We start from the raw sequence: 115343 nt of genomic DNA, 5'->3' as shown, positions 1-115343 counted from the left end.
TGTTTCCAGAAAATACAGTGAGGTGTCGTACACACATCCAATGTGGGAGGGGGCTTGCCCCCGATAGCGGTGTGTCAGCTGGTCAAAAGTCGACTGGCACCCTGTCATCGAGGGCAAGCCCCCTCCCACATTTGATCTTCATTGTAAGCAAGGTTGTGCAAGGATATACGCCCTCAGCGCCCCGCGCCCCGACCCTTACATTTCTTCACACACGACCTACACAGCTTCACAGCACCACGGCGCAGGTGACTTTAGGATGCGCCAGTCAATATTGGGATAAGAGCATGTCGAAGAATCTGTTTGCGCCGTTTTGCCTGTTGGCCCTCACATTGGCGCTGAGCGCGTGTGACAAGTCCACAGCCGAGGCGCCGGAAATGCCCCTGGCCAAAGTGCGAATCGAGACGCTGCAAGCCAAGCCGCTGTCCATCACCAGCGAATTGAGCGGGCGCATTGCCGCGCCGCGCATTGCCGAAGTGCGCGCCCGGGTTGCCGGGGTGGTGATGCAACGCGTGTTCAATGAAGGCCATGACGTGAAACAGGGCGAGGTGCTGTTTCGCATCGACCCGGCGCCGTTCAAGGCCGACCTCGACAGCGCCCAGGCCAACCTGAGCAAAGCCGAGGCCAACGCCTTCCAGGCGCGCCTGCAGGAGCAGCGCTACAGCCAGTTGGTCGAAGGCAATGCCATCAGCGGCCAGGAATACGACAACGCCCGCGCCGCCCTGCGCCAGACCAACGCCGAAGTCGCCGCCAACAAGGCCGCCGTGGAGCGCGCCAAATTGAACCTGGGCTACGCCACCGTGACCGCGCCGATTTCCGGGCGCATCGGCCGTGCCCTGGTGACCGAAGGCGCGCTGGTCGGCCAGAACGAAGCCACGCCGCTGGCGGTCATCCAGCAGTTGGACCCGATCCACGCCGACCTGACCCAGTCGACCCGCGAGCTCAATGACCTGCGCCGGGCCTTTCGTGCCGGCAGCTTGAAGCAGGTCGGCCAGGACCAGGCCAAGGCCACCCTGATCCAGGACGACGGCAGCCTGTACCCGTTGCCGGGCAAGCTGCTGTTCGCCGAAATCAGCGTCGACCCGGGCACCGGGCAGATCATCCTGCGCAGCGAGTTCCCCAACCCGGACCTCGACCTGCTGCCCGGCAGCTTTGTGCGGGTGCGTCTGGAACAGGCGGTCGACAAGCAAGGCCTGAGCGTGCCGCAACGCGCCATCACCCGCGACAGCGCCGGCATCCCCATGGTGCTGTTGCTGGACGGCGAGCAAACCGTGCGCCAGCAGCCGGTGGAGTTGGGCGCGGTGATCGAGGATCGCTGGATCGTCAGCAGCGGCCTCAAGCCCGGTGACCGCATTGTCGTCGAAGGCCTGCAACATGCACGCCCCGGTGAAAAAGTTGAAGTGGACGACAGCCCGCTCGTGAAGGAATAACCCGCCATGCCGCAGTTCTTTATCGACCGCCCGATTTTTGCCTGGGTGGTGGCCTTGTTCATTTTGCTGGCCGGCTTCCTGGCGATCCCGCAATTGCCGGTGGCCCAATACCCCAACGTCGCGCCGCCCAAGGTGGAAATCTACGCGGTGTACCCTGGCGCTTCGGCCCAGACCCTGGATGAAAGCGTGGTCAGCCTGATCGAGCAGGAGCTCAACGGCGCCGATCACCTGCTGTATTTCGAGTCCCAGAGCAGCCTGGGTTCGGCGACCATTACCGCCACGTTCCAACCGGGCACCAACCCGGAAATGGCCCAGGTGGATGTGCAGAACCGTCTCAAGGCGGTGGAGCCGCGCCTGCCCCAGGCGGTGACGCAACAAGGCTTGCAGGTGGAGAAGGTGTCCGCCGGCTTCCTGCTGCTGGTGACACTGACGTCCAACGACGGCAAGCTCGATGACGTGGCGCTCAGCGATTACCTGGCGCGCAACGTGATGAACGAACTAAAGCGCCTGGACGGGGTGGGCAAGGCCCAGCTGTATGGCGCCGAGCGCGCCATGCGCATCTGGATCGACCCGCAGAAGCTGATCGGCTTCAACCTCACGCCGGCGGACGTCAACGCGGCGATCAGCGCGCAGAACGCCCAGGTCTCGGCGGGCAGCATCGGTGATCTGCCGGGCACCAACACCCAGGAAATCACCGCGGCGATTCTGGTCAAGGGCCAATTGTCGACGCCGGCAGAGTTCGCCGACATCGTGCTCAAGGCCAACCCTGACGGCTCCACCGTGCGCATCGGCGATGTGGCGCGGGTGGAAGTCGGCAGCCAGGAATACCAATTCTCCACGCGCCTGAACGGCAAGCCGTCCACCGCCGTCAGCGTGCAGCTGTCGCCCGGCGCCAACGCGCTGAACACCGCGACCCTGGTGCGGGCGAAGATGGACGAGCTGTCGCGCTATTTCCCGGCCAATGTTGAATACAAGATCCCCTATGACACCTCGCCGTTCGTCAAAGTCTCGATTACCAAGGTGGTCTACACCTTGCTCGAGGCGATGGCGCTGGTGTTCGCGGTGATGTTCCTGTTCCTGCAGAACGTGCGCTACACCCTGATCCCTACGCTGGTGGTGCCGATTGCACTGATGGGCACCTTTGCCACCATGCTGTTGCTGGGGTTTTCGATCAACGTGCTGACCATGTTCGGCATGGTGCTGGCGATCGGTATCCTGGTGGACGATGCGATTGTGGTGGTGGAGAACGTCGAGCGGATCATGGCGACTGAGGGCCTGTCGCCCAAGGACGCTACGAAAAAGGCGATGGGCCAGATCACCGGCGCCATCGTCGGTATCACCCTGGTACTGGTGGCGGTCTTCCTGCCGATGGCGTTCATGCCAGGCTCGGTGGGGGTGATCTACCAGCAGTTCTCACTGTCGATGGCCACCTCGATCCTGTTCTCGGCGTTTCTGGCCCTGACCTTGACCCCGGCGCTGTGCGCCACCTTGCTCAAGCCGATTGCCCAGGGCGAGCACCATGCCAAGGGCGGCTTCTTCGGCTGGTTCAATCGTCGCTTCGAACAGCTCACCGACCGCTACGAAGGCTGGGTGGCCTATGCCCTCAAGCGCAGCGGCCGCTACCTGCTGATCTATCTGGTGCTGCTGGTGGGCCTGGGGCTGTTGTTCAGTCGTCTGCCCTCCTCGTTCCTGCCGGTGGAAGACCAGGGCTACACCATCACCGATATTCAACTGCCGCCGGGCGCGAGCAAGAACCGCACGGTGCAGGTGGCCGAGCGGATCGAGGCGCACAACGCCACGGAACCGGGGGTGGGCGATACCACCATGATCATGGGCTTCAGCTTCTCCGGCTCCGGGCAGAACGCGGCGCTGGCGTTTACCACGCTCAAGGACTGGTCCGAGCGCGGCAGCGATGATTCGGCCTCCTCGATTGCCGACCGCGCCAACATGGCCTTCAGCGAGCTCAAGGATGCGATTGCCTATGCGGTGCTGCCCCCTCCGGTAGACGGCCTCGGCACCTCCAGCGGTTTCGAGTTCCGCTTGCAGGACCGTGGCGGCGTCGGCCACGCGGGGTTGATGGCCGCGCGAACCGAGTTGCTGGAAGCGGCCGCGAAAAGCCCGATCCTGGCCAACGTGCGCGAAAGCGCTCTGGCCGAAGCCCCGCAGGTACAGCTGGAAGTGGACCGCAAGCAGGCCAATGCGCTGGGCGTGGCGTTTGCCGATGTCGGCAATGTATTGTCGTCGGCCATCGGTTCGGCCTACATCAACGACTTCCCCAACCAGGGTCGCATGCAGCGCGTGGTGGTGCAGGCCGAAGGCGACCAGCGCAGCCAGGTGGCGGACTTGATGAAGATCAACGTGCGCAACAACGCCGGGAAAATGGTACCGCTGTCGGCGTTTGTCGAAGCCAGATGGACCCAGGGCCCTACGCAACTGACGCGCTACAACGGCTATCCCGCCATCGCCATCAGCGGCGAAGCGGCGCCAGGGCACAGCACCGGCGAAGCGATGGACGAAATCCAGCGTCTGGTCAGTCAACTGCCTGCAGGTTTAGGCCAGGAATGGACCGGATTATCCTTGCAGGAGCGCCTGTCCGGCTCCCAGGCTCCGATTCTGCTGGGCCTGTCGCTGCTGATCGTGTTCCTGTGCCTGGCGGCCTTGTACGAGAGCTGGTCGATCCCGACCTCGGTATTGCTGGTGGTGCCGCTGGGCGTGCTCGGGGCGGTGCTGGCGGTGAGCTTGCGCGGCATGCCCAACGATGTGTTCTTCAAGGTCGGCTTGATCACCATCATCGGTCTGTCGGCGAAGAACGCGATCCTGATCATCGAGTTCGCCAAAGACCTGTATGAACAGGGTGAGGACTTGATCGACGCCACCTTGAAGGCCGCGCGCCTGCGCCTGCGCCCGATCATCATGACGTCGCTGGCGTTCATCCTCGGCGTGGTGCCGCTGGCGATTGCCACCGGTGCCAGCTCGGCGAGCCAGCAGGCCATCGGTACCGGGGTGATTGGCGGGATGATCACGGCAACGCTGGCGGTGGTGTTTGTGCCGGTGTTTTTTGTGGTGGTGATGAAGTTGGTGCGCAAGCGCGACAAAGACGCTTAGTCCAGCCAAGCGCGGTAAAAACATGTGGGAGGGGGCCAGTCAGTCAAGGCTATTTGTAGGAGCTAGGCGGGCGCCTAGCTCTTGCTCGCGAAAAACTCACACGCGCCGCGTTCATTCAGGAAGCACGCGTTATCGTTGACGTTTTTCGCGAGCAAGCTCGCTCCTACAGGCATCAGGGCAAGCCCCCTCCAACAGGATCAGTTACAGTCTGCTCAACCATCGCCAGCTGTGAGCAATCATGCCCTTCCTCGCCCGCACCCACCCTCGCCTCTCATCCGCCGCCGTGCTGGGCCTTGCCGTGGGCATCCTGGTGCCGGCCGAGACGTTGGCCAGCAAAATCCTGATCGGCTGGAACGCCGGCGTCTGGACCTACCTGGTGCTGATGCTGTGGCTGACCGTTCGCGCCAAGGCCGAGGACGTCAAGCGCATCGCCGAAATCGAAGACGAAAATGCCGGCCTGGTGCTGTTCATGGTGTGCATCGCCGCCATCGCCAGCCTGGCAACCATCACCTTCGAACTGGCCGGCAGCAAGGACCTGGCAACCACCGAGCGTCTGTTGCATTACGGCTTCACCGGGTTGACCGTGATCGGTTCGTGGCTGCTGATCGGGGTGATCTTCAGCGTGCACTACGCCAGGCTCTATTACACTTGGAACGGCAAGGAACCGGCCCTGCGCTTTGCCGAAGGCTTGCTCACGCCCAATTACTGGGATTTCCTGTACTTCTCCTTCACCATCGGCGTGGCAGTGCAGACCTCGGATGTGGGCGTCGCCACCCGTGGCCTGCGCAAGGTCGTGCTGGGGCAGTCGTTGATCGGCTTTCTGTTCAATACCGCGATTCTGGGGTTCTCGATCAATATCGCCGCGGGCCTGTTTGGCTGAGCTGCACAAACCTTCTAGACGTCAGGCCGCCTTCGGGCGCTAATGGCAGCACTCATTCATTCCCGGTGTTTTATGGCCGCGCACAACTGGATCGACCTGTCCCAGGACGCCGACACCGGCATCGAGACCCTGCGTGCGCATTTCGAGGGCCACGCCTACGACCCGCACTGGCACGACAGCTACCTGATCGGCGTCACCGAGCAGGGCGTGCAGCAATTCAACTGCCGGCGCATGCGCCACAACAGCGTGCCCGGCCAGGTATTCCTGGTGGAACCCGGCGAGTTGCATGACGGCGACGCGCCCACCCCGGACGGCTTCACCTATCACATGCTCTACCTCGACCCGCACTGGTTGGCGCGTGAAGTGAGCGCGGTGTTCGAAGAGGCGCCGCTGGACAGCCAGTTGAGTTTCGCCAGCACCTTGACCAGCGATCCGCGCCTGGCCCTGGCCACCAGCCAAGCCTTTCAAACCTTGCACAGCGCAGAGCTGCGCATCATGCGGCAACGTGCCATGGACCACTTGCTGGAGCGCCTCACCGGCCAACTCTACTGGCGCACCCGCTACCACGAAGACCCGCGCTTGCCGCAAGTGGCGTACAAGGCCCGGGAATACCTGCATGCCCATTTGCACGCCGACGTTGGCATGGACGAACTGGCCCTGGCCTGCGGTGTCGACCGCTTCCGCCTCAGTCGCGCCTTCAAGAGCGCGTTCGGCCTGCCGCCTCACGCCTACCTGGTGCAGCTGCGCCTGGCGCGCGCCCGGCATTTGCTGGCCAAGGGCGAGCAACCGGCGGATGTGGCGATTGCTCTGGGCTTTGCCGACCAGAGCCATCTGGGCCGCTGGTTTGTGCGCGCCTACGGCCTCACGCCCGCCGCGTACCGCAAGCGCTGCTCAAATCTTCCAGACAGGTAGCGTTCAGGCCTGTGAAGATCGACTCCACCGATCGATTGTTGGGAGTCGCCCGCCATGTTGCCGTTTATCCTGTTTGCCTTTGTCGCCTCCATTACCCCCGGTCCTACCAATATCCTGGTGCTGAGCAACAGTGCACGGTATGGCTTCAGGGCCGCACTGCCGATCATCCTCGGCGCCTGCCTGGGGGCAGCAGGCATTGTGCTGTTGGTGGGCTGCGGTGTGGGCCAGTCACTGGTGCATTTGCCCAAGGTACAAAGTGCGATGCAGTGGGCCGGCGTGGCCTGGCTGAGCTATCTCGCCTGGCAGATTTTCAGCGCGCCGGTGGAGGCCGTGGAGGTACAGTCAGCGCAAAAGCGACTGGGTTTCAGCGGTGCCGCCAGCCTGCAATTGATCAACCCCAAGACCTGGATGATGGCGCTGGCAGTGGTCAGTGTATTTGCCGGTAACGGTGCAGAACGCCAGAGCCAGGTAATCGCCCTGTCGATGGTTTTTTTCCTGATTTCTGTGCCCTGCCTGGCAACCTGGGCCGTGCTGGGTGCGGGCTCAAGCCAGTTCCTGCGTTCGCCAAGAGCCATGCAACGCTTCAACCGCTGCATGGCCCTGCTTCTGCTGGTTTCGGCCTGGCTGAGTGTATTGATTTGAACGAAAAAAAAGGGGAAGCCATTGCTTCCCCCTTGTTCAATTGAACGACAACGTCAGAAGTCGTACCGCACGCCAAAGTTGACGCCCCAAGGCTGGTCGATTTTCTTGCCCTGGCTGGTTTCGATGTCGGCATGCAACTTGACGTTCTCCGATACGGCCATGGCCACACCGGCCGCCAGCTCGATGCGCGAGCCGGACAGGTCGTTGTTGAAGCTCTGGTCGTTGATGAACACTTTGTTGCTCTGGTCAAACTCGTGGGCCACCGCAGTACGCAAGTAAGGTTGCAGGATACCGCCGCTGTCCAGTTGGATGTTCTTGCCCGCGGTCACACCGAGCTTGCCGACCACCGAGCTGGAACGATCACCCTTGGCGTGCAACCCATTGGTCAGGTCGTAGCTTTGCGCCTGGGTGATGGTGGCCGACAATTGCCCGTAAGGCTCGACGAAAAAGCCGTCGTCCAGCTTGATATGGCGACCGAATTCAGCCGAGGCGCCCACGGCGTTTTGCTCGTAGTTGCCTTTGGCTTTCTTGCCATCGCTCATGGTCACATTGTTATCGGTGTGCAACCGGTTGAGCTTGGCCACACCGTCGAAGTACAGACCACTTTCAGCGTCCATCCAAGTGGCATAGCCGCCCACGTAGTAGCTCTTGACCTCACCGCTGCTGCCACGGTTCAGACTCAGGTCGGACACGCTGTGACCGGCCATCACACCGGCAATCCACTGGCCGTCCCCACCGGACAACGGCGCATCGGCACCGATGGTAAAGCCCTTCTGGTTTTGTGTGTAGCCCGCGCCGTTGTCGTTGGCCGCCACATCGAACTTGTTGCCGTAGCTGCGCATCCACATACCGTTGCCCGCGCCTTCGCTGAAGCGCAATTCACCCATGCGCGTACGCAGGATGCTCATTTCGCCATACAGCACGGTCGGCGCACTGTTGAACAAGGCCAGCACCGAGTGGGCGGTGGTACTGGTGCCGCGACGGGACGGGTCGAGCAGCCAGTCAGTACCTTCTTTCTTCAAGCCGTAATCGTAGGCGCCAATATCAACGGTGCCGCCCGCCAGGGCGAACTGCGCATCACCGCCTTCGGTGTGCACTACCTTGATCGGCTCGCCTTTGGCCAGCTCGGAACCTGTGGCCGCCAACAGCAGGCTGTGGTTGCCTTCGGCCTTGCCCTGCACGTTGAGGAAATCAGTCTGGTTGGTGGAAAAGTCAGTGTGCATGATGAAGGTGCCGTTACCGTCCAGGCTCTTCACATCCAGTTGGTAAAACGCGTTAGGCGCGCCGAATTCCACGGCGCCACCGCCCATTTTCAAGGCGTCGACATTGCTGTTGCCGACCAACACCCACTTGGACGCTTCGTTCACGCTCAATTCGGCGACGTTCTTCAACTGGCCGGTCAGAAAGGCGCCGTTATTGAGCTGCACTTTTGCCTGGCTGCCGTCTTCGACCACCACGTCGCCGAACAGCGAGCTGCTGTCCACGTTCAGGTTGGCAGTGGAGCCACCGGTGACTTCCAGGAGATTGCCATTGCCGCCGATCAGGTTGGAGCCATTGCGGACCTGGATGTCGGCGTTGCTGCCCTGCCGGGTGAAAATGGCTGCGCCGCTTTTGCCTTCAACACTCGAACCGTCCAGCACCAGCCTGTTGCCCAGTACACCGGAGGAGCCGTCGATGCCCATTTGCACGCCGTTTTGCCCGCCGACAATCTGGCTGTTGGTGGCATAGGCCTGACCGCTGAACAGGGCAATCCCCACACCGGTCGCACCGGTGGCCTGAACCTTGGTATCGACCAGGTCAAGTACGCTGTAGGCGCTGGCACTGGCGCCGCGCTGCGTGCCGGTGATGGTGGAGTTGACCACTTTGATCTTGGAGCCCTCTTTGGACCCGTCTTGCCGGCCGGCGACCAGCCCGCTGCCGTTTTTGTTGAGGATGTTGCTGTTGGTGATAAATACATTGCTGTCGCTGGCCTGCACGGCGGCATTGGCGGTGCTACGCGCAATGACATCAGAACCGTCGATACGAACAGTGGACGTATAGGCAGTAATGTCCTGGGTAGAACTGCCCGGGTCGAGTGTCAAGGTTGCGGACTGACTGGAAATGTTCTTGGTGACGGCCCCCTTGACCGTAAAGCCGGAGCCTGGCTTTAACTCAAACGCGTCCGGGGTTGGCCCAGGCACGACGAAATCGTCAGGCTTGGTGATGACACGGGCATCGGCGGCATGGGCTACAAGCATCAACAACGTGACAGCGTTGGCTTTCAACGCCAGACTTAAAGGCGATGGTTTGAAATTGAATACAATTGACATTGAATGGACCTCTGGGTTGGCATTCCTTCACGGAAAAGTCCGGCCGGTTCCAAAGTACGCGGGAGCCAGCCGATCGAGCGGTGCCAAGGTATCCAGAGCGGTTACCATTTTATGTAGGATTAATCTTAAGTAGCCGTATGAACTGGGGTTTGAGAGCGAAGTCAGAACAGTTTTTTTCGAGAAAAAAAAACCTAAGAGCGGGATCATCGCTCTTAGGTCTTAATGACTAAACACAACTAAGCGGGTACAGGAGTTCCATCACAGAAAGTGCCAGGCGTCCCTGCCGCGCCAGCTCTATGACCGCGCGCTCGATGCAGAGCTTCGTCGGAATCCAAGGTGCCACCACTCATTGGGATGCTGTACCAGAGTCTCATCGAGCCCATCAGGCGTGCAGCAGCATTCGGTTGAATGGTTTTGAAGACGGTCGCGTAAGGCCCCAAATTCACTTCGAACCCGAGGTTGATATCAGTTTCCGTCCGGATGGTTCTGCTGGCCAAGCCAACAGCAGCGTCTACGGGCGTTGCTCCGACGTCATCGCTGTAGCCCTGCGAATGCAACGTCACCACCATATCGATTCGAAACTCATTGCTGGGCGGAATGAACACCACCAGGTTGCCAGGGGGCGGCCCGACGGGCCTGAAACTGTCACAGTTGATGAAGCCGGCCGGGTTGAGGTTTCTCACCACCGGAGGGTCCAGTGAGATCACGATCGCAGTCACATTGACGGGTGTGATAGGCGACTGCTGCGTATTGGTAGTGCCCGCCGATCCAATGGTGTAATACGCCAATTTGGTCCCGTTTTTACCTTCGAAGATGTCGGCCCACGGAATACTCATATCGACGTCCTGGTTAGCGACACCACCGGTGATCAAGCGGGACTCAACCATCTTGCCGTTATAAAAAAGCTTGAGCTCAAAATCGCTGGCGTCAGGTGTCGGGGGGTCAGTCCACAGTCTGATCCGCGCGATGGCAGCTCTGGACGCATGCGCCGGGGTCAATTGGTTGTCATCCGGCCCTTCACTGCCGTCCTGTCGCACGCCTATCACGCGTACCGGATTGAGCTTGGTGTTGATCGGATCGGGACCCTCCGGGGTTGGGCCTACGACAAACAGGTCCAGGTCGGTCGTCGCCGTCAAGCCCGCGGGGTAACTGACCGAGCGACGCTTGACCACATAGGAAACCGTCAATGGCAACTCGCCTACCGTGGCCCCATAGAGTGCGACCAGCGTCGCGTAATCGACATGCACCGGAATCGGAAAAATTGCGCTTGCGACCGGAAAATCGGGCAAGGTTTGCCTGCCCAGGGGGGTGGTGAGGGTGATACTCAGCACATCGTCCGCGCGCAGCACATTATCGTATTGGGCAATACGCACTATCGCGCCGTTAAGTGCCGCTACATCAGCACGGTTGAGCAAACCATCGCCGGGAACCGCCAAGTCAATGGTAGGCACCTTGAAATTGCCGGGTTTGGGAAACAGGCTCACATCCAGGTCAAACGCGCCAGACAACCTCGACTCATTGCCCGCCGCGTCCACAATCACATAGCGCAAATTATGCAAGCCATTCGGATGGCCTTGAACCACCGAAAGCGGCAGGGGCAAGCTGAGGTCTGCGGGGATCGTCCAAAACGGGTTCGTGTCACCGGCTGTCGGCAAATACGGCTCATCCAAATCAGCAAAGTAAAGCAGTGCCTTGTCGCCTGGCGCTTTACCTTGCCCCACATAATCGGGAAATTTGAAGATTGCCGTCTGATTGGGCTTGCTCGAGAAGTAATCAGCATCCACGCTGTCGGGTAAATCAACAGGAGGGATGGGCGCAGGGATGGTCCCCACAAAACTTGCATAGGGCGGCTCAAGATCGATGATGAGCAATTGCGGGTTGGACTCGGTGCTGTTGCCAACACTGGAAACATCTATTTTATATTTCAGCTTATTGATACCGACAGGGCGCCGCCCGCGGACAAGATTGATTTCAAGCCCGGTGGCCGGAACGTTCGCAGCCGGAACGATGATAGGGTTTGCCCAATCCGCCCCATCATTGGGCTGCACCCACAGCGAATAGGTATCAGGGTTCATCGGATCGGTACTGAAATCATCCGGCCGCGGAAGGGTCACCATCATGTCTTCGGCGAGAGCGACCGATTTGGTGATCAACCCGGGAAAATTGGGCACCTCCCCCTCCAGCTCGGCGTCCGGCAAAGCTAACACGCCGGGGTTGGCTTTGCGTTCATTTTGGAAATTGCGAATAGCTTCCAGCGTTTGCCTTTTCATAATATCTCCAGGATTATTCAAATAAGCGTAACTTCCAGGCGCGAGCATCCGCGCCTTACAACATTGCGAATATTTCTAACACTCGTTCAATCACAGCAGCCTCAACTTCAGCCCATAAAAAACGCGGCAATTGCTTTAACTTATTCAGGCAGGACGAGGGTTGCTTGCCCCGTCGCGGAACAGTTAATAATGTCACCCGCCTTACAATAGCCGCCGGCGGAATAATTTAAATCGATACGAATTCTTCTGGGCACGGACTCGCCGATCAATACGCCATGACGCCTGACTTGATAAAACACTTGCGCGGAACCAAAGTCGTGCATCGGCACAACTTTCTCTTCATAGGGCTCCACCGTAAAGTCCAACCCATTGATCAAATCATAATCGCTGTGAAAGGATTTACTCTCGGCATAGCGAGACTCTTCAATCACCGGCCCCTCCCAATTATTCGTGTGGTATCCAGCCCAAAAAAACCTCACGACATCATCAAGTTCAAAGCCTTGATCATGGGCTATGTGCCAATGCACGCCATAAAACACTTCGGGCTTCGAGCAACAGGCTAAATAACCAGCTCCGCCTACCAGGGTATGTTTCAGTATCGGCGCTGGAAATGAGATCAGCGTGCCAGTGTTGACATTGACGAAGGTGTTTTCAGACTGTTGCTCATTCACACCATTACTGGTGGTGTAGTACACGGGCAAGGCAGGATGAATAAAACCCGCCATGACCGCCCAGGGAATGACCGTGGAAAACACCAGCTGGCCTTCTACATCCCCCGCTTGAACGGTGTAGGAAGCGACCGGCCCCACACCGTTCCAGAAGAACCGCAGGACTTGCCCAGGCTCCGGCTTTTCATACAGGAAGACACGGGCCCGCGCGCCGGCCGGGTTGTCATCATGGTTGACCACATTCGGGAGGTTGGACACCAGTCCGCGAACCTCTGCCAGGGGTAAATCCGGATTCAGCAGTGCCGGGGCATTGGCGTGGTCCTGCCCGGCGATGGTCAGGTTCACATTCACGCGAATGGCAAACGAAGGAAAAGGGGAAAAGGTGCCGCGAATAATCTCATAGCGTACCGGCACCGTTTCCGGCGCCAGCGTATCCGTCAGCGGCCCGCGCAACACCGGCCACGGAATCGGCACATCGGTGGGGAAGCCGTCAACGGGATGGAGCGATGTGGGCCGGCCCTTCCAATACACCACAACCTGATCCCCGGGAGCCCAGCCGGTATAGCTGCCGATCCGCACAAAAATCCCGGCCCTGGCATCTTCGCGATTGATCAACAAGTCGCTGTAACGCTCAGGAGGATAGATTTCGGGAAGCGGCAGATCAGAAGGCAAAGGGATCAGGCCCAGTTGAAACGGAAGGCCCGCACTGCGATCACTGTAATTGCCGGCCTTGTCAAAAATGCGAAAAAAGATATAAGCGGCACCATTGTCCAGACGACGAAATACGTCGGCGGGCAGATACGCGATCAGGGGCTCGCCACTCGATACCCACTCGTACAGGCCGTCCTCACGCGCGACTGGTGGGTTGGGCAGATTGGAGGTGTAGAAGTGAAGGACGTCGCCATCGCTACGTCCCCTGTAAGGCAGCACACGAAACGCAACGAGAGGGTTGGCGAGCAGATACGCCTCGTCCATCACCGGTGACGGCGGCACCACGAACTCCAGATGATCCGCAGGGTCCAACAACTGCGGCTCATCCATGTCCACGGTGAGTGTGCGTTTAGGGTCCAGAACAGTCTCCCCGAGAAATGAGTCGGTGACTGAGTAATAGAGCTCAACGGGGCCCGATAAGGCGCGCAGTACAACCAGCGGAATGAACATTTGGTGGTAGATCGGTAGCGGCGGTGGCGGCGCATTGATCGTCAGGAAGTCCTTATAGACCACCGTACCGCCCCGTGACCAAAACAGAGTCAGGGTATGGGGCGTGTCCAGCGGTTCCGGTGGCGGCCCCCACTGGGGAATAAGCACTTTAAGATCTGCAAGCATCAGCGCCGCCGGAATCAGGCCCTCTGGATCCAGCGGATCCACCCCGGGAATAATCATCGGGGCCAATGCCAGAGGCCCGTTGTCATACAGCCTGGAGCTGTCGGCGCTGATCGCTGATTCGTAGGTATCGGACATGAACATTTCCTCAACATTGCAGCCGGGAACAACCAGCAATCACCGTAAAAGCTGGCCTGGGGTGGAAGAAATTAAAGCCTCAATCACACCCGTTCGATACTGTCAGAACTCACAGGTGTGGCTATCCATTCGTCGGATTCAAGCCGGTCAAACACGCAGATCCATCAGGTTTTTTCTTGACGACTCGCACGGTGTGGTGTCTTCTGAAACCGGTTTCAGCCTGTATCGATTTTTTATTCCAATAAGAAAGGCCCGCCACCGTGACTTCTTTTTCCGCCGCCCAGCGCAGCCGTGTGACCATGCTCGATGTGGCCGAACGTGCCGGCGTATCCAAAGCCAGCGTGTCGCGTTTTATCGGCGACGACCGCGCCCTGCTCTCGGACGCCATTGCCCTGCGTATCGAGCAGGCCATCGCTGAACTCGGTTACCGCCCCAACCAGATGGCCCGCGGTCTCAAACGCGGGCGCACGCGCCTGATCGGGATGCTGGTGGCCGATATCCGCAACCCCTATTCCATCGCGGTGATGCACGGCGTTGAAACCGCCTGTCGCCAGCACGGCTACAGCCTGGTGGTGTGCAACACCGACCGCGATGACGAGCAAGAGCGCCAGCACCTGGCGGCGCTGCGTTCGTACAACATTGAAGGGCTGATCGTGAACACCCTCGGCCATCACCTCGACCAACTGCTGGAACTGCAACGGGAAATGCCCCTGGTGCTGGTGGACCGCAAGGTCGAGCCGCTGCACAGCGACCTGGTCGGCCTGGACAATCCGGCGGCGGTGCGCATGGCGGTGGAGCACTTGGAGCAACAGGGGTACCGCGACGTGCTGCTGGTGAGCGAAGCCACCGATGGCACCAGCTCGCGCCTGGAGCGCCTGGAGAGTTTCAAGGCCGAGATTGCCCGGCGCCCGGCGTTGACCGGTGCCATGGTTGAACTGGATGGCGAGCTGGAAAGCCGCCTGCGAACCTTTCTGGCCAAGCCCGGCCCCAAGGCGCTGTTTTGCGCCAACGGTGTTGCTGCGCTGGCCTGCACCCGCGCGCTGAAAAACCTGGGCAGCAACCTGTTCGATGATGTCGGCCTGATCGCCCTGGATGACCTGGAGTGGTATCCGCTGGTGGGCAACGGCATCACCGCCCTCGCCCAGCCCACTGAGGCGATTGGCGCCACCGCGTTTGACTGTCTGCTCAAGCGCCTGCGTGGCGACACAGCCCCCACCCGCACCCTGGATTTCCTGCCCCAACTGATCATCCGAGGCTCCACCCAACTCCCTGTAGGAGCGAGCTTGCTCGCGAAAATCGCTAACGGTAACGCCGCGACTCTGGTTTAACGCGGCGCTCTCTGGTTTTTCGCGAGCAAGCTCGCTCCTACAGAGTCGTACGTTCTTTCAAGAAAAAATGAAACCGGTTTCAGAGGTAAACAATAATGCATGAATATCCCGTCTCCATCAGTCTTTCCAGCTACGGCGCCGATTTGGTCCGTGAGCAGGGCCAATTGAGTTTTGTCGCGCTGTTGAGTGCCGCTGGTGCCCGGCGCATCGAATGGCGTGAAGAACTGCTCACCACCGAACAGCCCGACACACTGGCCCGGGCCGCCGCGGAGCAAGGCCTGGAGTCGGTGTTTTCCTCGCCCCTGGAACTCTGGGTGGCCGGGCGTGCCCAGCCCAATCCAGACCTCGCCGCCACTCTCGACCGCGCCCAGGCCTTCGGCTCGCGCTGGCTGAAAGTGTCCCTGGGTTACTTCACTGACACCAACGACCTGGAGAGCCTGCAGGCCCTGCTTGATCGCCACCCGGTCAAGCTGCTGGTGGAAAACGACCAGACCCTGCACGGCGGCCGCATCGAGCCGATGCAGCGGTTTTTCACCGAGGTCGAACGCCTGGGCCTGCCCGTCAGGATGACCTTCGACATCGGCAACTGGCAGTGGCAGGACCAGTCCGCCCTCACCGCCGCACGCCTGCTGGGCCGGCATGTGGACTACCTGCACTGCAAGGCCGTCGCGCGTCGCCCGGACGGCAAGCTGGTGGCCCTGCCGCCCGGCGCCACCGACCTGCATCTGTGGGAACAACTGCTCACGCACATGACTCAAGGTATTACCCGGGCGGTGGAATTTCCGCTGCAGGGCGATGACCTGGTCGACGTCACCGCGCAACAGGTCGCCACCCTCGCCCGCCTGGGCCAACCCCGCGTGGAGAATGCCCATGTCTGAGATCGATATCCTGTCGTTTGGCGAAACCATGGCGATGTTCGTCGCCGAGCAGACCGGCGATCTGGCCCAGGTCGGTCAGTTCCACAAACGCATTGCGGGCGCCGACAGTAATGTCGCGATTGGCCTGTCGCGCCTGGGCTTCAATGTCGCGTGGCTGAGTCGGGTGGGTAACGACTCACTCGGGCGCTTCGTGGTCGACACCTTGACCCATGAGGGTCTCGATTGCAGCCATGTGGCGGTCGACCCGCTGCACCCCACCGGTTTTCAACTCAAGTCCCGCGAAGAATCCGGCGCCGACCCTGAGGTGGAGTACTTCCGCAAAGGCTCGGCGGCCAGTCATTTGTCGATGTCGGACATCAGCCCGGCCCTGCTGCAGGCGCGCCATCTGCATGCCACCGGGATTCCTCCGGCGTTGTCCGAGGCCACCCGCCAATTGTCGGTGGAGCTGATGACGCAGATGCGCAAGGCCGGGCGCAGCGTTTCATTCGACCCGAACCTGCGCCCGTCCCTGTGGAGCAGCCAGGCGCAGATGATCCGCGAAGTCAACGCCCTGGCCGGCCTGGCGGACTGGGTATTACCCGGCCTCGGCGAAGGCCGCCTGCTCACCGGCTTCGATGACCCGGCGGATATTGCCGCGTTCTACCTCGACCAGGGCGCCGAAGCCGTGGCGATCAAGCTCGGGCCCGATGGCGCCTATTACCGTACCCAGATGGACCAGGGCTTTGTCGCCGCCGTGCGCGTCGACACGGTGGTCGACACCGTGGGCGCCGGCGATGGGTTTGCCGTGGGCATGATCAGCGCCCTGCTGGAAAACGCCAGCTTTCCCGAGGCGGTACAACGCGGCAACTGGATCGGCAGCCGCGCCGTCCAGAGTCGCGGCGATATGGAAGGGCTGCCCACCCGTGCCGAATTACCCAACCGATCCGTTGCTTGACCCACTACCTGTTGCCACAACTACAACAAGCTCAGGAGCCACCTTATGGAAACCGTGAAACTCGCCACCCGTCGTTGGTGGTACATCATGCCCATCGTGTTCATCACTTACAGCCTGGCCTACCTGGACCGCGCCAACTATGGTTTCGCCGCCGCCTCCGGCATGGCCGAAGACCTGATGATCACGCCCGGCATGTCGTCCCTGCTCGGCGCGCTGTTTTTCCTTGGCTACTTTTTCTTCCAGGTGCCGGGCGCGATCTACGCGCAGAAGCGCAGCGTCAAGAAACTGATTTTCGTCAGCCTGATCCTGTGGGGCGGCCTGGCCACCCTGACGGGCGTCGTGTCCAACGCCTACATGCTGATCGTGATTCGCTTCATGCTCGGGGTGGTCGAAGCGGCGGTAATGCCGGCGATGCTGGTGTACCTGTGTCACTGGTTCACTCGCGCCGAACGCTCGCGGGCCAATACCTTTCTGATTCTCGGCAACCCGGTGACCATGCTGTGGATGTCGGTGGTCTCGGGCTACCTGGTGCAGCATTTCAGCTGGCGCTGGATGTTTATCATCGAGGGCTTGCCGGCGGTGCTCTGGGCATTTATCTGGTGGAAACTGGCCGACGAGCGCCCCAAGGATGCCAAGTGGCTGAGCGACAGCGAAAAGCAAAGCCTGGAAAGCGCCCTCGCCGCCGAGCAGGTGGGTATCAAGGCGGTGAAGAATTACGCCGAAGCCTTCCGCTCGCCCAAGGTGATCATCCTCGCGCTGCAGTTCTTCTGCTGGAGCATTGGCGTGTATGGCTTCGTATTGTGGTTGCCATCGATCCTCAAGGCCGGCTTGAAAATGGACATGGTCGAAGCCGGCTGGCTGTCGGCGCTGCCTTATCTTGCCGCCGTGATCGGCATGCTGGTGGTCTCGTGGGGCTCGGACAAGCTGCAAAAGCGTAAACGCTTCGTGTGGCCGCCGCTGTTGATTGCCTCCGTGGCCTTTTATGCGTCTTACGCCCTTGGCGCCGAACACTTCTGGTGGTCCTACACACTGCTGGTGATCGCGGGCGCGTGCATGTATGCGCCGTATGGCCCGTTCTTCGCCATCGTCCCGGAAATCCTCCCGGCCAACGTCGCCGGTGGCGCCATGGCGCTGATCAACAGCATGGGCGCGCTCGGGTCGTTCGGCGGGTCGTACCTGGTGGGTTACCTCAATAGCAGCACCGGTTCGCCCGGCGCCTCGTACCTGCTGATGAGCGGTGCATTGCTGCTGTCGGTGGTGCTGACGATTTTCCTCAAGCCCGGCGCCAGTGACCGTGAACGCGCGCCGATGCCTCCCCTCGAGTTGAAGGTGAAAGCTCAATGAAAAAGTCTGTGGTTCTCTATAAAAAACTCTCTGCGCCGTTGATGGCGCGCCTGCATGAGCAGGCCGACGTGACGCTGATCGACGCGCTGGACGAGACCGGCCTGGCCCAACTGCGCGACGCCTTGCCGGGCGCCCACGGGCTGCTGGGCGCAAGCCTGCGCCTGGATGCCGGGCTACTCGACCTGGCGCCGAAACTGGAGGCGGTGGCGAGTGTCTCGGTGGGCGTCGATAACTACGATATCGACTACCTCACCCAGCGCGGGATCCTGCTCAGCAACACGCCGGACGTGCTCACCGAAACCACCGCCGATACCGGCTTTGCGCTGATCCTGGCGACTGCCCGGCGCGTGGTGGAACTGGCCGATCTGGTGCGCGCCGGCCAATGGAACAAGAACATCGGCCCATCGCATTTCGGCAGCGACGTGCACGGCAAGACCCTGGGCATCATCGGCATGGGACGCATCGGCGAAGCCCTGGCCCAGCGCGGGCACTGTGGCTTCGGCATGCCGGTGATCTACCACAGCCATTCGCCCAAGCCTGCGGTAGAAGCCCGCTTTGGCGCGCAGTACCGCAGCCTGCAGGATTTGCTCAAGGAAGCCGATTTCGTCTGCCTGACCTTGCCGCTCACCGCCGAGACCGAGAAGTTGATCGGTGCCGAGGAGTTCGCGCTGATGGGTCCGGAGACGATCTTCATCAACATTTCACGGGGCAAGGTGGTCGACGAAGCGGCGCTGGTCGAGGCCTTGCAGCAGCGCACCATTCGCGCGGCCGGCCTGGATGTGTTCGAGAAAGAACCGCTCGATCACGCGTCCCCGCTGCTGCGCTTGAACAATGTGGTGGCCACGCCGCACATCGGCTCGGCGACCCATGAGACGCGCGAAGCGATGGCCAGGTGTGCGGTGGATAATCTGTTGCAGGCGTTGGCCGGAGAGCGGCCACAGAATCTGGTGAACGCGGCCGCCTGGAAACAATAGCGACCTGATAACAGGGATCAAATGTGTGAGGGGCGGTGCGATGATTCGACTTGCCCACGATGGCGGCCTTAGGGCCGACCAGGATTTTGTGTCGATCCCGGCCCAAATGTGGGAGGGGGCTTGCCCCCGATAGCGGCCTCAGAGCCGACCAGGATGTTGGATCAGATCGAGTACATATCCGTTTCTGCGGTCACGGCCACTTAGGGTTCCGCCCTGACGGCGGCTCACTTTTGAAAAGCGCAAAAGTAAGCAAAACGCTCTTGCCCCACCACTCGGCACCTCGCTTAGGCTCGGCGTGCCCTCACTCCGGCTTGAATCCGTGGGCCGCCGCAATGGGCCATCCATGGCCCAGTGCGGCTAACCCGGCGTCCTGCCGGGTTGCCCACGGATTCAAGCCTGCGTTCGGCCAGCGTGGTTTAACGGGGCGCCTAAGATCAAAGGCAGATCAAGATCAAGAGCGGCTCGCTTCGCATCGTGGTAACGGTTGAGCGCTACAGAGTTGTGTAGATACCTATGCCCCTATTGCAGTGTGTCAGCCAGTTAATTTTTAGCTGCCCCACCGCCATCGGGGGCAAGTCGAATCGTCGCACCGCCCCTCCCACATTTGAACCGTATTTCAGATTTTAGATAACGAACTTCGCCACCATCGCGTTCAGATCCACCGCCAAGCGTGACAGCTCATGGCTGGCCGCACTCGTTTGATTGGCGCCCGCCGCCGATTGCGTCGCCAGGTCGCGGATATTCACCAGGTTGCGATCCACCTCGCGCGACACCTGGGCCTGTTCTTCGGACGCACTGGCGATCACCAGGTTGCGTTCGTTGATCAGGCTGATCGACTGGGTGATCTGCTCCAGTGCAACACCGGCGGCGCGCGCCATTTCCAGAGTACTCTGGGTGCGCTGGTTGCTCTGCTGCATTGATTGCACGGCTTCACCGGTGCCGTTCTGGATACCGGCGACCATTTTTTCGATTTCCTGGGTCGACTGGGCCGTACGATGGGCCAGCGCGCGCACCTCGTCGGCCACCACCGCAAAACCACGCCCGGCTTCACCGGCGCGTGCCGCTTCGATCGCGGCGTTGAGCGCCAGCAGGTTGGTCTGCTCGGCAATCGCGCGTATCACATCGAGGACCTTACCGATGTCCCGCCCTTGCGCCGCCAGCCCCTCGATCATGGCCGCCGTGTTTTGCACATCCCGGGTCATGGTCTGGATCGCGCCGACCGTCTCCACTACCCGGTCGCGGCCTTCCCGCGCGGCCTGGTTGGATTGGCCGGAGGCTTCGGAGGTGGACACCGCATTGCGCGCCACCTCCTCCACCGCCGCCGTCATTTCATTGACCGCCGTGGCCGCCTGGTCGATTTCATTGTTCTGTTGCTGCAGGCCTTTGGAGGCTTCCTCGGTGACTGCGCTCAGTTCTTCGGCAGCCGACGCCAACTGCGTGGCCGAGCCTGCAATGTGCTGGATGGTCTGGCGCAGGTTGGCCTGCATGGCCGACAAGGCATTGATCAGGCGCGCCGGTTCGTCCTTGCCGTCGTCCTCGATGGCTGCGGTCAGGTTGCCGCCGGCGATGCCCTCAGCCGCTTGCACGGCCTTGCGCAACGGCGTGACGATGCTGCGGGTCAGCAGCCAGGCCAGCAACACCGTCAGCAGCGCGGCGGCGACCGACACCACGATGACGCCGGTAATGGCGGCCTCGTAACTGTGTTCGGCGTGGGTATCGGCAGCCTTGGCGCCGGCGGCGTTGAGGGCGATCAGTTTGTTCAACTGCTCGCCCATCTGGTCGGTGCCTTCCTTGATACGGCTGTTGATCAGGGCGCGCATTTCATCGACCTTGTCTTGCCTGGACAGGGCAATCATGTCGGCCTGAGCCTTGACGTAGTTGTCCAGGGTCGTCGCAAATGCCTTGTACAGCACCGCCTCCTCGGCCCCTGCCGGCAACGCTGCGTAGTTGCTTTGCGCCGCCCTGACCTTGTCGACCAGCACGCCGATGCGGGTTTCGGCTTCCTGCAGGGCGGCCGGCTCACGGTTGACCAGCACGCGAAAGGACAGGATGCGCATGCGCAACACGTTTTCCGTCATATGCCCCAGGTACGTCACGCTGGGCAACTGATTGGTGCTCATATCCAGCGAAGCCTGGCGCATCAGGGTCATGCGGTTGACCGCAAACACCCCCAAAATGACCACCAGGACTGCGATAAAGGCGAACCCGAGAAATGCGCGAGGGGCAATGTTCAGATGACGGAGGGACATAAGGGGGGGCTCTCAGAAGTGATGTTGCCAGCGTCTGCCGCGAATCGATCCGTCAGCGCCAACGCACTGCCCAGACCTTGGCCGCCCGTTTTAGAATGGTTAGGTGGGCCTATACGGGGTATCGGCTGATGTCGAAGTTTTATGCAGGGCGCTTTATAAATAATTTATTACACTTCTGACGACTGGCCGTTTCTGGCATCCTGCGCCTCCCTTTTCCGACCCGAGCCCTCATTTTGTCTGACGCTCAAGCCCCTCGCCCGCGCTATAAATCCGACCTGATCTACGGCCTCGAAGACCGTCCGCATTTCACGGCGGCAATATTTGCCGCCTTGCAGCATGTGCTGGCGAGCTTCGTCGGCATCATCACCCCGACCCTGATCGTCGGTGGCGTGCTGGGCCTGGAGAGCGAAGTGCCGTATCTGGTGAGCATGGCGCTGTTCGTCTCGGGGCTCGGCACCTTCGTGCAGGCGCGCACGTTCGGCCCCATCGGCTCGGGCCTGTTATGCCTGCAGGGCACCAGTTTTTCCTTTATCAGCGTGATTTTGAGCGCCGGGTTCATGGTCAAGGCCCGCGGCGGCGGTACCGATGAAATCCTCTCGACGATCTTTGGCATCTGTTTTTTCGCAGCCTTTATCGAAGTGGTGCTCAGCCAGTTCATCGGCAAGTTGCGCAAGTTGATTACCCCGGTGGTCACCGGCACCATCATCACCTTGATGGGGTTGTCGTTGATCAAGGTCGCGGTGACCGACATGGCCGGTGGTTTCGGCGCCAGCGACCTGGGCGCGGCGAGCAATATGGGCCTGGCGGCGCTGGTGCTGCTGACCATCGTGGTGCTCAACCGCTTCGACAACCCGTTCCTGCGCCTGGGTTCGATCGTGATCGGCCTGACCCTGGGTTTTGTCGTGGCCTGGTGGCTGGGCCGTGTCGACATGGCCGCCCTGCCCCAGGTGCCGCTGATCAGCGTGCCGGTGCCGTTCAAGTATGGCTTCTCGTTCGATTGGGTGGCGTTCATCCCGGTGGCGGTGATCTTCCTGATTTCGCCCCTGGAAGCCGCCGGTGACCTGACCGCCAACTCGATGATTTCCCAGCAGCCGGTCAAAGGCCCGCGGTATATCAAACGCATCAAGTCCGGCCTGCTCGCCGACGGCCTCAACTCGGCGATGGCGGCCACCTTCAACAGCCTGCCCATGGTGACGTTCGCCCAGAACAACGGCGTGATCCAACTGACCGGCGTGGCCAGCCGCTACGTGGCCTACTTCATCGCCGGCCTGCTGGTACTGCTGGGGCTGTTCCCGATGATCGGCGCGGTGCTGCAACTGATGCCCAAACCCGTGCTGGGCGGCGCGACCCTGATCATGTTCGGCACCGTGGCCGTGGCCGGCATCAAGATCCTCGCCGAAGCCGGGTTGCACCGACGCAACGTACTGATCGTAGCGATTTCCCTGGGGATGGGCCTGGGCGTTGCGGCCGTGCCCGAAGTGCTGCGCGACTTGCCCAAGGCACTGCATAACATCTTTGAGTCGCCGATCACCGTGGGGGCGTTCTGTGCCATCCTGCTGAACATTTTCCTGCCCGAAGCGTTCATAGAGCTGGAAGAAGATGAATTCGATCCGGAGTCCTCGACCCTCAAGGTCATGCAGGACCCTGACGTTACGAAACAGTAGGGGCACGTTCAGATGCGCAAGCTCATGGTTGTATCGTTGTTGTTGCTGACCTTGAGCGCCTGCGCGCTGTTGCCCCAGCGCGATCCGGTCAACATCAACGTGGTCGGCATCGAACCGCTGCAAAGCCAGGACCTGGAAGTGCGCTTCGCCGTCAAACTGCGGGTGCAAAACCCCAATGAAACGGCGATCGACTACAACGGCGTGGCGCTGGATTTGGAAGTCAATGGCCGGCCGCTGGCGTCCGGGGTGAGTGATCAGGCGGGCAGCATCCCGCGTTTCTCCGAGACCGTGCTGATGGTACCGGTGAGCGTTTCGGCGTTTTCGGTGTTACGCCAGACCCTGGGCCTGAGCCAGACCCAGAGCCTGAATAATCTGCCGTATGTACTGCGCGGCAAGCTGGCGGGTGGGTTGTTTGGGACCATGCGCTTTGTCGAGCGCGGCACCCTGGATTTGCCCAACACCGCAACCTGGTGAACTGCGGGCAACAAACGCTGAAGATCAAATGTGGGAGGGGGCTTGCCCCCGATGAGCATAGGTATCTACACAACTCTGTAGCGGCTAACGCTGAAACGCTAACCACGATGCGCAGCGAGTCGCTCTTGATCTGCTTTTGATCTCAGGCGCCCCGTTAAACCACGCTGGCCGAACGCAGGCGAGGTGCCGAGTGGTGGCAAGAGCGTTTTGCTTACTTTTGCGTTTTTCAAAAGTGAGCCGCTGTAAAAGCGGAACCCATAGCAGCCGTTACCGCAGAAACGGATATGTACTCGGTCCAATCCAGCATCCTGGTCGGCCCTGAGGCCGCCATCGGGGGGCAAGCCCCCTCCCACATTTTTAACCGCGTTCAGTCAGTGATATAGCGCACGCCCGGCTTCGCGCGCTCGTCCACGGTCAACTCAAAAACATCCGGCCGGGCGTAATGCCCCACCACGTCATAGTCATAGCGTGTCCGCACCAACTCATCGGTATCGATCCGCGCCGTCAACAGCCCCGCTTCACCCACCAGTGGTCCGGCAAGGATGTCGCCCATCGGCCCGACAATCACGCTGCCACCGGCAATCAACGGACGATCCGCCGGCCAATTGGCAACGTCTACGCCCAACGCCTCGGGCGAGGCCTGCACCTGGCAGGCGCTCACCACAAAGCAGCGCCCTTCATGGGCCACGTGGCGCATGCTCACCTGCCACATCTCGCGTTCATCCACGGTGGGTGCGCACCACACCTGCACGCCTTTGGCATACATGGCGGTGCGCAGCAGCGGCATCATGTTTTCCCAGCACACCGCGCCGCCAATGCGCCCTACCGCCGTGTCGACTACCGGTAAGGTGGAGCCATCGCCCTTGCCCCAGATCAGTCGTTCGGTGCCGGTGGGCATCAGTTTGCGGTGTTTGGCCACCAGCCCGCCCATGGGCTCGAAATACAACACGGTGCAATACAAAGTGCTGCCACTGCGCTCGATCACGCCGAGCACCAGACTGGCGCCGGTGCGCGCGGACAACCCGGCCAGTGCGTCAGTCTCTACGCCGGGTACATCGATAGCATTGGCAAAATAGCGCGCAAAGGCTTCACGACCCTCGGGCAAGCGATACCCCAATTGAGTACCGAACCCTTCACCTTTGGGATAGCCGCCCAGCAGCGCCTCAGGCATTACCACCAACTGCGCGCTGCTGCGCTGGATGTCGCCCTCGTAGGCCAGTATCTGTTCCAGGGTTTCGGCCTTGCCGCCCGGCAGCGAGCCAATTTGTAAAGCAGCCACGGTAGAAACAGGCATCACGATCACTCCGAATCAATGGGGTTGCCCATTCTCCCGCCAGGCACGATCATGAATAAAGCCCACCTCAGTGCTAAATGATATGAGCCAGATAAATATCGCCCAGGTTGACCTGAACCTGCTCAAAACCTTTGAAGCCCTGCATGACGAGTCCAGCGCCAGCCGCGCAGCGTTGCGCCTGGGGGTCACCCAATCGGCAATCAGCGCCGGTCTGCGGCGTTTGCGCGAGCTTTACGACGATCAGTTATTTGTGCGCACGGGACGTGGACTGGCACCGACGACGCGCGCCAATCAATTGAAACCGCTGATCAGCGAAGCGTTGGACCGCTGTCGGCAGAGCCTGGCGATGATCAACCCGCAGAGCCCGACCTATCAAGGCCGCTGCGTGGTGCTGGGGCTGTCGGACGACTTTGAGATTGCCTACGGCCGTCGACTGATGGACAGCGTCGCCCAGCACCTGCCAAAGCTGCGGGTGATTTTCCGCCAGACCCACAGCCAGATTGTCGCCGATGCCCTGCTCGACCGCAGCCTGGACCTGGCCATTACCGCCGGCGGTTTTGCCGAGCGGCGCCTGAGCCGGCAAGTGCTCGGCGAAGGTGACTACCGCTGCCTGGTGGACCCGGACAGCCTGGCGCCTGAACAGCAACAGATCGACCTGAGAGAGTTCGTCGCGCGCGAGCACGTGCTGGTGTCGTCGGGCGGATTTATCGGCATTACCGATGAGGGTCTGGCGGCGCACGGCTTGCGCCGCCAGGTGTGTGCGTCCACCAGCCACTTTGCCGCGCTGGCGTTTCTGCTCAAGGGCAGCACGGCGGTGGCGACGATCCCCGGACATGCCGCCGAGGCCATCGCCCGCCTGACCGGCTTGCGCGTATTGCCCTGCCCGCTGGCATTGCCGCGCTACCCGGTGGAGCTGGGCTGGCGCACCCAGTCCCAGCTTGACCCCTTGTTGTTGAAGGTGCGTGAGGCGATCAAGGCGTGCTTTATTTAGCCGCCGCCATCAGCTTGTTGACTTCACTGCGCACCATGTTGGAAAACTCCGGCGGCGACATGCCGTCAAGTTCGGCACGCACCCATTCGGCCCATTTGCCCTTGCGCTTGGCGCGCTCACCGAACAACCGGGCGGCTTCGCCCTTGGCCTTGCCCAGGTTGGTTTGCCACAGGTCGTAGAGACGGGACTTTTCATCTTCCAGCTCGGCGCGTTCGGCGAGGGTCTTGTTGGCGAGATTGAAGCTCATGGTGAATTACCTGCTGCACAAATAAAGGACATCTTACACTGAAGGTCCAAGGGACCCGATTTGGATTTTGCCGCAAATGGGCGGGCAGCAAAATAACTGCAACTTTTGCCGGCGCCCGACACTCCATTGTTCACTGCCACATTCACTTGCAAGGAGTCACACATGGCCCGCAAAACCGCCGCCCAATCCGTCGAAGATCAAATCAAGGATCAAGCCTTCAGCGAACTGACTTCACTGATCGAAGAATCCGACAAACTGCTCAAGAGCAGCGCATCCCTGGTAGGCGAGGAAGGTGAAACCCTGCGCGAGCAGGTCGCCATCAAACTCAAGCAGGCCCTGGAATCGGTGTCCAATGTACGTGAGCGCAGCAAGCCGGTCGTGGATGCCACCGAAACCTACATCGGCGGGCACCCCTGGCAGACCGTGGCCATTTCCGCAGGCTTTGGCCTGGTGGTAGGCCTGCTGCTCGGTCGTCGTAACTGATCAGTGAGGGCTGCGCCCATGGCGCAGCCCTTGTTCAATCCGCAGCCCACTCATGAAGCTGGCGCAGCTCCTGTGCCCCCAGTTCTATTCCTGCCTCCTGCGACTTCGCCCGCGCGCGATGGCGTCGATCCCCCGGTAACCGCCGCAACCCGGCCGCATGCATCTGCCGCACCAGTTCCTGGCTGCGCTCGGCAAAGCTTTGCCCGGCGGTCTTGCTCGGATCGATCACAATCAGTAACTGGCCGGTCCAGGGCGTACGCGCCCCCGGATGGTCGGCCCAATTGAATTCGAACGAAAAATTACCGCCGGTCAGCGCCGCCGCCAGCAGCTCGACCATCATCGACAACGCCGAGCCCTTGTGCCCGCCAAACGGCAACAGTGCGCCGCCTTCCAGAATCGCTTTCGGGTCCTGGGTCGGCTGGCCCAGGCTGTCCACGCCCATGCCGGGCGGCAGACGTTCACCTTTGCGCGCAGCGATCTGCACATCACCATGGGCGATGGCGCTGGTGGCCAGGTCGAACACAATCGGTGCGCCATCTGCCTGAGGCGCCGCGAATGCGATGGGATTGGTGCCGAACAGTGGACGATCCGCCCCATGGGGCACCACACACGTCATGCTGTTGACCACGCTGAGCGCCACCAGCCCTTCTTCGGCAAAAGGCTCGACGTCCGGCCATAACGCGGCAAAGTGATGGGAATTATGGATCGCCAGCAACGCAATGCCGGCGCTGCGAGCCTTGCTCACCAGCAACCCACGCGCCGCAGCCAGGGCCGGCTGGGCGAACCCATTGCCGGCATCGACCCGTACGAAGCCTGAGGCCACGTCGCTGACGGTGGGCACCGCAGCGCCGTTGACCCAGCCGCTGGCCAGGGTCGACAGGTAACCTGGGATGCGAAAAATACCGTGACTGTGAGCGCCATCACGTTCGGCGCTCGCGCAGTTCTGTGCAAGGATCGCCGCCACTTCCGGCGAGGTGCCGTGCCTGACAAAAATACGCTGGAGCAACCCCACCAACTCCGTGAAGCTGATGAACGCCGTGACAACTGCTGGAGACTGCGCAGACATTTGTAGCTCCATTTTTATGATTGGAAGGGGCAACGAATGGACATCCAGACCGTCGATTAAACACCACCCACTGCGCTGGCTGTCAACTGACGGTGCGACTCAATAATTACCCCCGCCTGCCAAGGCTGCCCGCCTACCCTGTGTGTCCCTATTCACGCTGGAGACAGGCGATGACCCGCGTCACCCCGCCGTATTTTTTTGACGAATTCCTGCTGCCCGTCAATCGCTCGGTACTGAGCGAACGCGAACGCGCTCTGGGGCTTACCGTCAAGGACCTGGAATGGCTGCACGGCGTGTATTACGCCAGTGATGCCAGTCGCCAGGATACGCGCCTGCAACGCCATCCCATGCGCGTCGAAAACCTGTTGATCAATACGATGGGCCACGCTGCGATTCCACTTGCCGGCGCGTTTGTGATGAGCCCGACGCCGGACGGTGCCAAGGCCCTGCTGTACACGCCGTATGGCGGTATCGAGGTGTTTGACAGCCATGCCGCGCTGCTCGGAGAGGTCAGCCTGGCGTTGGCTGATGCGGTACAGCGCATCGATTTGCTCAGCTTTCTGTCGATTGCCCAGCGCAACAGTCTTTCGGCGGCTACCGCCCTGACCCTGACGACTTCGCCGGTGCTGGGTCCGGTCATGGAAAGCCAGGAACAAGCCTTGCAGGCCTGCCAACGAGCAAACGTACAATCAATGCTTGAGCAGTTGCAGAAAACCCCGACCCTGTCCGACATGCTCGACACACTGCTCGGGATCATGGCGCATCGTTATTTCCCGGGCCTGGATCAACGGGAAACGCGCGTAAACTGCTTTAGCCGTAGCCCGACGGATACCGACCGACGCTGGACTGACTCCCTGGCGCTACGTGAAGCGTTCCTGCGGTTTTATGTGAAACATGCCTGGCCCCTGGGGCAAACCTGCGAATTCATCAATCCCAAGCATGTCACCACCCACTTCAACCAGACCCAGTTGCAGCAAGACGGTGAGCGATGGGAAACGCTCATCGAGCAGACCTCCGGTACGCTGTCCAAACTGCTCGCCAGCCTGCTGCAAACCTACTGGAACGAAGACATCGACAGCGGCACCTCACGCCTTGATCTGTTCGCGCAAGTGTTGGCGGACAAGTTCCGCCTCGACGTGCTGCTCAAACGCCAGACTGGCATCCTCAGTGCCGATGAAAGCCATATGCTTCAGGCTCTGTTACTCAGCGACCAGGGCGCGCGCAGCGCCTACGCCGCCAACCTGAGCGTGGAAAAAGTGCGCGTCTATGCGCCTTACCAGCACTACGTGGAACTGGCCAGTACCCTGATGCTGCATGAAAACCATGCCTACCTCTACACCCAGTCCCGTGGTTTACAGGTGCTTCAAGACCTGGACGACCTCAAAGACACGCTATTGACCATGCTCACGGCCGCCGGACACGAAGATGAACTGCTCAACTTCCTGTCCTTGGATGAGCGCGACACTTTTATCGGCCTGGACCCGATAAACGTTGCCGCACGCCCCGTCATCGGGCATGTGTTCATCGGCATGATCGAAGATATCGCCGCCAAGCAGATCAGTAATATGAACCATGCCCTGAGCCTCTATCGCAGCAGCGCCGGCCAGGTGGACCTGGATGCATTGCTCGATTACGCCCTGGATATTCGCACCATGCTCGACAGTCGCCTGGCCGACCTGGACACCGATGGGCGCTGGACGATACATCCCGTCAGCAGCGGCAATGGCCGCCCCTCCACCGTGCAGGCCGAGCGCGCCAAGCTGCACATGCAACGCCTGCAAGCTGCCGAGGACGGGTTGAACCTCGAACGCTTGAACCACCCTACATTGCGCAGCATGGTCGCCCTGGCCCTGAACATGGAGCTGCAAACGCGACAACTGGACGTGAGGGCCGATGATGTCTTTATCAACACTTACCCCTCCAGTGCCCAGCAACGCGAAGAACGCCCGCCCGTATCGTCCCTGAGTATGGTTGAACACGTTATCGAGCGCCTGGGCCGGAATAGCGAGCCACTTCCCGTGTCTTCCAGGACTGGTTTTTATCAAAAAAACGACCCGCGCGTCGCCCTGAAGCTCAATAACATCACCCTCAAAACCTTTAACAGCATGATCGAGCGGGTATTGAAGGTGTTCGCCAACCACGAGCTGCGTGACGTGCCACGCCTGTTCCTGAACAACACCCGCGATAAACACGCGCACTCGATGCTGCTGGGCTTGCGCAGCGAGGCCGAACTGCGCTTGCTGGGTAAAACCCTGCCGGCCGGTAGCCATGCCATTCTTGATACGGTGCTGCGTAACGACAGTCTGGTGCGCCTGACCCGTCATGGGATCAACGGGTTTCTCCCGGATGCCTATGCGCTGGCATTGCAACAGGGCACGTCCGACGCCTTGCTGCCGCTGGCTAATCTGTTTGTGCTGACCGAGCGTGGCGGCCTCGACTCCAGGAACTCGGGCCAGGCGATCCTGTGGACGCCCCGGCGTGGTCATGAAGTCTTCCCCTCAATTTCGGCGCTGCGCGAGGTACTCGCCCAGCGCCTGGCGCATCCGATCGAGCGGCTGACGCTGCTGGAGACTCTGCGATTGTCCCAACGCGTGCCTCATCAGGCGTATCGCCTGGCCCCGCTGCAACGCATTGACGATAACCTGCTGGACAATCGCCTGAAGACCTACGACGACACTGTCATGGACGCGGTCGATCATTTACTGGCCATGGATTTGCCGGCGCGCGCCGTGCAGGACCGCCTGGATGCGATCCTGCAAACCCCTGCGCCTACCAACCTGGCACGGGCCAAAGCGCTGGCTGACGCAATGATCACCCAGCAACTGCTGCCCGTGTGGCTGGCAATGGCACCTGCCAAAGCGCAGATTTACCATGCTGAACTGCTTGAGCAATACCGCAACAGCGCCCCGGAAGAGGAGGACTACCTGCATGGCATCCCGACCATTCGCGAGCACACATATTCCGCCCTGCTGAAGCTGCTCCAGGCTCGCTTTCCCAAGCACACCATCAGCCCCGATGACGTACTGATTCCCGTGCATCAGGCCCTCGATATCCACACCTGCAGCCTGACCGACTTCGCCTTGCGCCACTGGCCGAACCTGAACAAGCACACCATTATCCCGCGGTCGCGTACCGCCACGCCGCTGCCAGATACCCTGGATGCCACTGCAGTGATCCAACTGGTGCGCCAGCTGGACTTGAAATCGGTCTACCAAAAGCTGTTGCAAACCGAGCTGGACACCCGCACAGAGGCAGCGCGCCAACGTCGGCGCCGGTTCTGCCGTCAATTGCCCTGGCAGGTGTTGCAATACGCCCACGAGCAGCATCTGCAGGAACGCCTGTCAGCCGAAGCCCTGGGTTGGGTCCAGCAGGCATTCGATATGCCTGATGCCCTGGCACGTGCGGCGCTGGACGGCGCGTCGGTGCTTTTTCGGCCCGTGGAACTTGTGGCGACCGCAGGTGCCACGGCCGCGAAAGTGCTGGGGCTGTACCTGATCAGCAGCGAACCTGAAAAATCCGGCCCGGTGGTGTTATATGCGCCCTACAGCGAAAACCATGTGCTCAGGCAATATGACAGCGAGCAAGCGCTGCTGGAGGAAGTGCAAAGACCGGGAGAACTGCAGGACTGGGTGATCCAGCACCTGGAAGATCCGCACCAGGCCGTTTACCGCCACTTGCTGAAAAACAACCCTCATCGCCCCTCGGATATCAGCCTTGCTTCATCTGCGGTGACCGGCAATCTGCTGCATTTCCTGTTCAGCGAGAACACGCTGATCCTGCTTAAAATGCTCGCCTGCCAATTCGAGGAAGGCGCCAAACTGCTCTGGGATAAAGCGGTCGACCTGTTAGGCAAGGGCATTCCGATGGCGGCGCACTTCCTGGCGGGCAAACTCGCCTATCCGCTGGTGGTGTGGCGCAGCTACACGCTGGTCAAGCGCTCGATGGAAGCGCTGCAACTGCATCAGTGGAGGGCCGCGATGAAGGACTTCATCCTGGCCGTGGTGCAAATGGCCGCGTTGTACAGTGAGCTCGACGGCAGCGAAACCCCGCCGCCCGGTGACGCTGAGGTCGTTGACCTGTCGCCGGGCGAACTGCCCAAGAGCACAGTCCCGGGCCTGCGGGACGTCACCGCCATTTCGCGAACGCGGCTGCAGCGCTTCGAGGACCATGACGTCGCCCTGGAGGGCCTGGCATTGGCTACCTCGACCCAGGTCTACGAGGACAAGGCGAACGCCAAAGTCTATGTACCGCTGGCAGGCAAAGTGTATCCGGTGACGAAAACCAAGGAACATTGGCGCCTCGGCAACGACGATCAGCAGGGCCCCTACGTAGGTCGCAATTCACAGGGCCAATGGGTGTTGGACCTGAGCCTGCACAAACCCCGCTTCGGGCAGGCCTGGACGCGTCAGAAAACGCAACGGGCACAACGGCGCGAGATCAATATTCAAGCGCAGGGCATAAAGGCGATTGCCGCAGTATCGAGCTGGAAAGCCCAGGCCATCGACGAAGCGTTGAATGTGGCGACGTACTACGCCGTCAACTGCAAGCGCAACCTCCAGCATTTTGCGCAACTGATCACCCCTGATAGCCGAGTGGGCCTGTTTCTATGCGACCTGTTCGGCACTATCAACCTGACCCCGGAACAGGTCAGGAAAATCGAAACTCTCATCGACGGTGTACTGGATGAGTTGAGCGACCCCACCTTGATCGGCCCTGACTCAATGCGCCTTGTCAGCGGCGAAAGCCTGAAGGACCCCACGAATGATTACGCAATGGTGCTGGTCGATGACATTGAGCGCAAAGTGTTTTTGTTCGAGCGTTTCTTCGATCCGGACATGACTGAATACGCCAACATCTTGAACGCCCCCTTCGACATGTTCGCTCACGCCAGAGCGTCGACGATGATTCACGAGCTGACGCACTTGAGGTTCAAGACCGTAGACATTGCCTATCTGCGCAGCATGGAACCGTTCCGCGACCTCATCGATACAGCCAAGCCTGGCGCTCAGGCAGTAAGGACGCGCCAGAATGATTTGCAAACGACCGCACTGTCCACGTTGACGCCGGCCAGCATGCTGTTCAAGACGTGGGATGACATATCCAATACCTGGGAGGATTACGGTGTTTTCACCGCCACCCACTACCTCAAGCGCAAAGTCCTGAAGATTACTGGTGCCAAGACACTGAATGAGGCACGTCAAATCTTCATGAGCAATGTCGACAAACGCATTGACGTCATTCTGTCCAACGCTGACTCAGTCACTTACCTGATTACGCACCTGGGGCGCATGCTGGATGTGGGGGCCTGAGCAGGCCCCCAGCGGGCGGATCAGTCTTTCTGATCACGCAGGATATTGCCCGAAGCGCCGTCGATGCGGGCTTCGTAGACGGTGCCATCGGATTTGCGGCCTTTGACTTCCCAATAGCCGTTGTCGTCCGCTTCAGCGGCGTAGACTTCGATATAGCCCGCCTTGGTCTTCGCCACTTCAATGGCTTTTTCAATGGTAATCCAGCCCGCACCCGGCTTGTCTGCCAGAGCAGCGCCGGCGCTCAGCAAGGCGGTGGTGGCACACAGGGCAGCTAAGGTTTTCTTCAACATGTTGGTACTCCATAGTTGACGACAGGTTATTTCCTGAATTTTTAGGCGCGCTCAAACAAGAATAAGTTCCAATTGATGTGCAATCGCCATGATGCTGTTCTCGCTACGTGCTTCGCAGGGTTAGAATGCGGGAAATCAGGATGAGTCAATGAGCGAACAGTCCCTTTCAGAAGCCGAGTACGACGCCATTACCGACGCCGCCGCGCATTGGTGCATGCGCCTGCATGCCGAGGATTGCTCGGCCGCTGAGCGCCAGGCATTTGAAAAATGGCACGACGCTCATCCGCTGCATGCGTTCGAATACGCGGCGATGCTGGAAATCTGGGACGTGGCCGATCATCTGCCGCGCAACATGCCGGCGCCGGTCGTGTTGCCGTTCAAGCCGCGCAAGCGCTGGCGCACCTACGCGGTCGCCGCCGCCCTATGCCTGGGTGCCTTGCCACTGGCCGCCTTGACCGGCTGGGAAGCCGGCTGGCTGCCCAGCGCCTATAAACACTACGAAGCAACCAACGGCTTGCGCAAGGTCACCCTTGCTGATGGCAGCCAGGTGGAATTGAACCTGGGCACCGAACTGGTCTATAGCGATTACAAGGACCGGCGTCAGGCCAGCTTGAAAAAGGGCGAAGCGTTTTTCAAGGTCACCCATGACGGCGATCATCCCTTTATCGTGCAGGCTGGCGAGGGCCAGGTGCGAGTGACGGGCACCCAGTTCAATGTCTGGACCTATGCGGACCAGGTGCGAGTGATGTTGCTTGAAGGCTCTGTGCAGATCGCCAGCGACTCGGTGCATGGCAGCGTGCCGCTGACCCCGGGGATGCAGGCCAGTTACCAACGGGGCGACGCCACTCCGCGCGTGGCGGCGATCAAGCCCGATGACACGGCCCTGGCATGGCGTACGGGCAAACTGGTGCTCGACAACCTGGCCCTGGCCGATGCGCTGCCGCTGATCAACCGCTACCTCGACAAACCGGTGATGCTGGCGGACGCAGGCACCGGGAGCATTCGCATTGGCGGTATTTATAACCTCAGTGAAGTCAATAACCTCATCCCCTCCCTGCCCAAGGTTCTACCGGTCTACCTGACCCAGAATCAGGACGGCAACCCGGTACTCAACTCCATTCCGCGTAAAACCCCCAAAGGCTGAGCCTGCGCCTGCCGCGTGACCTGTCCATTTTTGAAACACCCAACTGTCTTGAATCGCCCGGCGGGGACGGATTCATCGTTTTGTCATGGACACTGTTTCATCACTGATACAGCTGGCGCGAGCGACCGGGCATACGACGCCGGGCGAGGACTGTTTCAGGGTTGAAACACCGCAACCGACGAATCCGCCGGTAAAAACCATAACCTGCTGAATTTAAAGTAAAAACAAAAAACGGCACGCCTTCTGCTCTGTCCCTGACAACGCTGTTTAGGGTCAGCGTGAATAATAAGGATTGCCACCGTGAACACATTCACTCATGCCTCGATAAACGCACTGCTGATCAGTTGCGTGCTCAGTGCCGGCGTCAGCCTGCCGAGCCAGGCGGGTGACGGCGTGATCGTGACAGGGCGCGCCGTACAAGGGCATATGTACGGGCGCACCTCGCTCCCGGACCCCTACCCCAACACGGCCAACGCCAACCCCAGCAAAGAAGTGATCAGCGCCATGTCCGGCGAACTCAGCGACCGGGACATCGGCGGCATCAGCAGCGGTTCGAGCCTTGCGCGCTCGGTGCAGCCCGACGGCAATCTGTCCGGCCTGGGCGCCACGCACACCGGCATGTCGACCCTGAGCAGCGGCGCTGCCGCCGGCCATGGCGCCGGCGCCGGCAACGCAATGGGTGGGCAGATCAGCGATTCGATCCAGCGCGGCATGGCCCCCTTGAACAACCTCGGCAGCATGATGGGGGGCAAGTGATGAGGCACTTCCTGTTGATAGTCGCCCTGCTGGGCAGCGCGACGGCCCTGGCCGACAACGCCGCCGTGATCAATGGCAGCGGCAAACAGTACGAGGGTGTCTTGTCGATCAACCAGGCCGCCGGCAATCAACAGCAAATGTCCAACAGCCGCGCGATTGTCCTCGGTGGCCAGGCCACCACCGCCAATATCCAGAAGCTCGACGGCAACGTCGATCCGTCCCTGAACGCCAAAGCGGCGATCCTGGGCACCTCCTTTACCAACGGCAACGGCGTACTGGGCATCAATCAGTCGGCCGGAGCCAATAACCAATCGATCAATGCGGTGCGGATCAGCCTGAACCCTGGCCCGCAAAGCATCGATGACAGCGTCCTGTTGCAACAGAACACGACGACGCTGGCAAGCGACTCAGGGTCCACCTCCACCACTGGCAGCCGCCAGGTCGTCACCAGCGACCAGGCCTTCACCGGCAGCCGAGGAGTGATTCAGGTGAACCAGAGTGCCGGGGTGGGGAACCGAGTGGCTAACACCCTGGGCATCACTATCAAGTAAGCGCTTGATAGACCTCAGTTAACCGTACCAACACTTAACCCAACTAATTAGAAGCAAGGAGAAACACCATGAAACCTCAAATGGCGCTCAAACCACTGGTTTTCGCTCTCGCCGCGCTCATGGCTGCCGCTGCTCAAGCGGGTGGTGGCTGGCACCCAGCCCCTCAACCCACTGGCACCGTCGCCTCCGTGGTCACCGATGTGCAAAAAAGCCAGGGCAACAAATTCGAGGACAGCAACACCGAAAACAACGCCTCGGCCGACAACTCGGTGACCGGCAACAGCGGTAACGTGGGCGTCAACGTACAGTCGGGCTCCGGCAACCAGGCGGATAACGCCGGTGCCATCTCCAGTGCCAAAGGCGACTTTGCCACCGTGTTCGCCGTGATCGATGTGGATCAAGCCAGCACCAATAACAACTTCGTCAACAAAGGCACGCAGAACAACGCGTCCCTGGACGGCTCCGTCAACGGCAACTCCGGCAACGTGGGTTACAACGGCCAGGCCGGTCAAGGCAACGAAGGTAAAAACAACCTGGCAATCACCACCGCTGACGGCAAGAACATCGCCGCCGCCTCCAACACCGAGCAGAACTCGCTCAACAACAGCTACCTCAATACCGCCGTCAGCAGCTATGGCTACGGCAAGCCTCAATACGTGTCCAATAACTCCAGCCTTGACAACTCGGTTAACCGCAACTCCGGCAACGTGGGTGTAAACCTGCAATCGGGTGCGGGCAACCAGGGCAGCAACAGCCTGTCGATCGGTCAAGGTTGCAACGTTTGCTCCAGCGGCGTGCGCTTCTGATCCAACGGGGCCTTGGCAACAAGGCCCTTTCTTACTCCAGTGTCCAGCAGGTCAGTCGATCATGCGCTTCGCGACCCTCACCCTCCTGATGTTGCTCACCGGCCCTACTTGGGCGGGCACCATGGCGATCTCCGCCATGCCCGGCGGTGCGGTGATTTTCAAGAAGGTCGAGAGCATCCGTGAACGCCGGTTCGCCAACCTGGTGGAACAGAAAACCGATTTCAGCTGTGGTGCTGCGGCACTTGCCACCATCCTGCGCCAGGCCTATTGGCTGGACGTCGACGAAGACCACCTCATCAAGGGCATGCTGGTCAATGCCGACCAGGACCTGGTGCGTACCCAGGGTTTTTCCATGCTGGACATGAAGCGCTACCTGGAAAGCATCGGCATGCGCGCCCGGGGCTACAAGATCGCCCCCGACACCCTGGTCACCGTGAAAATTCCGGTGGTGGTGTTGCTGGAAATCCGTGGCTACAAGCACTTCGTGGTGATGCAACGGGCCGACAAGGACTGGGTGTATGTCGGCGACCCGGTGCTGGGGCACAAGCGCTATTCGCGGGATGACTTCGTCAAGGGCTGGAATGGCATCGTGTTCGCCGTATTGGGTGAAGGCTACGACAAGGCCAACGTCCTGCTCGACCCGCCTGCCCCCCTGACCGCCAAGAATCAGCTGAACGAGTTCCGGCCCGTAGGCGACGCCGAACTGATGGATTTCGGTTTTATCCAGAGCGACTTCTTCTAGAAGCGCAATAAGGGGCAGGACGCTCCAGGAGCAAAAGATGAACACTTCCCGTTGGCTGACGGTTTTGTGTCTGGCAGCCTCGATGCCCGCTTATGCTTCATCGGGCTTCAAACCGATCGAACTCAAGGACGCGGAAATGGCCGAGCTGCGCGGCCGCTATGTGATGCCGGGGCGAATCGTCAGCTTCGGCATTGTCATGAGCAGCACCTGGACCAATGCGGTCGGCGACAGCATTACCGGCAAGGCCAGCATGCAGTTGGACAAGACCACCATCACCCCGCAGTTCTACGTGCAAACCACGGGTGCAGCGGGTTCCGGAACGCCCACTGCCGGCGGCGGGAATGTGATCGGCGGAGCCGGCCTGGCCAACGGCCAGGGCGTGACCCAAAGCGTGCGCGCCGCCGGTGATGGCAACACCGCCTACAACCATGTCGGCATCAACGTCACCCAGGACGGCTTTGCCCCTGCCAACGCCGTGCAGTCCGGCCAGGTATTGGTCGCCGGTGGCACCGTCACCGGCGACAGCAACGCCGGTCATGTCAGCGTGTCGGCCAGCAATGGCGGCCTGCAAATGGCAATCCAGGCCAACCATAACCAGGGCAACAGCCTGCAGCAGATCGGCGGAGGAAATGTGCTGCAAGGCACGGTTCTGACCGGCAATACCAACTTCGTCAACAACATGACCCAACTCAACGTCGTGATGAACAATAACGGTTTGAACAACGGTGCATTGAACTGCAATCTGGACCAGCTCAAAGGCCTCCGCACGCTCGGTTATTGAACTACGCTGACCCTCGACACTTACGCATTGGAAAAGGACGGCTTATTTCATGCATCGATCGTTATCGCTCCGCGCGGTGATCTGTTTAAGTACGCTCTTGCCCGCATCTATGCTGTACGCAGCGCCGGATGCCGATATCGAAACCCTCAAGCGGGAACTCCTGGAACTCAAGCAACGCTACGACGTGCAGCAAAAGGCCCTGGCCGTGCTGGAACAACGCGTACGCCAAGTAGAGGACCAACCGGACACGCCAGCACCCAGGCGCCTGGCCAAATCCCCCGCCGACTTCAAAAAAGGCGGTACGACCGTCGCAGGTACCGGTGCGGCGGCGGCATCAGGTGGCGCGGCAGGCGGAAGCTCCTACGGCCAGTCGCTCAAGGACGACTCGGCCCCGGCACAAAGCGTCAGTAACCTGTACAACGAAGCCAGCGGCTTTTTCGGCAATGGCAAGTTCAGTGTGGAGACCGGCATCACCTATGCCCGCTACGACGCCCGCCAGTTGACCCTCAATGGTTTCCTGGCGCTGGACTCGATCTTCCTTGGCAACATCAACCTGGACCGGATCAAATCCGACAGTTGGACCCTGGACCTGACCGGCCGCTACAACCTCGATAACCGTTGGCAGTTCGACCTCAACGTGCCGGTGGTCTACCGCGAATCGACCTACCAGTCCGGCGGCGCCGGCAACGATGCCACGGCCACATCCGAAGCTTCGGTGACCCGCGACCCCACCATTGGCGACGTCAATTTCGGCGTGGCGTACAAGTTCCTCGATGAAACCCCTACCCTGCCGGATGCCGTGGTGTCGGTACGGGTGAAGGCGCCTACGGGTAAAGAGCCGTTTGGCATCAAACTGGTCAGGCAACCGAGCAACGACAACCTCTACCTGCCGGAAAGCCTGCCGACGGGCAACGGCGTGTGGTCGGTCACACCAGGCATTTCCCTGGTCAAGACCTTCGACCCTGCGGTGTTGTTCGGCTCGCTCTCGTACACCCACAACTTCGAAGACTCGTTCGATGACATCAGCAGTGAGGTCAACCAGAAGGTGGGGGGCAAGGTGCGCCTGGGCGACAGCTTTCAGTTCGGTGTCGGCGTAGCCTTTGCCTTGAACGAAAAAATGAGCATGTCGTTCTCGGTGTCCGACCTGGTGCAGCGCAAAAGCAAGCTCAAGCCGGACGGCGGTGACTGGCAGTCGGTGGTCTCCAGCGATGCGAATGCGGGCTACTTCAACGTCGGCATGACGATTGCGGCCTCGGATAACCTGACCATCGTGCCGAACCTGGCGATCGGGATGACCGATGACGCGCCGGACTTCACGTTCAGCCTGAAATTCCCGTATTACTTCTGATCGAAAGGCGAGCGCTTTTAAATGTGGGGTTTGCCCTAATGCCAATCAGTTAAGGCTTTTTGTAGGAGCGAGCAAGCTCGCTCCTACAGAGGGCGTGTACGCTTAACTGACTGGTATTGGGGCGTGCCTCCGATGAGCAGGTATCTACACAACTCTGTAGCGCTCAACCGTAACCACGATGCGAAGCGAGTCGCTCTTGATCTTGATCTGCTTTTGATCTTAGGCGCCCCGTTAAACCACGCTGGCCGAACGCAGGCTTGAATCCGTGGGTAACCCGGCAGGACGCCGGGTTAGCCGCACTGGGCCAGGGATGGCCCATTGCGGCGGCCCACGGATTCAAGCCTGCGTTCGGACACACCGAGCCTAAGCGAGGTGCCGAGTGGTGGGGCAAGAGCGTTTTGCTTACTTTTGCGCTTTTCAAAAGTGAGCCGCTGTAAAAGCGGAACCATTAGCAGCCGTTACCGCAGAAACGGATATGTACTCGGTCTGATCCAAGATACTGGCTGACTCTAAGGCCGCTATCGGGGGCAAGCCCCCTCCCACATTTGGACCGGGATCGACACAAAATCCCGGTCGGCCCAGAGGCCATCATCGGGAGCAAGCCCTCTCCCACATTTTGATTTGCATGCACCCTTTGAAAAAAACCTAGCGGATCTGGTGTTTGTGCAGCAACCGGTAGAACGTCGGCCGGGAAACGCCCAGCACCCGGGCCGCGATGCTCAGGTTGTCGCTGTGCCGGTGAAGTACGTCGCACAATGCCTGGCGTTCGGCGCGGTGCTTGTAATCTTCCAGTGTCGCCATCGGCGGCGACACGGCCTGCGGGCCTTGCAATCCCAGGTCAACCGCCTCGATCTGGCGCCCTTCAGCCAGGACCAGGCCACGGCGCACACGGTTGGCCAATTCACGCACATTGCCCGGCCACGGGTGTCGTCCCATCGCCACCAAGGCCTCTTCGCTGAAGCTGCGCGGGCGGCGGCCGGTTTCCTGGCTATAGAAACGCGAAAAGTGATTGGCCAGCATCGCCACGTCGCCGTGACGTTCGCGCAGGGGCGCGGTGACGACTTGCAGCACGTTCAGCCGGTAATACAGGTCCTCGCGAAAGGTGCCCTTCTCGACGGCGGCCTCGAGGTCAACGTGGGTGGCAGCCAGTACCCGCACATCCACCGGGATGGGCTGGCTGCCGCCCACGCGTTCGATCTGTTTCTCCTGGAGAAACCGCAACAGATTGGCTTGCAACTCCATGGGCAGATCGCCGATTTCATCAAGGAACAGCGTGCCACCGTGGGCAGCCTCGATGCGTCCGACCTTGCGCTGATGCGCACCGGTGAAGGCGCCCTTTTCATGGCCGAAGAGTTCCGACTGGATCAGGTGTTCAGGAATCGCTCCGCAGTTGATCGCCACGAACGGCTTGGCGTGTCGCTGGGACTGCCGGTGCAGCATCTTGGCCACCAGTTCCTTGCCGGTGCCGCTGTCTCCCCGTATCAGTACCGGCGATTCAGTGGGCGCCAGCTTCGACAGCAATTTGCGCAGTTCGCGAATGGGCCGGCTATCGCCCAGCAACTCATGCTCAGGCCCACCCACCGGGGTGTTGCCCTTGCCGCGCAGGCGCGCCATGCCGAAGGCGCGACCCAGGGTGACCTGCACCCGCGACACATCGAACGGCAAGGTGTGGAAATCAAAAAACCATTCGCAGACGAAATCCCCGACGTTCTGCAGGCGTAGCACGTCCTGGCTGAGTACCGCGATCCATTCGGTGCCGCTACGACCAATCAGCTCCTTGACCGCCTCAGGCCGTTCCAGATGACAAGGCTGCAATCGCAACAGGCCGACATCGCAGGACCGCTCACCCACATCTTCGAGGGTACAGCTGTCGACTTCCCATCCGACCGTGCGCAAGCCGGGCAGCAACCCGTGACAATCCTCGCAAGGGTCGACGACCAACAAGCGGCGTTGCGCAGAAGTCACAACCATGACTATTCCTTGGCGTCATTTTTTATTAATAGAAACAATAGTTTGTAGCGACCAGACAGCAACATATCAAAATATTGACGCTGTGCTTGTACCCTTTCGCTATAAGTGCGAGCAAAAAGCCATCAACCCGTGAAAAGTTGCCGACTGACCAAACGTTAGTTCCGCTTTTAAAACAGCCGCTTAGATGACTTCAGTCAGGGAAAGTTAAAATTTCTTGTCCTGGCATGTGACCCGCCCCCCACCATCGTGCATCAGTACAAGTAACCCACCGTACGGTCAGCCCAACCGCCGGTATTCACTTGAATGGGCATAGAGAGAGACGACACACATGAACGCTCCGCTGCGCATCAACGAAGCTCTTTTGATTGCAGACCGTGCCTTCCAGCCCTTCCAGTGCGTGGCCTGGCACGACGGTCATGGCGCCCTCAGCCTGAGCGTCATCGACCGCACCAACACCCGTATCGGCAGCCAACAGCTGTCATCGACCACTTACACTGACCCGGCGCAATTGGAAGACTTGCTGTTGCAGGCCCGTGCCGAGCTCGACAAAAGTGGCTACCGGTTGCAGCAATGGGCAATGCCCAAGTAAGTGAGGCGGGAACTTCCGATCACTGCATTACAGTGATCGGAAGTTGCACTTACTTATCGTGCGTTGAGTATAAATCGCTCGAACGCTTCGGCAGCACCGTCCTCGACATTGCTGCCGGTGACAACGCTGGCCTGACGCTTGACGGTTTCTTCCGCCTGGCCCATGGCAATCGATAACCCGGCCACCTGGAACATCGCCGGATCGTTGCCGCCGTCGCCAATGGCTGCCGTTTGCGCAAGCGGCACCTCAAGGTGCGCCGCCAGGGTCTTCAGGGCCTCGCCTTTATTGGCCAGCATCGCCGTCACATCCAGATAAACCGGTTGGGAACGTGACACCTGGGCCAGGCCCTTCACCTTCGGCTGCAACTGCGCTTCCAGCTCCACCAGCAACTGCGTGTTATTGCTCGCGGCGACGATCTTGTCGACCCGGTCCAGGTAGGGCTCGAAACTCTCCACCACCACCGGCCCATATCCCAGGCCGTCGGCTTCGCGCTGCTCCATCGGCCCTGGCGAGTCACGGCGCAGCCAGTCGCCATCGGCGAACACCCAGACTTCCACATCCGGTTCGGCCGAGAACAGTGCCAGGGTCACCAACGCCGCTTCCGCCGGCAGATGGTGGGCCACCAGGATGCTGCCATCGGGGTTGATCAACGTACCGCCGTTGAACCCCGCCACCGGCACGTCGATACCGAAGGTCTCGATCAGGTGCATCATGGCCTTGGGCGGGCGCCCGCTGGCCAGGCTGAAAAACACCCCGGCCTCACGCAACGCGCGAATCGCATCGGCTGTGCGCGGGCTGAGGCTGTGATCCGGATGCAGCAAGGTGCCGTCCACATCACTGAGGATAAAACGGATGGGATGAATCGCTGCATCACTCATCCGAGGCTATGCCAGGCACGGCCATCACGGGCCAGCAATGCATCCGACGCCGCCGGGCCATCTTCGCCGGCCTTGTAGGTCTGGATGCCATCGTCTTCTTTCCAGGCATCCAGGAACGGCTGCACGGCGCGCCAGCCGTTCTCGATATTGTCGGCGCGCTGGAACAGGGTCTGGTCGCCGGTCATGCAGTCGTAGATCAGGGTTTCGTAACCCGTCGACGGCTGCATCTCGAAGAAGTCCTTGTAGTCGAACCCCAACTCGATATTGGCCATTTCCAGGGTCGGCCCGGGCTTTTTGGCCAGCAGGTCGAACCACATGCCTTCGTTCGGCTGGATCTGGATCTTCAGGTACGTGGGCTTGAGCTCATCGACGTCGGTGTCGCGAAACTGCGCGTAAGGCGCCTGCTTGAAGCAGATCACGATCTCGGTATCGCGGATACTCATGCGCTTGCCGGTGCGCAAGTAGAACGGCACGCCGACCCAGCGCCAGTTGTCGATCATCACCTTGAGCGCAACGAAGGTCTCGGTGCTGCTGTCAGGCGCGACATTGGCTTCTTCGCGATAGCCCGGCAGTTGCTTGCCGGCGATTTCACCGGCGGTGTACTGGCCGCGCACGGAGTTGGCCCGCGCATCTTCCAGGGACCAGGGCCGGATGGCACCGACCACCTTGGCCTTCTCACCGCGCACCGCGTCGGCACCGAAGGCTGCCGGTGGCTCCATCGCGACCATGGCCAGCAACTGGAACAGGTGGTTGGGTACCATGTCCCGCAGCGTGCCGGTCTTTTCGAAGAAATTGCCCCGGGTTTCCACGCCGACGGTTTCTGCGGCGGTGATTTGCACGTGGTCGATGTAATGGTTGTTCCAGAACGCCTCGAACAGCACGTTGGAAAAACGGCTGATCAGGATGTTCTGCACCGTTTCCTTGCCCAGGTAATGGTCGATGCGATAGATCTGCTTCTCGCTCATCACCTTGAGCAGGCACGCATTCAACGCTTCGGCGCTGGCCAGGTCGGAACCGAACGGTTTCTCGATGACCACGCGGCGAAACCCCTCCTGCGTCTCATCGAGCAACCCGGCACTGCCCAGGCGCTGCACCACTTCACTGAAGAAGCGCGGTGCTGTCGCGAGGTAGAACACCGCATTGGCGCTGCCGCTGTCGGCAATTTTCTGCGCGATATCGGCGTAGGTGCTGTCGTCGAGGAAGTCACCCTCGACGTAGCTGATGCCTTTGGCCAACTGGGCCCACAACTGCGGGTCCAGCCCATTGTCGGCATTGCCCCGGACCTTGCCGGCGGCTTCGGTGCGAATGAAGTCCTCGAGTTTCTTGGCAAAGTCAGCGTCGCTGATGGCGTTGTGATCAACGCCTACAATGCGCAGGCCATCGCCCAGCAGCCCGTCGCGGCTCAGGTTGTACAGCGCCGGCATCAGCAGGCGCTTGACCAGGTCGCCATGGGCGCCAAACAGAAACAAGGTAGTGGGTGGAGCGGGTTCGGCCTTGGGTTTCTTGCCGTTGGCGGTCATTTTTTGGAAGTCTCCACGTGGCCGCCAAAGCCGAAGCGCATGGCCGAGAGCATTTTGTCACCGTAGGTGCTCTGCTGGCGCGAACGGAAACGGGCGAACAGCGACGTCGACAGCACCGGTACCGGCACCGCCTGCTCCATGGCCGCTTCGATGGTCCAACGGCCTTCGCCGCTGTCGGCCACGGAACCGGAATAGCCGTCCAGCTTCGGATCGGTCGCCAGGGCATCGGCGGTCAGGTCCAGCAGCCACGACGACACTACGCTGCCACGGCGCCAGACTTCGGCAATGTCCGCCACGTTCAGGTCGAAGCGTTGGTCTTCGGGCAGGTTGTCCGAGTTCTTGGTCTTGAGAATGTCAAAACCTTCGGCAAACGCCTGCATCATGCCGTATTCGATGCCGTTGTGGATCATCTTGACGAAGTGGCCGGAGCCCGCCGGGCCGGCATGAATATAGCCGTGCTCGGCACGCGGGTCGGCGGAGGCCGAACGGTCCTTGGTGCGTGGGATGCTGCCGATGCCAGGCGCCAGGCTCTTGAAGATCGGATCCAGGCGCTGCACGGTTTCGACATCGCCACCGATCATCATGCAGTAGCCACGTTCCAGCCCCCACACGCCGCCGGAAGTGCCGACGTCGACGTAGTGCAGGCCTTTTTCCGCCAGGGCCTTGCCGCGACGCACGTCGTCCTTGTAATTGGTGTTGCCGCCATCAATGATCACGTCACCGCTTTCCAGCAGCCCGCTCAGTTCATTGATGGTGTCTTCGGTGGGAGCGCCCGCCGGTAACATTACCCACACAGCGCGAGGCTTTTGCAGGCCGGCCACCAGGGCTTTCAAGTCGGCGACGCCGGTGGCGCCCTCCTCGCTCAGGCCTTTGACAAAGGCTTCGTTACGGTCATATACAACGGTGGTATGCCCATTGAGCATCAGGCGCCGCGCAATGTTACCGCCCATGCGGCCTAGTCCGATAATCCCCAGTTGCATGTGCTGATGCTCCTAACTGCTAAAAAATGTGTGACATAGTTTATAGCGCAATGAGGCTAATGAGGGTTAGTCCAGAGCGGATCCGCGTAGTTTCATGCTAAAAAAGTTGCCAGCATTTCACCATCACGGTGGCAAAAGTCACACGACCACCAAAAATAAAAAAGTTCCCTTGATGTGAAAAAGAATTCAAACTTGCCACGACTGCTGCCGCTCACCTGTTTCGGCGGCGCGATCTACCCGGCTATTTGCGAGGCAAGCAATGAGCACAGCACAGATGACCCGACCGCCACAGACCCTCTACGTCAGCATCCGCCGCGATGAATTGCGTCAGTTGAAGGACGAGCGCGATCAGTTGCAACAGGAAGTCCTGCGCCTGCGTTCCCACCTCCAGGCCCAGCTGGAGCTGCCGTCCGGCGCCAAGCCCGCACTCTGCTGAACGCCTTTGGTTAGTTTGTAAGGTAATACCTACAGAAAACTCACAAAGTTTTCACACGCCTGTCCCGATACTCCCGCCCGCGATGCCGCTCATGTTCTGAGCGGCCCGATGTTGCGCGCGTGTGCGCGACGATCATTTTCTGATGGGGCGCTGGATGGCGATGTTCAAACGCAGCACGACGACTGCGAAAGGTTTTGATTGGGCCGGCCTTGGCTGGTTATTCCTGTTTTTCTGGTATTTCTCGGGTATTACCCAACTGCTTATCCAACTGACCGGTACGTCCGGCTTCAGTGGTTTCCGCCAGGCATTCTTCATGAGTGCACTGTGGCTGGCGCCGATGCTGCTGTTCCCCCGGCAAACGCGGGTACTGGCCGCCGTGATCGGCGTGGTGCTGTGGGCCTGCTCCATGGCGAGCCTGGGTTACTTCTTTATTTACCAGCAGGAATTTTCCCAGAGCGTGATCTTCATCATGTTCGAGTCGAACATTTCTGAAGCGGGCGAATACGCCACCCAGTATTTTGCCTGGTGGATCGTGCTGGCGTTCATTGCCCACACCGCGTTCGCGGTGTTCCTGTGGACACGCTTGCGCCCGGTGTACTTGCCGCGCGGCCAGTCGATCGTGGCGGCCATCGCCATCGTATTGGCGATTGTCGGCTACCCGCTGGTCAAGCAGATCGCCACCAGCGAGACCCTGGAATTGGCCATCGACCGCTTCGAAACCCGCATCGAACCGGCCGTGCCCTGGCAGATGATCGTCGCCTACCGCCGTTACACCGAACAGTTGGACAACATGCAAGGCATGCTGACCAGTGCCAGCCAGATCCCACCCTTGAAGAACCTCAAGGACAGCATGGCCGGCCAGCCGTCCACGCTGGTGCTGGTGATCGGCGAGTCCACCAACCGCCAGCGCATGAGCCTCTATGGCTATCCGCGCAACACCACGCCGGAACTGGACAAGCTGCGCGACCAACTGGCGGTGTTCGACAATGTCATCACCCCGCGCCCCTACACCATCGAAGCGTTGCAGCAGGTGCTGACCTTCGCCGACGAAGAAAACCCTGACCTGTACCTCAAGACGCCGTCGATCGTCAGCGTGATGAAACAGGCCGGCTACAAGACGTTCTGGATCACCAACCAGCAGACCATGACCAAGCGCAACACCATGCTCACGACCTTTTCCGAACAGGCCGACGAGCAGGTGTACCTGAACAACAACCGCAACCAGAACGCCCGCCAATACGACGGCGACGTGCTTGCGCCGTTTTCCAAGGCGCTGGCCGATACCGCCGAACGCAAGTTCATCGTAGTGCACTTGCTGGGCACCCACATGAGCTACCAGTACCGCTATCCGCAGACGTTCGACAAGTTCACTGATCGCCAGGGTGTGCCGCCAGGCGTCAGCGACGCCCAGTTGCCGACCTATAACAGCTATGACAACGCCGTGCTGTACAACGACTTCGTGGTGTCGAGCCTGATCAAGGACTACGCCAAGACCGACCCCAACGGCTTTTTGCTATACCTGTCGGACCACGGCGAAGACGTGTTCGACTCTGTCGGCCATGACACCCTGGGCCGCAACGAAGGCAAGCCGACCGCGCCGATGTACACCATTCCCTTTATGGCCTACGCCTCACCCAAGTGGCGCGAAAGCCACGACTGGAGCTTCGCCGGCGACCTGCAGCGGCCTTACAGCAGCTCGCAGCTGATCCACACCTGGGCGGACCTGGCCGGTTTGAGCTTCGACGAACTGGACCGCAGCAAAAGCCTGGTCAGTGACAGCTTCAAGCCGCGTCCCCTGCTGATCGGCAACCCGTACGAAACCAAGCAGAAAGCCTTGATCGACTTCAGTCTGATCAAACCGAAAAAGACCGACAGCACCGAGGTGGTGATCAAGTAACTCAGAGGCTTGTAACAGAAAGATAACAATCATTCTCGTTTAAGCCTAAAGTTCCCCGTCTCCTTTCGTCTTTGAGCCATACCCGCCCTTTCCGGGGCGGCCTCAAAGACGACAAGGAGTTCGCCGCGATGCTCGCGCCCTTTACCCGCTCCATCACCCTTACCCTGGGCCTGTTCAGCCTTGCACCAAGCGCTGAACTGCTGGCCGAAACCGACCCCGAACACACCCCCGCCAGAGCCCTCGAACTGGGCGCCACCCGCGTCACCGCCGACGGCCTGGGCGCGACCACCGAGCACACCGGCGCCTACACCACGGGCTCGATGAGCACCGCCACGCGCCTGAACCTGTCCGTCAAGGAAACCCCGCAATCGATCTCGGTGATCACGCGCCAGCAGATGGATGATTTCAACCTCAACACCCTGACCGACGTGTTGCGCCAGACCACCGGCATCAACGTCCAGCACAATGACTCGGACCGGGTGTCCTATACCTCCCGTGGCTACGGCATCAACAACTTCCAGATTGACGGGATGCTCAACACCTTCGGCTACATGAAGAGCGACGCCGACACCATCATCTATGACCGTATCGAAGTAGTGCGCGGCGCCACCGGCCTGACGACCGGCGCGGGCGATCCTTCGGCCACCGTCAATATGGTACGCAAGCGCCCGACCGCCCAATGGCAGGCGAAAACCGGCATCAGTGGCGCCACCCATGACAACTATTACAGCTACCTCGACGTCGGCGGCCCGCTGGCCTTCGACGGCAAGTTGCGCGGGCGCAGCGTACTGGCCTACCGAGACAGCAAATCCTTTCGTGATAACTATGCACTGCAGCGCGCGGTCGGCTACGGCATTCTCGAGGGCGACCTGTCCGACGACACCGTGCTGGCCGTAGGTTTTGATTACCAGGACAAGCAGGTACAGGGTACGTCCTGGGGCACCGTACCCTACTGGAACAGCCAGGGCGGCAAGGCCGGGCTGTCGCGCTCCACCAATATGGCCGCGCACTGGAGCTCCTGGCCACTGACCGACAAGACCACCTTCGCCACCCTCGACCATCGCCTCGGCGGCGATTGGCACCTGAAGGCCGCCTACACCCATCGCCAGAGCGATACCGATGGCAAGGTGTACTACGGCGGCGCGGGTTTCCCCAATGCCGACCGCAGCGGCATGACCGCCTGGGCCAGCCATATGCGCGGCACGTCGAGAATGGAAGCCATCGACCTCAACCTGGCCGGCAGCTACGCGCTGCTGGGCCGCGAACATGCGCTGATGATGGGCTATGGCGAGGCCGCGCAACGGGACACGTCGCCCTTCATGCGCAGCAACCTGCCTGCCAGCTATTACCCCATCGCGGACTGGAAGCACATGGGCGGTATCGGCAAGTTCACCGATGAGGTCACCGACCTCAAGGGCGAGCACAGCAAGAAACAACAGAAAGCCGGCTACCTCGCCACTCGCCTGAGCCTGACCGACCGTCTGCATGCCGTACTCGGCAGCCGCTACGGCAGTTGGGAGCTGGAAAGCGCCACCCCCGAATACAACGCCAACAATCAACTGACCGCTTCCGGCAAAACCGGCCAGACCCATAACGATATGTTCACGCCCTATGCCGGGCTGCTGTACGACGTCACGCCGCAGTACACCGTCTACGCGAGCTACACCGACATCTTCAAGCCGCAAAGCGCGAAAGACGTGAACAAGAAATACCTGGAGCCGGTGGTGGGCAGTAATTATGAAGTTGGCCTCAAGGGCAGCGTGCTCAACGAACGGCTGAATCTGGCGGCCGCGTATTTCTGGAGCACCCAGGACAACGTCGCCGAGCGCGATGACTCGGTGCCGCCCAACCCGATCACTGGCGAGGAGTACTACAAGTCCGGCGGCAAGGGCAACAAGGTGAAAGGTTTCGAGCTGGAAGCGGCCGGGGAAATTGCGCCGGACTGGAACCTGACCGCAGGCTACACCTACACCCACTCGGTGAACGGCGCAGGCCAGCGCAACAATACCGGCCAGCCGTTGAACCTGCTGAAAATATCCAGCGCTTACCGCCTGCCCGGGGCCTGGCGCAACCTGACCGTGGGCGGCGCGGTGAATTGGCAGAGCGACATCTTTGACTTCGGCAACCGGCCCACGGGTGAACGCGATGACAAAGGCAACTTGATCACCACGCGATCAAAGATCGAGCAACAGGGCTACACCGTGGTCAACCTGATGTCGCGCTACCAGTTCGACGAACAGGTGACGGCGTCGATCAACGTCAATAACCTGTTTGACAAGAAATACTACGAGCGCGTCGGTTTTTACAATGGCGTGTATTGGGGCGATCCGCGCTCGGTCACGCTGGCACTTGACTGGAGGCTATAACACTTTGCCCTGCGAAGTTAACAAAGACGTTAACTTCGCAGGGCGAGTTCCGTTAATTCCCACTTAATAGGATAACGCCATAGTCGCCCCACGATCTGATCATGGAGTGACCGGACACCTATCACTCTTAATGGGAACACCGTAATGAAACTCTCCACACTGATGCTTGCCAGCCTGATGACCCTGAGCTCCGCCGCCGCCTTTGCAGAGGGCGGTTCAGAGCGCTCGAAAGAGTTCTACAACAACTTCAGCTTCATCCAGGAAACAACCCACGGCAAGGCAGAACAGCAAGTTGTGTCCGCCGATGGCAAACCGGTTAAAGCCACCACTGCCGAACCCGCTCAACCCAACAGTTGATTTAACACTGAGTTAATCCGCAAGTACCCTGTGCCAACCCGCTCCTTTGGCAAAGGTTTATTGGGCGCCATTCAATGGCGCCTTTTTTTTGAGGTACCTTTATTACAGCGGCTTGTTCCAGAACAACATGCGGCCATGGGCGGGATCAGATACCGAATCGTCAAAACCGAACTTGCGGTACGCCGACTGTGCCAGCGCATTGCCTTCGAGCACTTCCAGGGTGATCTTGCAGCAACCGCGCTGCCGGGCGATTTCCTCGACCTTCTGCAGCATCTTCTGACTCAAGCCCAAGCCACGAAACGGTTGCGCCACCACCACATCGTGGACATTGACCAGGGGCCGACAAGCGAACGTCGAAAACCCCTCGAAGCAATTGACCAGCCCGGCCGGTACACCCCCAACGAACGCCAGCACACTGAACGCATGGGGGCGCTTGGCCAGTTCCGCAGGCAGTTGCTGCAACAGATCGATCGGCAAACTGTGACCGCCGCCCATCGGGTCTTGAGCATAATGGTTGAGCAGCGAACCGATGGCCTCGGCGTGCACGGCGTTGGTATAGCTGGCTTGCAGCACCAGGATGTCTGGGGTGTCCATGTCCTTCCTCGATAACGACAACCAGGGAACCGATTCCCTTTGAAGGGGACGATTGTAAGCATGGAGTCGGTATTAGATGAAGGAGATTAACGACAAATGTCTGACAGAAAGCGCGTAGATTGCGCGCATCCAATGCCTCAAACGCGGTGAAGCCGGGGCGCTCAGGCGCCGAAACGCTGCAGCTGCATTTCGCGCAAGCGGCTCATGGTGCGACGAAAAGGAAACGCCAGGTAGCCTTCGGTATAAAGCTGTTCCAGCGGCACCTGGGCCTCGATGAACAACGGCACTTTGCGGTCGTAACATTCATCCACCAACGCGATAAAGCGCCGCACGCTGTCATCGTGCCTGGACAACTCCGGCAATTGGCGATCCCCCGCAGCCACGCGCTCGGCGCCGTCTTCGGTACCCCGGGCAATACGACCAGGGCGCTGCTGTGCGCTGAGGTTGGGCACCTCTCCCAGCAGGATGGCCTTGAAGCGATCGCACAGCAGCATGAAATCCATCGCCGCCAGAGGTTGTTCGCAGAGCTCGGCATAGCGGCACCACAGCACCGCGTCACTGGCCTGCACCGCCGCTATCGTGCGATGCCCCACGTTCACTTCCTTCTCGTCGCTGAGGGTTTGCCCGTCGCTCATCTGCCGGAACAGCGTGGCCAGTGCATCGGGCCGATTGACCCAGTAGCGCTGCAGACCCACGCCGGGATGCAGACGATGATCCTCGCCGCCGTCCACGGCCAGCACCTGCATGTGCCGATTGATTGCCGCGATACCCGGCAAGAACCGCTCACGGTTGAAACCTTCGGCGTACAGCTGCTCAGGGGGTTGGTTGGAGGTGCAGACCATCACCACGCCCTCCTCGAACATCACCTGAAACAGACGGCCGAGAATGATTGCGTCACCGATGTCATTGACGAACAACTCGTCGAAGCATAGTACGCGCACGTCCCGGCTCAATTCCCGCGCCACTGCCTGCAGCGGGTCCCGGGTCCCGGTGAGCTGGAACGAGCGCTGGTGCACCCAGCCCATGAAGTGATGAAAATGCTGGCGGCGCGCGGGCACGCGCAGGCTTTGATGGAACTGGTCCATCAGCCAGGTCTTGCCGCGCCCCACCGGCCCCCACAGGTAAACGCCGGTAATCGGCGAACCGCCCTGGTGCAACGCCTGGTGACAGGCTTGCAAGGCCTGCACCGCCCGGCGTTGAGCGTCGTCGGGCACGAAGCCTTGCTGGGCGATAGCGTGTTGATAAGCGGCGAGCGGCGAGTCGAAAGTCATTGGCGCAGTATGCCGTACAACGCAAACGTCTACCGCGCAATCTTCGTCCTCAGCCCAGTTCCGCACGCAGTTGGCGCGCCGCCGTCACCATGTGGATCAACGCCGCTTCCGTCTCCGGCCAGCCGCGGGTTTTCAGGCCGCAATCGGGGTTCACCCACAATCGCTCGGCCGGAATCCGCTTGGCCGCCTTGCGCAGCAAGTCAACCATCTGCGCCACCTCCGGCACCCGTGGCGAGTGGATGTCGTAGACGCCAGGGCCGATGTCGTTGGGGTAGGCAAAGGCTTCGAACGCATCGAGCAACGCCATGTCCGAGCGCGAGGTTTCAATGGTGATGACGTCGGCATCCATCGCCGCGATGGACTCGATCACATCGTTGAATTCGCTGTAGCACATGTGGGTGTGAATCTGGGTCTCGTCACGCACGCCGCAGGCGCACAGGCGGAACACTTCGGTGGCCCAGTCCAGGTAGTGCGGCCATTGCGCCTGACGCAACGGCAAGCCTTCGCGGAACGCGGCCTCGTCGATCTGCACGATCCTGATACCGGCGGCTTCCAGGTCCACCACCTCGTCACGCAGCGCCAGGGCCAGCTGCCGCGCCTGCACTTCACGACTCACGTCTTCCCGTGGGAACGACCACATCAGCATGGTCACCGGGCCCGTCAACATGCCCTTGAGCACCTTGCGCGTGAGGCCCTGGGCATAGCGAATCCACTCCACCGTCATCGCTTTCGGACGGCTCAGGTCGCCGTAGATCAGCGCCGGTTTCACACAGCGCGAACCGTAGCTCTGTACCCAGCCGAAACGGCTGAACGCGTAGCCGTCCAATTGCTCGGCGAAGTATTCGACCATGTCGTTACGTTCGGCTTCACCGTGCACCAGCACATCCAGGCCGAGGTTTTCCTGGACCTCGACCGCGTGCCTGATCTCGCTGTGCATTGCTTCGACGTATTCGGCTTCGCTCAACTTGCCGGCCTTGTACGACTGGCGCGCCAGGCGGATCGACGCAGTTTGCGGGAACGAACCGATGGTAGTGGTGGGAAACAGCGGCAGGTCGAGGCCGGCCCGCTGCTTCTCGATACGCTGGGCAAACGGCGATTGGCGCTGGCTGTCCCTGGCGCTGATCGCGGCAACGCGCGCTTGCACCGCGGGTTTGTGAATACGCGGCGAAGCGGCACGCGCAGCCTGTACCGCACGACTCTCAGCCAGCGCGGCCAGCACCTGCGGTGCCTCGGGCCGGTCGAGGGCCTGGGTCAGTACCGCGACTTCCGCGCACTTTTGCAAAGCGAAGGCCAGCCAGCTCTTCAACTCGACGTCCAACTGGTCTTCACGCGCCAGATCCACCGGGCTGTGCAGCAGTGAACAGGACGGCGCGACCCACAAGCGCTCACCAAGTTTGTCCTGGGCGTGTTGCAACGTCGCCAGGGCTTTTTCCAGGTCGCAGCGCCACACGTTACGGCCATTGACCACACCCAGGGACAGCACCTTATAAGCCGGCAGGCGATCAAGAATCGTCGGGTATTGCTCCGGCGCCCGTACCAGGTCGATGTGCAGGCCGTCGACCGGCAGATTGGCGGCCAGGCCGAGGTTTTCTTCCAGCCCGCCAAAGTAGGTGGCCACCAGTTTCTTCAACGGATCACGCTGGATCAGGTTGTAGGCACGCTCAAAGGCGTTCTTCCACTCCTGCGGCAAATCCAGCACCAGGATCGGCTCGTCGATCTGCACCCACTCGACACCCAGCTCCGCCAGGCGCTGGAAGATCTGGCCGTACAGCGGCAGCAGGCGGTCGAGCAGATCAAGCTTGTCAAAGTCGCCGCCCTTGGCCTTGCCTAGCCACAGGTACGTCAGCGGGCCAATCACCACCGGCTTGACGGCGTGCCCGAGGTCGCGGGCTTCCTGGACTTCTTCGAACAACTGGTCCCATCCGAGGTGGAATTGCTGATCGACGCTGAACTCCGGCACCAGGTAGTGATAGTTGGTATCGAACCACTTGGTCATCTCCAGGGCGTGAGCGCCGGCGCAGCACGCATCGCTGACGCCACGGGCCATGCCGAACAACGTCTGCAACGTGGCCTGGCCATCGGCCGGCCGGAAACGCTCCGGGATCACGCCAAACATCAGCGAGTGGGTCAGCACCTGGTCGTACCAGGCGAAATCACCGGCGGGCAACAACTCGATGCCGGCCTGTTTCTGCAGGTCCCAATGGGCCTTGCGCAAGTCACGCCCCACGGCGCGCAGGCCGGCCTCATCAAGCTCGCCCTTCCAGAACGCTTCCTGCGCTTTTTTCAGTTCACGATCGCGTCCAATGCGCGGAAATCCGAGGGAATGAGCGACTGCCATGACTTTTTATCTCCAATGCCGGTATCTATGGCGGTCATTGTCGGGAGATGGCGATAATGAGACAAACTCATTTTTCTTTAGATGAATACAAAATTCATTCATACAGACGGCAACGCAGCGCCCACCCGTAACGCCGGTAAAAGCAGAACCCATAGCAGCCGTGACTGCAGAAAACGGATATGTACTCGATCTGATCCAACATCCTGGTCGGCTCGGAGGCCGCCATCGGGGGCAAGCCCCCTCCCACATTTGGACCGGGGTCGACACAATATACCGGTCGGTTCTAAGGCCGCCGCGCTTTTGCTTTTGATCTGCTTTTGATCTTAAGCGCCCCGTTAAACCACGCTGGCACACCGAGCCTAGGCGAGGTGCCGAGTGGTGGGGCAAGAGCGTTTTGCTTACTTTTGCGCTTTTCAAAAGTGAGCCGCTGTAAAAGCGGAACCATTAGCAGCCGTTACCGCAGAAACGGATATGTACTCGGTCTGATCCAAGATACTGGCTGGCCCTGAGGCCGCCATCGGGGGCAAGTCGAATCGTCGCACCGCCCCTCCCACATTTGGACCTCGGAGCGTCAGGTAGAAACGCGTCGGCTGTCCGGCCCTCACGGGAGCAAGCTCCCTCGCCACAGGTCCGGCGCCGTACCCGAGCTGTTACATCAGCTGAATCAAAACCTCAGTCAATCAACCCATGCGCGTCATAGAACGGATACGGCCCCGGGTAATCCCCGAACACGCCGTTGTGGCTGATCAAACCCTGTTGCGCATCCCAGCGATGCAACAGATAGCCCGCCGGCTCCAGGTTGAAATGCGCGGGCGCCGCGTCCTGCAAATCCAGCACGATCTGGTGGGACGTGCCGGGGCATACACAACTGAGGCTGGCACCGAAACGGCGCTGCATCGGCCGGTGCAGATGCCCGCACAACAGGCGCTCCACCTGCGGGTGGCGTGCCACCACGCGCTCCAGGGCGGCGGCGTTGATGAAGGGTTCGCGGTCCATATGGCCGATGCCGCTGATAAACGGCGGGTGATGCAGGATCAGCAAGGTCGGCGCCTGCGGGCGCAGCGCCAGTTGCTCATCGAGCCAGTGCAATTGGCTGTCCAGCAACTGGCCGCCATGGCTGCCGGGAATGGTGGAGTCGAGGCCGATCAGACGCAGCGGATGCGTGTCTACCACCCAGTCCAGCGGGCCCTCTGCCGATAACGGCAAGTAGGCATGATCGCCAAACGCATCGAGCAACGGCCCGCGCGCGTCGTGATTGCCGGGCACCAGGTAGCACGGCATGTGCAGGCGCGCGAGTTCAGGGTGCAGCACGGCGTATTCATCGGCGCGGCCAAAGTCCACGAGGTCGCCGCTGATCACCACGATGTCAGGCCGTGGTTGGCTGGCGTTCAGGTGATCGACGGCGCGGCGCAGCGCGCCCAGGGTATCAACCACGCCATAGGTGAGGCGCTGGCCGGCCTTGAGGTGCAGGTCGCTGATCTGTGCAACGAGAAACGGATGATTCACAGTGGATTCTCACGCATTCAGGGTGAACAACATGTGCGGCGCAATCGCCAGGGCAATCGGCGCGCCGACGGCGTACAGCTGGTTGTCGCTGCTGTCGACCAGCAACGGTTGCGGGCCGCCCACGTCCACCAGCAAACGGCTCTGCGCGCCCTGGAAGAACTGCGCCAGCAGACGCCCGTGCAGGTGCCCTTCGCTCTCCATCACCCGCAGATGTTCGGGGCGGCAGTACAGCGTGTCGGGCTGGTCGGTGCCATGCCACGGCAGTTCGCCGCCGCAGACTTTCAAGCCCTTGGGCGACGACCCGCTCACGGCGAAGGCGTTGAGGTTGCCGACAAAGCCTGCGACAAAGGCATTGGCCGGTTTCTGGTAAATGTCCCGTGGGCTGGCCAGTTGTGCGATGCGTCCGTGCTCCATCACCAGGATACGGTCGCCCAGGGCCATGGCTTCGCCCTGGTCGTGGGTGACGAACACCGAGGTAATGCCAAGGCCGCGCAGCAGTTCGCTCAGCTCACCGCGCAGGCGCTCGCGCAGTTGTGCGTCGAGGGCCGCCAGGGGTTCGTCCAGCAGCAACACTTTCGGGCGTGGCGCCAGGGCGCGGGCCAGGGCGACGCGCTGGCGTTGGCCGCCGGAGAGTTCATGGATGCTGCGCTTGCCGTGCTGCTGCAACCCCACCAACTCAAGCAGTTCTTCGCAGCGCTTGTTGCGCTCTCGCGGCGCCATCCCTCGAATCTTCAAGCCGTAGACAATGTTGCCGGCCACATCCAGGTTGGGAAACAGCGCGTAATTCTGGAACACCATGCCCACATCGCGGCGCTCAATGGGCAGGCGAGTCACGTCCCGATCACCGAAAAACACCTGGCCCACGTCCGGGCGTTCCAGGCCGGCGATCAAGCGCAACGTGGTGGTTTTGCCGCAGCCGGACGGGCCGAGGATCGCCAGGGTTTCGCCGCCTTCGACGGTCAGGTCCAGGTCATGCACGGCCACGGTGCCGCCGGCGAACGCCTTGCGACAGCCTTGCAGGCCAATAGTAATAGCGGTCATCGACGCTCTCCACGGGACAAACGGGCACTGATGGCCTGCAGCGCAATCAACAGCGGCACGATCATCAGCAAGAAGATAAGGGTGTAGGCACTGGCGATTTCCAGGCGCGCCGAGGCGTAGCTGTCGGCGAGGCCCACCGGCAGGGTCTTGGTCAACGGCGTGTGGAGCATCCAGGTCAGGTTGAATTCACCCAGGCTCAGGGTGACCACCATCAGTACGCCGGCCAGGATCCCCGCCCGGCAATTGGGCACCACCACGCTGAAAAAGCGCTTGATCGGACCTGCACCGAGGCTGGCGGCAGCTTCTTCCAATACCGGCAGTTGCTGGCGCTGCATCACCGCCATCACCGGACGCACCAGGAACGGCAAGGTGAACAGCACATGGCCGACGAGGATGAATAGCCAACTGCTGCGAAAGCTGCCGAACTGGCCGTACGTCAGCAGCAGCGCCAACGCGCTGGCCAACCCTGGCATCGCTACCGGCAGCACCATCAGTTCTTCGAAGGCGCGACTGAAACGGTTGTTCATGCGCACCAGGGCATAGGCCGCCGGCACGCCGATCACGCAGACGCACACCGCGCAGGCCAGGGCCAGTTGCAGCGAGAGCCACACGGTGGGCGAATAGGCTTGCCACACCTGGATCAACCAGTCGAAGGTCAAACCGCTGGAAACGCCGACAAAGAAGTTGCGTGTCAGCCCCGCCAGCAGCGACAGCAGCACCGGCACCAACATGAAGGCGCACACCAGCAGGGTAAAGAACAGTTGCAGCACAAACAGCGATGAGCGCTTCACAGCACAGTCCCCGAATTTTTCACCAGGCGCCGCGTGAGCAGCAGCACGGCCCAGGTCACCGCGCCAAGCACCACCGACAGCGCAGCGGCGACGGCAAAGTTGGCGTAATTGGTGAACACGTTATAGATCGCCACGGGCGTGACGTTAAGCCGTGTGCCCAGGGTGAACGCCGTGCCGAACGCGCCCATGGACGTGGCAAAACAGATCGCACCGCACGACGCCAGCGCCGGCGCCAGGCCCGGCACGATCACATCGCAGACCACGCGCCAGTGCCCTGCCCCCAGTGAATGCGCGGCCTCCTCCAAGCTGCGGTCGAGGCTTTCGCAGGCAGCCATCACCGTCAGAATTACCCGGGGAATCGAGAAGTACAGGTAGCCCACGAACAGCCCCGCCAACGAGTAGGCAAAGATCCAGCGCTCACCGGCCAGTTGCAGGCCCAGGGCGGCAAACAGTCCCTGGCGCCCCGCCAGCAGGATCACCAGGAACCCCACCACCACCCCGGGAAACGCCAGCGGGAACGTGAGCAATGCCACCAGCGCCGAGCGCCCGAAGAACTGTTGCCGGGCGAGGAAGACACCGCTGATACCGCCGATCACCAGCGCGACCAGCGTCACCACCCCTGCCAGCATCAGGGTTTGCCCCAGGCTGCCCAAATACTGCGCACTGCTGAGCACCTGCCAGTAGCCGCTGCCGCTGCCATCGCGGCTTTCGGCGCCGAGCACCATCAGGTGCGCCAGCGGCAACAGCCAGAACGCGAGCAGCACTGCGAAGGCCGGGGCCAGCGCCCAGGCGGCGTGTTTTGCCGATGTCGCCACTTACTTGACCTCGTTCAGGTAACGGGCGGCGAAGGCTTCCTGCACAGCGGCCATTTTTTCGTAGTCCACGACACCGGCGCGGGCATAGTCGCTGTCCGGGAGGAACTGTGCGGCGACGTCCGCCGGCATTTTCATCGGCCGCACCGGGCGCAGGTAGGCCTTGGCCCACAGTGCCTGGCCCTCGTCCGAGAGCACGAAGTCGAGGACTTTTTCCGCGTTCGCACGGTGTGGCGCGTTGGCGACCAGACTCATGACGTAGGGCACGCTGATGCTGCCTTCCTGCGGAATCACGAAGGCGACATTGGCCTGGTCTTTGTAGCGGGCGCGGTAGGCGTTGAAGTCGTAGTCGACCAGGATCGGCAACTCGCCGGACAGTACCCGTGCGTAGGCGGTCTGCTTGGGCACGATGGGGCTGTTTTTTGCCAGTTTGCGAAAGTAGTCGATGGCCGGGGCGAAGTTGTCCAGGTCACCGCCCATGGCGCGGTTGATCGCCACCGCCGACACGTAGCCGACAAAGGCGCTGGACGGATCGAGGTAACCGACCATGCCTTTGTACTCAGGCTTGAGCAGGTCGGCCCAGCTTTGCGGCACCGGCAGACCGCCGAGTGCGTCGACGTTGACCATGATGCCCAGGGTCCCGGAATGGATCGCGAACCAATGGCCGGCGGGGTCTTTCAGGCCGGCGGGAATCTGGTCCCAGGCCTTGGGTTTGTAGGTGTCGACCACCTCGGCTTTTTGCGCCTGCAGGCCGAAGGTCACGCCGTAGTAAACGACGTCGGCCACCGGCGCGGCTTTTTCCGCCACCAACTGCGCCAGGGACTGGCCGGAGTTTTTGTTGTCCAGCGGCACCTGCACGCCGGTGCTGGCGGCGATGGCCTTGAGCTGGGTGCCCCAGTCGGCCCAGTCCGGCGGGCAGTTGTAGCAAATCGCAGTGTCGGCGGCCTGGGCCAGGCTGGCCGCACCGCACAGCAGCAGGGCTGCCAGGGTTTTACTGAGTGCGCGCATCAAGGGTCTCCTCATGGGGCTGGGTACTTTCGCCTGGCCGAATATGGCAAGGCAGGCAATGGGACGTCGGGGCGTTGCCGGCGATTTGCGCCAGCAGTTGGTCAATCACGGTGCTGGCCAGCAGCGCAATGGGCTGCACCACGCTGCACAGGGTCGGGTGCATCTGGGTGCCGAGGCTGATGCCATCGAAGCCCATCACAGACAGTTGCCCGGGCACGTTCCAGGCGTTGCGGCGCAATTCGGCAATCAGGCTGATCGCCAGGAAGTCGTTGGAACACACCAACGCCGTGGGCGCGTCGGGGCTCTTGAGAAACGGCGCGATCGCCGTGAACTCGGCCTGGGTGTGGGCCGGCATTTCGATCACCGGGCGGCTCTTGAGACCGTACGCTTCCATCGCCTCGCAATACCCCGCATGCCGCAGACGGGCACGGTCGGACTGCAACGCGGGGCCGGCGACCATGCTGATCCGGCGGTGCCCGGCGTCCAGCAGATAACGCGTGGCCAGGGCCATGCCCGCGCGGTTGTCGACCGACACGGCGCTGTAGTTGGGGTTGCTCGGCTGATGGTAGGCCAGCACGAAGGGTGTCTTTTCGGTGTTCAGGCTGCTGAGCACGGCATTGCTTTCGGCATCGGTGACCGTCAGCACCAGACCGTCGACGCGCTGGCGCAACAGTTCTTCCACCACCGTGCTTTCGCGCTCGCTGCTGTAATCGGTGGTGGCCAACACCAGGCTGTAGCCCCGAGACCGCGCGGCGCGCTCCATGGCCTGGAACTGCTCGGCGAACACCGGGTTGAGTAGGTTGGGCACCACGACGCCGATCAGTTGGGTGGTCTGCAGGCGCAACTGGCGGCCCAGCAGGTTCGGCCGGAAACCCAACTCACGGGCGGCGGCGAACACCTGCTCACGGGTCACCGGGCGCACCTGGTCCGGGGAAGCAAAAGTGCGTGCGGCGGTGGCGCGGGACACGCCAGCCAGGCGTGCTACGTCTTTCAGGTCAGTCATTGGGACTCGCTTGAGATCGATCTCATTGGCGAGGACATTAGCGAGGGAATGTGGCAGGAAGGTGGTGGAAAGATGACGGTTTGATGTCAGTGCCCCGACTGCACATCGCGCTCAATGTGGGAGGGGGCTAGCCCCCGATGGCGGCCTCTGGGCCGGCCGGGATGGGGGATTGGATTGAGTACATATCCGTTGCTGCGGTCACGGCTGCTTAGGGTTCCGCCCTGACGGCGGGTCACTTTGGAAAAGCCCCAAAGTAACCAAAGGGCTCTTGCCCCACCACTCGGCACCTCGCCCAGGCTCGGTGTGCCCACAATCCGACATTGATGTGGGGGGCCGCCGCCACGCGCCATCCATGGCGCGGGGCGGCTAAACCGGCGTCCTGCCGGTTTACCCCCCACATCAATATCGAATTGCGGCCAGCGTGGTTTGACGGGGCCTAAGATCAAAAGCAAGAGCGGCTCGCTTCGCATCGTGGATACGCGGGCTTGCGTACACCGCCGTCTGTAGGAGCGAGCTTGCTCGCGAAAAACTCACAGGCGCCGCGTTGATTCAGGAAGCACGCGTTATCGTTGACGTTTTTCGCGAGCAAGCTCGCTCCTACACAATGCAGCCGCGCCCACCCGTAACCACGATGCGAAGCGAGTCGCTTTTGATCTTGATCTGCTTTTGATCTCAGGCGCCCCGTTAAACCACGCTGGCCGAACGCAGGCTTGAATCCGTGGGTAACCCGGCAGGACGCCGGGTTAGCCGCACTGGGCCATGGATGGCCCATTGCGGCGGCCCACGGATTCAAGCCTGCGTTCGGGCACACCGAGCCCAGGCGAGGTGCCGAGTGGTGGGGCAAGAGCGTTTTGCTTACTTTTGCGCTTTTCAAAAGTGAGCCGCCGTCAGGGCGGAACCCTAAGTGGCCGTTACCTAAATAATGGATATGTACTCGGTCTGATCCAAAATACTGGCCAATCCTGAGGCCGCCATCGGGGGCAAGTCGAATCGTCGCACCGCCCCTCCCACATCAGGTCGGTGTATAACCATGGACGGTCATACTCAGGGCGTATGCTCGAAACCCGGCGCAGCAAATTCCGCCCACTAACCTTTCGATCTGTTCCAAGTGCGGGCACAATGCGTGTCCTTTTTTGGCAGGCACCGCCGCAGGCTCTCAAAAATGATCAAAACGCCGTACTACCTCATCGATAAACAGAAGCTTCTGGTCAACATGCAGAAGATTGCCTACGTGCGCGAGCAGTCCGGCGCCAAGGCTCTGCTGGCACTCAAGTGCTTTGCCACCTGGTCGGTGTTCGACCTGATGCAGCAATACATGGACGGCACCACCTCGTCGTCGCTGTATGAGTTGAAGCTCGGCCGCCAGAAGTTCGAAGGTGAGGCGCACGCCTACAGCGTGGCCTGGGCCGATGATGAAATCGAAGAGATGCTGGACAACTGCGACAAGATCATCTTCAACTCCATCAGCCAGCTGCAGCGCTTTGCCGAGCGCTCCGAGGGCAAGACCCGCGGCCTGCGGGTCAACCCGCAAGTGAGCAGTTCCGATTACCTGCTGGCCGACCCGGCGCGTCCGTTCAGCCGCCTGGGCGAATGGGACCCGGTGAAGATCGAAGGCGTGATCGAGCAGATCTCCGGTTTCATGTTCCACAACAACTGCGAGAACGGCGATTTCAGTCTGTTCGACAAAATGCTCGGCACCATCGAAGAACGCTTCGGCGCGCTGCTGCACAAGGTCCAGTGGGTCAGCCTCGGCGGCGGCATCCATTTCACCGGTGAAGGCTATGCGCTGGACGCGTTTTGCGCGCGCTTGAAAGCATTCTCCGAAAAGTACGGCGTGCAGGTGTACCTGGAACCGGGGGAAGCGGCGATCACCAACAGCGCGTCGCTGGAAGTCACCGTGCTCGACACGCTCTACAACGGCAAGAACCTGGCCGTGGTCGACAGCTCCATCGAAGCCCACTTGCTGGACCTGCTGATCTATCGCCTCAACGCCAAGCTGGCGCCAAGCGAAGGCGAACACACCGTCATGGTGTGCGGCAAATCCTGCCTGGCCGGGGACATTTTCGGCGAGTATCAATTTGATCGTCCGCTGGCCATCGGCGATCGGCTGTCGTTCATCGACACCGCGGGCTACACCATGGTCAAGAAAAACTGGTTCAACGGCCTGAAAATGCCGTCCATCGTAGTGAAACAACTCGACGGTACAGTCGAAGTGGTTCGTGAATTTGGTTACGACGACTACCTGTCCAGCCTTTCGTAAGCTGGCGGATAAAGGAGAGATAAAGCAATTGAAAAAGAACGTTCTTATCATTGGTGCAGGAGGTGTCGCCAAGGTGGTGGCCCACAAGTGCGCGCAGCACAACGACGAACTCGGTCGTATTGCTATCGCGTCGCGCAACATCTCCAAATGCCAGGCCATCATCGACAGCGTCAAGGCCAAGGGTAGCCTCAAGGTTCCCGCCGACATCCAGGCCTTCGCGCTGAACGCCCTGGACGTGGAAGCGACCAAGGCCCTGATCCGCGAGACCGAGTCGCAGATCGTCATCAACGTGGGTTCCGCGTTCCTCAACATGTCGGTACTGCGTGCCTGCATCGATACGGGCGTTGCGTACCTCGATACCGCCATTCACGAAGAGCCGGGCAAGGTCTGCGAGACCCCGCCGTGGTACGGCAACTACGAATGGAACCACCTGGAAGAATGCAAACAGAAGAACATCACCGCCATCCTGGGCGTGGGCTTCGACCCGGGTGTCGTCAACGCGTACGCCGCGCTGGCGCAGCAACAGCATTTCGACCGCATTGATTCGATCGACATCCTCGACGTCAATGCCGGCTCCCATGGCAAATACTTCGCCACCAATTTCGACCCGGAAATCAACTTCCGCGAGTTCACCGGACAGGTGTGGAGCTGGCAGAACAGCCAGTGGACCAGCAACACCATGTTCGAAGTCAAACGCACCGACGACCTGCCGGTCGTCGGCTCGCAGAACCTCTACCTCACCGGCCACGATGAAGTGCACTCGCTGTCGAAAAACCTCGACGTGCCCAACGTGCGCTTCTGGATGAGCTTCGGCGAACACTACATCAATGTGTTCACCGTGCTGAAAAACCTCGGCCTGCTCTCCGAGAAACCGGTCACCACCGCCGAAGGCCTGGAAGTGGTGCCGTTGAAAGTGGTCAAGGCCGTCCTGCCCGACCCGTCTTCGCTCGCCCCCGGCTACACCGGCAAGACCTGCATCGGTGACCTGGTCAAAGGCACCAAGGATGGCCAGCCGCGCGAGATGTTCATCTACAACGTGGCCGACCACGAGGAAGCCTTCGCCGAGACCGACAGCCAGGGCATCTCCTACACCGCCGGCGTGCCACCGGTCGCCGCCGCGCTGCTGGTAGCGCGTGGTGAGTGGGATGTGAAACACATGGCCAACGTCGAGGAACTGCCAGCCGAGCCGTTCCTGAAAGCGCTGGACGTGATGGGCTTGCCGACTCGCATCAAGGACGAGCACGGTGATCGGGCCTGGGATGTGATTGCCTGACAGGCGATAGAACAAAAAAATGCGCCCTCAGGGGCGCATTTTTTGTTGGGGCACGAATACCCAATACAGCAACGCGATTCCCTGTGGGAGGGGGCTTGCCCCCGATAGCGGTGCTTCAGATACAAATAAGCAAGCTGACCCACCGCTATCGAGGGCAAGCCTTCTCCCACATTGGATCCGGGTCTAACCCGCAGGCACCCCGCGTGCTTTTACAGGTAAACTCCCCTCCTTTCCCTCTTCTGCACGGAGTTCGCCTTGCGTCTGTTCCACACCTCCGACTGGCACCTTGGGCAAAACCTGCACGGCCAGGAACGCGACTTCGAACACGCCTGTTTCCTCGAATGGCTGCTGGGCCAGTTGAAGGCCCATCGTCCGGATGCGCTGTTGATCGCCGGCGATATTTTCGACACAGTCAACCCGCCGCTCAAGGCACAGGAGCGCCTGTATGACTTCATCATCAGCGCCCATGAACAAAACCCGACACTGACCATTGTGATGATTGCCGGTAACCACGATTCCGGTTCACGCATCGAATTGCCCGCCCCCTTGATGCGCCGCCTGCGCACCCACGCCCTGGGCCGGGTGTTGTGGCTCGATGATGGCCAGTTGGATGCCGAACGCCTGTTGATCCCGTTGCCGGATGCCAAAGGCAAGATCGCCGCCTGGTGCCTGGCGCTGCCGTTCCTGCGCCCGGCGGAGGTCACGGGCGCGCAGTTGGGCGATGATTACCTGCAGGGCATCGGCCAGGTACATGAATGGCTGATCGCCGCCGCCAACGCCAAACGCAAAAAAGGCCAGGCGCTGATTGCCATCAGCCATGCGCACATGGCCGGGGGTTCGGTGTCGGAAGACTCCGAGCGCAGCCTGATCATCGGCAATGCCGAGGCGCTGCCGGCCAACCTCTTCGATAGAAGTGTCGGCTACGTCGCCCTCGGCCATTTGCACAAGCCGCAGAAGGTGAATGGCGAAGAGCGTATCCGCTACAGCGGTTCGCCGATTCCGCTGTCTTTTTCCGAAATCGGCTACAAGCACCAGGTGCTCGACGTGACGTTCCAGGGCGAAAGGCTGGTCAGCGTCGAACCGCTGCCGATCCCGCGCTCGGTCAATCTGCAACGCCTGGAGGCCGCGCCTCTGGCAGATATCCTCAAACAGCTGGCCGACTTGCCCGATGTGGATTTGCTGGCCGAAACCCAACGTCACCCATGGCTGGAAGTCCGGGTACGCCTTGACGAACCGCAGCCGGACCTGCGCCAGCAGATCGAAAATGCCCTGCAAGGCAAGGCCGTGCGCCTGGTGCGCATCGCCGCCGAGTACGCAGGCAATGGCCCGCGCGAAGGCAATGATGAAGAGCGCCTGGTCGAACTCGACCAACTCACCCCCCAGGAATTGTTCAGCCGCGCCTGGCAGGACAGCTATGGCAGCGAAGTGGATGAACAGACCTTGAAGGACTTCGCCGTGCTGCTCCAGGAAGTGCAACAGGAGGGCGAACAGCCATGAAGATCCTCGCCATCCGCCTGAAAAACCTCGCGTCCCTGGCCGGACCGTTCGAGATCGACTTCACCGCCGAGCCGCTGGCCAGCGCCGGTCTGTTCGCCATCACCGGGCCGACCGGCGCCGGCAAGAGCACCCTGCTCGATGCGCTGTGCCTGGCGCTGTTTGGCGCGGTGCCGCGCCTGGGCGATACCGGCCAGGCCAAGATGCCGGATGCCGACAGCGACATTTCCATCGGCGACCCGCGCACCCTGCTCAGACGGGGCACCGGCGGTGGTTATGCCGAGGTGGATTTCGTCGGCGTCAGCGGCCGCCGCTACCGTGCGCGCTGGGAAGCCAATCGCGCGCGCGACAAGGCCAGCGGCAAGTTGCAGAACAGCCGCCAGATCCTGATCGACCTGGACAGCGAGCAACTGCTGGCCAGTCAGAAAACCGAATACAAGACCCAGCTGGAACTGGCCCTGGGCCTGAACTTCGAACAGTTCACCCGCGCAGTGCTGCTGGCGCAAAGCGAGTTCAGCGCCTTTCTCAAGGCCAACGACAACGAGCGCAGCGAACTGCTGGAAAAGCTCACCGACACCGCGCTGTATACCCAACTGGGCCGCCGTGCGTTCGACAAGGCCAAGGATGCCAGGGACGTTCACAAACAGTTGCAGGACCAGGCCAGCGGCGTGGTGCCTCTGGCTGCCGAAGCCCGCGCCGAGCTGGATCAACAACTGAGCCAGGCACAACAGCAACTCAAAACCCACCAGGCCCAACTCAAGCAGTTGGAGTTGCAGCACACCTGGCTCAAGGAGTTGCGCGAGTGGCAGGAGCGCCGGCAAAGCGCCGCCGAGCAGCTGCAGCAAGCCCAACAACTGTGGGACAGCCAAGGCCAGCAGCGCCAGGACCTGACGCGCCTGGACCAGCTCGCGCCGCAGCGCCATCACTTCGTGCGTCGCGCTGAACTCGACGCATTGCTGGCCCCGCTCGCCGCGCAGATTCAACAGCACCTTGAGCAACAAACCGCGCTGCACAGCCGTCAGGAACAGGCGCAACAACAGCAGGCCGCCGCTCAATCGGCCCTGGCCCAAGCCCAGCACAACCAGGCAAGCGCCGCGCCTTTGCTGCGCCAGGCCTTCGAAGAACAGACCACCCTCACCCACTTGACCAAAGAGCTGGCCAAGCGCACCGAGGAAAAGCAGCAGCACGAAAGCGCCTGCCACGAAGGCCAAGCCTTGCTCACAGGCTTGCAGGACAAACAGGCCCAAGTCGCCAAGCGCCTGCAAAGCCTGGCCACCGAACTTGAGCGCAGCGCCACCCTCGCGCCACTGAGCGACGCCTGGACGGCCTACCGCGACCGCCTGCAACAACTGATGATGATCGGCAATCGCCTGAACCAGGGCGAGGCCGAACTGCCGCAGCTTGAACAGCGCGTCAACGCCGCCGTCGAGCAATTTACCCAGCAACGCGAGGCCCTGGACCTGCTGTACCAGGAGGCCGGCGCCGAACCCCACGCGGTGGCCGAGCAAATTCAATTGCTCGCCAGCCTCCTGCAGGACAATCGCAAGCAACAACGCGCTTTCGAGGACCTCGCGCGCTTGTGGGGCAGTCAACAGCAGCTCGACACCCAGGCCGGCACCCTGGCGCAGAAACTCGCCGATGCGGCGCAGCAGCGCGAGCAACTGAACCAGACCGGCCTGCAAACCAAAGCCGAACTGACGGTGGCCGAGCAAACCCTGACGGTGACCAAGCAACTGCTGGAGCGCCAGCGCCTGGCCCGCAGTGCCAGCGTCGAGGAACTGCGCGAACAGTTGCAGGATGGCCAGCCCTGCCCGGTCTGCGGCAGCCACGAACATCCCTATCACCAGCCCGAAGCGCTGTTGCAGAGCCTGGGTCGCCACGATGAAAGCGAAGAGGCCACAGCGCAGCAAGCCGTCGACCGCCTCAAGGAAAAACTCACCGAGCTACGCGGCGAAGTGGGTGGGCTGATCGCCCAGCAAAAGGAATTTTTAGCCCAACAGGAACAGCTGGCGCTGCAGCAGCAGGCGTTGGCGCCAAGCCTTGAAGCGCACCCACTGTACGCGACGCTGTTGAATCAGGACGCGGTCAAGCGCACCGACTGGCTGGCCCAGCAACTGGCGCAACTGACGCAAAGCATCGCCCAGGACGAACAGCGCCAGGGCGCCCTGCTCAACCTGCAACAAAACGCCGGGCGTTTGCAGCAGCAATTGCAGGCCGCCCAGGACGCGAGCCAGCAGGCCCGACAATTGTTGCTCGACCAGCAGCGCGCCCTGGCCAGTGACCGCGAGCGCCTCGATACGGAGCTTGCCAGCTTCGCCAGCCTGTTGCCCGCCGCCACCCTGGAAGGCTTGCGCAGTGAGCCAGCGGCGACCTTCCTGCAACTCGACCAGCAGGTCAGCCAGCGTCTCGAACAACTGGGCCATCAGCGCGATGAGCTGGCCGAGCAGCAAGAGCGCCAGCAGGCCATCGAAAAACAACAGACCCATCAGCAGCATCGCCAGCAGCAGTCAGAAGCCCTGAATCTGCAGGTCGCGCAGCTCTGCTCCCAGCAACACGACGCCCAGGCCAAACTCAGCGACTTGCTCGGTGCGCACGAGAGCGCCGAACAGTGGCAACAGCAGTTGGACCAGGCCGTCAGCCAGGCGCGCCAAAGCGAAGCCGACGCCAGCCAGGAACTGCACGCGGTGCACACCGCGCTGGTGCAACTGGTCGCCGATCTCAAGGCCCTGCTGGAACGTCAGCAAGCGCTCGAGACGGAGCGACAAGCCCTGGACACGCGCATCACTGCGTGGCGCGCCGCGCATCCCGAGCTGGATGACCAAGGCCTGACCCGCCTGCTGGCCTTCGACGAGGCCCAGGTCACGGACCTGCGCCAGCAGTTGCACACCCGCGAAAAAGCCGTCGAACAAGCCGGTGTATTGCTGCAGGAGCGCGAACAGCGCCTGGCCGAACATCAGGCCTTGCACAACGGCAACCTGGACACCGAGCAGCTGGACAACAGCCTTGCCGCGCTCAACCAGCAACTGGCCGAGGGCGAGAAACACTGCGCCGAACTGCGCGCCCGTCAGGCCGAAGACCAGCGGCGCCAGGACGCCAACCACGCCCTGGCCGAGCAGATCGCCAAGGCCTATGACCAATGGCAGCGTTGGGCCCGCCTGAATGCGCTGATCGGTTCGGCCACCGGCGACACGTTCCGCAAAATCGCCCAGGCCTACAACCTCGACCTGCTGGTGCACCACGCCAACGTGCAATTGCGCCAGCTGGTGCGCCGCTACCGCCTTAAACGCGGCGGCAGCATGCTTGGCCTGCTGGTGATGGACACCGAGATGGGCGACGAACTGCGCTCGGTGCACTCGCTGTCGGGCGGTGAAACCTTCCTCGTCTCCCTGGCGCTCGCCCTGGGTCTGGCGTCGATGGCGTCCAGTACCTTGAAGATCGAGTCGCTGTTTATCGACGAAGGTTTCGGCAGCCTCGACCCCGAATCCCTGCAACTGGCGATGGACGCCCTGGACGGTTTGCAGGCCCAGGGGCGCAAGGTGGCGGTAATTTCCCACGTGCAGGAAATGCACGAACGCATCCCGGTGCAGATCCAGGTCAAGCGCCAGGGCAATGGCTTGAGCACCCTGGAGGTCAAGTGAGCGAGGCGCTGCTGTACTCGTTCCGGCGCTGCCCCTATGCCATGCGCGCGCGGTTGGCGTTGCGTTATTCAGGCGTACCGGTGGAGATCGTCGAGGTGAGCCTCAAGGCCAAACCCGCCGCCATGCTGGCGTTGTCGCCCAAGGGCACCGTGCCGGTGTTGAGCCTTGACGGCCGGGTCATCGAGGAAAGCCTGGAGATCATGCAATGGGCGCTGGCTCAGAACGATCCCAACGATTGGCTGCTGCAAGGCGACCCTGCGGTGCTGGCGTTGATTGCCGAGAATGACCAAGTGTTCAAACATCACTTGAATCGATACAAGTACGCCGAGCGCTACCCCGAACAACCGATGGAACATTATCGGGCCGAGGGTGAGGTGTTCCTGCAGATGCTGGAGGACTTGCTGGGGGACCATGACTACTTGCTTGCAGAGCGCATGAGTCTGGCGGACGCGGCGGTGGTGCCGTTCGTGCGACAGTTCGCCCATGTGGATCGTGAATGGTTTGCGGGGGCGCCGTATCCACGGCTTCAGGCGTGGCTGCAGCGGATTCTGGAGTCGCAGCTATTTATCGCGGTGATGGCAAAACCCTGAAACCAACATCAATCAACCTGTGGGAGGGGGCTTGCCCCCGATGGCAATGTGTCAGTCTGCTTATCTGTAGCTGACCCACCGCAATCGGGGGCAAGCCCCCTCCCACAGGTTGATCTTTGTTAGCCCTGGGTCTTGTGATCCAGCGCAGCATAGAAGTTGGCGCTTTGTTGCAGGTACTTCTGGGTATAGGCAGTGGTGCCGGATTTTTTGCCGGTGACTTCCACGCTGGCTGCCGCAGGCAGGGCAACGGTCGCGGAAACGGCGGAAGCGGCGATGATCGAGAAGAGATTGAAGTTCATGACGGTAACCCTCGTGTGCGTTGGTTTTGGTGGCCGGGAGGCCTTGGAAGCCAACTTACGCCCGAGGGTTGAAGCTTAGAAATGCTTTGAAACAGTAGCCGTCATCAATAAAATTAATAGTGAAGGTCAGGCCCCGGCTTTCGGGGCCTGTGGCTTATTGACGCACCAGGAACTTGAGGTCGCTGGGCGCATCGATCGGCAATTTCTGCACGGTTTTACCCAGCAGGCCGGTCTTGGGGTCGCGTTCAACCACCACGATTTCATTGCTTTTCTGGTTGGCGATCAGCAGGAACTTGCCGCTCGGGTCCAGGCTGAACTCGCGCGGGTGGTCGCCTTCGACCGAGCGGCGCTGGATTTCCTTGAGGTTCGCGGTGGCCGGGTCGATGCTGAACACCACAAGCTGATTGGCCGTACCACGGTTGCTGACGTAGAGGAACTTGCCGTCGCTGGAGGCATGCAGCGCAGCGCCGGCTTTATCGGATACCGGCTGGCCGGCGGCGAAATCCACCAACTGGGTCTGCGCAAGCTTGCCATCGTTGTAGTCGAAGACCGCCACCTGGGCGCTCATCTCGGTGGTCAGCCAGGCATGCTTGCCATCGGCGCTGAACAGCAAGTGGCGCGGACCGCTGCCCGGTGGCAGTTGCACGGCGGCCGGCTCGGCCGGGGTCAGCGGCAGTTCATGGTTGGCCTTGGGGTCGTAGCGGTAGGCAAACACTTTGTCCGCACCCAGGTCCTGCACGAATACATACTTGCCGTCCGGCGACGACACCACCGAATGCACGTGGTTGGAAGCCTGGCGTTCAGGGTTCACACCGCTGGCCGGGTGCCCGCTCAACTGCACCGGGGCCGACAGCTTGCCGTCGCTGTCCAGCGGCAAAATCGCCAGGCTGCCGCCCGGGTCTTCCACCACCGAATAGTTGGCGACAAACAGATAACGCCCGTCGGCGGCCACGCTGGAATGAGTCGGCTCATTGCCCAGGCTCTGCACCTGGTTGATCAGGGTGAGCTGATAATTCTGCGGATCAATGCGGTAGCTGCTGACGCGCCCGACCACATCGTCCTGGCCCGGGCCGTTTTCGTTGACCACAAACAGCTGCTTCTGGTCTTTGGAGAGCGTCAGCCAGGACGGGTTGGCGGTTTTCGCCGCCAGCACCGGCTTGCCGCTGAACTGCCCGGTGCGGCTGTCGAATTGCAGGCGGTAGATCCCTTCACTGCTGCCGGCGGTATAGCTGCCGACCAGCAGTTCATAAGTGTCGGCCGGTGCGGCCTGCACCGACATCGCGCCGACACTGCCGGCCATCAACAGGGGCCAGAATTTACGCATCATCTGCTTCGTCCTCATCGTTATTGTTGTCGCCCTGGATGGCGCTCAGGCAGACCAGACGGTGTTCACCGTCGTCATTACACAGCACCCAGCTTTGCAGGCTGTCATCAAAGGTCGCCGCCTCCAGTTGTTCTGGACTGAAGGTCCACCGCTTGAGTTCCCGACCGTCCATGCTTTCGATCAGCAACTGCCGGTCCAGCGTGAAGTCGAAGGCGTGCAGCCCGTTGATGATGAGCATGTCGCTGGTGGCAAGGGCGGTGGTCAGAGTGTCGGCAGTCATGGCAGTCAATCATTTACGAGGAAGGTCGCAATGATAGCCCAAAGCAATAATGTAGGAGCGAGCTTGCTCGCGAAGAACTCACAGACAGCGCATTTATCCAGAATGCACGCGTTATCGTTGACGTTTTTCGCGAGCAAGAACTAGGCGTCCCCCTCGCTCCTACAGTTCAGTGCGCAAACAACGAGTTGCCCTTCTGCCCCGCCAGCTTTTCCGGTTTGATCAGGAACCGCGCCAGTGCCGGCAGCAGCCACAACGCGCCGAACATGTTCCACAGCAGCATGAAGGTCAGCATCAGGCCCATGTCGGCCTGGAACTTGATCGCCGAGAAGATCCAGGTGCACACGCCGATGGCCAGGCACAGACCGGTGAACAGCACGGCTTTACCGGTGGACTTGAGCGTCTGGTAATACGCCTCTTGCAGCGGCAGGCCGGCGCGCAGGAAGCTTTCCAGGCGGCTGTAGATGTAGATGCCGTAATCCACGCCGATGCCGACGCCCAGGGCCACCACCGGCAAGGTCGCGACCTTGACGCCGATGCCCATGAACGCCATCAGCGCGTTGCCCAGCACCGAGGTCAGTACCAGCGGCAGCACAATACACAGGGTCGCCGCCCAGGAGCGGAAGGTGATCATGCACATGGTCGCCACGCACAGGTACACCAGGATCAGGATGATCAGCTCCGACTCCTTGATCACCTCGTTGGTGGCCGCCTCGATCCCGGCATTACCGGCGGCGAGGATGAATTCCAGGCCGTCCTTGTTGTTCTCCCTGGCGAAGTCCTGCACCGCATGCACCGCACGGTCCAGGGTCTCGGCCTTGTGGTCGTTGAGGAACACCAGCACCGGCGCCAGCGAGCAATTGTTGTTGTACAGGCCATCGGCGCGGGCGATGGAGTTGTTCAGCACGTCCGGGTTGCGCGACAGGGTTTCCCATTTCAGGTTGCCCTCGTTCATGCCCTTGATCATCTGCTTGGACACGGTCACCAGCGAGATCGCCGACTGCACGCCCTCGGTGTTCTGCATCTTCCACATCAACTGGTCGATGGGCGCCATGGCTTCATAGCGCGAGCAGCCTTCAGCCTTGGTCTTGACCATCACCACCAGCACGTCGGAGCTGGTGGAGTAGTTGCTGATGATGAAGTTGTTGTCTTTGTTGTAGCGCGAATCCGGGCGCAGTTCCGGCGCGCCCTGGTCGAGGTCGCCGATCTTCAGGTTCTGGCTGTACCAGAGGCCGCCGCCAAAGGCGACCAGGGCCAGCAGGATCGACACCGGGGCAACTTTGGCGCTGGCGAATTTCGATAGCAGGCGCCAGAACGGATGATCGCGGTGCGCGTCCTTTTTACTGCGTTCGATGGCGCGGTTGCTGATGCCCGCATAGGAAATCGCCACCGGCAGCAGAATCAGGTTGGTGAACACGATCACCGCCACGCCGATGGACGCGCCGATGGCCAGTTCGCGGATCACGCCGATGTCGATGATCAGCAGCGTGATAAAGCCCACGGCGTCAGCGAGGATCGCGATCATCCCCGGCAGGAACAGTTGCCGGAAGGTGCGCCGTGCGGCAGTCAAGGCGTTGTCCGCCTCGCTGGATTGCAGGGCGATGCCGTTGATCTTCTGCACGCCATGAGAGATGCCGATGGCGAAGATCAGGAACGGCACCAGCATCGAGTACGGGTCCAGCCCGAAACCGAAGAAGTGCATCAGCCCCAGTTGCCAGACCACCGCCACCAACGTCGTGCTCAACACGGCAATGGTGCTGCGCAGGCAATTGGTGAACCACAGCAGCAGAATCAGGGTGATGACGAACGCAACACCGAAGAACAGCACCACCATCACCAGGCCATCGATCAGGTCGCCGACCTTTTTCGCAAAGCCGACAATGTGGATCTTGACGTTGGGGTTCTGGGCTTCGAACTTGTCGCGGATCTTGTCTTCGAGTTCATGGGAGAACTTGCGATAGTCCAGGGCCAGCAACTTGCCCTGGTCCTGGGGGTCCGGGTAGGACTCCAGCAGCGGGATATCGACGATGCTCGACTTGAAATCGTTAGCGACCAGGCGCCCGACCTGGCCTGACTTGAGCACGTTGTTGCGCAGTTGATCGAGACTTTGCGGCGAGCCGTTGTAGCTCTGCGGGATCACTTCACCGCCGGCGAAGCCTTCCTCGGTCACTTCGGTCCAGCGTACGCTAGGGCTCCACAGCGACTTGAGGCCCGAGCGGTCGACGCCGGAGATGTAGAACACCTCGTCGTTGATCTGCCTCAGGGTCTCCATGTACTCCCTGGTGAAGATGTCGCCGTCCCTGGCCTCGACCGAAATGCGCACGGTATTGCCCAGGTTGGCCAAGTCATTGCGGTGCTCCATCATCTTTTCGATGAAGGGGTGCTTGAGGGGGATCATCTTTTCAAAGCTGGTGGAGGGGCGAATCAACGTCGCCTGCCAGAACAGGAAGACACTCACCAGCAGGCAGATGAGGATCACTGCCGGGCGATTGTTGAAGATCAGGCGCTCAAGAAAGGTCGCTTTATCGTTGTGATGACTGCTCATGCTTTCCGCCTTTTTCTTATTGTTTCGTCGGTTCGGCGCCAGCAGCTGTCGCGACGCGAACGCCGCCCTGCCCGACCAGAATCAAGTTGCCATTGCCTGCCGCCGTCACCGCTGAAAGCGAAATCCGGTCCGGGCGGTTGAATACGCTGAAGGTCTGGCCATCGTCGTGGCTGACCACCACACTGCCGCCATTACCCACCACGACGATGGAACCGTCATCGAGCAAGGTCGCCCCTGACAGCCCGAATTCGAGGGCGCCACGGGCGGCATTCAACTCGACCGGCTCCCAGGTGCCGCCAAAGTCGGTGGAACGGTAAAGGTTGCCGCGCAGGCCGTAGGCCAGCAGGGTGCGCGGCTGAGCGGTGGCGATCACGCCAAACAACGAGCCCTCGTAGGGGCCTTCGAGTTTTTCCCAGGTCTGGCCGTCATCGCTGGAGCGGAACATGCTGCCCTGCTCCCCCACGATAAACAGGCCGGCGTCCTTGATCGAGGCAATCGCATTGAGGTGGAACTGGTCTTCGTTGTCGAGGCGGTCGCTGACGTCTTCCCAGGTCTTGCCGCCATCGGTGGTCTCGATCAGCGCACCGTAGGCGCCTACGGCCAGGCCGTGATTGGCATCGTTGAACCATACGTCGAGCAGCGGTGCTTCGCGCTTGAGGTCCTGGTATTGCTGGGACCAACTGGCGCCACCGTCGCTGCTGACCAGGATCTGCGCATCATGGCCAACCGCCCAGCCGTGCTTGGCATCGACGAAAAACACCGCCGTGAGCAGTTGCCGGGTGGGGACTTTGGCCTGGGCCCAGGTGCTGCCCTGGTCATCGGAATAGAGGATGTGCCCGCGATCACCCACCGCCACCAGGCGCTGGCCGGCATGCACGACATCGATCATCAGGCCTTTGGCGGCCTTGGGGGATTCAATCGCAAAAGTGGTATCGCTGGCGGCCTGGACGACCGTCGGCAATGCGACGGCCCCAAACAGCGAGAGCGCTGTGGCCAGCAACGCAAGCTTGCGTGCGGCGCGTGGGCGGCAAACAACCCAACCCATGACAGGCTCACTCATAGACCTTTCTCCCATTTATTATTGTTAGGTCGTGTTGCCTGGCGCGGGGCTCTGAAACCTGCAATCTAGAGCGCCTGGGGCAAGCACGGGCCATCCTATCGGGCTTTCGAATCGTCTGACAATCGGTGCTACGTTATCTTTTGTTAACTGACGGCATTTGGCCACAAGCTGAATATCCCTGCATCAGCTGAAATGATGATTCGCCTGCGCATGGTGAGCGCTGCACATCAAATGAATTTTTATTCCATCTATTGAGTTTTGAGAATATTTATTCCATTAATACGCTTCCTGAAAACAATAATCCAAAGGACCACGGCGATGCGTGAACTCGGAATCGGCTTGATCGGCACAGGCTTCATGGGGCGCGCCCACGCGCTGGCGTTCAACAACGCCCGGGCGGTGTTCGAACTGCCGGTCACGCTTGCACTCGCGGCGCTGGCCGATGCCGACGCCGAGCGCGCGCAACGCTGCGCCAGTGCCTGGGGGTTTGCCCAGGCCCATGCCGACTGGCAGGCGCTGATCGACGACCCCAGGGTCGATGTGGTGGCCATCACCACGCCCAACCACCTGCATTACCCCATGGCCATGGCCGCGATTGCGGCGGGCAAGGCGGTGTATTGCGAGAAGCCGCTGGCGGTCAGCCTGGAGCAGGCCGATGCGATGCGTCGCGCGGCCAGCGCGGCAGGGGTGGTGACGCGCGTCGGCTACAACTACCAGCACAACCCGATGATCGTGCTCGCGCGACAGATGATTGCCAGCGGCGAGCTGGGCGAAATCATCAGTTTCCAGGGCGAGTTCAGCGAAGACTTCATGGCCGATCCGACCTCGCCCTGGTCATGGCGCTGTGAGGTGGAACACGCAGGCGGCGCGCTGGCGGACCTCGGCAGCCATTTGCTGTCGATGGCCCATTATCTGGTGGGCGAAGTGGTCAGCGTGTGCGCCGATACCCAGACCGTCCACGCGCAACGGCCGGCCTTCAAAGGCAGCCTCGAGCTGAAATCCATCGCCGTGGATGACCAGGTGCACGCCCTGCTGCGCTTTGCCAACGGCGCGCGCGGCACGGTCAGCAGCAGTTGGCTCAAGCACGGCTACAAAAACCACCTGAGTTTTGAAATCAGCGGCACCCTGGGCACGCTCGCGTTCGATCAGGAGCGCTTGAACGAATTGCGCCTGTGCCGCGTCGGCCAGGACGGTTTCCAGCGTCTGCTCGCCGGCCCCGCCCTGCCCGGTTATGCCGCGTTCAGCCCGGCGGCGGGGCATCAGTTGGGTTACAACGAGCTTAAGACATTGGAGGTACAGGAGCTGATCATGGCGCTGGCGGGGCAAGGCGGCGATGGCACTGATTTTGAGGCGGCGTGGGCGGTGGAGCGGTTGGCGACGGCGATTCGGATGGCGTCCAAAGAAGAACGCTGGGTCCAGGTGAACTCGATCTAAATGTGGGAGGGGGCTTGCCCCCGATGGCGGTGGGTCAGCCAGTGATTCGGTGATTGACACACCGCTATCGGGGGCAAGCCCCCTCCCACATTTGGTCTGCGTCACCTTCAGTATCAGCGCAGGGCTCGGCGTAGCACCTTGCCGACGGTGGTCTTGGGCAACTCCGTGGTGCGAAACTCCACATACCTGGGCACCTTGTACCCGGTCAGGTATTCCCGGCAATGGGCGAGTATCTGCTCCTGGGTCAGGTTCAGGTCCTTGCGTACCACGATGATCTTGACCCGCTCGCCGGTCACGCCATCTTCCACGCCAATCGCCGCCACTTCCGCCACACCTGGGTGCAGCGCCACCACGTCTTCGATTTCATTGGGGTACACGTTGAAGCCCGAGACCAGGATCATGTCCTTCTTGCGGTCCACCAGGCGGATGTAACCGCGTTCATCCATCACCCCGATATCACCGGTGGACAACCAGCCGTCAGCGTCCAGCACCTCGGCGGTTTCCTTCGGGCGCTTCCAGTAGCCCTGCATCACTTGCGGCCCGCGCACCTGCAATTCACCCGGCTCGCCGACCTCGGCCAATTCACCGTCTTCACGCATGAAACGCACCCAGGTCGACGGCAACGGCACGCCAATGCTGCCGGTGAACGCCATTTCGCGCATACGATGAATGTCGATGGGGCTGATGCTCACCACCGGTGAACATTCGGTCAGCCCGTAGCCCTCGACAATCGGCACCCCGGTGACCTCCTTCCAGCGCTTGGCCACTGCCGTGTGCGTGGCCATGCCTCCGGCGATCACCAGGCGCAGGTCGGAAAAGTCCCGCGCACAGAATTCCTTGTTCTCCAGCAGACCGTTGAACAGCGTGTTGACCCCGGCGATACCGTTGAAGCGCTCCTTGCGCAGGATCATCTGCACCCGTTTCACGTCCCGGGGATTGGCGATGAGGATATTGCGCCCGCCCAGGCACATGAACATCAGGCAGTTCACCGTCAGGGAAAAGATGTGGTACAGCGGCAGCAGGGTCACGTTGGTTTCCTGCTTGTCCTGGTCCAGCTGGTCGCCGACCCAGGCCTTGGCCTGCAACAGGTTGGCGATGATATTGCGATGGCTGAGCATCACGCCCTTGGCATCGCCGGTGGTGCCGCCGGTATATTGCAGGAAGGCCAGCTCATCGCGGTCCAGACTGACCGGCAGGTACGTCAGCGCCCGCCCCTGCTTGAGCACTTGGTTGAAACGCACAGAACCTTCCAACCTGAAAGCAGGCACCTGCTTTTGCACGCTGCGCAGGATGAAGTTCATCGCCGCGCCCTTGAAGGTACCGAGCAAATCGCCGATGGCCGCCACTACCACGCGCTTGACGCTGCTGCCGGACACGACTTTTTCCAGGGTGTGGGCGAAGTTTTCGAAGATCACCACGGTCTCGGCGCCGCTGTCCTTGAGCAGGTGCTTGAGTTCATGGGGGGTGTACAACGGATTGACGTTGACCACCACCGCGCCGGCCAGGATCGTGCCCAGAAGGCAGATCGGGTACTGCAAGCAATTGGGCATCATCAGCGCGACACGGTCGCCCTTCTTCACCCCCTGGCCCTGCAGCCAGGCGGCGAAGGCGTGGCCCTGGGTGTTCCAATCGGCGTAGGTCATTGGCGTGCCGATGCTGACATAGGCCACGCGCTCGCGGAATTTTTCCAGGTGCTCCAGGAACACTTCGCGCAATGAGGGGTAATCCTCGATGGCCGCATCGATGTCCGCCGGCACGCCGGGCAGGTAGGCGTTCAACCAGATGCGTTCGGTCTGTTCCAGGCTGATGGCGTTCATGGCAGTGTCCTTCTTGTTGTTGTGGATGAGGCTACTTTTCGACGATGGCGGTGATACCCAACCCGCCCGCCGCACAGATCGAGATCAACCCGCGACCGCCACCGCGCTCATGGATGGCCTTGGCCAGCGCCGCCAGTTGCCGGCCACCGGTGGCGGCAAACGGATGGCCGCAGCCCAGCGAACCACCGTTGACGTTCATTTTGCTGCGGTCGATAGCGCCCAGCGGCGTGTCCAGGCCCAGACGCTCGCGGCAGTAGTCCGGGTCTTCCCAGGCCTTGAGCGTGCACAGCACCTGGGCGGCGAACGCTTCATGGATCTCGAAGAAATCAAAGTCGGCAAAGCCCAGGCCTTCGCGCTTGAGCATGCGCGGTACGGCGTAGGCCGGGGCCATCAACAGGCCTTCAGTGCCGTCGACGAAATTCACCGCCGCCGTTTCGCCGGTGCGCAGGTAGGCCAGCACCGGCCAGCCATTGGCCGCGGCCCAGTCTTCACTGGCGAGCAGCACCACCGAGGCACCGTCGGTAAGGGGCGTCGAGTTGCCGGCGGTGAGCGTGCCGTTGTGGCGGTCGAAGGCCGGTGCCAGGCCGGCGAGTTTTTCCAGGCTGATGTCGGCGCGCAGGTTGTTGTCCCGTGCGAGGCCCCGATGGGGGCTGATCAGGTCGTCGAAGAAACCGCGCTGATAGGCCGCGTCGAGGCGTTGATGACTGGCAAGGGTCAACTCATCCTGGGCCAGGCGCTTGATCTGCCAACGCTTGGCCATTTCCTCGCAGTGCTCGCCCATGGACAGGCCGGTGCGTGGCTCGCCATTGCGCGGCAGCAACGGTTTGAACAACATCGACGGGCGCACCTTCAACAGGGTCTTGAGTTTATCGCCCAGGCCCTTGGCCCGATTGGCCTGGAGCAAGGTGTGGCGCAGGGATTCATTGATGCCGATGGGCGCGTCGGAGGTGGTGTCGGCGCCCCCGGCAATGCCCACTTCGATCTGGCCGAGGGCGATTTTATTGGCCACCAGCAATGCGGCCTCCAGCCCCGTGCCGCAGGCTTGCTGCACATCGTAGGCGGGCGTCTGCGCGGACAATGTCGTCGACAGCAGTGACTCACGGGCCAGGTTGAAATCGCGCGAATGCTTGATCACCGCACCGGCGGCGAACTCACCCAGGCACTGGCCGTGCAGGTTGTAGCGGTCCACCAGGCCCTGCAGTGCGGCCACCAGCAAGTCCTGATTGGTCTCATGGGCATAGACGGTATTGGAACGGGCAAACGGCAGGCGATTACCGCCGATGATCGCCACGCGTCGGCTCGGGGGCGGATTGAAGCTGTATTCACTCATGCAAGGCTCTCATTCCAGGCGATTGATCCCACATAAACAACCCGCGCATATGCGGTTTGTCGCCAGCGACATTGCGCACTTCGAACTCGCGCAGCGGGCCGGTCACAGGGTGACTCCACAGGGCGACCTGGCCGGGCAGGAAGATCGGCAACTTGAAATCGCAATGGGCCTCGGCGCGGTCCAGCCCACCCGGTGGCTGCTGGGCGGCCAGCGCCCGACCCAAGGTCCACATGCCGTGGGCGATGGCGCGGCGAAAGCCGAAAATCTTCGCGCCCATGACCGACGTATGAATCGGATTGAAGTCTCCCGAGACCTTGGCAAAACGGCGCCCCAGGTCGGCGGGCAGGACCCAGCGCTGGGTGCGCAGCAAACCCTCTTCCTGCAACGGCAGTGCATCCGCCCACAGCTCCCCGACGGGATTTTTCACCTCGCGGCGCAGGTACAGGCTGTCGCTTTCCCACACCAGGGCCTCCGCGCCGTAGGCACGGGTGGCGATGCTCAACGCCTGCCCCTTGGGATGAGCGACCCAACGCTCGCAAAATACTTCCAGGCGCAGCGCCTGACCTTCGTGCAAGCGTTGATGCTGGCGAATGCGATTGGCCAGGTGCACCATGCCGCTGGCCGGGTACGGAAAGCTGGGGCGGGTCAGCAGCATCAAGTGCAGCGGGAACGCCAGCACATGGGGATAGGACAGCGGCACGCCCTGCTCGCGGCGAAAGCCACAGGCGCGGCCATAAGCGGTGATGGCGGCGCCCGACAGTTCCACCGCCGGCCGCACCAGGCGCTCCCTGGGCAATGGCGGCGCGGCGTCGGACTTGGGCTTGCGCAAGCCGCGCACGCCGTCGAGCAATAGTTGGGCGCGCGAGGGCGGCGGGTCGATAATCTGCGTTACATAGTCCATGGCTCAGGCTCCCAGCAGGCTTTGGCCGCACACCCGCACTACCTGGCCAGTGATTCCACCCGAGGCGGGATGGGCCAGCCAGGCGATGGTCTCGGCCACGTCGATCGGTTGCCCGCCCTGGGACAGGGAATTCATGCGCCGCCCGGCTTCGCGGATCATCAGCGGAATTTTCGCGGTCATCTGCGTTTCGATAAAGCCTGGCGCCACCGCATTCACCGTTACCTGCCGCGCCGCCGCCTGCGGGGCCAGGCCCTGCACCAGACCGATCACCCCGGCCTTGGAAGTGGCGTAGTTGCTCTGCCCGAGGTTGCCGGCAATCCCGGAAATCGACGACACGCACACGATACGCCCGCCGGGGTTCAGGCCCTGGTTATCCAGCAGCGCCTGGCTGAGCTGCAACGGCGCTTCAAGATTGACCGCCAGCACACTGCGCCAGGCAGCTTCGGTCATTTTGGCAATGGTCTTGTCGCGGGTAATCCCGGCGTTGTGCACCACCACATCGAAGGCGCCGTACTGGCCGACATGCGCCAGCAATAACGCGACGGCATCTGGCGCGGTGATGTCCAGGGGCAGCGCCGAGCCGCTCACGCTGTCGGCGGCCTGTTGCAGCGCCTGCTGGGCCTGGGGCACGTCGACACACACCACATGGGCACCGTCGCGCGCCAACACCTGGGCAATGGCCAGGCCGATGCCCCGCGAGGCACCGGTGACCAGGGCGCGCCGGCCGGCGAACGGCCTGTCCCAATTAACACTCAGCGCGTCGTCCAGCGGTTTTTCCAGGCGTACCACTTGCCCCGACACATAGGCCGAACGACGCGACAGAAAGAAGCGCAGGCTGCTGTCCAGCGCGTCTTCGGCGCCAGGCGCCACGTAGATCAATTGCACGGTAATTGCCCGGCGCAGCTCCTTGGCCAGCGAGCGTGCCAACCCTTCGAGCGCGCGCTGGGCGACGGCCTGGGGCAAGTCCTGGCAGTGTTCCGGCGCAGTGCCGAGTACCACCACGCGCGCGTGTTGGCCCAGGCGCTTGGCATTGGCGTGAAAGAACCGGTAGAGCTCGTCCAGGTGCTGCGGGTCTGTCACGCCGGTGGCATCGAAAACCGCGCCCTGCACCTTCACCGTGGACGGCGCCCTGAGAGTGGCCGGGGTGGCGGCGACGGTATCGGTGCTGGTGAAGAGGCGTTGCACCTGCTCCGCCAGGCGCCCTGCCCCGGCGAGGATCACCGGGTTGGCCAGGCCCTGCTGGCCACTGCGGTGGCGTTGCAGCGGCAGAGGTTGCGGCAAGCCGACGGCCTGGGCCAGGCGACGGCCCCAGGGGGAGTTGACGAAAGAAAGGTAGCTGTCACTCATAGATAGATCCATTCACAACACAATCCTGCCGTGGAAACCCGGTCACCTGTGGGAGGGGGCTTGCCCCCGATAGCGGTGTGTCTGCCCACACAGATGCACCTGTTAGACCGCCATCGGGGGCAAGCCCCCTCCCACATTGGGACCGCATTTGGATTAATTGACCGACGCATTTTCGCTTTGGCTGGCGCGACGCTTGGCGGCGGGCTCCAATGCTTGCTTGCGCTGTTGCAGGGCCTCCAGCAAACCGAAGTCCTGCGGGAAATCGTCGACCTGGATAGCGTGGTCGGCGTATTCCACATAGCGTGCGAGCAAGGCCTCTTCGTCGTCGCTGATCAAATCCAGCGCCCGCGCCTTGACGCGCCAGTCGGTAAAGGCCACGGCGGAAATCGGCATCGGCTCAAGCAGGCCTTGCTTGATGGCGGGCTTGAGCCGTGCCTCAATCAGCTCAACCTGGGGCAACAGGCGCAGTCCCAGCTCGCCATAGGCCAGCTTGTCGATTTCCGGCCGGGGGATGTAGGAATTGGCCAGCAGCCGGTCGCGGGTCTCGCCGGGGACCTGCACCACATCGGCGACCTGGGCCAACAGGCGATCCGACGGTTTATGCAAGGGAATGCCGAACGGAAAGCTCAAACCGCGCAGCACCCCGGCAGCGACTTTCGAGGGGTAATTGTCGAGCACTTCAGCCAGGGCTTCATGGGCGCGCAGCAAGGCATCCTGGGCCGCCCAATGCACCAGCGGCAGGTCCGCCTGGGGCCGACCGTCATCCTCGAAGCGCTTGAGCACGCAGGACAGAATGTAGAGCTGCGAAAGAATATCGCCCAGGCGCCCGGTGATGCTTTCCTTGCGCTTGAGGGCACCGCCCAGCACGCCCATGGAAATGTCCGAGACCAGCGCCAGCACCACCGACAGGCGATTGGCCTGACGATAGTAGGACGCCAGCGCCGGGTCGGTCTTGGCCGGGGCAGACAGCAACCGGCCACCGGTCAATGCATGCACCGCCGCACGCACGGTGTTGGCCAATACAAAGCTCACATGGCCGAACATCGCGCTGTCGAACGCCTCCAGTGCCTTGCGCCGATCCGGCTGGCGCGCCGCTTCCATCTCGCGGAACACATAGGGATGGCAGCGGATCAGGCCCTGGCCGTAGATGATCAGGCAGCGGGTCATGATGTTCGCGCCTTCCACCGTGATGGCGATGGGGCTTTGCTGATAGGCACGGGCCAGGAAGTTGTTGGGCCCCATGCAGATGCCCTTGCCGGCGACGATGTCCATGCCATCGTTGACGATCATGCGGGCGCGCTCGGTGACGTGGTATTTGGCAATGGCCGAGATCACCGAGGGTTTCTCGCCCGCATCCAGGGACGCCACCGACACCTTGCGCACCGCATCACAGGCATACAAATGCCCGGCCATGCGTGCCAACGGCGCCTGCACCCCTTCGAACTTGCCGATGGGCAGGCCGAACTGTTTACGCATCGCCGCGTAAGCGGTGGTGCCCCGTACCGCCACTTTGCCCAGGCCGACATTGGCCGAGGGCAGCGAAATCGCCCTGCCCGCCGCCAGGCATTCCATCAGCATGCGCCAGCCGTTGCCGACTTGTTCGCGGCCGCCGATCACCCACTCCAGCGGAATGAACACATCCTTGCCGGTGGTCGGGCCGTTCTGGAACACCGCGTTCAACGGCCAATGGCGCCGACCGCTGTTCACGCCCGGATGGGAGGTGGGAATCAACGCGCAGGTAATGCCCAGGGAACCGGCGGCACCGAGCAGACCGTCCGGGTCTTCGGCGCGGAAGGCCAGGCCCAGCACCGTGGCAATCGGGCCGAGAGTGATGTAGCGCTTGTCCCAGGTCACCTTGAAGCCCAGCACCTGCTCACCTTCGTGCAGGCCTTTGCACACGATGCCCACGTCGGGAATTGCGCCGGCGTCGGAGCCGGCATACGGGCTGGTCAGCGCAAAGCATGGGATATCCTCGCCCCGCGCCAGACGCGGCAGGTAGTAGTTGCGCTGGGCGTCGGTGCCGTAATGCAGCAACAGTTCAGCGGGGCCCAGGGAATTGGGCACCATCACCGAAATGGCCGCCGCCGAACAGCGGGTTGACAGTTTCATCACCACCTGGGAGTGCGCATAGTGGGAGAAGCCCTTGCCGCCGTACTGCTTGGGAATGATCATGCCGAGAAAGCCCGCGTCCTTGGTGTACTGCCAGCCCTCGGGGGACATGTCCTGCCACACCTGAGTGGTTTCCCAGTCATTGGCGATGTCGCACAGGGTTTCCACTTCGTTGTCGAGAAACGCCTGCTCTTCGGCACTCAGGCTGGCCGGTGCGGCTTGCAACAGGCGCTGCCAGTCGGGCTTGCCGCTGAACAGCTCGGCATCCCACCACACGGTGCCGGACTCAATGGCCGCACGCTCGGTGTCGGACATCGCCGGCATGATCGTACGAAACAGCTTCAGGGCCTTGCCGGTCAACAGCACACGGCGCAGGGGTTTGATCGCCAGCACCACGCCCGGCAGCAGCACCAGCACCGCCGCGACGCTGGCACCAAATGCGGCCACCACGTTGCACAGATAGCCAACAGCCAGCCATGCCAGGCCCGCGCCCAGCCACAAGATGGCAGCAGCTTGTCGATACGCCAGGGCAATCGCTGCGGCGAAACCCACCAATAACCAGATAACCATGGGGATACCTCTACTTGATCCAGGGCATGACACTCACGGACCGCTCGGATCGAGCGGCGGCTTAGAGCCACACTACAAACTCCCAAAGACAAATTCAAATTTTGTTTTGAAATTTTTATTTAATGCTTTGGCGAGAAAATAACGGGCTGAACGGGTCAGCCTGTCACGTGTGAATAGCTATTGAAGTACGCCTACGCGACCCGTCGAACACAGGCCGCGCGCCGTTGCGCCATCAGAAGGCGTAAGTCGCTGACAGGCTGACGACCTCGCCCTTTGCGTCGGCTTTACCATCGAGCGTTGCACCACCCAGGCGATCCTGGTTGTGCGTCCGCAGCTTGGCCTTCTCGACGAATTGCCGCGAATAGGCGCCATCGATGCTCAAACCGGGAACAGCGCGGATGTTGTAGCCAAAGCCCAGGGAGGCGAATATCCGGTCTCCGTCAGGGATACGCGGGTCACGCGTAGAGTTGCGGGTGGGCGTCTGGTCGGTGGCGACACCGGCGCGGAAGGTGAAGTCGTCGGTGAATTTGTAATCGCCACCCAGCGACACCATCCAGGCATCCTTGTAGTTATAGGGAATCGACACGAGCTGCGTGCCCTCGGACTTCAATGTCAGCGCCTTGAACGACGACCATTGGGTCCACGTGACGCTGGCGCCCAGGGTGAGGCGATCATTGAACTGGTGCACCCAGTCGATGGAGGCGTTGGCGGGCACGTCCAGTTGTGTCGAAGCCTTGGCGCCGTTGACGTTGAGGTCCAGTCCCGGATAAGCCAGCGCCGGCAGGCCGCCTTCGATCAGTGACTTGTTCGCCTCGTCGGCATACAGGCTGTACTTGCCTTCGAGTTTATTCTTGATTTTCGCGTGGTAATTCAGGCCCAGGGTATCGAATTGGGTAGGCTTCCAGACCACACCGGCAAACCAGCCGACCGAGGTGTTGTCCACCTTGACCCGCATCAGCGAGGAACCGACTCCGGAAGGGAACGGGAGACCGATGTCCGGCGACAAGGCTGCTGCGGAATACAGGTCCAGATTCTGGCTTACAAAACCTTTGGTGTGCTGGACGATGGCACCGCCACCCACCGAGAACTGGTCATTGACCTTGAACGACAGGGAGCCTGTGACACCCACCGTTTCAATACGCGTATCAACGGCAAAGTCGCGACCGATCCAGTCTTGATCCCACGTGGTGCGCGCCCCCATCGGCACCACCTGACTCAGCCCGAACGCGAATCGGTCGTTGATCGGTATCACCATGAAGCCGGTTGGCAACCAGGCGGTAAACCCGCCTTGCCCACCATCGCCGGTGCGCGGCGTGGAACTCAAATCCGTAGGGTCGACCGCCGCAGGCGCGTTGCCCGCGTAGTCCGTGGCTGTGCCCTTGTATTTAACGTTGATGCGCGCGTAATCAACGGTAAATTGAGAAATCGTATGGTCGATGAACGCCATGCCGGCCGGGTTGTTGTAGGCCGCGGAAGGATCATTCTGAAACAGCGAGCCCCCGCCGAAGGCACGTCCCCATCCGGGAGCGCCGAAGGTCGGCGTCGAGAAACCGCCGGCGTTTGCGTGGCCTGTCGCCGTGATCAGGCCGCCGAGAATGGCCAGGCTCAACAACGTACGTGCCTGTTGCTTTTTATTATTCATGCTCCACTCCTTATTGTTTTTATCCTCCGAGATCGGTTGTCCCGACCTGGCCTCCCGCAGCCAGTGCCCCTTGCGAGGCACTGGCGTGTTTCAACGTGTGATCATCACGTCAAACGCTCACGGCCTTTATGGGGTAACGGTAAAGGCCGGGCTTGGTGTAGCGGTCAGAGCGGTAATTTTGCAGTTGCCAACGGTTTGTGTGCTTGGCACCTTCAACTGGTTGGTGGAGTTATTGAAGCCGACATTGATGGTCACCGGCGAAGCGGAGCAATTGTTGAGAATCTGGAAATTCACGCCCGACACCGTACCGTTGAAGGCATCAGGGCCACCGCTTGCCACGTTCAATGTCCACGGCAGGCCCAACAACTTGGGTACGCCACACAGCGAGTTGGACCCGTTGACCGTTGCGCCGGTGATCGAAGCGCTCGAGCCATCCGCCGCGACGGAACCGGTGAAGGCGATGTTGCAGGTCACCGGCAGGTTCAGGGACGCGGGCGAGGTAACGGTAATCGAGCCCGATGTGGAGAACGCCGTGCCGGCAGGCGCGATAGTGGCAGCGTTGGCCATCGACACTGCACCAAGGCTCAGGGCGAACGAAGTTGCACAAACGAGGGTTTTCAAGCTTTTCATTATTTTGCCTCACATGTAATGGCGAGTTATTTCGCCTGGGGTAATGGCCATGAACACGAAGTCACGGTAAAACTGCAGAACTTCGTATTCCAGCCAAATTCAGTTAAATCCGACAAACTCATTCAACAACTTTGAAATCAGGCGGCATCTTGATCGACACCGTTTTAATTGTGCAGTCATCACCAATCGGCACATTGGCGGCCTCTAACTTTCCGGTGGCATTATCCCAGGTACCTGCCGCCGTAGAGGGGCCGCACTTGCCGCCCAGGCCGAACGCATGCACATCAACGCTGATTTTGGACATCGAGCCACTTTTTGTATCTTTCGCAATCAAAATCCATGGCAGATTAATAGCTTCGACCCGGCTGCATTTGAGCCCGCCGTCGAAGGCCACCTTGTCGATATTGACTGACGCGCCATCGGCCGCCACCTTACCGGCCACCTTGATAGTGCAGTCAGCACTGATCAACGCGCCTTTGGAAAAGCTGATTGGGCCCTGGGCTGTGAACGCACTGCCGGCAGGTTCGATACGGGCGGCCAGTGCCTGATGCCAGGCGATCAGGCCCAGTGTGGCCAATACGACATTAACGGCGAACTTTATAGTCACACGAGTTACTTGCATGTTTACGCCCTTCCCTTGAAATTATTTTCGTTTGGGTAAACAACTGTCTTGCAACTAAGCTAACAAATAATCGACGTAGAAATCCTTATCGAAATACCTCGAAAAACACATTTTTATTTCTAATTAAAACGGCTTGGCGTCGCCGCTGAATTTCTCCAGATACTTCAAGCGCTGTGACGGCTGGAGATTGGTCAACGTTATATCGCCGGCATAATGATTCACTACACGATGGTCCATCCGCCGCCGCCACAAGTAAGGCACATACGCCCAGACAATCATACTGGCGTAACCGTATGGAAGTTGCGGTGATTCATCAAAGTGGCGCAACGACTGATAACTACGGGTTGGATTGGCGTGATGATCGGAATGCCGTTGTAATTGGAACAAAAAGATGTTGGTCACAATTCGGTTGCTGTTCCAGGAGTGGCGCGGCGAACAACGTTCATAACGACCGTTGGGCAATTTTTGCCGTTTGAGGCCGTAGTGCTCAACGTAATTGACCACCTCAAGCAGCGAAAAACCGTAGACCCCCTGGATAATCAAGAACGGGATCACCGCCGCGCCCAGCCAGGCAATCATTGCTCCCCAGAGCAGCACGCTGTACATCCAGGCGCTGAGCACCGCGTTTTTCCAGTGCCAGACCGGCAGCCCGAGTTTGCGCAGGCGTTCGCGCTCCAGGTTCCACGCCGAGCGCGCGCTGAACCACACCGAACGCGGCAGGAACGCCCAGAAGCTTTCCCCCAGGCGCGAGCTGGCCGGGTCTTCCGGTGTAGCGACGCGTACGTGGTGGCCCCGGTTGTGTTCGGTATAGAAATGGCCGTAGAAGGTCGGCGCCAGGGTTACCTTTGCGAGGAACACTTCCAGTGGCTTGGGCTTGTGCCCCAGCTCGTGGGCGGTGTTGATCGCAATACCGGTGGCGGCCCCGGTAGACATCGCCATGCCCAGATACGTGAAGCCACTGATCTGACCGTGCAGCTCGACGCGCGCAGTAATGAAGGCGGCGGTTTTTGCCAGCCAGTGGGAAGGATCCAGCGTGGCGGTTGCCTGCACAAGGCCGCCGCGAATGATCCAGTCAATGCCACCGGCGGCGAGCCAACCGGTAACCACCACCGAGGCGATCACAAACAGCACGCCGGTGTAGACGATCCAACGGTAATAACTTTGGGATTCGAGGTGGCTGACGGCGGATTCGGGCGGGTTGCTGACATCCTCACCCAGCAGGCCGTCGATCAGGGGGATCAAGCCGAAGATGACCAGTACGCCGACCCACCACAATTGCTGGACACCGGTGCCGATCGCCAGGGCGCCCGAGAGCAGTGGGGTTGCCAGGGGCATGATGCCGAGCCACCACAGGTACCGCTTGCCGTCGGCCCAGACGCCTGGAACAGTCAAAGCAGGATTCATGGCAACCTCCGAATGCATCCGAAGGCAGAAAAGGCAATGACGCAGCGCTGACCGCTGCGAGAAATCAACCATGCGATAAAAGGCGTTCTTTTCATTATTTTATTCGCTCTTAGGCATTTCAAAAACTGTTTCAAATTACACATTGAAATAATTTTTTTAAATAAATAGCGCGGAATCGTTAGGTCGTCAACTAGTTTATCCAGGCCTTTTTTTCGTGACCGGACAGTCTCTTTTTCAGACCTTTGGCCAAGCGTCTAGGGCAGGCGTTGACGCACTCGAACCGCGAATCGGATGGCATGATTATTTGCTCGCCACGACAAAGGAAGGATGCAACACAGTGGCGGTTTGCACAGGTCGAACCCGCTTGGCGACCTGCTCGACCAGCGCCACCACGCGCTCGGTGGCGGTAATCGGCAACATGTGCCCATGGTCTTCCACGACCTGCAGCTTCAGACCAGGCACCTTGCTGGCCAGGCCCTGGCCGTGCTTCTGGAAGTCAAGGACGTTGTCACGCGCGCCATAGACAAGGCCGATGGGCAGCGTCAACTGCGGGTAGCGCTTGACCATGTCCGGCAAGTGATCATTGACCCGGTTGATCTCGGTGGACGCCGCATAGAAGTTGTCGGGACGCATCCCCAGCAGACCACCGCCGCGCGTGGCGAAGTCCGGCGGGGCGGCATCAGGCGCGAATACGCCCTTGATTACCGAGCCCTGGGTCAAAAGGCCCACGGGCATCGTCAAGGTGCGCGACATCCAGCGCCGCAGCCAGGCGGGGCGCACCGCCAACGACAGGAATACCAACGGCAGCATGCGCTGGGGATGGGTCAAGGGCGCCACCAGAATCAAGCCTGATACCGCATGGGGATGATCAAGGGCCAAGGCCAGGGCAATCGCACCGCCCAGGGAATGCCCAAGCACCAGCGGCTTGTCCAGACCGAGGGTTTTGATAAAGGCGGCAATCTGGCGAGCCTGGGCCGGCAGATCCGCCGCCGTGCCACGCTGGCGAGTGGAGTAGCCCGACCCTGGGCGATCCACGCTGATGACGCGAAAATGCTCACGCAACTGACCGGATAACGCATAGGTCAGGTTGCGACTGCTGCCCATCAGCCCATGGATCATCACCAGCGCCGGGCCTTCGCCTTCCTCTACATAATGAAAGCGCTCGCCATCCACCTCGACACAGCGCCCGTTGATCGGAACAGCTGTTTCGATGCGCCGTGTCATCCACGCACTGAACGCCCACAACGCAACGCTTGCGCCTATTACCACACCCGCAGCGACAACCCACTCGACAGCCATAGCTCGGTCCTCTGCTTCCCTGCTGCTGGCGACCCGACCGGGATTGATCGAGGCCTCAACTTTCGTCTCTACCTTGGGCCCAACCTCTATGTGCGTCTGTCGGACAAGTCGCACGGATCGAACAAGCCCCTGGCGCAGGCGAAATTTTCAGGTAGATTATTTAAAATCTTTTTTAAAATAAATAATTCAATTTTCCTTTGCAATGGTGTTCTATCTAAAACACACAACAAAAAACGGGAGCACATCCGATGCCCAGAAAGGACAACCTATGAATGCCCACAGCGACAACGTCGACATCGTTATCATCGGCTCAGGATTCGCCGGCCTGTGCATGGCGATCAAACTCAAGGGAGCCGGGTTCACCGATTTCTTCGTCGCCGAGCAGGCCGACAGCCTGGGAGGCACGTGGCGTGACAACCACTACCCGGGCTGTGCCTGCGACGTGCAGTCCCATGTCTATTCATTTTCCTTTGCTCCCAACCCGGACTGGACGCGCCAATTTGCGCCGCAAGCGGAAATTCGCGCTTACCTGGAACACTGCGCGCGCCGTTTCGAGCTGGCGCCGCACCTGCGCTTCGGTATGGGTTTGCAGCGGGCGGTGTTCGATGATCAGCAACAGCGCTGGCAACTGACGTTCAGCGATGGCCGCCGCGTCAGCGCGCGTGTGCTGGTGTCTGGCATGGGTGGGCTGTCGCGCCCGGCACTGCCGGACATCCCAGGGCTGGACAGTTTCAAGGGCAAGCGTTTCCATTCGCAGCAGTGGGACCATGACTACAGTCTGAAGGGCAAACGCGTGGCGGTGATCGGCACCGGCGCCAGCGCTATTCAGTTCGTGCCGCAGATTGCACCGCAGGTGGCGCACCTGGACCTGTTCCAACGCACACCGCCGTGGATCATGCCCAAGCCCGACCGGCCTGTCTCAGCTGTCGAACGCTGGCTGTTCAAGCACCTGCCGTTTACCCAAAGGCTGGTGCGCGGCGCCTTTTATTGGGCACTGGAAGGCCGCGTGGTGGGCTTTGCCCTGCACCCGCGCTTGATGACGATGGTGCAGAAAATCGCCCTGCGCCATCTGCGCAAACAGGTGAGCCGCCCTTCCCTGCGAAAAGTTCTGACGCCGGATTACACCATCGGCTGCAAGCGCGTGCTGATCTCCAACGACTACTACCCGGCGTTGTCACGCAGTAACGTCGAGGTGGTGACCGACAGCGTGCTGCGCATCGAAGCCGATGGCGTGGTAACCGCCGACGGCATCAAGCACCCCGCCGATTGCCTGATCTTCGGCACCGGCTTCCAGGCCACCGATCCCCTGCCCCGTGATTGCATCATTGGGCGCAACGGCGTGGACCTGATGGATACCTGGCATGACGGCGCCCATGCCTACAAAGGCACCACGGTGCCAGGCTATCCCAACCTGTTCCTGATCGTCGGGCCCAATACGGGCCTGGGGCACAACTCGATGATCCTGATGATCGAGGCCCAGGTCACTTATATCCTTGACGCGTTGCAACAGATGCAGCGCCAGCGCATCGTCATGGTGGACGTCAAACCCGCCGTGGAGCAGGCCTACAACGAGCAACTGCAAGGCAAGCTCAAGCGCACCATCTGGAATACCGGCGGGTGTCGCAGCTGGTACCTCGACCCGCGCACCGGCAGGAACACCACACTGTGGCCCGGCTCGACGTGGCGCTTCAAGCAGGTCACGCGGCATTTTGCGCTCAAGGATTATGTAGTCAGCCGGGCACCGGTTACGTCGGTGCCGCGTCCGCAGACACCCCCTCATTGCGCCACAGAAGGCAGCCTGTCATGAAGTCATTCAACGGCCGCGTCGCGGCAATCACGGGAGCGGCCTCCGGTATGGGCCGCGCTTTGGCCCTGGCCCTGGCACGGGAAGGTTGTCACCTGGCCCTGGCCGACAAGAACGGCCAGGGGCTGGAGCACACACTGGAATTGATCAGGACGTCGACCCTGTCACCGGTCACCGTCACCACACAGGTGGTGGATGTGGCAGACCGCCAAGCCATGCTGGAGTGGGCGGCGCGTTGTGCGGCGGATCATGGCCAGGTCAACCTGATCTTCAATAATGCCGGGGTGGCGCTGTCGAGCACCGTGGAAGGCGTGGACTATGCCGACCTGGAGTGGATCATCGGCATCAATTTCTGGGGGGTGGTGCATGGCACCAAGGCGTTCCTGCCTTACCTGAAAGCCAGCGGCGACGGGCATATCGTCAACACCTCCAGCGTGTTCGGTCTGTTCGCCCAGCCTGGCATGAGCGGCTACAACGCCAGCAAGTTCGCGGTACGCGGCTTTACCGAAGCGCTGCGCCAGGAGCTGGACCTGCAACGCTGCGGCGTCTCCGCCACGTGCGTGCACCCCGGCGGTATTCGCACAGATATCTGCCGCAGCAGCCGTATCGACGCAAACATGACCGGCTTTCTGATCCACAGCGAACAACAGGCGCGCGCCGATTTCGAAAAATTGTTTATCACCGACGCCGATCAGGCCGCCAACGTGATCCTGCAAGGTGTGCGCAAAAACAGGCGCCGCGTGCTGATCGGCCGCGATGCCTATTTCCTCGACCTGCTCGCCCGTTGTCTGCCGGCGGCTTATCAAGCGCTGGTGGTGTTTGCCAGCAAGCGCATGGCCCCCAGGCCACGCACGCCCGTGTTTGAAACCAACGACGAGCCTCGCCTCTGAACAGGAGTACGCCCCATGTTGCCGATTCGCCGTGATATCCGCTTCGCCCTGCCTGCAGGACGCATCATGAACTGGCATGAACAAGGCCCGTTTGTGACGCACTTTTTCAACGCGCTGTCGCTGTTGTTTCCCCAAGGCGAGCTGTTTTTCATGGACAGCGTGCGCCATTACCGCTCGAGCATCGACGATCCGGATCTGAAGAAGGAAATCCAGGGCTTTATCGGCCAGGAAGCCATGCACAGCCGTGAACACGTGGCCTACAACGAGCTGCTGCAAGCAGCGGGCCTGCCTGCGCACCGCCTCGACCGGCGCCTGAAATTCTTCCTGGACCTGCAGAAGAAACACCTGCCACCGTCATTCAATCTGGCGGTGACCATCGCCCTTGAGCACTACACCGCGATGCTCGCGGAGATCCTGCTGAGCGACCCGTCGCGCTTTGGCGATTCACTCAAAGGCTACCGGCAGATGTGGTATTGGCACGCCCTGGAAGAAACCGAACATAAGGCAGTGGCCTACGATGTGTGGAACACGGTGATCAAGCCTGGGCCCGGGCGCTACCTATTGCGCACCGGCACCATGCTGTTTACCACGGTGCTTTTTTGGCTGGTGGTGTTCGACTTCCACGTGCGCCTGCTGATTGCCGACCGCAAGTCGGGTGGGTATCTGAAGGAGTTCTGGCGCATGCTCAAGTTTCTGTACGGCCCCAAGGGCGTGTTTCCACGCATGCTGCGGCCCTGGCTGCATTATTTCAAACCGGGATTTCATCCCTGGGATCATGACAATCGTGCCCGACTGCAGGGGATAGAAGGGTTGGTCGAGGAAATCGAACAGACCAATCGGGCCTACGAGGCCGCCTAGGCGGCCTGAAAATGTGGGAGCCCACCCGCTTCCACATTCACACCAGGGCCGCCTTGCCCGCTTGATCAAGCCAACGCGGCCCGCTCGCGCACAAACTGCGGCACCTCATCCCCCGGCAACGCCCTGCTGAAATACCATCCCTGAATAAACAACTCGGCTCCCGTATTCAGGAACGCCAGTTGCTCGGCGGTCTCGACCCCTTCCACCACCACGCCCAGGTTCAATGCCTCGCAGAAACGCAGCATGCCCGTCAGCACCTGCGCGCCCTTGGGATCGTGCTGGGCGACCACGAAGCTGCGATCGATCTTGATGAAATCGACCGGAAACTGGTGCAGGTAACTCAACGCCGAAAACCCGGTGCCAAAATCATCGATATACACCTTGGCGCCCAACGCCTGCAGTTTGCCAATGGTCTGACGGGCGGCCTGGATATCGCTGACCAGCGCGTCTTCAGTGATCTCCACCGACACCCAGCCGTGGGCCTGGGCGAGAATCTCCACCAGGCGATCGCCATAGGCCGCGTCCTTGAGCGTGAAGCTGGACACATTAATGGTGATGGGCAATTCAAACCCGGCCTTCTTCCACTTTTGATGTTGGCGCACGGCCTGGGACGCCACCCACACGTCCACGTCCGGCATCAACCGCGCCTGCGCCAGCCATTGCAGGAACTCCCAGGGCGAATGCACCGTGCCCTGAGCGTCCCGGGCCCGCATCAAGGCTTCGCAGCCGGTGCACAGGCCGGTGCGGGTGGAGACTTGTGGCTGAAATTCAAGATAGAAATCGTAATCACTGATCTGCTGGATGCGGCTCAACTCAACCGCCTGGCGGGCCAGGGTGCGATGGGATGCCAGGATCGGGTCGAACTCCAGCAACCGGCCTTTCTCCTCAAGGCCGCGAAAGGTCATGTCCAGTGACTTGAGGTACACCGTGCCGCCCTCACTGGCCTGACGATGAATCGCCCGTACATAAGGCGCATACACCAGCGTGCCCAGGCCCGTCAGCACGATCTGCAGCACCACGGCGGCGACGTCGCCATGGGTACTGAGGTAGGCATTGAGCAACACCGGCGCGGTAAACGGCACGCTCGCCACTGCCGGTGACACCCAGCCCAATTGCACCACTGCCAACGCCACCATCGCGTTCAACGCCGGCACCAATAGAAACGGGATGAACAAGCGCGGGTTGAGGATGATCGGCAAACCGAACAACAGCACTTCGCTGACATTGAATAACGACAGCGGCAAGCTGGCCATCGCCAGCAACCGCATGGACCGGCTCCTGGAAAACAGCAGGATTGCCAGGAGCAGGCACAATGCGCTGCCCGACCCGCCGATAAACGCGAAGCTGCCCAACAGGCCACTGTTGAGCAGGTAGCGGACCGGCTCGCCTGCAGCCAGCGCCGCAGCGTTGAGCGTCACGGCCTGATCCAGCACATCGAACAGCGGCTGCAGGGCGTACACGCCGTGAATGCCAAAAAACCACAACAGCGAGTTCATCAAGGTCACGAACAACCCGCTGCCGTAGGGCGCCTGTAACGCATTGAGCACCTGCGGCCCCTGCAGCTGCCCCACGTAGGGGATCTGCAGCAGCAACGACAGCACCACCACCAGTGCCAACGCGCTGATCACGCCGGGCAACACCATGTTGATCGTGCCTTTGAGGTTGTGTCCGATCAGGTCTTCATGGACCAGGCGTGTCCAGCGAACACGGTGCAGCCAGGCAATGGCGGGCACATTGATCAGCGGCGAGGCGATGGCAATGAACAGCAGAAAGGTGGCCGACGCTCGAGGGTATTCACGCAACACAAACGTAGCCACCACCACATGGGTAAGGCACAAGAAGGCGATCGGCAACTGTGGCAAGCGGTGCTGAATGGCTAGCATGTAGCCGATGGAGGCGGCGACCAGCAGCGGCATGACCGCGCTGATGCGGTCATGCAGACCTGCCAGGAAGCTGACGGTCTGAGGGCTGAACCCAAGCATCCTGGCGCATTCGGACAGGATAAGGAAACCGGCGGAGACCAGCAGGCAAGGCAGGATCCACAACAATCCCTCGCGAATCGCACGCAACGACTCGATACTGGCCAGGGCCGCCAGGCGCTGGGTAAGGAAAAGTTTGAACAGCGTTTGCGCCATGAGCCTCCCTCTGCCCGTATTCACGGGTTCTGGAGATCAGCGCCGGAATACGCGTCAACGCTACACGCCCTTATGCTCGGAGCGAAAGCTTTTTGCCATCGCCACTGGCGCTTTCGGCGAAAAACTCGGAGGCATAGGAAAATACCCACATAAAAAATCGAACTTTCTGATGTGTTCCGCTCCCTAACCCTGCCTGAGTCGGTATCATCCGCAGCTTTCCGTGTGTCGAAGGATGTTACAACCTGGCTAACGCCGGGTGTCTACTCAGGGAATACGGCCTGGATGAAAGCAGGCACAAAGGAGAGAGCTTTACCATGCACGATAAGCAGTCCAGCCCCATGCGTCCCCTGTTCGTCACCATCCTGTTGTGGTTGTGCAGTGTGGTGCTGTTATTTGTGATCAAGAATGTCATCGAACTGTTTACCGGGCCCGTCGCGGAAACCTGGATAGACCTGGCGTTGGTGCTCGTCGCCTACCTGATGTTCTTTTTATTGGCACCGGTGCAGCGCTGGATCCAGCGCAGGTCGCGCAAGCGCGCTCGGCGTCACGTCGGCAGGCACGCGCCCGACGTCGATACCCATCCCTCTCACTGAGGGCCTGGCGTTGTCGGCACCTGGCGATAACTATCAACGCGCATTGGACCGGTTCCTGCGCGAACACCCGGATGTGGCCGCCGAGCTGGACAGCCTCAACCCCCTGGCCGCCCAAGCCAGGGGGGAAAGCGTGGCGCAGTATCGTACCGAACGTCTATACGAAGCATTCGAGGCGCAGGCCGAGCGCGAAGGCCTGTTCGCCTGGGAGCTGACCCTCAAGCTGACGACCGAAAACAGCGAAGCCTTCGAAGCCCAGCGCCTTGAGGTGCATAAGGAAGTCGCACAGATGGCCGGCATGAGCTGGGCCGATTACTGCCAACTGCATGACTTGAGCGGCTGACGCGGCGGCCAGCCGTACCAGCGAGGCCGCTTGCAATCGATGGCCTCGCGCAATTCGGCCACCGTCAGGGTCCGCCGTTGCGGGTCCGCTGCCAACGCAGTGTGCAGTGCCGGCCAGCAACGCCGGGGCAACTGCGTGGGCCGTGACAGTCTGTGGCCCGGTGGGTGATCGTCACGGCGACGCCCCTGGGCCAGCTCATACAGAACACACGCCACACCATACAGGTCAGCCGCGGGCGTCAACGTGCCACCGGCGAGTAACTCAGGCGCTGCATAGGCGCGAGTCCAGGCATTCAACCGGCTGCGACTCACACTCGGCAAGTCTGCCGTGGTTTGCACAATGGACTGCCCCAGGCCGAAATCGAACAGGCGCACGCCCTCTTCTCCCACGATGACATTGGCCGGTTTGATATCGCCATGGAGCACGTTATGTTGATGGGCGTAAGCCAACGCATCCAGCAGTTGCAGGGCAATCGGTTGCAGTTCCGACCAGGGCAGTCCGTCGGGACATTCCAGCAGCAACCGGTCAAGCGTCATGCCATGCAGCAGCTCCATGGTGAAAAAAGCGATCTGGCTGCAGGTATCTACCTCAAACGAATACATCCTCACTACATGTTCGTGGCGCAGGCGACGAGACAACGCAAACTCGCTGTGCAGCAATACATGGGCATCCGGGCACGCCGATAAAGACTCGTCCAGCAGCTTGAGCGCCACACCTGAACAAGGTTCGCCGAACTGCTCCTGCAACAGATCGCGCGCGCGGTACACCACGCCCATTCCACCCCGGCCCAAGATTTGCTCAAGGTGGTAGCGCCCGACCAGCAACACCGGAGTCGATCCTGTCTTCATGACTGCACCACCACGGCGGTCAGATCGTCGCGCGCCGGAGTGTGCAGCGCGCTGGCGAACAATCTGTCCACGACCTGTCGCGGCCCGCCCGCGCTCAACGCCCGGCCCAGTTGGGCATGGCTGAGGGCCTGGTAGAGACCATCGCTGCACAGTAAAAATACATCGCCGGGGCGGGTCCTGAGCTCCAGCACCTCCAACCGCAAGGGCGAGTGCCCGCCAACCGCACGGGTCAAGGCTCTGGCATCAGGGTGAGCCCGAGCCTGGGTTGCACTCAGCCGACGCTCGTCCATAAGATGCTGCAACAGCGAATGATCCCGGGACAGCTGGTACAGGGTCTGCTCGCGCCACAGATAACAGCGGCTGTCCCCCGCCCACACACACGCCGCACGCCCGTGCTCCAGCAATAGCGTCACTACCGTGCTGCCTGTCATGGTATTGCCGGATACCCCTGGCGCCTGCCGCGCATTCGCCAGCCGCTGATTGACACCCTGCAAGCTCTGCCGGACCGCATCGACCCGCTGATCAAGACTGCCCCGCGCGGGCAACGCAGCCAGGCTGCCGATCACCCACTGGCTGGCGACATCGCCGTGCCGGTGCCCGCCCATGCCGTCCGCCACGGCCCAACAGCCCAGCTGCGGGCAATCGAGCAAGGCATCCTCATTACGCGGCCGTGATTGCCCGCGCTGTGTACGCCCGGCACTGCGCCATGTGGGGCTCACAGTTGCTCCGGCAGGCGAAAGGTGCGCCACGTGTCCATTTCAAATGGGCTGGGTGTTCGCTGGCTCGTCAGCAGGTAATGGGCGCGCAGCCCCGCCAGGTCGGCCTTGACGATCTGCGCGTTGCCACCAGTGGCAGGCTCTCGGTGCAGCAGGTCGAAAAACCGGAACAACGACCAGGCGCCGGTGTTCTTCTCGATACCCAGGGGCCGCAGTTCAGTGTCTCTCTCCAGCACGAGGCTGGCACGACCGTTGTCCGCTTCGATGGGCCAGCGAAACGCCATGGGGATGATCGGGCCGTGCCGGTATTCCAACTGCTGTCCACCCAAGCGCAAAGTCGCGCGGTTGACCGACTGATCCAGGCTGTAGGGCGCCAGGGTGAAACGCACGGCCAGCTCACCCTGCTCCTCGGTGAAGAAGCCACGTCGGATAAGCTGGGCTTTCGTCAATTGATCCAGCAGTGAGCGCGAGATGGGTAAACCCTGCCCGTCCAGTCCGCGTAACCGGTAGCGCGTACCATCGGCGCTGACAAAAGAGCGCAGGTACGCCTCGTAAAAACGCGCCAGGACACCCTGGGGTTTGAAAAACTCGCGAAAATCTTCAAGGGCCACATCACTCGTAGCGTGGGCAGTGAACGGATACCGTTGGCGAATCGTCCTGGCGTAAAGACCCTGCACCTCGCTCTGGTAGTGCTGATTGACGTGGGCATAGGCCTGGTCCAGCACATGGCGCCAGGTTTCTTCGGCAATCCCTTCGAACCAACCGGCCAGCGGAAGCGGCAGACGGGCGGCTGTTTCACGCAGGTCGCCCAGCACGTCCTGCTGGCCCTCCATGCGCCGCTTTGCCCGTAAAAACGCCGCCTGCTCAGGCGAACCCTCACGGTTTAACGCCGCCAATTGCAGGTGCAATTGGTCGAGCAGGCCCAGCCCCCGGGTCAGCTCGGCGCCGGGATTCTGCTGCTCGTCCAGCAATTGGTGCAGCGGTTCAAACCGCCGTTGCAAGGCTCGGCGCGCCGAGTCGCCCAGGCTTGCCTGCCCCTGCGCCAACGCCGCCTTGGCAATGCTGCCCAACGCGCCTGCCGGCTGGGCCGCCGTGGCCGGCAACTCCAGGCCAGGCAATAAACGGGTGTTCTCACGAAGCTGCTGCAATAACAGCAGTACCGGCGATTGCGCCGAGGTCAGCCCCGCGAGCCGTTCGGCATCCCCGCGAAGGCTGTCGGTTGGCAGCAGCCTGACACGCCCGAGGACGTCGCTCCAGGCCTGGGCGTATTCGCTGAAGTAGCGCTGTTGCAGTTCGGTCATCAGACGCTGCAAATCCTCGGCGCTCAAGTCAGTGCCTTCCCCCAGTACCCAATTATCCTGGGCGATGGCGTTCACCAGCCGGGGGCCCTGGGTCTCGAAATACTGCACGTACCTCTTGGTGTAGAAACCGGGAACAGAGGGCTCGATGGCCGCAAATACCTTGCCCTCGGCCAGGCGCAACGGCTCCAGGTCGCGCGATTGTTCGCGCAGCACCCGATACACCACATCGGCCAATGACTCTCCCCGCAGCGCGGCACGCGCCTGAGCCACCAACTCGTCATTGAGAGGTGCTGAAAACGGCTGTTCGAGCAGTCGCGCCCAATGTTCATTCAGGCGCGTCTGCACCGGCATGTCACCGGCAAACCGCAGCGACCAAAAGCTCGCCACATGCTGCGCCAGCCACGTGGTATCACGCCGCTCGCGCAGATTGAGCATCAGGTACGCACGCAGGTTGTCGAGCAGGCGTTCCCTGTCGCCGAGGCTGGCGCGTACCTGCTCTTCCAGCAGGGCCGCGGTGCGGCCCAGTAGTCGCTGCTGCAACGCCTGCTCATAGGCGCGCGTCACCCATGGACGGCTGACCTCGCCTTGATACAGGCCGGCACGCTCAATCAGCGCAGTGTCGCCTGCGGGGGGAAACACCCGGGTTGCCGCCCAGCGCGCGTCCAGCAGCGCCAGGGTCGTCAAGGTTTCATCGCTACCTGGGGCAACGGGTGCGCTGAGTGCAGCGATCCGAGCCAAACGCTGCTGGTTGATCGCGTAACTGTGCATCCACAGCCCACCGGCACACGCCAGAACCAGCGCAGCGGCACTCCCCAGCAAGCCGTTGCGCCGCCAGATGCGCTGTCGCTCGCGGCTCTGCAACGCGGCCAGATCCGCCTCGGCAAAAATCACCCGGCTGAACAGCCCCTGCACGAAATAGCTGCGCATGTCACTGGCACAGGTCAGGTAGAACCCGCGTAAACCGTTGCTGCGCTGGTAGCGATGGGCACCAAACACCCACTCGATGAACAGGCACAACTGCTCGCCCATTCGCGCCGCCTGCTGGGGAAGCTCAAGCATCTGCCTGCGACGCTCGACATTGCGCTCCTGGTGCAATCGCTCGATCAATTCAGTGTGCAAACGTTGCAGCAACTGCTCGAACGCCTGGCGAACCCGGGTCATGTCATTGCCCGCCTTATCAGCCCCCAGCGGCTGGCCCAGCACCGCGTCGACATCGTCCGCCGAGGGTGAGTCGAAGTACTCGGTGAACCCCGACAGTTGATCAGCCTGGGTCAACACCAGGTAGACAGGTACATCCACATGCAGCACCTGCTGGATTTCCTGCAGGCGCGAAAGCACATGGCGTGCCAACTGCTCCAGGTCGTGCTCGTTAGCGTTCAGAAGGCTGTCCGCCGAGAGCGTCACCACCACGCCGTTGAGCGGACGCACTCGGTTCCGCCACTTCAGCCTGTTCAACAGTGTGGTCCAGCCGGCGACATCCACCGAACGGTCGGGTTGAAGCAGGTAGCGCCCTGGCGTGTCGATGAGCACAGCGTCGTCGGCAAAGTACCAGTCACACTGCGCACTGCTGCCCGTGGCCCCTGTGTCCATCTGATCGAGCGGTGACCGCAACCCGGCGGCTTTCAATAGCTGGGTCTTGCCACTGCGCGGTTCACCGATCACCAGGTACCAGGGCAAGTCATGGCGCCAACGCGCAGTGCGCTCCGCATAGCGAGGGGACGTTTTCAACCGGTGCAGCGCTTCCCTGAAACGGCCATGGACGTGCTTGCGTTCCTCCTCCACCGCCGCCAGCGCAGGTTGGCTCGCTGGCGAATCCGGCGTTTCGCGTGCGGCGGCGCGGCGCCCATCCGCCATGACCATCGCCAACCCCCACAGCAGAAACAAAACGCTGATGGTGACCAGGCGGGCAGTCGCGCCCTGCCAGAACCGGTGGTCGTCCACAGCCAGCAGCGGCCCGACACACCACACCAGCACAGCGCAGCAAAGCACCAGTATCAGGCTCCAAACCCAGACTCTGCCCAGCACGGCGCCCACGCCCTTGAAAAATGCGTTCATTCATTGCTCCCTGCGTTTTTTACAAGGGCGTGCGGGTAAGCTCCGACGCCGAAAGTTGAAGAGGCTGCAGCGCGTTCGCCCGTTCTCGCTCCAACACCCAGCAGAAGCCCGCGTACATCGCGAGCAAACAGCACAGCGTGAAGGCAACACACCAGCGAGCAGGGATGACGCGTATGCGCCTGCTTCGCGCGCGCCCCTGCCCGGCCGGCAAGACCGGCGCCGACGACGGGTTGCCACGCACCTGCCGGATCTGTCGATACAGGCCATCGCGAACGGCCTCGAGATGCAGCATCCCCCGCTCCATCACGCGAAACTTTCCTTCGAACCCCAGGGACAGGCACAGGTACCCCAACTCAAGCATCGCGACGTTTTTTATCGGGTCACGCGCCAGGCGTTCGAGCAACTGGAAGACCTTCTCGCCGCCAAACGTCTCGTGGTGAAAGCGGCTCAAGAGGCTCATCTTCGACCAGTCGCTTCGAGCGCCCCACGCCGTGGTGACGACGGCTTCGTCAATCAGGCTGCACAACACGTAGCGCGCAGACATGACCTGAGTGTTTTCAACGCCTCCCTGCAGGGCACGGGTTTCGAATTGAGTCACCGCCGATGACAATCGATCGTTGATCGTGACGAGGTTTTCACGACCGGAGCAGCCCTTGAGCCGGACCACTTGCGACAATACCTCCCAAGCCGCGGGCACCAGCGGGTTGAGCATCGTCGTGAAGCTGTGTGCGTCCAACGCCTGGCTCGCGTAGATCATCCGATCCTGTAACTGTTCGTAGCGTGGCGGCGAGGGGAACTGTGTGAGCGGCCCTTGTGCGGGCCCATGGCCGTCGCGGTCGAGCAGGACGGTTTTTTCATCCTGCGAATATTCACTGTCCATAGCGTTCAATTCCTGATGGCCCAGAAGGTCAACTCAAGCCCGGAGAATTCGCCCCCCACATGGAAGGCGAACCCACCCGACTGCTGCAACTGCGCGATGTCGCGGGCACTCATGTCCAGCATGAAATAAGTCTTGTCGGCATGAAACGGAATCTGGCGCGGTGCTACGGGCAGTGGCTTGACCTTGATTCCCGCCAGGTGCAGGTTGACCAGCTCGCGTATGCGCTCAACGGGGCCGATTTTCAGATGCGCTGGCAGGCGTTGGCGTAATTGCTCCGAATCAGACTGCGCGGAGGCCGCCAGGATGAACGTCGCAGTGCCCAGCAATTTCAAGTCGCTTACCGGGCAAACCAGTACGCCGTACTGACGTTGTTGCAACGTCAACTCGATAGAGTGTTGTTCCAGCACGACCGACAGCACGCCACGCACCGCGTCCATCAGCCCACGGAAGCTTGCCCCCTGGTCGGCGTGCCGGTACTGCACGTCCAGCTCAGCGCGCCTGCTATCGCTGGCGAACGTTGATAACTCGCCGAGCAGGGCCAGCAGTGCAGCAAACACCGTTTCAGGGCGAACCCGGGCCTGGCTCAAGCAGTGACGCAGCGCAAGCTCGGTACGATTGATAACTTGCAGCATCAGAAAATCGCCCACCTGAGTGCCGGCGGCGGTGCGCTCCCCCCTGATCCGCGCAGCGATGGCATCGCCCCGCGACACAAGCAAGCCGATCACCTCCTTGAGACACGAGGCTACATACCCGTGGCCCTGCATAAACATAAACGTAGGCACGAACTCCGCGTCCAGACGCACGCCCCCCGCGTCGGTAGACTCCAGCACCTGTGCGACCTTGAGTTTGACGTAACCCTGTTCCCGCTGCCGCTCACCCAGCAGGAGACGCAGATCAGGCCGCGCGCACTGAATCAGACAACGCGAGCCGGTCCCGGCATTCGAATCGCCTACCTCCACTTCACAGCTGAGGTAGCGCGCCAGGACATCGCCCTGCTCCGGTTGACGGGCTTCAATCTGATTGTCGGTCGCCAGTAACAGCGCCAGGTAAACGGCCTGTTCCCCGGCATTGGCGGGCACCTGTAATACCAGCGGTTCCATGGCGGTACCGTGGTCGAACAGAGTGCCGTCCGGCAACACACCGCTGGCTTGAGTGACCACCAGCTTGCCCAGGTTGAGGTACTGCACATCCAATTCCAGCGTGAGGAATCCCCAGGCATCAGGGCCCAGCAGACGCGTCTGGTTGAGCTGCTGCTGGTAATGCCGGTCGTTGTGCTGCAAGTGCTGTGGCCGCAACAGCATGCCTTCCTGCCATATGACTTTATGTGCGTGCATATCACTGCACCTCCTTGTCGGAACTGGGTTCGGCAAGCCGGATTCCGTCCTGGTCCAGCACAAGCTCGGCACGGTTCAATTGCCGGGCGGTGAGCGGAACGAGCAGTCGCCATTGAACGTGCGGCAAGTCGCGATAGGCCGCCAGAACGCCGACAAAATGACTGTTTGGCTCGACCCTCAACTTGAGTGCCAGTCGATCGCCCGGGCGCAGTTCAACTTCCTCACTGCTCACCCAGTCCTTCGGCAAAACCTGCTCGGCGTTGTCATACAGGCTGAAGAAGTCGGCATTCTCAAAAGCAACGCCATGGCGCAGTTCAATCAACTGCAGCACCACCGGCGAGGGTCGACCCTGAAGATCCGGGTTGACGCGTTCATTGGCGCTCAGGACCAGGTCCAGTTTGGTCAACGTCGAGAACGGCGATAGGGCGCTGCAGCCAGCCAACAGGCCGAGCATGAGCGACAGAGTTGTGAGCGCGGCTCGATACATGAACATCATCCTGGATAATCGTTGTGCAGGGTTGAGATCAGGCGCACCTGTTCCTCATAGGCACTGGCGAAGTCGCTGCCCAGCGGTCGCTCGTCGAGCTGCCCGTCCGCCACCAGGCGCCGGTAGTGACGCAGGTATGCCCGCCAGTGCGCGCCGTCGGCACTCCATCGGGGGGCTGCTTCCTGAAATTCGGCGCATGCCAACAAATGGCCTGGAGCAAAAGCGGCCCGAGCGTTACGCAACGCACTTCGACAGGCGCTCAACAACGCGACCTGATGCACTTGCAGTGCACGGTGCGCCTGGGCGATTGCCTGTTCGCCAGACAGCGGGGCCACTTGCGCCATGTCCAATATCGCGGTTAACGCTGCGTCGGTATCGATACAACTGCGCAAGGGGTTGTGGGCGGTGCGCAATGCGTCGGCAGGCAGGGTTGCCAGTTCGCCCTGCAATTGCTCACAGGTGCGCAGGCTGCTTTGCAGCCGTTCTACCTCCAGCCGAAACAAGCGCGCCACCTTGATTGCCAGCGCCTCTTGGGCAGCGCTGTCAAGCCTGCTCAGGTCCAGCCCAAGCGCCGCTGCGAACGCGATCCAGAAGACCTCGTCGGGCGAGGTTGCCATCGCGACCGGCTCAACCGCCGGCATCTCTCTGACGGGCTCGACCCGGCGCGGTATCGCGACATGTTCACGGTCTGCGGCATACCGATCAGCCCACGCGCCGAGTTCGCCAACACCTGTACTCAACGCCGCCAGCTCATCCGAAGCATTATGCCGCTGGTGCTCGAGGTCCAGCGCCTGCAACGGGTCCAGCCCCAGGAACGCGTCATCGGGAATCGGTGTCCCCGTACTGATCGACTGCTCGTCGAAGGATTGAGCAGGTTCCATCAACCGCGCGCGTACCGACAACATCCCCAGTTCGAACACATCGCCATCCTCGATCAAGCGCGCCTGCCCCTTGCGCAGTCGTTCGCCACTGCCTGGCATGCCGATACCGTTGCTGCTGATATCGGTGAGAAAGTAACGTCCTTCCCGGCACCCCACCAGAGCATGGTGGCTGGAGAGCAAGCGACTGGGATCGTGGATTACCCAGTCACAGCCGGAGCCACGGCCAATCACGCCGCCGACGCCGTCAAAAACCTTGCGCACCGTGGACGCCGAACCGGCGCCTGCGGCCTCACTGACTTCAAACACGAGTTGCATGGTCAGGCTCCCTCCTCTGTTCAGCGGCCACGGATGACCGCCTGAGGCTCACCCAAAGGCCGGTATTGGGCGTCATCGAATACATAGTTGGCGTTACAACCGCCGAGCAGACACAGCACAAGCACGACGAGGTGCCGGGGACGATCAAGCATCAGGTTTCTCCTCGGTGAAAAGGCACGCCGGCATCGCCGCAGGCAATGTTCAAGCGCGCAAGCCGGTACAGCAGCGTGCGCCGTGCAACCCCCAGTTCCCGTGCGGTACGGGTTCGGTTGCCACGATTCTTGTGCAGGCAATCGAGCAGGAACACCCGCTCTACCCGCTCCATACGCTGGCGCAGCGTTACATCATCAACGGCGCGCGCCACCGCCTGGGGCAGCGACAGGTGCACCGGCAGAATCACGTTGTCGTCACACAACAGCACGGCTCGCTCCACCAGGCATTTGAGTTCACGCACGTTGCCGGGAAAGGGATGACTCGACAGTTGATCAAGCGCGATATTGGACCACTGCACAGGCGTCCTCCCCAGGCTTGCGCACGCTTTGGCGGCGAAATGCCGTGCCAGTTGCAGCACATCTCCATCCCGCTCACGCAAGGCCGGCAACTGGATGGGGAACTGGGCAAGCCGGTAATAAAGGTCTTCGCGAAAGCTGCCTGCGGCGACCATGGCAGCCAGGTCGCGGTGGGTGGCCGCGATGATGCGCACATCAACCTTGTGCGCGGCACTGGCGCCCAATGGGCGAACTTCGCCTTCCTGCAATACCCGCAATAGCTTTGCTTGCAGGGACAGCGGCATGTCGCCGATTTCATCCAGCAGTAACGTGCCGCCATGCGCCGCGTCGAACAGCCCGGCATAGTTGCGCTCGGCACCGGTGAACGCGCCTTTTCGGTAGCCGAACAGCTCACTCTCCAGCAAGCCTTCCGGGAACGCTGCGCAGTTCTGCACCACAAATGCCTTGGCCGCGCGCGGCCCTGCCAGGTGGATGGCCCGAGCCACCACTTCCTTGCCGGTACCGGTTTCGCCCCGCAGCAGGACGGTATAAGGGGTATGCAGCACCTTGCCGATCAATTGGCAGGTCTGCGCCATTGCTGCGCTGCTGCCAATCAGGCCATAAGTACCGGCCAGCGACTGTTCGTGTCCTTGCGGTGCAACAGCCGGCACCCACCGCAGGCTGCGCAACAGAGCCAATTGGTGCAAGGCGAAGCTGCCGAACTGGCCCAGCGAGCACGCGTATCCTCGTAATGGCGCCGGGTGTTGAGCGGCGCATAGGAGCACGCCCGTGACCGCATTGAGGCGGTTGAACAGCGGCACACTCAACATGGCGCGCCAAGGTGACGCGGACACCGGCAAAAAAGCCATGTCGTAGGGACTGTTTTGCCCATCTTCCACATTGACGGCAACGCCCTGGTTCACGGTGTCGCACAGCAAAGGCACCTGCAGCAGATCAATAGCTGCAGCCGCAACCTCCAACGAGGGTGTCGTGCTCAGGTGCTGGGCGATCAGATCAAGCCGACCAGTTCCTTCATCGAGCCGGTACAACTGGCTCAGTTCACAGCGGCTCATGTGTGCCGCAGCCGAAACGCACACGCTGGGCAATGAAGCGACGTCGGTGTCCAGGCCTATTCGCGTGAAACAGTCGAGCATGGTGCGGGCATGGGCAAGCGGGTCAGGCAGTTGCTCAAGGCTTTTTCCGGTCATTGGCTGAACTCACAGATGGGCTGGCCGTTGCCATCCAATCGGGCATGCACCGAGACAACCGGTGCGTCCGCGGCCATGGCGTCGAGCAGACCATCCACCATCTGCGGTAATAAATGCCGCTCGATCCACTGGTCGATGAACCGCGCACCGCTGTCGCCGTCAGCGCAACGCTCGGCCATGTGCGCAATCAATCCAGGCGTCCAGGTGAACGCCAGTTGACGTTGGTGCAGCCGTTGGCCAAGGCTCGCCAGTTTGAGTGCGGCGACTTCGTGCAGCACCTTTTCCCCAATCGGGTAATACGGTACGACACGCATGCGGGCGAGCAATGCGGGCTTGAAGTGAGCACGCAGTACTGGATAGATCGCGTCTTGCAGCACCTGGGGATCAGGTCGTTGACCGTCTGCGCAAAGCGCGTCGATACAGTCGCTTGCCAAGTTGGAAGTCATCAGCAGCACGGTGTTGCGAAAGTCGATTTCCCGCCCTTCGCCATCATTGGCACGGCCTTTGTCGAACACCTGGTAAAACAGGTTCAATACCTGCGGGTCCGCTTTTTCCACCTCGTCGAGCAGCACCACCGAATAGGGACGCTGGCGTACGGCTTCCGTTAATACCCCGCCTTCGCCATAACCGACATAACCCGGCGGCGCGCCGATCAATCGGGAAAGCGCGTGCTTCTCCTGATATTCCGACATATTGATCGTGGTAACGAACTGCTCACCGCCGTACAAGAGATCGGCCAGCGCCAGTGCCGTTTCGGTCTTGCCGACACCGCTTGGCCCCACCAGTAGAAACACCCCGACAGGCGCATCGACCTTGTCAAGCCCAGCGGCGACCGCGCGCATGGCTCGATCCAGGGCCTGCACCGCGTGTTCCTGCCCAAGCACGCGCGCGCGCAGAGCCTCGGCAAACCCCAGGACTTTTTCGTTTGGTTCCAGGGCCAACTGCTCGGTGGGAATACCGGTCCACGCGCTGATGACTTGCGCTACGCCACGCGGGCATACCTCAGGTTTAGCCGACGGCTGCTCACCCCGCTCAAGCCAGCGCCGCTCAAGTGTCAGGCGCTCGTGCTCAAGGGTTTCCAGGCGCAGCGTCAACGCCTGCAAGGCCTGTGCGTCCACCGGCAAACCGAACTCGGCGTCTCGACCCAGCGCCCGCGCCTGCCGCTGACCCTCGATCAGTTCGGTGCGTAGCGCCTGCAATGCCTGCGGCGGCATGGCCTGACGCGTGCGAACACTGGCACAGGCGGTATCCAGCACGTCCACTGCCTTGTCCGGCAGTTGTCGGCCTGCAAGATAGCGTGCACTCATACGAGCGGCCGCCACCACCGCATCATCACGCACGTACACGCCATGACTCGCTTCATAGGCAGGCACCAGTCCCCGCAGAATCGACACCGCCTGCTCGACACCGGGTTCCGCGACCAGTACCGGCTGGAACCGCCGCGCCAGGGCCGGGTCCTTTTCGATGTACTGCTTGTATTCCGACCAGGTAGTGGCGGCAATCGTACGCAGCGCGCCGCGAGCCAGCGCCGGCTTGAGCAGGTTGGCCGCGTCCAGGCCTCCCGGCTGGCCGCCAGCGCCAACCAGGGTATGGGCTTCGTCGATAAACAGGATCACCGGCTCCGGCGATGCGTTCACTTCATCGATTACCCCTTTGAGACGCCGCTCGAACTCGCCTTTGAGGCCGGCCCCTGCTTGCAGCAGGCCCATATCGAGGGTCAGCACGCGAACCGCTTTAAGGGCCTCGGGCACTTGCAAGGCGACGATCTGCAACGCAAGCCCTTCGACGATCGCGGTTTTCCCTACACCGGCCTCCCCCACAAGAATCGGGTTGTTCTTGCGCCGCCGCAGCAGAATATCGATCAACTGGCGTATTTCACGCTCACGACACAGCACAGGGTCTATCTTGCCCTCACGAGCCTGCCGGGTGAGGTCCTGGGTAAAGCGCTGCAACAGCGACTCGTTGGCAATCGGCTGATTTTCGCAGAGCCGGCTCTTCAGGAAATCCTGCAGCCTGCCCGTGTCCAGGCGGCTGAGCACGGTGTAATACCCGCTGCCAGCATGTTCCAGCGGATGCTGTAAAAGTGCCAGCAACAGCGCGCCGTGATCGACGAAACGTTGACCCAATTGCGCGTGAGCAATGACCAGCGCTTGTTGTAACCACAGCACCAAGGTCTGGGCGAATACCGGGTTGCGTGTAGCGCTCTGCTCGCTCCTGGGCTGCAAGGCCGCCTGCAGTTCGCCCACGGCAACGCCGGCATCGGACAACGCCTTGGCCATCAACCCGGCGGGATGCTCGAGCAAGGCCAGGAGCAGATCCTCCACTAGCACTTCATGGCCGCCTCTCGTCATGCAGCGCTCGGCGGCACGCGTCAGGTCACGACGGGTCTGGTCCGTCAACGTGCGGATCAGTTGTTGCAGGTCCACATTAATCATGCTCATCGATCCTTAATGAAAATGCCCGGCGAGTGTGATTGCACCCTCGGCTCGTTCATGCTCCAGCCAACTGGTCCAACCCAGACGGCACACATTGTCAGCGCCGATGTGCAGCGCCCGAATTTCGCCGGGCGCCAGCACCAGGCGCAGGTCAAATTGCAGCGCGTCCGGCGCGGTCAGACGCACCAGCGAACACGCCGGGGCATGCGCCGTTCCCGTGGGGAGAAAATCGTGAAAGCGCTGCCAACCCAACGCGGTGATATGCACCCTGAACTTGCCGCTGCGGTCGGCGATCCGGCGCCCCAGCACCAGGTCCTGGCCAAGCCCACAGTTGGCGCGGCCCAAGTCATTGCACTGCGACGGCGCAACGTCCACCGTGCGCGCGACCCACTGTTCGATGAACATCGAGGCATGTTTGAAGTAATACCGCAGGACGGTCTCGATCAGCGCAGCCGAGTGCGTTCGCAGGCTCAGAAGCCCGAGGTACGGCAGCAAGCGCTTGCAATCGAGACCCGAGGCACCCCGTATCGCGTGGCTGCCGAGGCCGATCAGCGCAAACATTTGCTGCGAAAACCCGTCACTGGCGCCCTGTTGGAAACAGGCCGGGTAACGGTATTTGCGCCAGATCGGTAACATCAGGCGGTGCAGTCGATGGTGGAACACGTCGAGGAAATCCCGTGTGGGATTACCACCCGCGCGTTCCGCCAATGCCTGCTCAGCGTAAAACGCGGGCAATGGTGAACCGGCGCCGAACAACCCCAGCACATTGATGCGCAAGCGCGCCCGCAATGTCTCGTGGTCCATGAAAAACTCCACGCGGTCAATATCGTGTCCCGCAAACCCCAGGCCCGGATTGGCCTGGAACTCCAGCAGGTCGTACAGTGCCTCCTCATCCAGCCGTGGATGGGCTTGGCGCAAGCGTGCGACCACCTGCACTACCGCCTGGAACAGCGTGTATTCGCGGATGCCACGGCAAAGCCGAGTCAACGCAGGGGTTGCTGGCCCATCTGGAACGGCCATAGGTACACGTCTCCTTGTGTGCTGATAACTCGCAACTCGTGATAGGAATTGAGGCTGGCGTACAACGCAAAGAACTGATTGAGAACCGAAGCGAACACAAACAGATCGCCCTGGCCGGCAAACCCCAGGAGGTCCACCGTCAGGTCCACCCGCAATCCGCGAATCGGCAGGCCACGGTGCAAACGGTCAACCGCTTCATGCTGGATCGAGCGCAGCGCGCCCATCTTTTTCCGGCTGATGTTCAGCGCGTGTCGATCGTGATAGCGCGGCAGATCGTAGGTTTCGAGAATCACCCTCAGCGCGTTGATATCGGTCAACGACAGATAGTTGAGCGACATGTTGCTGATCAGCTTCCAGAGATAATCCTGGTCCAGGGGCGGCGCAAAACTCGCGGTCGGCGCGCAGATATTGCCAAACGTCAACGACTCCGGGGCGTGCTCGCCGGGCTGGTTGATTTCACCGGCCCGTAACTGTCGCGGCAGGCCTGCATTGGTGCACGTCAGCTCGATCGACAGGGTTTCCGGGCCCTGCTCGCGGCGACCATCAAACCTTATCCAGGTAGCCAGCCCGTCATGCTGTACCGAAGGCCGTTGACGAATGCTGAAGCTGGGGGGCGCGCCCGTGGTCTGCAGGTCGCCGTCATGCTCGAACGACTCAAAGGGCACGTACGTCTGATGCCCCAGGCCACCGGGGCACCAACCTGTAACACGATCAACCGAAAACACACCGGCATTTCCCGGGGAGTATTCCCCGGGCAACAGGAGGTATTCGTCCTGTTTTCCGTCCAGCCGAATGGGTATCGCATCGTGATTGAACAGGTTGACGATCGGCGTGCAGTACAGCTTCACGTTGTCCAGGGTGGGACGCCCAAGCGCACGGCCCTGGCCGTGTAGCTCGAAGCGCAACAGCATGCCGTGCGCCTGTTTGAGCACCTCCTTGGGAAACCGATGGAGGGCAGCCAACCCTTCGATATCGACAAACAGGTACTTCTCGGGAAACGTGAAATATTCCTGCAGGTGGCGATAACCACAAAAGGTGTTTGGCGGGTAGGGAATCAGTGCGTGTTCCTCTGCAAAACCCACCGGCCGAACCTGGTCGGCGCTGAGACGTAGCGTGGCAGGCTGATCATCGGTTCCGTTGACCGGCGAACCGTCCTGGTCCAACAGCTGCAGCTCAATGCTGTGCAGATGGCGCAACAGGCCCAGGTACAGGCCTTGGCTGACAGAGCGTTCTCCGGCCAGGTGCAGGCGCAACGAATCGAATGCCAACGCACTGAAATTACCCGCTGCGCTCATGGTCAGGCGCAGGTCCAACCAGTCCACTGCGCCCTGGCAGGTATAGTCCAGGCTACGCAGTTGCAACGGCATGACGTCGGTGGCATAGCAGGTTTTGAAACGGCAACGTTCGCCTTTGATCGGCAGGCTTTCCACGGCGGTATCCCGCGCCACTCGAACATTGGGGCCGGCGCACTTCAATGGGTCAAATTGCAGGATGCTCAAAGCAGGCATCGGCCGCATGTAGTTGGGCCATAACAGATGCATCAAGGAATGCGTCAGCTCAGGCAGCTCGTCATCCAGCTTCTGACGCAGGCGCGCGGTCAGGAATGCAAAGCCCTCCAGCAAACGCTCCACATCCGGGTCCTGACCGGCCTCGGCGAGAAACGGTGCCAGGGCCGGGTTGCGCTCGGAAAAGCGCCGCCCGAGTTGCCGCAGGGCACTGAGTTCGCTTTGAAAATAACGATTAAAGGCCATCTGCGCAGACCTCCACTTGCCCTGCATCCGCCAGACGCGCATGGAACACGACAGATTGGGTGCCACCGTCAATGAGCAGTCCGGCGTCAATGGCAAATGCCAATGCCAACGTTTCGTGCACGCGGGGCAGCACCCTGACGCGGACATTCACCAGACGAGGTTCGTAGGCCTGGATGAAGCGCTCGATCAGCAGCCGCGACTGCGTCAGGGATTCGTGCAGGCTGAGCCGCATATCATTGAGATCAGGCAAGCCGTAATCCGGCAGTGTCTGGACGCTGCCTGCGCGGGTGCTGAGCATTTTCGTCAAATGCGCCGCGACGGACGTCACGCGGCACACACTGGCGCAGGCGTCGGGCTCAAGGCGCTCGAAGAGGCTTCTGCAGTGGCGCATTCCCTGGCTTCGACTCATTCTTTATCGAGCTTGCCGACCAGGGACAAGGTGAAGTCCGCCCCCATGTACTTGAAATGCGGGCGTACGCTCAAGCTGACGCGGTACCAGCCCGGGTCCCCCTCGACATCGCTGACGACAATGCGCGCTGCGCGCAGTGGACGCCGCCCGCGCACTTGCGCACTGGGATTCTCCTGATCCGCCACGTACTGGCGAATCCACTTGTTGAGTTCCAACTCCAGGTCGGTCCGTTCCTTCCACGAGCCCAATTGTTCACGCTGCAGAACCTTGAGGTAGTGGGCCAGGCGATTGACCACCATCATGTAAGGCAACTGGGTACCCAGCCGGTAGTTCAGTTCGGCTGCCTTGCCCTCCTCGCTGATGCCGAACGTCTTGGGTTTCTGCACGGAGCTGGCGGAAAAGAAGGCCGCGTTGTCACTGCCCTTGCGCATGGTCAGGGCGATGAACCCTTCCTGCGCCAACTCATATTCGCGCCGGTCCGAAACCAGTACCTCGGTAGGAATCTTGGTTTCAATCTCGCCCATGCTCTGGAAGTGATGCAACGGCAGGTCCTCGACCGCTCCCCCACTCTGGGGGCCGATGATGTTGGGACACCAGCGAAAACGCGCGAAGCTGTCGGTCAGGCGTGTAGCGAAGGCGTAGGCCGTATTGCCCCACAGGTAGTGTTCGTGGCTGTTGACCACAGTCTCCTGGTAGGCAAAGGTCTTGACCGGGCATTCGAGGGGGTCGTACGGCGTGCGCAGCAAAAAGCGCGGGACCGTGAGGCCGATGTAGCGCGCATCTTCGCTCTGGCGAAAACTCTGCCACTTGGCAAACTGAGGGCCTTCGAAATGATCCCGCAGATCCTTGAGGTCAGGTAGGCCGGTAAAGCTTTCCAGACCAAAAAAACCTGGCCCGGCCGCCGCAATGAACGGAGCGTGAGCCATACCGGCAACAGCAGCCACGTATTGCATGAGTTTTACATCAGGCGCGCTGGGCGACAGGAAGTAGTTGGCAATGATCGCCCCTACCGGCTGTCCGCCAAACTGGCCGTATTCCGCGCTGTAGATGTGCTTGTAGAGCCCCGACTGGGTAACTTCCGGGGAATCCTCGAAATCGTCCAGCAGGTCCTGCCGCGAGACATTCAACAGCTCTATCTTGATGTTCTCACGAAAGTTGGTGCGCTCGACCAACAGCTGCAGCCCGCGCCAGGCCGCCTCCAGGGCCTGGAAATCCGGGTGGTGCAGAATCTCATCCATCTGCCGGCTGAGCTTGGCATCGATCTCGGCGATCATCCGGTCGACCAGCCGTTTCTTGACCGGTTCTTCGCGGTTGTGGGGCTTGACCAGTTCCTCGATAAACGCCGACACACCGCGCTTGGCAATGCTGTACGCCTCGTCATCGGCACTCAGTAGCGTCTGGGCAATGATGTTGTCGAGAATGCTGCACTCGTCGGGGGCTTTTGGCAGGGGCTGCGGGTCATGCTGGGGAGTCGTCATGGTGTCAGTGTCCTTTTACTGAATAGGTTCGGCATCAGCGTTGCTCAGCCCCAACTCGGCCAGTACCCGAGCACGGGAGTCGTCATCGGCCAGTGCCTGCTCAATGGCTTTGCGAAAGCTCGGGGTGTTGCCCAGCGGGCCCTTGAGCGCCACCAATGCCTCTCGCAGCACCATCAGCTTTTGCAACTGCGGTATCTGCTCGACCAGGTTGGCGGGGTTGAAATCCTTCATCGAGTTGATCCGCACCTGGATCGCCAGATCGTCGACGTCAGCGTCTTCCTGAAGGCGATTGGGCACGCTCAATGTCAAGTTCAGGGCCTGTTTGGCCAACACCTCGTCGAAGCTGCTCCTGTCGATGCCGATAGGTTTGCGGTCCTCAAGCTTGCGCGGGTCCTCGCGTTGTGAAAAATCCCCCAGCGCCAGCAGTTTCAACGGCAGCTCGACTTCCTCCTGCGCACCACCAACGGCGGGTTTGAAAGTGATATTGATACGTTCCTTGGGTGCTACCGAACCGTCTTTGGCCATGGTGTTACTCCTTTTGATGATTTTTTATTCGAGGACCGTTTC

At 61.2% G+C, this 115343-nt stretch carries 91 protein-coding genes (1 of these 91 cut by a window edge); 38 read left to right on the top strand and 53 right to left on the bottom strand.

Annotation, left to right across the window (positions count from 1 at the left end; all coding sequences use genetic code 11):
* Positions 1-284: 284 nt before the first annotated feature.
* The 5 genes from BOP93_RS11575 to BOP93_RS11555 all read left to right on the top strand — a co-directional run bounded on the left by BOP93_RS11575 (position 285) and on the right by BOP93_RS11555 (position 6966).
* Positions 285-1427 carry an efflux RND transporter periplasmic adaptor subunit gene (locus tag BOP93_RS11575; protein ID WP_104502710.1) on the top strand — a complete coding sequence of 381 codons (1143 nt, stop codon included), beginning with the start codon at positions 285-287 and terminating at the stop codon, positions 1425-1427.
* Between the two features lie 6 nt (positions 1428-1433).
* The gene (locus BOP93_RS11570; RefSeq protein ID WP_104502709.1) at positions 1434-4532 is read left to right on the top strand and encodes an efflux RND transporter permease subunit; all 3099 of its coding nucleotides are present in this window, start codon (positions 1434-1436) and stop codon (positions 4530-4532) included.
* A 238-nt stretch (positions 4533-4770) separates the two neighbouring features.
* Positions 4771-5412 carry a DUF1345 domain-containing protein gene (locus tag BOP93_RS11565; RefSeq protein ID WP_104502708.1) on the top strand — a complete coding sequence of 214 codons (642 nt, stop codon included), beginning with the start codon at positions 4771-4773 and terminating at the stop codon, positions 5410-5412.
* Positions 5413-5484: 72 nt separating this feature from the next.
* A complete protein-coding gene (locus tag BOP93_RS11560; protein WP_104502707.1) occupies positions 5485-6324 on the top strand; it encodes an AraC family transcriptional regulator in 840 nt (279 codons plus the stop codon).
* 54 nt (positions 6325-6378) lie between these two features.
* Positions 6379-6966: a LysE family translocator gene (locus BOP93_RS11555; RefSeq protein WP_104502706.1), complete on the top strand. Its 588-nt coding sequence runs from the start codon at positions 6379-6381 to the stop codon at positions 6964-6966.
* A 53-nt stretch (positions 6967-7019) separates the two neighbouring features.
* Here the strand turns inward: BOP93_RS11555 and BOP93_RS11550 are convergent, their stop codons facing one another.
* The 3 genes from BOP93_RS11550 to BOP93_RS11540 form a co-directional block, all read right to left on the bottom strand.
* Positions 7020-9275 (bottom strand): autotransporter outer membrane beta-barrel domain-containing protein, encoded by a 2256-nt coding sequence (locus BOP93_RS11550; protein WP_104502705.1) that lies wholly within the window; start codon positions 9273-9275, stop codon positions 7020-7022.
* 236 nt (positions 9276-9511) lie between these two features.
* Positions 9512-11593: a hypothetical protein gene (locus BOP93_RS11545; RefSeq protein ID WP_237140411.1), complete on the bottom strand. Its 2082-nt coding sequence runs from the start codon at positions 11591-11593 to the stop codon at positions 9512-9514.
* 92 nt (positions 11594-11685) lie between these two features.
* A complete protein-coding gene (locus BOP93_RS11540) occupies positions 11686-13674 on the bottom strand; it encodes a hypothetical protein (RefSeq protein WP_104502704.1) in 1989 nt (662 codons plus the stop codon).
* A gap of 260 nt (positions 13675-13934) precedes the next feature.
* On the opposite strand from BOP93_RS11540, the gene BOP93_RS11535 reads away from it, so the two are divergent.
* From BOP93_RS11535 to BOP93_RS11515, 5 genes are all read left to right on the top strand, one after another.
* Positions 13935-15002, top strand: a complete 1068-nt coding sequence (locus BOP93_RS11535) for a LacI family DNA-binding transcriptional regulator (protein WP_104502703.1) — start codon at positions 13935-13937, stop codon at positions 15000-15002.
* A gap of 95 nt (positions 15003-15097) precedes the next feature.
* Positions 15098-15880 carry a sugar phosphate isomerase/epimerase family protein gene (locus tag BOP93_RS11530; protein WP_104502702.1) on the top strand — a complete coding sequence of 261 codons (783 nt, stop codon included), beginning with the start codon at positions 15098-15100 and terminating at the stop codon, positions 15878-15880.
* Positions 15873-16814, top strand: coding sequence for a sugar kinase (locus BOP93_RS11525; RefSeq protein WP_104502701.1), 942 nt, complete (start codon positions 15873-15875; stop codon positions 16812-16814). The genes BOP93_RS11530 and BOP93_RS11525 overlap by 8 nt, the downstream gene beginning before the upstream one ends.
* 45 nt (positions 16815-16859) lie before the next feature.
* The gene (locus BOP93_RS11520) at positions 16860-18158 is read left to right on the top strand and encodes an MFS transporter (RefSeq protein ID WP_104502700.1); all 1299 of its coding nucleotides are present in this window, start codon (positions 16860-16862) and stop codon (positions 18156-18158) included.
* On the top strand, positions 18155-19132 hold the full coding sequence (locus tag BOP93_RS11515) for a 2-hydroxyacid dehydrogenase (protein ID WP_104502699.1): 978 nt from the start codon (positions 18155-18157) through the stop codon (positions 19130-19132). Before BOP93_RS11520 ends, BOP93_RS11515 begins: the two co-directional genes overlap by 4 nt.
* Positions 19133-19755: 623 nt before the next feature.
* On the opposite strand, the gene BOP93_RS11505 is transcribed toward BOP93_RS11515, so the two are convergent.
* Positions 19756-21381: a methyl-accepting chemotaxis protein gene (locus tag BOP93_RS11505; protein WP_104502698.1), complete on the bottom strand. Its 1626-nt coding sequence runs from the start codon at positions 21379-21381 to the stop codon at positions 19756-19758.
* Between the two features lie 233 nt (positions 21382-21614).
* Between BOP93_RS11505 and BOP93_RS11500 the strand changes: the two genes are divergently transcribed.
* Both BOP93_RS11500 and BOP93_RS11495 read left to right on the top strand, forming a co-directional pair.
* Entirely contained in the window at positions 21615-23045 is a 1431-nt protein-coding gene (locus BOP93_RS11500; protein ID WP_104502697.1) for a nucleobase:cation symporter-2 family protein, read from the top strand.
* Between the two features lie 12 nt (positions 23046-23057).
* Positions 23058-23519: an LEA type 2 family protein gene (locus BOP93_RS11495; RefSeq protein ID WP_104502696.1), complete on the top strand. Its 462-nt coding sequence runs from the start codon at positions 23058-23060 to the stop codon at positions 23517-23519.
* A gap of 367 nt (positions 23520-23886) precedes the next feature.
* On the opposite strand, the gene BOP93_RS11490 is transcribed toward BOP93_RS11495, so the two are convergent.
* Positions 23887-24813 carry a carbon-nitrogen hydrolase family protein gene (locus BOP93_RS11490; RefSeq protein ID WP_104502695.1) on the bottom strand — a complete coding sequence of 309 codons (927 nt, stop codon included), beginning with the start codon at positions 24811-24813 and terminating at the stop codon, positions 23887-23889.
* A gap of 82 nt (positions 24814-24895) precedes the next feature.
* Here BOP93_RS11490 and BOP93_RS11485 point away from each other — a divergent pair, with 82 nt between their 5' ends.
* Positions 24896-25804 (top strand): LysR family transcriptional regulator, encoded by a 909-nt coding sequence (locus BOP93_RS11485; RefSeq protein WP_205885799.1) that lies wholly within the window; start codon positions 24896-24898, stop codon positions 25802-25804.
* Here BOP93_RS11485 and BOP93_RS11480 read toward each other — a convergent pair.
* Positions 25797-26051 carry a hypothetical protein gene (locus BOP93_RS11480; protein WP_003190904.1) on the bottom strand — a complete coding sequence of 85 codons (255 nt, stop codon included), beginning with the start codon at positions 26049-26051 and terminating at the stop codon, positions 25797-25799. The genes BOP93_RS11485 and BOP93_RS11480 overlap by 8 nt on opposite strands.
* A gap of 162 nt (positions 26052-26213) precedes the next feature.
* Between BOP93_RS11480 and BOP93_RS11475 the strand changes: the two genes are divergently transcribed.
* Positions 26214-26534, top strand: a complete 321-nt coding sequence (locus BOP93_RS11475) for a DUF883 family protein (protein ID WP_104502694.1) — start codon at positions 26214-26216, stop codon at positions 26532-26534.
* Positions 26535-26568: 34 nt separating this feature from the next.
* Here the strand turns inward: BOP93_RS11475 and BOP93_RS11470 are convergent, their stop codons facing one another.
* The gene (locus BOP93_RS11470) at positions 26569-27600 is read right to left on the bottom strand and encodes an Ldh family oxidoreductase (protein ID WP_104502693.1); all 1032 of its coding nucleotides are present in this window, start codon (positions 27598-27600) and stop codon (positions 26569-26571) included.
* 170 nt (positions 27601-27770) lie between these two features.
* On the opposite strand from BOP93_RS11470, the gene BOP93_RS11465 reads away from it, so the two are divergent.
* Positions 27771-32909, top strand: coding sequence for a dermonecrotic toxin domain-containing protein (locus BOP93_RS11465; protein WP_104502692.1), 5139 nt, complete (start codon positions 27771-27773; stop codon positions 32907-32909).
* A gap of 20 nt (positions 32910-32929) precedes the next feature.
* On the opposite strand, the gene BOP93_RS11460 is transcribed toward BOP93_RS11465, so the two are convergent.
* Complete coding sequence (locus BOP93_RS11460) at positions 32930-33199, bottom strand: PepSY domain-containing protein (protein ID WP_104502691.1); 270 nt, start codon at positions 33197-33199, stop codon at positions 32930-32932.
* A gap of 148 nt (positions 33200-33347) precedes the next feature.
* On the opposite strand from BOP93_RS11460, the gene BOP93_RS11455 reads away from it, so the two are divergent.
* The 7 genes from BOP93_RS11455 to BOP93_RS11425 all read left to right on the top strand — a co-directional run bounded on the left by BOP93_RS11455 (position 33348) and on the right by BOP93_RS11425 (position 39327).
* On the top strand, positions 33348-34343 hold the full coding sequence (locus tag BOP93_RS11455) for a FecR family protein (RefSeq protein ID WP_104502690.1): 996 nt from the start codon (positions 33348-33350) through the stop codon (positions 34341-34343).
* 300 nt (positions 34344-34643) lie between these two features.
* Complete coding sequence (locus tag BOP93_RS11450; protein WP_104502689.1) at positions 34644-35099, top strand: hypothetical protein; 456 nt, start codon at positions 34644-34646, stop codon at positions 35097-35099.
* Entirely contained in the window at positions 35099-35650 is a 552-nt protein-coding gene (locus BOP93_RS11445; protein WP_104502688.1) for an adhesin, read from the top strand. Before BOP93_RS11450 ends, BOP93_RS11445 begins: the two co-directional genes overlap by 1 nt.
* A 68-nt stretch (positions 35651-35718) precedes the next feature.
* On the top strand, positions 35719-36456 hold the full coding sequence (locus BOP93_RS11440; RefSeq protein ID WP_104502687.1) for a hypothetical protein: 738 nt from the start codon (positions 35719-35721) through the stop codon (positions 36454-36456).
* Between the two features lie 61 nt (positions 36457-36517).
* Positions 36518-37198 carry a C39 family peptidase gene (locus BOP93_RS11435; protein ID WP_104502686.1) on the top strand — a complete coding sequence of 227 codons (681 nt, stop codon included), beginning with the start codon at positions 36518-36520 and terminating at the stop codon, positions 37196-37198.
* Between the two features lie 37 nt (positions 37199-37235).
* The gene (locus BOP93_RS11430) at positions 37236-37979 is read left to right on the top strand and encodes a hypothetical protein (RefSeq protein WP_104502685.1); all 744 of its coding nucleotides are present in this window, start codon (positions 37236-37238) and stop codon (positions 37977-37979) included.
* Between the two features lie 49 nt (positions 37980-38028).
* Positions 38029-39327 (top strand): hypothetical protein, encoded by a 1299-nt coding sequence (locus BOP93_RS11425; RefSeq protein WP_104502684.1) that lies wholly within the window; start codon positions 38029-38031, stop codon positions 39325-39327.
* Positions 39328-39972: 645 nt separating this feature from the next.
* Here the strand turns inward: BOP93_RS11425 and BOP93_RS11415 are convergent.
* Positions 39973-41298: a sigma-54 dependent transcriptional regulator gene (locus BOP93_RS11415; protein ID WP_104502683.1), complete on the bottom strand. Its 1326-nt coding sequence runs from the start codon at positions 41296-41298 to the stop codon at positions 39973-39975.
* A 328-nt stretch (positions 41299-41626) separates the two neighbouring features.
* On the opposite strand from BOP93_RS11415, the gene BOP93_RS11410 reads away from it, so the two are divergent.
* Entirely contained in the window at positions 41627-41887 is a 261-nt protein-coding gene (locus tag BOP93_RS11410; RefSeq protein WP_104502682.1) for a hypothetical protein, read from the top strand.
* A 53-nt stretch (positions 41888-41940) separates the two neighbouring features.
* On the opposite strand, the gene BOP93_RS11405 is transcribed toward BOP93_RS11410, so the two are convergent.
* Genes BOP93_RS11405 through gnd form a run of 3 tightly spaced genes read right to left on the bottom strand, consistent with a single transcriptional unit; the run spans position 41941 to position 45265 of the window.
* Complete coding sequence (locus BOP93_RS11405) at positions 41941-42765, bottom strand: HAD family hydrolase (protein WP_104502681.1); 825 nt, start codon at positions 42763-42765, stop codon at positions 41941-41943.
* Positions 42762-44285, bottom strand: a complete 1524-nt coding sequence (zwf, locus tag BOP93_RS11400) for a glucose-6-phosphate dehydrogenase (RefSeq protein ID WP_065887394.1) — start codon at positions 44283-44285, stop codon at positions 42762-42764. Before zwf ends, BOP93_RS11405 begins: the two co-directional genes overlap by 4 nt.
* Complete coding sequence (gene gnd, locus BOP93_RS11395; protein WP_065936262.1) at positions 44282-45265, bottom strand: phosphogluconate dehydrogenase (NAD(+)-dependent, decarboxylating); 984 nt, start codon at positions 45263-45265, stop codon at positions 44282-44284. The genes zwf and gnd overlap by 4 nt, the downstream gene beginning before the upstream one ends.
* A gap of 259 nt (positions 45266-45524) precedes the next feature.
* Here gnd and BOP93_RS27605 point away from each other — a divergent pair, with 259 nt between their 5' ends.
* The 4 genes from BOP93_RS27605 to BOP93_RS11380 all read left to right on the top strand — a co-directional run bounded on the left by BOP93_RS27605 (position 45525) and on the right by BOP93_RS11380 (position 50321).
* Positions 45525-45701, top strand: coding sequence for a DUF6026 family protein (locus BOP93_RS27605; RefSeq protein ID WP_163003427.1), 177 nt, complete (start codon positions 45525-45527; stop codon positions 45699-45701).
* Positions 45702-45855: 154 nt separating this feature from the next.
* On the top strand, positions 45856-47598 hold the full coding sequence (locus BOP93_RS11390; protein WP_104502680.1) for a phosphoethanolamine transferase CptA: 1743 nt from the start codon (positions 45856-45858) through the stop codon (positions 47596-47598).
* A gap of 128 nt (positions 47599-47726) precedes the next feature.
* Positions 47727-49964 carry a TonB-dependent siderophore receptor gene (locus BOP93_RS11385; RefSeq protein WP_104502679.1) on the top strand — a complete coding sequence of 746 codons (2238 nt, stop codon included), beginning with the start codon at positions 47727-47729 and terminating at the stop codon, positions 49962-49964.
* Between the two features lie 144 nt (positions 49965-50108).
* Positions 50109-50321: a hypothetical protein gene (locus BOP93_RS11380; RefSeq protein WP_104502678.1), complete on the top strand. Its 213-nt coding sequence runs from the start codon at positions 50109-50111 to the stop codon at positions 50319-50321.
* Between the two features lie 102 nt (positions 50322-50423).
* On the opposite strand, the gene BOP93_RS11375 is transcribed toward BOP93_RS11380, so the two are convergent.
* The 9 genes from BOP93_RS11375 to BOP93_RS11335 form a co-directional block, all read right to left on the bottom strand.
* On the bottom strand, positions 50424-50915 hold the full coding sequence (locus BOP93_RS11375) for a GNAT family N-acetyltransferase (RefSeq protein ID WP_104502677.1): 492 nt from the start codon (positions 50913-50915) through the stop codon (positions 50424-50426).
* A gap of 161 nt (positions 50916-51076) precedes the next feature.
* Positions 51077-52186 carry a cell division protein ZapE gene (gene zapE, locus BOP93_RS11370; protein WP_104502676.1) on the bottom strand — a complete coding sequence of 370 codons (1110 nt, stop codon included), beginning with the start codon at positions 52184-52186 and terminating at the stop codon, positions 51077-51079.
* A 49-nt stretch (positions 52187-52235) separates the two neighbouring features.
* Positions 52236-54524: a 5-methyltetrahydropteroyltriglutamate--homocysteine S-methyltransferase gene (gene metE / locus BOP93_RS11365; protein ID WP_104502675.1), complete on the bottom strand. Its 2289-nt coding sequence runs from the start codon at positions 54522-54524 to the stop codon at positions 52236-52238.
* Between the two features lie 672 nt (positions 54525-55196).
* Positions 55197-56030: a phosphodiesterase gene (locus tag BOP93_RS11360; RefSeq protein WP_104502674.1), complete on the bottom strand. Its 834-nt coding sequence runs from the start codon at positions 56028-56030 to the stop codon at positions 55197-55199.
* A gap of 9 nt (positions 56031-56039) precedes the next feature.
* The gene (locus BOP93_RS11355) at positions 56040-57071 is read right to left on the bottom strand and encodes an ABC transporter ATP-binding protein (protein WP_104502673.1); all 1032 of its coding nucleotides are present in this window, start codon (positions 57069-57071) and stop codon (positions 56040-56042) included.
* Positions 57068-57862 (bottom strand): ABC transporter permease, encoded by a 795-nt coding sequence (locus BOP93_RS11350; RefSeq protein ID WP_104502672.1) that lies wholly within the window; start codon positions 57860-57862, stop codon positions 57068-57070. Before BOP93_RS11350 ends, BOP93_RS11355 begins: the two co-directional genes overlap by 4 nt.
* Positions 57859-58677 carry an ABC transporter permease gene (locus BOP93_RS11345; protein WP_065893041.1) on the bottom strand — a complete coding sequence of 273 codons (819 nt, stop codon included), beginning with the start codon at positions 58675-58677 and terminating at the stop codon, positions 57859-57861. Before BOP93_RS11345 ends, BOP93_RS11350 begins: the two co-directional genes overlap by 4 nt.
* Entirely contained in the window at positions 58678-59682 is a 1005-nt protein-coding gene (locus BOP93_RS11340) for an ABC transporter substrate-binding protein (protein WP_065897757.1), read from the bottom strand.
* Positions 59666-60685: a LacI family DNA-binding transcriptional regulator gene (locus tag BOP93_RS11335; RefSeq protein WP_065887407.1), complete on the bottom strand. Its 1020-nt coding sequence runs from the start codon at positions 60683-60685 to the stop codon at positions 59666-59668. The genes BOP93_RS11340 and BOP93_RS11335 overlap by 17 nt, the downstream gene beginning before the upstream one ends.
* A 1162-nt stretch (positions 60686-61847) precedes the next feature.
* Here BOP93_RS11335 and BOP93_RS11325 point away from each other — a divergent pair.
* The 5 genes from BOP93_RS11325 (at position 61848) to BOP93_RS11305 (ending at position 69940) form a co-directional block, all read left to right on the top strand.
* Positions 61848-62945 (top strand): carboxynorspermidine decarboxylase, encoded by a 1098-nt coding sequence (locus BOP93_RS11325; RefSeq protein WP_065887408.1) that lies wholly within the window; start codon positions 61848-61850, stop codon positions 62943-62945.
* A 28-nt stretch (positions 62946-62973) separates the two neighbouring features.
* Positions 62974-64218, top strand: coding sequence for a saccharopine dehydrogenase family protein (locus BOP93_RS11320; RefSeq protein ID WP_104502671.1), 1245 nt, complete (start codon positions 62974-62976; stop codon positions 64216-64218).
* Between the two features lie 255 nt (positions 64219-64473).
* A complete protein-coding gene (locus BOP93_RS11315; protein WP_104502670.1) occupies positions 64474-65715 on the top strand; it encodes an exonuclease SbcCD subunit D C-terminal domain-containing protein in 1242 nt (413 codons plus the stop codon).
* Positions 65712-69350 (top strand): AAA family ATPase, encoded by a 3639-nt coding sequence (locus BOP93_RS11310; RefSeq protein WP_104502669.1) that lies wholly within the window; start codon positions 65712-65714, stop codon positions 69348-69350. The genes BOP93_RS11315 and BOP93_RS11310 overlap by 4 nt, the downstream gene beginning before the upstream one ends.
* Positions 69347-69940, top strand: coding sequence for a glutathione S-transferase (locus tag BOP93_RS11305; protein WP_104502668.1), 594 nt, complete (start codon positions 69347-69349; stop codon positions 69938-69940). Before BOP93_RS11310 ends, BOP93_RS11305 begins: the two co-directional genes overlap by 4 nt.
* A gap of 119 nt (positions 69941-70059) precedes the next feature.
* On the opposite strand, the gene BOP93_RS11300 is transcribed toward BOP93_RS11305, so the two are convergent.
* From BOP93_RS11300 to BOP93_RS11280, 5 genes are all read right to left on the bottom strand, one after another.
* Positions 70060-70239: a hypothetical protein gene (locus BOP93_RS11300; RefSeq protein WP_104502667.1), complete on the bottom strand. Its 180-nt coding sequence runs from the start codon at positions 70237-70239 to the stop codon at positions 70060-70062.
* A 154-nt stretch (positions 70240-70393) separates the two neighbouring features.
* Positions 70394-71566 carry a lactonase family protein gene (locus BOP93_RS11295; RefSeq protein ID WP_104502666.1) on the bottom strand — a complete coding sequence of 391 codons (1173 nt, stop codon included), beginning with the start codon at positions 71564-71566 and terminating at the stop codon, positions 70394-70396.
* A complete protein-coding gene (locus BOP93_RS11290; RefSeq protein ID WP_065893048.1) occupies positions 71556-71843 on the bottom strand; it encodes a DUF5629 family protein in 288 nt (95 codons plus the stop codon). Before BOP93_RS11290 ends, BOP93_RS11295 begins: the two co-directional genes overlap by 11 nt.
* 166 nt (positions 71844-72009) lie before the next feature.
* Complete coding sequence (locus BOP93_RS11285; RefSeq protein WP_065887416.1) at positions 72010-74385, bottom strand: efflux RND transporter permease subunit; 2376 nt, start codon at positions 74383-74385, stop codon at positions 72010-72012.
* 16 nt (positions 74386-74401) lie between these two features.
* Positions 74402-75430 carry a WD40/YVTN/BNR-like repeat-containing protein gene (locus tag BOP93_RS11280; protein ID WP_205885817.1) on the bottom strand — a complete coding sequence of 343 codons (1029 nt, stop codon included), beginning with the start codon at positions 75428-75430 and terminating at the stop codon, positions 74402-74404.
* Positions 75431-75763: 333 nt separating this feature from the next.
* Between BOP93_RS11280 and BOP93_RS11275 the strand changes: the two genes are divergently transcribed.
* Positions 75764-76879, top strand: coding sequence for a Gfo/Idh/MocA family protein (locus BOP93_RS11275; RefSeq protein WP_104502664.1), 1116 nt, complete (start codon positions 75764-75766; stop codon positions 76877-76879).
* Positions 76880-76992: 113 nt separating this feature from the next.
* Here BOP93_RS11275 and BOP93_RS11270 read toward each other — a convergent pair whose 3' ends face one another.
* The 10 genes from BOP93_RS11270 to BOP93_RS11220 all read right to left on the bottom strand — a co-directional run bounded on the left by BOP93_RS11270 (position 76993) and on the right by BOP93_RS11220 (position 90550).
* Positions 76993-78696, bottom strand: a complete 1704-nt coding sequence (locus tag BOP93_RS11270; protein ID WP_104502663.1) for an AMP-binding protein — start codon at positions 78694-78696, stop codon at positions 76993-76995.
* A 31-nt stretch (positions 78697-78727) separates the two neighbouring features.
* The gene (locus tag BOP93_RS11265) at positions 78728-80026 is read right to left on the bottom strand and encodes an acetyl-CoA C-acetyltransferase (RefSeq protein WP_065893053.1); all 1299 of its coding nucleotides are present in this window, start codon (positions 80024-80026) and stop codon (positions 78728-78730) included.
* A complete protein-coding gene (locus BOP93_RS11260) occupies positions 80019-80927 on the bottom strand; it encodes a MaoC/PaaZ C-terminal domain-containing protein (RefSeq protein WP_104502662.1) in 909 nt (302 codons plus the stop codon). The genes BOP93_RS11265 and BOP93_RS11260 overlap by 8 nt, the downstream gene beginning before the upstream one ends.
* A 3-nt stretch (positions 80928-80930) precedes the next feature.
* Positions 80931-82274, bottom strand: a complete 1344-nt coding sequence (locus BOP93_RS11255) for a 3-oxoacyl-ACP reductase (RefSeq protein WP_104502661.1) — start codon at positions 82272-82274, stop codon at positions 80931-80933.
* Positions 82275-82427: 153 nt separating this feature from the next.
* Positions 82428-84953, bottom strand: coding sequence for an acyl-CoA dehydrogenase (locus BOP93_RS11250; RefSeq protein WP_104502660.1), 2526 nt, complete (start codon positions 84951-84953; stop codon positions 82428-82430).
* Positions 84954-85185: 232 nt separating this feature from the next.
* Entirely contained in the window at positions 85186-86595 is a 1410-nt protein-coding gene (locus BOP93_RS11245) for an outer membrane protein transport protein (RefSeq protein ID WP_104502659.1), read from the bottom strand.
* Between the two features lie 126 nt (positions 86596-86721).
* Positions 86722-87225: an alkane oxidation protein activator PraB gene (gene praB, locus BOP93_RS11240; RefSeq protein WP_065893058.1), complete on the bottom strand. Its 504-nt coding sequence runs from the start codon at positions 87223-87225 to the stop codon at positions 86722-86724.
* 118 nt (positions 87226-87343) lie between these two features.
* On the bottom strand, positions 87344-87847 hold the full coding sequence (gene praA, locus BOP93_RS11230; protein WP_104502658.1) for an alkane oxidation protein activator PraA: 504 nt from the start codon (positions 87845-87847) through the stop codon (positions 87344-87346).
* 123 nt (positions 87848-87970) lie between these two features.
* The gene (locus tag BOP93_RS11225) at positions 87971-89251 is read right to left on the bottom strand and encodes an alkane 1-monooxygenase (protein ID WP_104502657.1); all 1281 of its coding nucleotides are present in this window, start codon (positions 89249-89251) and stop codon (positions 87971-87973) included.
* 300 nt (positions 89252-89551) lie between these two features.
* Positions 89552-90550: an alpha/beta fold hydrolase gene (locus tag BOP93_RS11220; RefSeq protein WP_104502656.1), complete on the bottom strand. Its 999-nt coding sequence runs from the start codon at positions 90548-90550 to the stop codon at positions 89552-89554.
* Positions 90551-90818: 268 nt separating this feature from the next.
* On the opposite strand from BOP93_RS11220, the gene BOP93_RS11215 reads away from it, so the two are divergent.
* The 3 genes from BOP93_RS11215 to BOP93_RS11205 are packed head-to-tail and all read left to right on the top strand — an operon-like array spanning position 90819 to position 94102.
* Positions 90819-92357, top strand: coding sequence for a flavin-containing monooxygenase (locus BOP93_RS11215; protein WP_104502655.1), 1539 nt, complete (start codon positions 90819-90821; stop codon positions 92355-92357).
* Positions 92354-93244, top strand: coding sequence for an SDR family NAD(P)-dependent oxidoreductase (locus BOP93_RS11210; RefSeq protein WP_104502654.1), 891 nt, complete (start codon positions 92354-92356; stop codon positions 93242-93244). Before BOP93_RS11215 ends, BOP93_RS11210 begins: the two co-directional genes overlap by 4 nt.
* A 15-nt stretch (positions 93245-93259) precedes the next feature.
* Entirely contained in the window at positions 93260-94102 is an 843-nt protein-coding gene (locus BOP93_RS11205; RefSeq protein ID WP_104502653.1) for a metal-dependent hydrolase, read from the top strand.
* 65 nt (positions 94103-94167) lie between these two features.
* Here the strand turns inward: BOP93_RS11205 and BOP93_RS11200 are convergent, their stop codons facing one another.
* Complete coding sequence (locus BOP93_RS11200; RefSeq protein WP_104502652.1) at positions 94168-96237, bottom strand: EAL domain-containing protein; 2070 nt, start codon at positions 96235-96237, stop codon at positions 94168-94170.
* A 314-nt stretch (positions 96238-96551) separates the two neighbouring features.
* Between BOP93_RS11200 and BOP93_RS11195 the strand changes: the two genes are divergently transcribed.
* Complete coding sequence (locus BOP93_RS11195) at positions 96552-96830, top strand: hypothetical protein (protein ID WP_065893066.1); 279 nt, start codon at positions 96552-96554, stop codon at positions 96828-96830.
* A 10-nt stretch (positions 96831-96840) separates the two neighbouring features.
* Positions 96841-97170, top strand: a complete 330-nt coding sequence (locus tag BOP93_RS11190) for a DUF6388 family protein (RefSeq protein WP_065887433.1) — start codon at positions 96841-96843, stop codon at positions 97168-97170.
* Here BOP93_RS11190 and BOP93_RS11185 read toward each other — a convergent pair.
* The 16 genes in view from BOP93_RS11185 to tssA are tightly spaced (at most 24 nt apart) and all read right to left on the bottom strand, a layout consistent with a single transcriptional unit that may run on beyond the window.
* Positions 97140-98018, bottom strand: coding sequence for a serine/threonine-protein kinase (locus BOP93_RS11185; RefSeq protein ID WP_104502651.1), 879 nt, complete (start codon positions 98016-98018; stop codon positions 97140-97142). The two genes, BOP93_RS11190 and BOP93_RS11185, sit on opposite strands and share 31 nt — an antisense overlap.
* Complete coding sequence (locus BOP93_RS11180; RefSeq protein ID WP_104502650.1) at positions 98015-98737, bottom strand: PP2C family protein-serine/threonine phosphatase; 723 nt, start codon at positions 98735-98737, stop codon at positions 98015-98017. Before BOP93_RS11180 ends, BOP93_RS11185 begins: the two co-directional genes overlap by 4 nt.
* Entirely contained in the window at positions 98734-102090 is a 3357-nt protein-coding gene (tssM, locus tag BOP93_RS11175) for a type VI secretion system membrane subunit TssM (protein ID WP_104502649.1), read from the bottom strand. Before tssM ends, BOP93_RS11180 begins: the two co-directional genes overlap by 4 nt.
* A 19-nt stretch (positions 102091-102109) precedes the next feature.
* Entirely contained in the window at positions 102110-102970 is an 861-nt protein-coding gene (gene icmH, locus BOP93_RS11170; protein ID WP_104502648.1) for a type IVB secretion system protein IcmH/DotU, read from the bottom strand.
* A gap of 5 nt (positions 102971-102975) precedes the next feature.
* On the bottom strand, positions 102976-104304 hold the full coding sequence (gene tssK / locus BOP93_RS11165) for a type VI secretion system baseplate subunit TssK (protein WP_104502647.1): 1329 nt from the start codon (positions 104302-104304) through the stop codon (positions 102976-102978).
* 1 nt (position 104305) lies between these two features.
* Positions 104306-104791: a type VI secretion system lipoprotein TssJ gene (gene tssJ / locus BOP93_RS11160; protein ID WP_104505270.1), complete on the bottom strand. Its 486-nt coding sequence runs from the start codon at positions 104789-104791 to the stop codon at positions 104306-104308.
* Positions 104792-104796: 5 nt separating this feature from the next.
* Entirely contained in the window at positions 104797-105987 is a 1191-nt protein-coding gene (gene tagH / locus BOP93_RS11155) for a type VI secretion system-associated FHA domain protein TagH (RefSeq protein ID WP_104502646.1), read from the bottom strand.
* 20 nt (positions 105988-106007) lie between these two features.
* Positions 106008-106139 (bottom strand): type VI secretion protein, encoded by a 132-nt coding sequence (locus BOP93_RS11150; RefSeq protein WP_065893074.1) that lies wholly within the window; start codon positions 106137-106139, stop codon positions 106008-106010.
* A complete protein-coding gene (locus tag BOP93_RS11145; RefSeq protein ID WP_104502645.1) occupies positions 106139-107683 on the bottom strand; it encodes a sigma-54 interaction domain-containing protein in 1545 nt (514 codons plus the stop codon). Before BOP93_RS11145 ends, BOP93_RS11150 begins: the two co-directional genes overlap by 1 nt.
* Complete coding sequence (locus BOP93_RS11140; protein ID WP_104502644.1) at positions 107680-110118, bottom strand: AAA family ATPase; 2439 nt, start codon at positions 110116-110118, stop codon at positions 107680-107682. The genes BOP93_RS11145 and BOP93_RS11140 overlap by 4 nt, the downstream gene beginning before the upstream one ends.
* 12 nt (positions 110119-110130) lie before the next feature.
* Positions 110131-111138 (bottom strand): type VI secretion system baseplate subunit TssG, encoded by a 1008-nt coding sequence (gene tssG, locus BOP93_RS11135; RefSeq protein ID WP_104502643.1) that lies wholly within the window; start codon positions 111136-111138, stop codon positions 110131-110133.
* A complete protein-coding gene (gene tssF / locus BOP93_RS11130; RefSeq protein WP_104502642.1) occupies positions 111102-112889 on the bottom strand; it encodes a type VI secretion system baseplate subunit TssF in 1788 nt (595 codons plus the stop codon). Before tssF ends, tssG begins: the two co-directional genes overlap by 37 nt.
* Positions 112879-113280 carry a type VI secretion system baseplate subunit TssE gene (gene tssE, locus BOP93_RS11125; protein WP_065893079.1) on the bottom strand — a complete coding sequence of 134 codons (402 nt, stop codon included), beginning with the start codon at positions 113278-113280 and terminating at the stop codon, positions 112879-112881. Before tssE ends, tssF begins: the two co-directional genes overlap by 11 nt.
* A gap of 14 nt (positions 113281-113294) precedes the next feature.
* Positions 113295-114776, bottom strand: coding sequence for a type VI secretion system contractile sheath large subunit (tssC, locus tag BOP93_RS11120; protein WP_104502641.1), 1482 nt, complete (start codon positions 114774-114776; stop codon positions 113295-113297).
* Positions 114777-114791: 15 nt separating this feature from the next.
* The gene (gene tssB / locus BOP93_RS11115; RefSeq protein ID WP_104502640.1) at positions 114792-115301 is read right to left on the bottom strand and encodes a type VI secretion system contractile sheath small subunit; all 510 of its coding nucleotides are present in this window, start codon (positions 115299-115301) and stop codon (positions 114792-114794) included.
* Positions 115302-115325: 24 nt separating this feature from the next.
* Positions 115326-115343 carry the 3' portion of a type VI secretion system protein TssA gene (gene tssA, locus BOP93_RS11110; protein ID WP_104502639.1) on the bottom strand. Its footprint extends 1536 nt past the window's final position, so the window shows 18 of its 1554 coding nt (coding positions 1537-1554); its start codon lies beyond the right edge, outside the window — the gene reads right to left on this strand; it ends in the stop codon at positions 115326-115328.

It is taken from the genome of Pseudomonas orientalis (assembly GCF_002934065.1).
In the GTDB taxonomy this organism is placed as follows: domain Bacteria; phylum Pseudomonadota; class Gammaproteobacteria; order Pseudomonadales; family Pseudomonadaceae; genus Aquipseudomonas; species Aquipseudomonas orientalis_A.
The sequence above is the reverse complement of the archived record's forward strand: the minus strand, read 5'-3'. Positions and strand labels throughout refer to the sequence as shown.

What these genes read in the sequence shown, in the direction of transcription:
- BOP93_RS11385 (WP_104502679.1), top strand. Translation starts at nt 47,727, where the DNA reads ATGCTCGCGCCCTTTACCCGCTCCATCACCCTTACCCTGGGCCTGTTC.
- praA (WP_104502658.1), bottom strand. Translation starts at nt 87,847, where the DNA reads ATGCAAGTAACTCGTGTGACTATAAAGTTCGCCGTTAATGTCGTATTG.
- BOP93_RS11550 (WP_104502705.1), bottom strand. Translation starts at nt 9,275, where the DNA reads ATGTCAATTGTATTCAATTTCAAACCATCGCCTTTAAGTCTGGCGTTG.
- BOP93_RS11145 (WP_104502645.1), bottom strand. Translation starts at nt 107,683, where the DNA reads ATGACCGGAAAAAGCCTTGAGCAACTGCCTGACCCGCTTGCCCATGCC.
- BOP93_RS11325 (WP_065887408.1), top strand. Translation starts at nt 61,848, where the DNA reads ATGATCAAAACGCCGTACTACCTCATCGATAAACAGAAGCTTCTGGTC.
- tssK (WP_104502647.1), bottom strand. Translation starts at nt 104,304, where the DNA reads ATGCACGCACATAAAGTCATATGGCAGGAAGGCATGCTGTTGCGGCCA.
- BOP93_RS11335 (WP_065887407.1), bottom strand. Translation starts at nt 60,685, where the DNA reads ATGACTGACCTGAAAGACGTAGCACGCCTGGCTGGCGTGTCCCGCGCC.
- BOP93_RS11415 (WP_104502683.1), bottom strand. Translation starts at nt 41,298, where the DNA reads ATGGTTGTGACTTCTGCGCAACGCCGCTTGTTGGTCGTCGACCCTTGC.
- tssE (WP_065893079.1), bottom strand. Translation starts at nt 113,280, where the DNA reads ATGCGCCACTGCAGAAGCCTCTTCGAGCGCCTTGAGCCCGACGCCTGC.
- BOP93_RS11390 (WP_104502680.1), top strand. Translation starts at nt 45,856, where the DNA reads ATGGCGATGTTCAAACGCAGCACGACGACTGCGAAAGGTTTTGATTGG.
- BOP93_RS11570 (WP_104502709.1), top strand. Translation starts at nt 1,434, where the DNA reads ATGCCGCAGTTCTTTATCGACCGCCCGATTTTTGCCTGGGTGGTGGCC.
- BOP93_RS11520 (WP_104502700.1), top strand. Translation starts at nt 16,860, where the DNA reads ATGGAAACCGTGAAACTCGCCACCCGTCGTTGGTGGTACATCATGCCC.
- BOP93_RS11410 (WP_104502682.1), top strand. Translation starts at nt 41,627, where the DNA reads ATGAACGCTCCGCTGCGCATCAACGAAGCTCTTTTGATTGCAGACCGT.
- BOP93_RS11480 (WP_003190904.1), bottom strand. Translation starts at nt 26,051, where the DNA reads ATGAGCTTCAATCTCGCCAACAAGACCCTCGCCGAACGCGCCGAGCTG.
- BOP93_RS11210 (WP_104502654.1), top strand. Translation starts at nt 92,354, where the DNA reads ATGAAGTCATTCAACGGCCGCGTCGCGGCAATCACGGGAGCGGCCTCC.
- tssJ (WP_104505270.1), bottom strand. Translation starts at nt 104,791, where the DNA reads ATGTATCGAGCCGCGCTCACAACTCTGTCGCTCATGCTCGGCCTGTTG.
- BOP93_RS11470 (WP_104502693.1), bottom strand. Translation starts at nt 27,600, where the DNA reads ATGTCTGCGCAGTCTCCAGCAGTTGTCACGGCGTTCATCAGCTTCACG.
- gnd (WP_065936262.1), bottom strand. Translation starts at nt 45,265, where the DNA reads ATGCAACTGGGGATTATCGGACTAGGCCGCATGGGCGGTAACATTGCG.
- BOP93_RS11140 (WP_104502644.1), bottom strand. Translation starts at nt 110,118, where the DNA reads ATGATTAATGTGGACCTGCAACAACTGATCCGCACGTTGACGGACCAG.
- BOP93_RS11545 (WP_237140411.1), bottom strand. Translation starts at nt 11,593, where the DNA reads ATGCTCGCGCCTGGAAGTTACGCTTATTTGAATAATCCTGGAGATATT.
- tssM (WP_104502649.1), bottom strand. Translation starts at nt 102,090, where the DNA reads ATGAACGCATTTTTCAAGGGCGTGGGCGCCGTGCTGGGCAGAGTCTGG.
- BOP93_RS11275 (WP_104502664.1), top strand. Translation starts at nt 75,764, where the DNA reads ATGCGTGAACTCGGAATCGGCTTGATCGGCACAGGCTTCATGGGGCGC.
- BOP93_RS11540 (WP_104502704.1), bottom strand. Translation starts at nt 13,674, where the DNA reads ATGTCCGATACCTACGAATCAGCGATCAGCGCCGACAGCTCCAGGCTG.
- BOP93_RS11285 (WP_065887416.1), bottom strand. Translation starts at nt 74,385, where the DNA reads ATGAGCAGTCATCACAACGATAAAGCGACCTTTCTTGAGCGCCTGATC.
- BOP93_RS11220 (WP_104502656.1), bottom strand. Translation starts at nt 90,550, where the DNA reads ATGGCTGTCGAGTGGGTTGTCGCTGCGGGTGTGGTAATAGGCGCAAGC.
- BOP93_RS11485 (WP_205885799.1), top strand. Translation starts at nt 24,896, where the DNA reads ATGAGCCAGATAAATATCGCCCAGGTTGACCTGAACCTGCTCAAAACC.
- BOP93_RS11575 (WP_104502710.1), top strand. Translation starts at nt 285, where the DNA reads ATGTCGAAGAATCTGTTTGCGCCGTTTTGCCTGTTGGCCCTCACATTG.
- BOP93_RS11565 (WP_104502708.1), top strand. Translation starts at nt 4,771, where the DNA reads ATGCCCTTCCTCGCCCGCACCCACCCTCGCCTCTCATCCGCCGCCGTG.
- BOP93_RS11515 (WP_104502699.1), top strand. Translation starts at nt 18,155, where the DNA reads ATGAAAAAGTCTGTGGTTCTCTATAAAAAACTCTCTGCGCCGTTGATG.
- BOP93_RS11195 (WP_065893066.1), top strand. Translation starts at nt 96,552, where the DNA reads ATGCACGATAAGCAGTCCAGCCCCATGCGTCCCCTGTTCGTCACCATC.
- BOP93_RS11375 (WP_104502677.1), bottom strand. Translation starts at nt 50,915, where the DNA reads ATGGACACCCCAGACATCCTGGTGCTGCAAGCCAGCTATACCAACGCC.
- BOP93_RS11380 (WP_104502678.1), top strand. Translation starts at nt 50,109, where the DNA reads ATGAAACTCTCCACACTGATGCTTGCCAGCCTGATGACCCTGAGCTCC.
- BOP93_RS11440 (WP_104502687.1), top strand. Translation starts at nt 35,719, where the DNA reads ATGAAACCTCAAATGGCGCTCAAACCACTGGTTTTCGCTCTCGCCGCG.
- BOP93_RS11430 (WP_104502685.1), top strand. Translation starts at nt 37,236, where the DNA reads ATGAACACTTCCCGTTGGCTGACGGTTTTGTGTCTGGCAGCCTCGATG.
- BOP93_RS11200 (WP_104502652.1), bottom strand. Translation starts at nt 96,237, where the DNA reads ATGGCGCAAACGCTGTTCAAACTTTTCCTTACCCAGCGCCTGGCGGCC.
- metE (WP_104502675.1), bottom strand. Translation starts at nt 54,524, where the DNA reads ATGGCAGTCGCTCATTCCCTCGGATTTCCGCGCATTGGACGCGATCGT.
- tagH (WP_104502646.1), bottom strand. Translation starts at nt 105,987, where the DNA reads ATGCAACTCGTGTTTGAAGTCAGTGAGGCCGCAGGCGCCGGTTCGGCG.
- BOP93_RS11225 (WP_104502657.1), bottom strand. Translation starts at nt 89,251, where the DNA reads ATGAATCCTGCTTTGACTGTTCCAGGCGTCTGGGCCGACGGCAAGCGG.
- BOP93_RS11490 (WP_104502695.1), bottom strand. Translation starts at nt 24,813, where the DNA reads ATGCCTGTTTCTACCGTGGCTGCTTTACAAATTGGCTCGCTGCCGGGC.
- BOP93_RS11505 (WP_104502698.1), bottom strand. Translation starts at nt 21,381, where the DNA reads ATGTCCCTCCGTCATCTGAACATTGCCCCTCGCGCATTTCTCGGGTTC.
- tssC (WP_104502641.1), bottom strand. Translation starts at nt 114,776, where the DNA reads ATGACGACTCCCCAGCATGACCCGCAGCCCCTGCCAAAAGCCCCCGAC.
- BOP93_RS11215 (WP_104502655.1), top strand. Translation starts at nt 90,819, where the DNA reads ATGAATGCCCACAGCGACAACGTCGACATCGTTATCATCGGCTCAGGA.
- BOP93_RS11295 (WP_104502666.1), bottom strand. Translation starts at nt 71,566, where the DNA reads ATGATGCGTAAATTCTGGCCCCTGTTGATGGCCGGCAGTGTCGGCGCG.
- BOP93_RS11255 (WP_104502661.1), bottom strand. Translation starts at nt 82,274, where the DNA reads ATGAGTGACAGCTACCTTTCTTTCGTCAACTCCCCCTGGGGCCGTCGC.
- BOP93_RS11280 (WP_205885817.1), bottom strand. Translation starts at nt 75,430, where the DNA reads ATGGGTTGGGTTGTTTGCCGCCCACGCGCCGCACGCAAGCTTGCGTTG.
- BOP93_RS11290 (WP_065893048.1), bottom strand. Translation starts at nt 71,843, where the DNA reads ATGACTGCCGACACTCTGACCACCGCCCTTGCCACCAGCGACATGCTC.
- BOP93_RS11475 (WP_104502694.1), top strand. Translation starts at nt 26,214, where the DNA reads ATGGCCCGCAAAACCGCCGCCCAATCCGTCGAAGATCAAATCAAGGAT.
- BOP93_RS27605 (WP_163003427.1), top strand. Translation starts at nt 45,525, where the DNA reads ATGAGCACAGCACAGATGACCCGACCGCCACAGACCCTCTACGTCAGC.
- BOP93_RS11185 (WP_104502651.1), bottom strand. Translation starts at nt 98,018, where the DNA reads ATGAAGACAGGATCGACTCCGGTGTTGCTGGTCGGGCGCTACCACCTT.
- BOP93_RS11405 (WP_104502681.1), bottom strand. Translation starts at nt 42,765, where the DNA reads ATGAGTGATGCAGCGATTCATCCCATCCGTTTTATCCTCAGTGATGTG.
- BOP93_RS11310 (WP_104502669.1), top strand. Translation starts at nt 65,712, where the DNA reads ATGAAGATCCTCGCCATCCGCCTGAAAAACCTCGCGTCCCTGGCCGGA.
- zwf (WP_065887394.1), bottom strand. Translation starts at nt 44,285, where the DNA reads ATGACCGCCAACGGCAAGAAACCCAAGGCCGAACCCGCTCCACCCACT.
- BOP93_RS11495 (WP_104502696.1), top strand. Translation starts at nt 23,058, where the DNA reads ATGCGCAAGCTCATGGTTGTATCGTTGTTGTTGCTGACCTTGAGCGCC.
- BOP93_RS11560 (WP_104502707.1), top strand. Translation starts at nt 5,485, where the DNA reads ATGGCCGCGCACAACTGGATCGACCTGTCCCAGGACGCCGACACCGGC.
- BOP93_RS11245 (WP_104502659.1), bottom strand. Translation starts at nt 86,595, where the DNA reads ATGAATAATAAAAAGCAACAGGCACGTACGTTGTTGAGCCTGGCCATT.
- BOP93_RS11340 (WP_065897757.1), bottom strand. Translation starts at nt 59,682, where the DNA reads ATGCGCGCACTCAGTAAAACCCTGGCAGCCCTGCTGCTGTGCGGTGCG.
- BOP93_RS11435 (WP_104502686.1), top strand. Translation starts at nt 36,518, where the DNA reads ATGCGCTTCGCGACCCTCACCCTCCTGATGTTGCTCACCGGCCCTACT.
- praB (WP_065893058.1), bottom strand. Translation starts at nt 87,225, where the DNA reads ATGAAAAGCTTGAAAACCCTCGTTTGTGCAACTTCGTTCGCCCTGAGC.
- BOP93_RS11465 (WP_104502692.1), top strand. Translation starts at nt 27,771, where the DNA reads ATGACCCGCGTCACCCCGCCGTATTTTTTTGACGAATTCCTGCTGCCC.
- tssF (WP_104502642.1), bottom strand. Translation starts at nt 112,889, where the DNA reads ATGGCCTTTAATCGTTATTTTCAAAGCGAACTCAGTGCCCTGCGGCAA.
- BOP93_RS11525 (WP_104502701.1), top strand. Translation starts at nt 15,873, where the DNA reads ATGTCTGAGATCGATATCCTGTCGTTTGGCGAAACCATGGCGATGTTC.
- BOP93_RS11300 (WP_104502667.1), bottom strand. Translation starts at nt 70,239, where the DNA reads ATGAACTTCAATCTCTTCTCGATCATCGCCGCTTCCGCCGTTTCCGCG.
- tssG (WP_104502643.1), bottom strand. Translation starts at nt 111,138, where the DNA reads ATGGCCGTTCCAGATGGGCCAGCAACCCCTGCGTTGACTCGGCTTTGC.
- BOP93_RS11250 (WP_104502660.1), bottom strand. Translation starts at nt 84,953, where the DNA reads ATGGTTATCTGGTTATTGGTGGGTTTCGCCGCAGCGATTGCCCTGGCG.
- BOP93_RS11260 (WP_104502662.1), bottom strand. Translation starts at nt 80,927, where the DNA reads ATGGACTATGTAACGCAGATTATCGACCCGCCGCCCTCGCGCGCCCAA.
- BOP93_RS11150 (WP_065893074.1), bottom strand. Translation starts at nt 106,139, where the DNA reads ATGCTTGATCGTCCCCGGCACCTCGTCGTGCTTGTGCTGTGTCTGCTC.
- BOP93_RS11530 (WP_104502702.1), top strand. Translation starts at nt 15,098, where the DNA reads ATGCATGAATATCCCGTCTCCATCAGTCTTTCCAGCTACGGCGCCGAT.
- BOP93_RS11445 (WP_104502688.1), top strand. Translation starts at nt 35,099, where the DNA reads ATGAGGCACTTCCTGTTGATAGTCGCCCTGCTGGGCAGCGCGACGGCC.
- zapE (WP_104502676.1), bottom strand. Translation starts at nt 52,186, where the DNA reads ATGACTTTCGACTCGCCGCTCGCCGCTTATCAACACGCTATCGCCCAG.
- BOP93_RS11270 (WP_104502663.1), bottom strand. Translation starts at nt 78,696, where the DNA reads ATGAACGCCATCAGCCTGGAACAGACCGAACGCATCTGGTTGAACGCC.
- tssB (WP_104502640.1), bottom strand. Translation starts at nt 115,301, where the DNA reads ATGGCCAAAGACGGTTCGGTAGCACCCAAGGAACGTATCAATATCACT.
- icmH (WP_104502648.1), bottom strand. Translation starts at nt 102,970, where the DNA reads ATGGACAGTGAATATTCGCAGGATGAAAAAACCGTCCTGCTCGACCGC.
- BOP93_RS11355 (WP_104502673.1), bottom strand. Translation starts at nt 57,071, where the DNA reads ATGACCGCTATTACTATTGGCCTGCAAGGCTGTCGCAAGGCGTTCGCC.
- BOP93_RS11265 (WP_065893053.1), bottom strand. Translation starts at nt 80,026, where the DNA reads ATGAGTGAATACAGCTTCAATCCGCCCCCGAGCCGACGCGTGGCGATC.
- BOP93_RS11205 (WP_104502653.1), top strand. Translation starts at nt 93,260, where the DNA reads ATGTTGCCGATTCGCCGTGATATCCGCTTCGCCCTGCCTGCAGGACGC.
- BOP93_RS11555 (WP_104502706.1), top strand. Translation starts at nt 6,379, where the DNA reads ATGTTGCCGTTTATCCTGTTTGCCTTTGTCGCCTCCATTACCCCCGGT.
- BOP93_RS11460 (WP_104502691.1), bottom strand. Translation starts at nt 33,199, where the DNA reads ATGTTGAAGAAAACCTTAGCTGCCCTGTGTGCCACCACCGCCTTGCTG.
- BOP93_RS11455 (WP_104502690.1), top strand. Translation starts at nt 33,348, where the DNA reads ATGAGCGAACAGTCCCTTTCAGAAGCCGAGTACGACGCCATTACCGAC.
- BOP93_RS11425 (WP_104502684.1), top strand. Translation starts at nt 38,029, where the DNA reads ATGCATCGATCGTTATCGCTCCGCGCGGTGATCTGTTTAAGTACGCTC.